The following is a 90,649-nucleotide window of genomic DNA, read 5'->3' as shown; positions in this document are numbered from 1 at the left end:
CCTCCGAGAGCGAACGCCGAGCTGCGCTGCCAGCATGGCTGCACGAGTACAACCACCACCGACCCCACACCGCCTGCTGGAACCAACCACCCCATCACCCGCTTGACCAACCTGTCAGGACAGTACACCTAGCGGCGTACCTGGCGAGAACATCAGGCCAACGCGTCGAGGACCAGCGTGAGCCCGTACCCGAACTCGGCACCAAAGTCGTAGCCCGGCTGAAGGATGTGCGCCACCGAGAACTCGACGAGATGCGGGAACTCGTTCGGATCGAAACCCTCCAACATCTGCGCCGCCACCCCTGGCACGGTCTCCGGGCCATGAATGGGCAACGCCGCCTCCGACAGGGCGAACCCGAAGACGTAGCTGTCGATCAGGGCGAAGGCGTGGGCGGTCTTGGCCACCGAGAAGCCCCCTTGGCGCAGGGTGCCAATCACCGCGTTGTGGTGCCGCATGGTCGCAGGGCCGGGGTGGGTCCGAGACTGGAGCAGCTGGATCGCCCACGGGTGCCGGCGTAACGCCTCGCGCGCAGACACAGACCGTCGCCGGATCTCCGCCTGCCAGTCCTTGCCGGGCGTGGGCAGCTCGATCTCGCTGAACACGAGGTCGACAATGCCGTCGACGATGGCGTCCTTGTTGGCGACGTGGTGGTAGACCGACATCGGCTTGACGTCCAGCTCCTGGGCGATCGAGCGGATGGTCAGGGCGGCGAGCCCGCCCGCGTCGGCGACGGCCATGGCGCCCTGCAGCACCCGTTCTCTGCTCAGCCTCGGGCGCGCGTTCTCGGGCCGGGTCTGTGCGGACATTCTGCTCCTCGGTCGCCTAGTCACATTGAGCCATGTACTTACCGTACTTAGTACGTCCGCATAGGCGTACTAAGTACGGATGAATAGTCCATCTGGGAAAACCGAAGGACGTCACGACATGAACATCCAAGAGCAGCCCCAGGTGCAGGCCGAAAAGGCGGTCGGACCGGCCGTGGGTACGGGCGTCGATGACGCCACGATGTCGGCGATCGTGCAGGCCGGCTACGGCGAGGCGGATGTCCTGCAGCTCGACCGCGTGCCCGCCCCGAGATCGCGGAGAATGAGGTCCTTGTCCAGGTGCGGGCCGCGGGCCTGGACCGCGGCACGTGGCACCTGATGTCGGGCCGCCCCTACCTGATGCGAGTGATGGGCTTCGGCCTTCGCCGGCCCAAGAACCCGGTGCCCGGTCTCGATTTCGCCGGCACGGTCGTCGAGGTGGGTTCGGCAGCGACGAAGTTCTCGCCGGGAGACGAAGTCCTCGGTATCGCCAAGGGCTCGTTCGCCGAGTACGCCGCGGCGCGCGAGGACAAGGTGGCGCCCAAGCCGGCGAATCTCACCTTCGAACAGGCGGCCGTGGTTCCGGTGTCCGCGATGACGGCGCTGCAGGGGCTAACCGACGTCGGCAGGGTCCAGGCGGGCCAGCGGGTCCTGGTCATCGGAGCCTCGGGCGGAGTCGGCTCGTACGCCGTGCAGCTCGCCGAAGCGTTCGGTGCGCACGTCACGGGCGTGGCCCAGCACGGCGAAGCTCGACCTCACCCGGTCCCTTGGTGGTGACCACGTCATCGACTACACACGCGAGGACTTCGCCGACGGCACCCGGCACTACGACCTGGTCCTCCACATCGGTGGCAACCCGCCCCTTTCCCGGTTGCGTCGAGCACTGACACCCACCGGCACCGCGGTCATCGTCGGCGGCGAAGAGGGCGGCAAGGTGACTGGGGGTTTCGGTCGAAGCCTGCGCGCGCCCCTGGTGTCGCTGTTCGTCAAGCAGCGTTTGGCCACGCTCGCCAACAAGGAGCGCGCGAGCGATCTCGAGCGGCTCACCCAGCTCATCGATGCTGGCGACGTCGTCCCCAGCATCGACCGGAGCTACCCGCTGGCGCAGGTGCCGGACGCGATGCGTCAGCTCACCGCCGGTCAGGTCCGCGGCAAGGTCGCCATCACCATCTGATCCAGCCACCTGGCACACCCGCACTGAACGCACACCACCGCTACGAAGAAGGACGCCATGACCACTCAAACACCCACCCCTGTTCCCGCCCGGCGCGTGCCCGACGCCGTTTCACCTGGCACCTTCGCGCCGCCGGGACACCCGGATGCGGTACTCGCGAAGCATCGGAGGGCTGTTCATCGCCGGCTTCCTGACCTATGGAATCGGCGCCCTGATGACGACCTCGGTGACTGGGAACGAAAGCTTCCTTGCCACGGTGCCCTCCCACCGCGGCATCTTGGTGCTCGGCGCTCTCCTGATGCTGGCGAACACCGCGGTGGACATCGGCAAGGCGGTCCTGTTCTTCCCGGTGATCGAACCGCACGGCAGGCGGACCGCATTGGCCTACCTGGCCACGATGATCTTCGAGGTCGCGCTGATGGCGGTCGGGGTGTTGGCCCTGCTGGTGCTCCCGCCCCTGGCCGACCAGGCCGCGTCGGGTCACCTGAACCAGGGCACGGCCCAGTCGTTGGGCTCGCTCGCAGTCGACGGCAACGAGCTGGCCTACCAGGTCGGCCAGCTGTCGCTCGGTTTCGGCGCGATGTTCCTGGCCTACCTGCTGTTCCGCACAGGACTCATCCCGCGTGCCCTGGCCGGCCTGGGCGTCGTCGGCTACGCGACCCACGTGGCGGGAGCCATCTTCGAGCTCTTCGGCGTCCACATCAGCATGTGGCTCCTGATCCCCGGCGGCATCTTCGAAGTGACGCTCGGAGCCTGGCTGCTCGTCAAGGGCTTCAACGCCACTGTCTACCGCAAGGACCCACGTCGGGTCGCGGTCAGCGCATGACTGAGGAACCCGGCGCGGCAGGGACGGCCACCGGCCGCCTCGGCACCGGCCGCCTCCCGATGGCCGGTCGGACGGTGCTGGTCACCGGCGCGACCGGCGGCATCAGGAAAGCCACAGCCCTCGGCCTGGCCGCGATGGGCGCGCACGTTGCCATCACCGGCCGGGACCGCGCCCGCACCGACGGCGCTTCCCAGGAGATTGCGGCGGTCAGCGGTGGAGTGGTTCACGCCTTTGTCGCAGATCTCTCCACCCAGTCGCAGGTGCGGCGCCTGGCCGCCGAGGCGCTTGTCGCCTTCCCGCGCATCGACGTCCTCGTGAACAACGTCGGCGGCTACTGGAACACACGCCACGTCACCGCCGACGGGCTTGAGCGCACCTTCGCGTTGAACCACGTCGCACCCTTCCTGCTCACCGACCTCCTCCTCGACCGGCTGAACGAAGGTGGCTCCTCCCGGGTGGTGACGGTTTCGTCGAACGCACACAGCGGCGGCACCATCGACTTCGACGACCTGCAAGGTGAGCGGTCTAACTTGGGCTCGCGGGCCTACAGCCAATCGAAGCTGGCCAACCTGCTGTTGACCTACGAGCTGGCGCGGCGGCTGCGCGGAACGTCAGTCACGGCCAACGCCCTACATCCCGGCTTCGTCAGGACGGGCTTCGGCGCCTCTGACCGGGCGCACTGCAGCGGGTGCCCGTGCCGGTCATCAGGCCGTTCATGAAGTCGCCGGCGCAGGGCGCGGTGACCGCTATTCAGCTCGCCTCCGCACCGGGTCTGGCGCAGGTGAGCGGTCAGTTGTTCGCGGGTAGGCGGCCCAGGCGGTCGTCCCACAGCAGCTACGACGAGACCGTAGCGGCTCGGCGATGGCGCGTGAGCGCCGACCGAGCGGGCTGCGGTAACGACATAGACCCACCTGACATGCGGCGGCGTATCGGCGACCCCGGAGCGGCCGCTCAGTAGGGGCCGGGGCAGCCGCTCGGTGAGGTTGCCCCGGTCGCCGTGTGGCGTTGCCGCGCATGGCTGACGGGTCGCAGTTCCGCGGTTGGGACTGAGCCGCCCTCAACGCGTTTGGCGGTGCAGCAACGGCGCCACCCGACGGGCCCACACGGAGGCCATCGCCACGAAGGCAGCCACCGTGACGGCGGTGAGGACGACCAAGGCGAACACTGAGGCTTCAGGGCCGAAGTCCCCGCCGCTGAGCCAGCTTCCCACGCGTGGGTTGGGAGTGCTCACGGCGACCGACGAGCCCAGGTCGCCGCCAGAGACCGCGGCACCGAACAGGTACCCCTGCGCGAAGTTCCAGGCGAAGTGCGCCGCGATGGGAACCCACAGGCGACCGGTGAGGGCGTACAGGGCGCTGAACATGAGCCCTGCCATGGCCACGGTGCCGGCGGCGAGAGGGGTCGCGCCCGGGTTGGACAGGTGCAGCGCAAGCGAACGCGACGGCGACGACTGCGAACGCCGGGACCGGCCCGACGACTCGCCACAGCAGCCGCAGCAGCAGAGCCCGCACCCACAGCTCTTCGGTTACTGCTGCTTGCAGAGCAGGCCCTGCGGCTGTCGACGCAGGCGCCGCCCCGACCAGGGTGATGTCGTAAACGTTGGTGATGGCCAGCAGCCCCATCAGGCCGCTCATCATGACCAGCCCCAACCCAGCCCCAACGGCCAGTTCGCGGCCGGCGGCCCGCAGTCCCAGCTCGCGAGGTCTTCGTGCTTCGCCCACCCGCACGGCTCCGGCGTAGACGACCACGGCGGCCAGACAGGCGACCGCCTTGCCGGCCAGCTGCAGGGCGGCGTCGTCGGCGGGAACATGGTCAACGACCCATTGCAACGGCACGCCGAACGCTGCGGCGGTGGCGAAGAACAGGAGCACGAACCATCCCAGGGCACGCAGCCAGAGCCACCGTCCGGGTCGCAGGACCCGGACTCGGCCGAGTTCCATGGCCACGGTCGGCAAGCCAGGGCGACGTCTCAGGGGTTGGGTCACGGGCGGGGTCGTCGGCTGGCTCATGGCGTTCCTTGGACGGTGACGCTGCGACTCCTGCGCCCGATGGTCCCCGGGCCGCTGCCCGAGTGTGTGCCCGGAACGCTAGGCACGGGCATCGCCACGTCATCACCACACGTGATGATGCGCGTGGTGACCTCACCATGACCGAACGCGGACTCCTGCGGGTTTGCGCAATGCCGACCGCAGGCACGGGTGTTGGCGACCTGAGGCGGAACAGGCTCGTCGTGCTCCTATGCTCAGCAGATGGCGGTCCTGGGGACGAAGGTGCACGTCCCTGTTCTGCGCCGCGAGCTCGTGGCTCGCGCCCGACTTGTCGCACAGCTCAACGCCACCTGGCAGCCGCGCCTGGTGCTGCTGTCCGCACCAGCAGGTTTCGGCAAGACAACCCTGCTGAGCCAAGCCATGACCGGTAGCGGCGGGACCGGACGTGCGGTCGCGTGGCTGTCTCTGGACGCCAGGGACAACGACCCCCGTCGTTTCCTTGAGCACGTCGTCGCCGCGCTGGCGACCGTCGGACCGTTCCCGGAGGCGGCGTCCCTGGTGGGGCCTGCAGCGCCTGTGGCAGCTGAGGCGGTCCTGACCACTGTGGTCAACGAGCTCGACCTGCTGCCAGGGCGCATCGTGCTGGCGCTGGACGACTACCACGTCATCGAGTCGGCGCAGGTGCAGCAAGCGGTGACGTTCCTTCTCGAGCACCTGCCACCTCAGGCGTCCCTGGCCATCGCGACCCGAGCAGACCCAGCCGTGCCACTTGCGCGGCTGCGAGCCCGAGGTGAGCTGCTCGAGCTGCGAGCCGATGACCTGCGCTTCACCGAGGGCGAAGCCGCCACCTTCCTCACCGACGTCATGGGCCTGCACCTGGCCGAGGGTGCCGTCGCCGCGCTCGAGGCACAGACCGAGGGATGGGTAGCGGGGCTTCAGCTCGCCGGCCTGTCCCTGCGCGGGGTCGACGACCCTGCCCGGTTCGTGGCCCAGTTCACCGGGACCCACCGCTTCGTCCTGGACTACCTCGTCGACGAGGTGCTGCGCCACCAACCCGAGCACGTCCGGCAGTTCCTCCTGGAGACCTCGGTGCTGCGTCACATGACAGGGCCCCTGTGCGACCAGCTCACCGGCCACGGTGGCAGCAACGAACAGCTGGAAGCGCTGGACCGGGCCAACGTGTTCATCGTCGCCCTCGACGACCGTCGTGAGTGGTACCGGTACCACCACCTGTTCGGCGACGCGTTGCGCTCACGCCTGACGGCGGAGTTCCCTGACCGGGTGCCCATCTTGCACCGGGCCGCGAGCGAGTGGTTCGCAAGCCACGGCCTCGCTGAGGACGCCGTCGCCCATGCCCTCGCCAGCGGCGACCCGGAGTACGCGGCGGACCTTGTCGAGGCCGTGCTGCCGGACCTGCGCCGTGAACGCCGCGACGTGATGATGCGTGACTGGTTGACGGCCCTGCCCCAGGACGTGGTGCAGCGCCGTCCGCTGTTGGGCACCTACCTGGCCTGGGTGCGTCTGGTGGCCGGCGACCTGGATGGAGTGTCCGTGGCGTTGGGTGACGCCGAGGCAGCCTTGGCGGAAAACCCCCCAGTCGCTGACGCGGACGCATCGGCCGCCGTTCGCGAGGAGCTGCGGACGCTGCCGGCGACCATGAACGTCTTCCGCGCCTCCGCAGCTCAAGCACGCGGCGACACCGCCGCCACCCGCCGGCACGCAAGAGCAGCGTTGCAGCTCACCGGACCCGACGACCACATGGCTCGAGGGGGTGCCCTCGGCTTCCTCGGCCTTGCCGCCTGGGGCAACGGAGACCTCGCCGATGCGGTCACCACGTTCACCGAGGCCGTGCACCACATGGGAGCAGCCGGCGACGTCAGCGACCTGCTCGGCAGCACGGTCGTCCTAGCGCAGATGTGGACCGGCCGAGGCCGACCCGGCGAAGCGCGACGCCTCCTGGAGCAAGCCCTCGCCACCGCGCAGCAGCACCCCGGGGCGGCGTTGGCCACGCTCGGCGACCTGCACGTGGCCCTGGCTGACGTCCTCGTCGAGCAGGGCGACCTCGACGCGGCCACCGCTCATCTCGAGGCGGCCTCATCCTTGGGGGACGCGGCGTCACTGCTGGAGAACCGGTACCGCTGGTACGTCACCATGGCCCGCCTGCGCCGCGCCCAAGGCGACCTCGAGGGAGCTGCGGAGCTCCTGCGGCAGGCCGAGCCCCTGCACCTGCCCGGGTTCTTCCCTGACGTGCGCCCCATCGCGGCGCAGCTGGCCCGGCTGCGCATCGCCCAAGGGGCGCTGGAGGACGCGCAACGCTGGGCGGACACCCGAGCCGAACAAACACCAACCACCTCATACCTGGACGAGTTCGCGCAGCTCACCATGGTCCGGCTGCAGATCGCCCGACACCGCGCGGACGGCGACGACGCCGCCCTTAAAGACGCGTTCCGACGGCTCGACCATCTCACTCCCAGCGCCACCACCTCAGGCCGTGACGGCAGCCTGCTGGAAATCAGCATCCTGCGAGCCATGGCACACCACGCCGGACACGACGTGGCCGCCGCCACCAAGGAGCTGTGCAGCGCCCTGCGGTCAGCACGTCAAGGCGGGTATGTCCGCCTCTTCCTCGACGAGGGAAAACCGATGCTTGACCTGCTCGACCAGATCACGGAGCCGCCCGAGGTCGCCGAATACGCCCACACTCTGCGACCCCCTGCGCCAACCACCTCGCTCCCACCCCCTGGTCAGGCTGAGTTGCTCAGCGACCGCGAGCTGGAAGTGCTGCGTCTGCTGGCAACCGCTCGGACCGGGCCCGGCATCGCCGACGACCTGTTCGTGTCCATCAACACCCTGCGCACCCACACCAAGCACATCTTCACCAAGCTCGACGTCAACACCCGACGCGCCGCCGTCGAACGGGCCACCGAGCTCGGCCTGCTCTGAGGCCTGCCCCGGCGAAGGATCACCACCGCGGTCACATCACATGGTGATTCGGTCACACGCCGCGATTTCTACGTTGGTGCTGTCCCCGAAAGCCCCGGGGGCACCACCAGCGAAGGAGCACGCCATGACCGTCACCACCACCCGCCTCACGCAGGCGGCCGCCGTCGCGACCGCCGTTGCTGGGACCATCTTCGTCCTTGTGCAGATCAACCACCCGCCCACCGTCCTGGCGTCCGCGACCACCACCGACTGGTTCGTGCGCAACGCCGCCAAGACCGTCATGGCCGTCCTGGCCCTGGTCGGGTTCACCGGCATCTACCTGCGTCAGCGGGCGAAGGTGGGTGTCCTCGGGCTGGCCGGGTACCTGCTGCTCGGCATGGGCTACTTCATGTTGTTCGGGACAGAGTTCGTCGCGACCATCGTGGTGCCGACAGCAGCCCCGTCCGCCCCCGGCTACATCGGCGACGTCATCGCCGCAGCCTTCGGTGGCAAACCCGTCGGCGACATCGGACCGTTCATGACGGTGTTCGCGCTCACCGCAGTCGGCTACGCCGGCGGAGGTCTGCTGTTCGGCATCGCCACCTTCCGCGCCGGCATCCTGTCCAAGTCCGCAGCCGCCTTGCTCGCTGTCGGCAATGTCGCCACGCTGTCGCTGGCCGTCCTGCCGTCGTCGTTCAACCGCCCGATGGCCGTGCCCACCGGAATCGCCCTGATTGGTCTCGGAGTGTCCCTGTGGCGCGACCAGGCTCGCCAGCAGACCGCGGCCGTCACCACGACCGCCGCCATGCCGCAGCCTGCGGCAGCGGTCCGATGACGACGCGGCAGCGGGGGTGGCGCCTGCCGGTGGCACTCATCGCCCTGAGCGCCGTCCCGGTCCTGGCCGGCACCGCGCGACTGGTCGAGCTCTCGGGAGGACCGGTCCTCATCAACCCCGACGCCCGGTTCACCGCCTCCCCGCTGCCGGTCGCCGTGCACATCGCCTGCGCCGCCACCTACTCCCTGCTCGGCGCTTTCCAGTTCCTCACCAGGTTCCGCAACCGCCGGCCCGGCTGGCACCGCACAGCCGGGCGGGTGCTGGTGGTCGCCGGGTTGGGGGTAGCCGGCTCAGCGCTGTGGCTGACGCTGTTCTTCCCCCCGCAACCCGGCTCCGGCCCGCTGTTGTACGTCCTGCGGCTGGTGTTCGGCCCCGCCATGGTCGCCGCGCTCATGATGGGAGTGGCCGCCATCCGACGTCGCGACATCAACGCTCACCGCGCATGGATGACGCGCGCGTACGCCATCGCCGTCGCGGCCGGTACCCAGGCGTACACCGAAGGTGTCGGCGGCGCCCTGTTGGGACACAGCGGCCTGGCCCTTGACATCTCGCGCGGCGCGGCCTGGGTGATCAACCTGACCATCGCCGAGTGGGCCATCCGTCGCCCCGCCGCCACGCCGAACCGCCGCCGCGTCGCGGTCGCCGTGGGAGGACCCCGATGAGCAGCCGTTGCGAGGTCAGGGTCGACGGCCACCTCGACGAGCGCTGGGCCGCGGTTCTCGATGGGTTCGACCTCCGGCACGACGCCGACGGGACCACGACCCTGACCGGTCTGGTGGTTGACCAAGCCCACCTGCACGGGCTCCTGGCCCGACTGCGCGACCTCAGTGTGCCGCTGCTGTCCATGCAGGCAGCCCCCGCGCCCGAACCACCGGCCCAGCTGAAACAGCCCTTGGCGTCGCTGACGTGGCCGCGGCCCACGGACCGGCTCGTCCTGCGACCGGCTACGTCCGACGACGCGGAAGGCACGTGGCGGTACCGCCGCCTGGAGACGGTCAGCCGCTGGCTGACCGAGGTCCCCGCCAGCCTCGAGGCGTACCGGCTCACCTTCGAGCAACCCGACCGGCTGGCCACCACCATCGTGGCAACGCTCGACGGGCGCATCGTCGCAGACCTCATGCTGCGGGTTGAGGACGCTTGGGCGCAGACCGAAGTCGCCCACGTGGCCCACCGGACCCAGGCGGAGATTGCGTGGGTGCTGGACCCCGACGTCACCGGTCAGGGGTACGCCACCGAAGCCGCCCGAGAGCTGCTCACAATCTGCTTCGACGACCTCGGTCTGCGACGAGTGACCGCGACCTGCTTCGCCGACAACGTCCCCTCCTGGCGCCTGATGGAACGCATCGGGATGCGCCGTGAAAGCCACGCCGTCCAGGACGCACTACACCGCACGGGTCGATGGATGGACACGTTCATCTACGCCGCTCTGCCCAGGGACTGGTCGCCCCGCAGCGACCACCCCGAGGTCTGACGCGACCCATCAGCTCGCCACCTAACGGAACACCGGCGCACACGCTTCCGCTCCTGCACCAGATTCGGAGGATGCCATGACATCGACAACCGTTGCACGCTCGACCACCGATACCCACGAAGGGCTTGCCCTGTGGCGCGTCGACCTGATGCGCGGCGGCTACCTGCTCATGGCCGTCGGGCTGGCCTTGGTCAAGTGGCCTCTGCTCGGCCACGCCGCGTCCCTTCCCGTGTTTGAAGGCGTCACCCTCAGCCTGGTCGGCCATGTCCTTCTTGGCCATCGTGGGGGTCCTGCGCCCGGTCAAGATGCTGCCGGTACTGATCTTCGAGACGACATGGAAGGCGTTGTGGCTCGGCTTGGTCGCCGTACCGCACCTGCTGACCGGCGACATGGACACCGAGACGACCAAGATCCTTGTGAGCTTTGCCCCCGAGGTCGTCATCCTTGCCGTCACACCTTGGGACTACGTATGGCGCACCTTCGGACGTGCCCGGGTGGAGGCATGGCGGTAACGCGCACTGCGACCGTTGTCCGACCCTAGAACGGAGGGTGGAGCGCCTATCCGCGGTCCTTGGCTGTTCGCGCCCTGACGTGCACGCGTTCACCTTGGGGACCGAAGAGGCTGAGGACCTCCGCGGCGTGCGTGCCGTCACTACCGAACCAGTGCGGCACCCTGTCGAACTCGACGACCTCGCCGGGTCCCAGCACCAGGTCATGCTCACCCAGGACAAGGCGCATCCGCCCGGACAGCACGTACAGCCACTCGTACCCCTCGTGCGTTTTGGGTTGCGGAGCGGAGTTGCTGGCGGGGACCACGATCTTCCACGCCTGCACCCCTCCCGGTTGCCGGGTCAAGGGCAGGACCGTGTGTCCGTTGCGCTTGCTGGCTTTCAGGCGTACCCGCGGGTCGCCGACCTCCGGAGCGCCGACGAGGTCATCCAGCGGCACCCGGCATGCCTGTGCTAACGGCAGCAGCAGCTCGAGGCTGGCGCGTCGCTGACCGGTCTCGAGCCGGGACAGGGTGCTCTTGGAGATTCCGGTCGCCTCCGACAAGGCGGTCAGGGTGACCCCTCGGTGCAGCGGCAGTTGCTTCAGCCTCGGACCGACCTGGTCGAGGGCCGTGGCGATGATGGTGGCGCTGTTGTCCATCCGGCCATTCTGGTCGCAACCACCCACCGTTCCCAGATCAGCAACGTTTGTTGCCTTGCGGGCGGCATGAGGTCACTGTCGTCCCACGAACCGATACGACGTCCTCATCATCGGCGGTGGAGCCGCTGGGGGCTATCGCCCACCAGCACAAGACAGTCCGTGACCAGCGCAAACGCTCGGTCAGGGACTACTTTGTTGGGCTGTGGAAGCTCGTCGAAATGCCCCGTGCGGCTTTCGATCACGGCATCCCAGGCCTCTGCTCCGCCGATCAGGACGGGCCCGCAGCTGCCTGCGATACACGGCCTCCGTCACGACCGTGCTGCGGTTCCCAACGAGGCGGGCGATGTCCTCGATCGGCATTCCGGAGCCCGAGAGAATCGACACGAAGCTGTGCCGGAGACCCCCAACAGGCAACACGTCTCCAGCACGATGGTCACGCCGCCTCCGCCCGCCGGCGCCGCTGCAGCTGCCACTCAGGAAGTACGAGCCCTCCCGCAGCTTGGGTACGGCCATGTCGAGGGTGCCGACCCGGGTGTCCAGCTCACCGGGCCGGTAGCCGTTGCGGCGGTTGGACCGCTCCGGATCGCGGACCTCGTATGCGGCGTACGCGCATTGTGCGTCGTGAGCCCTGCTGACCGTGGTTCCCTTTGCGAATCGAGCTGGCGAGACTTCGTTACCTTCAACATGCCAATCAGCCCTTGCTTCCAGGACGAGGACCTGACAGGTCAACTCGTCACAGCGAGCTGTTCGTCGGTGGCGAAGGATGCGCCCCCGGCATCATGCACGTGCACGTCGGCGACGCCGGGCATCAGGACGGATCCGGCCTCCGGCACGACGCGGCCGGGCGGCAGGCCCTCTCGGACGTCGACGATCCGGTCGCCGACGACCTCCACCCAGCCCGGCGACAGAACGACCTCCGGGGTGACGACGTGCGCTGCGCTGACGAGCGCCGACGCAGCGCTCGGGACGCTCGTCATCGGGTCTCTGTGACCTTCCTGAGCCCACGCGGATGGTCAGGGTCGAAGCCCCGTGCCAAGGCCATCTCCCGCGCCAGGGCTTGGAAGGGGACGACCTGCACGAGCGGCGAGAGCTGCTCGTCCACCACCGGGTCGCCGAGTCTCGTGGTGATGCCGAAGTCGTCGGCCAAGGACGACGGGCCGAGCAGGCACACCTCTGCGCCAACCTCCCCGAGCCGGTTCAACACCGGCCGCAGGAGCTCGGCGCCGACCCCGTTGGGAGCGCACACGATCACTGGGTGGTGGACGTCGACCATGGCGACCGGTCCGTGCAGCAGGTCCGCCCCGGAGAAAGCCTGTGCCGCCACGTAGGAGGTCTCCATGAGCTTGAGAGCGCCCTCTCGCGCCGTGGGATAGGAGAAGCCGCGCCCTACGGTGAGCACCCGGTCGGCGAAGCGGTACCGCGTCGCAACAAGGGCGACCGACTCGTCGAGGACCTGCTGGATCGCCGCCGGCACCTGCCGAGCCTGGCGGCCGTCGCCGCCGCGCCAGGCATCGATCAGCAGCCAGAGCGCCTGCAGCTGGGCCGTGTAGGTCTTGGTGGCCGCCACGGACAGCTCCGGCCCGGCGTCGATGTCGACCTGCAGGTGGGCCGCAGCCGCTACCTTCGAGTCCGGTGCGTTGGTGACCGCCAGGGTCAACGCCCCGTTGGCCGCCGCGACGCGGGTCGACTCGGCGAGATCCGGCGAGCCGCCGGACTGGCTCACAGCCACCCATAGCGTGTCGGCGAGCCGTGGGGTCGTCCCGTAGGCGGTCAACGTCGACATCGAGGCCAGGCCGCATGGGAGTCCCAGCTCGGTCTCGAGGAGGTACTTCGCGTAGAGCGCGGCGTGGTCGCTGGTACCACGGGCTGCCAGCAGCACGAACCGCGGATCCGCGTCGCGTACCCGCTCGGCGACGACGCGGATGGCCCTGAGTTGCCGGTCGAGCTGGCCGGCCAGCACCTGCGGCTGGGCGGCGATCTCGGCCCCCATCAGGGATCCCGGCGCGGGGTGGGCGGCGTCCTGCGTGCTCATGAGGCGGCGCGTCCGGCCGGGGCGTCGGCAGCCGAGAGGCGCAGATCGATCTCGAACGGTCGTCCCCATGGGAAGTCCACCTCGGCGACCCGCCAGCGCGGGTCTCCGCCTGACAGGTCGGCGAGGACCTCGGCGAGCCGCTGCTGCACCCACGTGGCGGCCTGCTCGCCGCGCTCACCGTAGAGGTCGACCTCGTCGTAGCCGTTCCCGCGTGCCATGAGCTCACGTCGCACGACGGACTGGTATCCGTAGTCCTCCACAAGCCGGGTCACCAGGAACCGCTGCCGGGCGTTCACGTCCACCGTCCCGGTGACCTCGCCGAGGACCCCGGTCACCGCCGCGGCCACCGTGGAGCCGATCGCGTTGCCCGCGGTGTTCCAGCCGCCGTACGCCACCAGCGCGAAGAGCAGTTGTGCGTCCCGGAGACCCTCTACCAGCTGGGGGTCGGCCCCGTTGGGGTAGCGGCAGTCCGCGACCGCGACCCGCTCACCGCGGTCCAGAGCGGCCCGGACGGCGGCCACCGTGGCAGCCACGAGCTGCTCGTCCGTGGGCCGCGCGGGGCGGGGTCCGTAGTAGTCGCCACCGTCGGGCGAAGGCGCGTGGACGACGAGACGCACGTCGGCGTGCTCGACGTCGACGCGTGCCCCGGCAGCGCTGATCTGCCGCGTCACAGTCGTGGCGAGCGGCACGTTCTCGAACGGCGCCACTCTGTCGAGGCCACCCGGCTCCACGCACTCGACCGCGAAGCAGACCGTGTGCCCGTGGTGCAGGCTCAGCAGCCGGGCCACCATCACCGAAGCCACCTCGTCAGCTCCCGGGTAGACCAGCAGGCTGTCGGTGGGGCCGAGCAGTGTCCGCCAGTACTCGACGATCGCCTGCTCTGCCGAGCCGGCGGAGAACTGCGCCGTGTCGTCCGCAGTCAGCAGCAACGTCTGCACCACGCCCGAGTGGAGCATCCCGATGCCGGCTAGGTTGACCGCGTGGTTGCGCAGCCGGCGCAGGGCGAAGTCGCGGCGCAGACCGTCTGGGATGCCGGCGTCGGCGACCGTGTCGTTCTGGCCGCCGGGCTGCAGCTGACCCAGCCACGCACGGTGGGCTCGGGCCCCCAGCGCGTGGAGTTGCACCCCGTGCTGCGTCCAGTAGTCCGGCTCCTCCGAGGCGTTGTTGGAGTTGCTGGCGCGCAAGAACACGTTCAGCGCACCGATGGGCAGGTCGGGGTGACGGCGGTGCAGGTCGTCGAGCACTGAGAGGCGGCCGAGCACCTCCGGCAGTGAGTCGTCACTGATGCGCGACGGGATCAGCCCGCCGTAGCCCAACATGTCGAGCGACACCACGGCACCGTGAGCTCCTGCGGAGCACGCCTCGGTGAGCCACGCGCCGAGGCCTCGCGGGTCACCTCCCTGGCGGAAGCGGGGTAGCAGCTCCTGCGGCGGGAGGACGACGGCCGCCCCACCGATGGCCGCGATGTCGCGGACCATCACCGTGTTCACTGGTCGGTCGTCGAGAGGTAGCAAGGCGAGGTCCATGAGTCTCCTTCGTGCGGGGTCTCCAAATGGTATACACCACTTTCGGCGGCCGCGTCACGAACTAGAGGGGGCTGGCCCGACTGAGGCCGGTGCCAGCGCACCCGGGTGCCAGTCTGCCGTCTGTCTAGGATTGGGGCGTACCAATGGCCGGGAGAGGAGTGCACAGGTGGGATCTCTGAACGAGCGCGAGATCGGGGCGGCCCTCGAGAGGCTGGGTCTGCGCCGGCGGCATCACGTGCTGTTGCACTCGTCGTTGTCGTCCTTGGGCCACGTCGAGCGCGGCTCGGCTGCGGTCGTCCAGGCATTGCTCGACGTCGTCGGGGACGACGGCACCGTGCTGGCGCCCACCCTCACGGGGAACGAGCACATCGGTCCCGATACGACGGTCCGCTTCGACGTAGCCCGATCGGCGGCGTGGACCGGGAGGATCGCCGAGACGGTGCGTTCGTGGCCGGCCGCCGTCCGCTCGGTGCATCCCACCCACTCGGTTGCCGCGGTCGGCGGTGCCGCCGAGCGACTCACCGCAGGGCACGAGGACTGCGTCACCCCCTGCGGTGCTGGCTCGCCGTATGCCCGCCTGGCCGCGGACCCCGACGGCGTCATTCTGCTGCTGGGATGCGACCACGAGTCCAACACGACACTGCACCACGTCGAGGAGCTCGCTGGGGTTCCGTACCACCTGCAACCGTCACCGGTACCCGCCGTCATCGAGACGGAGCAGGGCACGCTGAACCGCGAGTACTGGGTGCACCGGTACGGCACGCCGCGCAGGTTCTCGGCCATCGAGCCGCTGCTGCTCCAGCGGGGCCTGCAGCGCACGGACGTCGTGGGGCAGGCGACGGCAAGGCTGGTGCCCGCCGGAGCGCTGGTGTCCTTCGCGTTGGAGGTGCTGCGCGCGGCTCCGGAGTTCTTCGTGGCGGACGGCGCGCAAGGCTAGTGGCAGTAGGTCAGCCGGTGCCGTGCCGCTTGGCCACTGCGACCGTGAGCTGGTAGGAGTACCGATCGGCACGGTAGAGCGAGACGGCGTGCTCGACGGGCCGCCCCCGGTGGTCCACGGCCAACCGGTCCACCTCGAACGCTGCCGAGTAGGCGGGCACCTCAAGGTCGCTCGCGTCGTCAGGATCGAGCACCGTGGCCCGGATGGTCTGGTCGGCCCGGTCGATCTGGATCCCGTAGCGCTCGGCGAGCAGCTCATACAGCGAGCCGCTCACGTCCTCCGCGCTCAGCCCGGGGACCAGCTCAGCGGGCAGCTGGCTGCGCTCCAAGCAGATCGGGGCGCCGTCGGCCGTCCTGACCCGGCGGATGGAGACCACGGGCGATCCCGGGCTCAGCTCGAGCAATGCGGCTAGGTTCGCGCCTGCCGGTTCCTGCGTGACAGAGATCTCGAGGGAGCCCGGCGCCATGCGGCGCGAGCGCATGTCCTCGGAGAAAGACGTGAGCTCCATGGACTTGGCGATCCGGGTGGGGCGCACAAAGGTCCCTGAGCCCTGGATCCGGTAGATCCGGTTCTCCGTGGTGAGGTCGTCCAGCACCCGCTGCACGGTCAACCTGCTGACGCCGAGCTGCTCCGCGAGCTCACGCTCGGTGGGCAGGCGGTCGTGGGGGCCGAGACCCGCGTCGATGGTCTGCAGCACGTGCCGACGCACCCGCTCCGACTTGCCGCCGTTGGACTTCGCGCGGGCCGACGGCTCAGGACGCGCGGGCTGGACGAGGGAAGACATGGCACCTCTTCGGATGGCGGGTTCCGCAATGGTATACCCCACTGTTGTCGGGGGAGGCGAGCGCTCCGGGGTGGGTGTCACATCGTCGCGAGATGGGGAAGCGGCTTCGGTGCCTCTTGACCCCGCCGGCAAGATTGGGATATACCAATTACACATCCCCTTCCGAACCGTTGGAGTCTTCTATGAGGTTCACGCTTTTCCGCCCGAGCACCGCTGCGAAGTACGCGGTGGTCGCCGCGTCCGCCGCACTGGTCGTCACCACGGCAGGCTGCTCCTCCGGCGGCGAGTCGGCCGGCCAGGGGCCGAACGGCAAGACCGAGGTGACGTTCTCCTACCTGTGGACGGGCCCGGAGGCTCAGGCCTTGGAGAAGGTCATCGCCAGCTTCAACGCCAGCCAGAGCCAGGTCGAGGTCAAGGGGGTCTCCAACCCCGACATGCAGAAGCAGTTGGCGTCGATGTCGAGCGCCAAGGGCTCGTTCGACATCAGCGACGGGTTCGGCAACCAGGTGGGCAGCTGGGCGAGCAAGGGCGTCCTCGAGCCGCTCGACCAGTACATCTCGGACGACCATGTCGACACCGCGGACTTCGTGCCGGCGGCCATGGGCCAGATGAAGTACCACAACAAGACCTACGCGCTGCCGATCGCTGTGCACAGCTTCGAGCTGCTCTACAACAAGAAGCTTCTCGCCGACGCCGGCGTGACGCCCCCGAAGACGATGGACGAGCTCGCCTCGGCGATCAAGAAGCTGACCAAGGTAGGCGCTGGCGGGAACATCACCCAGCTCGGCCTCGGGAATCCGGACCTTCCGACGTCCATCACGACGTTGGGTTACGCGTTCGGCGGCGACTGGAACGACCCCTCGACGGGCAAGCCGACTCCCGACAAGCCGGGCAACGTGCAGGCATTGGACTTCTACGCGAAGAATGTCGTGCAGGCGTTCGGGGCGGACAAGGTGAACCGCTTCGTCGGCGGGTTCGGCCCGTACATGTCGGCCCAGGACCCGTTCCAGACTGGCAAGGTGGCGATGGAGATCGACGGCGAGTGGCGCTCTGCGAGCATCACCTCGACCGCGCCCACGATGAAGTGGGGAGTGACGCAGATCCCGGTGGCCGACCCCTCGCTGGCGGGCAGCACGCAGCTGACCACCAGCACGCTGTTCATCCCGGCCAACTCCCAGCACAAGGCCGCGGCCGCCAAGTTCCTTGCCTACATGGTCGGCAAGGACGGCATGCTGCCGTTCACCCGCGCGCTCGGCAACCTGCCGGCCCGCACCTCGATGCTCGACAACCCGATCTACAACGACCTGCAGAACTTCAAGCCATTCCTGGACTCGCTGAAGAGCGACAAGGTACACGCGCTGTCCAGCGCGCCGGGCGGATCGCAGTACGCCACCGACCTGGCCTCGGCCATCGACTCGGTGAACCGCGGCAAGGCGTCGGCGCAGCAGGCGCTCAGCAACCTGGCGACCAAGACCGCGAAGTACGGCCAGTAAGCGCTATGGCCAGTAAGCGTCCGGTGGCGAAGGCCAGGCTCCGCAACAGCCTGGTGGGCCTGGGCTTCGCCGCTCCCTTCATCGTCGGCTTCGCCGTCTTCATCGCTTATCCGTTGGTGGCCTCGGTCGGCTACAGCTTCACCGACTTCAATCTGTTCCAGACGCCGACCAACATCGGCCTGGCGAACTACCAGGCGATGCTGCACGACGACCGGCTGATCACGAGCATCAAGAACACCCTGCTGTTCGCGGGCGTCGGGGTGCCACTCAACATCGGCATCGCGCTGGTCGGGGCGCACCTGCTCAACCTGCCGGTGCGGGGTCAGCCGCTGTACCGTGCGATGGCGTACCTGCCGACGATCGTCCCGGTTGTCGTGGGGGCCTACCTGTGGAGGTGGTTGCTGAACCCGCAGTACGGGTTCGTCGACCACCTTCTCCGGATGGCGCACCTGCCCGACCCGAACTGGCTGCTCGAGCCGGGCTGGGCACGTGCCGCGGTGATCATCCTGTCGGTGTGGACGGTGGGCGGGACGATGATCGTCTATCTCGCGGGTCTGCGTGAGGTGCCGAAGGACCTGTACGAGGCCGCGAGCCTGGACGGCGCGGGGATCATCGGGAAGTTCCGCCACATCACGTGGCCGTCCCTCACGCCGATAACGCTCTTCCAGTCCATCGTGCTGACGATCGCCTACCTGCAGCTCTTCGCCCAGCCGTACCTGCTGGCGCAGAGCCGGCTGAACGAGTCGACGGCAGGCCCAGGTGACTCGATGCTCAGCTACTCGATGTACCTGTTCCAGAGCGCCTTCGTGAACCTGAAGATGGGCTACGCCTCGGCAATGGCCTGGGTGCTGTTCCTGTTCACCATGCTGCTGACCTTCGCGCTGCTCGGCTCTGCTCGAAAGTGGGTGCACTATGTCAACGGCTGAGGTCGTGGACCGTCGCCGGGCCGACGCGCCGCAGGTGTCGCGGCCGCCCCGGCGCATCCCGTCCACCTTCGTCGGCGTTGTGCCGCTGCTGGTGATGCTGGCCTTCTTCGTCTTCCCGTTCCTGATCATGGTGGTCACTGGCTTCAAGACGCCGGCCGACATCTTCCACGCGCCGCCGAAGTTCTGGCCCACGCAGTGGACGCTCCAGAACTATGCAGCGGCAAGCGACTCGCTCCCTATCGGGCGCTACCTGCTCAACACCTGCCTGGTCACCGGCCTGTCGGTGCTAGGAACGCTGATCAGCTGCCCCTTGGTGGCGTACTCGTTGTCGAAGGTGCATTGGCCAGGCCAGAAACCGTTGCTGCTCATCGTCTTGGCGACGATGATGCTGCCGCCTCAGGTGACGATGATCCCGGTCTACATCATGTGGAGCAGGCTCGGCGCGACCAACAGCTACTGGCCGCTCGTGGTGCCGGCCTTCCTCGGCACGCCGTACCTCATCTTCATGATCCGCCAGTTCATGATGGGTATCCCCGACGAGTTGCTCGAGGCCGCCCGCGTCGACGGAGCGTCGCAGTTCCGCATCTACCGCTCGGTGATGCTGCCGCTGTGCCGTCCAGCGCTGGTCACGGCCGGTGTCTTCCAGCTGGTCTGGACCTGGAGCGACTTCCTCGGGCCGCTGCTGTATCTGAACGATCCCAAGAAGTACACGCTGTCCGTCGGCCTCTACGCGTTCTTCTCCGAGCACGACGTGGCCTGGGGGCCGCTGATGTCGGCCTGCGTGATCTTTACGCTTCCCGCCCTCGGCATCTTCCTGCTCGGCCAGCGCTTCTTCATGAACCAGATGACGGCGGGGGCTTTGAAGTGACCGAGACGAGCAGAGGGACGAGGACCGACCCGGTCGCAGAGGGGCCGCTGCCAGGTTTCAAGGGTGGGCTCGTCGTCTCGTGCCAGGCGCGCGACGGGCATCCGCTCCATCGCCCGGACCTGATCGCCGTTATGGCCCGGTGCGCGGAAGCGGCTGGCGCTGTAGGTCTGCGCATCTGTGGGGAGGACGACATCCGGGCCGTGAAGAAGGCCACGTCGTTGCCAGTCATCGGCCTTGAGAAGGTGGATGGGGGTCATCGGCTGCTGATCACGCCGACGTACGACGCTGCGGCTCGGCTGGTCGAGGCGGGCGCGGACGTGGTGGCCCTGGAGGTGACGAGCGAGACGTCGGGCGACGGCGCCGCCCTCGTGCAGCGGGTCGCTGAGCGCCTGGGCGTACCTGTGATGGCCGACGTCTCCACCGTCGAGGAGGGCTTGCTGGCGTGGCAGGCGGGTGCTGCGGTCATCGGCACGACGCTCTCCGGCTACACACTCGACACCGGCCCGATGCCGGACGAGCCGGATGTCGACCTCGTCACCTCGCTGCACAAGCAAGACCTCACCGTCGCGGCAGAGGGTCGGTACCGCACCGCCTACCAAGTCGCGGAAGCCTTCGACGCCGGCGCGTCGTTCGTCGTGGTCGGTGGTGCCATCACCGACCCCGTGGCGATCGCGAGGCGGCTGGTGGCCGCCACCCCGATGAGCCGCCAGGAAGGCACCTCGGCCCGATGAGCGTCCTCCTCGCCGTGGACGGCGGCCAGGGAGCCACGCGGATGAGGCTCGTCGTCGACGGCGCCGCCGTGCACGAGTGGCGCGTCGCCCCGGGGCGTCCTGGTGACCAGCCAGATGCGGTGCTGGTGGCCATGTCGGAGGACGTCGCGACCGCCCTCCAGCAGGGTGGGTTGCCTGCGCCGATGGTGCTCTCGGCAGGCATGACGGGCTTCCACGGCGCAGTGACCGGCGCCGATCGTGTCCTGGCGTCGTACGGCGCCCTTGGAGTCGTGCGCGTGGTGCTGGCCACTGACGCCGTGACGTCACTCCTGGGCGCTGTGGGCGTGGTGCCGGGTGCCGTGGTCGCGGCGGGCACCGGCACCATCGTGCTGGCCAGCGATGGCAAGGGCCGGTGCGAGCGCGTCGACGGGTGGGGATCCACGTTAGGCGACGACGGCAGCGGCTACGCCGTCGCGCGGGCTGGCCTGCGGGCCGCCTTCCGCAGTCTCGACGGCAGGAGCGGCTCCGAGGCACTTCGCGCGGCGGCGGAGCGCCGCTACGGATCGCTCAACCTCTTGCCGGCGCGTGTGGCAGGAGCGTCGGACGCCGTCCCGCTGGTCGCGCAGTTCGCCGAAGACGTGGCGCAACTCGCGCTCGAGGCCGACCCGACTGCCGCCGACATCTGGGACCGGGCGGGGGAGGACCTCGCCGATTCCGTAGCCGCAGCGGCAGTCCGGGTCTTCGGCGGGATCAGCGCCGCGCGCGGCAGCGCCATCTCATGGGCAGGCGCACTCTTCCGCGCCGGTGACCTGCTGGTGCAACCGTTCCAGCGGGGGCTCGCCCGGCACGGACTGCCGCCGGCTCAGCCACCTGTAGCCGACGGCCTGGCCGGCGCCGTGGCCTTGGCGCGGTCCGGCGTCCCAGAGCTCTTCCCGGCCCTGGCCCAGAGTGCAGCGACCATCCCGGACCCAGCACCACGCTCGACCAACCGCTCGACGATGAGGAGCAGCTCGTGAACCGATGGACAGCCGCCACAGCAGCAACGGCGTTCAGTGCTTGCCTGGCCCTGGGCGCGGTGCCTGTGGCGCCAGCGGCTCAGGCCGCCGCCGGCAACGGGCGGTGCAGCTCATCCAGCCCGTCCTTCAGCGGCTCCTTCATCCAGCCGGACCTCGTCGACCGCTGGACCGACGCGCAGTTGAGCGCCGAGATGCGGGTGCTCAAGAAGGCCTGCATCACCGAGGAGGTCATCCAGTGGACCGCCGACACCGGTGCCTCGCCGGCGACGCGCATCTACCCGTCCTCCCAGGCCCCGCAGAGCACCAAGACCGATGTCGTCGGACGGATCCTTGCTGCGGCCCACCGTCAGGGGATCAAGGTCTACCTAGGCCTGCAGACGAACAACGATTGGTGGACGAACTACGCCAACGACCAAGCCTGGCTGGACGAGCAGGCCGCCTACGCCAATGAGCTGGCCAACGACCTGTGGAAGCGGTACGGCTCTTACAAAGGCACGCTCGCCGGCTGGTACCTGTCGTTCGAGGTGGACAACTTCAACTTCCCGTCGTCGACGACGTGGGACCGGATGCGCTCGTTCTACCGCACTGTCGGTGCGCATCTCGACCACCTCACGCCGGGCAAGCCGGTTGTGATCTCGCCGTTCTACAACACCAGCGGCGGCCTCACGGCCTCGCAGTGGTCGACCATGTGGCGCGACATCCTGCTCGGATCCCACGTCGACGTGGTCGCCCTGCAGGACGGCGTCGGTGCCGGCCACGCCACCACCGACCAGCTGCCCGCGTGGTTCGGCGCGACGCGGATGGCGATCGAGAAGGCCAGCCCGACGACGCAGCTGTGGGCTGACACCGAGACGTTCATCCCGGCCAGCACCGGCTTCCTCTCGATGCCGACCGCGCAGGTCGTCGCTGACATGCGCGCCGAGCGGCCGTACGTAGACCGGTACTGGAGCTTCTCTTATGACCACTACTACAGCCCGGTGGTCGTCAACCCGGCCTACGACAAGACCTACCGCGCCTACCTGAAGTCCGGCCATGTCGACTCGCAGGCGCCAAGCGCCCCGAGCGCCCTGACCGCCACCGCCAGCGACCCACAGACGGTGCGCCTGCAGTGGCAAGGCGCATCCGACAACATCGGGGTGACGCGATACCGCATCTACCGGGACGGCACCTTGATGCGCCAGCTCCCTGTCGCTGACCAGCAGAAGGCTGGTGCGAGCGTGTCCTACAGCGACGCCCAGCTCGACCCGGGGAAGAGCTACATGTACACGGTCGTTGCAGAGGACGCCGCGGGGAACAGTTCCGCGTCGAGCGAGCCCGCCACCGCGACCCTGGGCGACGCTCCGTCCACCCCGGTCAACCTCTCGCAAGGCCGGGGCTACGCCTGCTCGCTACCCGGCAGCTCGAGCTACCCGGACGACGGGACGAAGCTCACCGACGGTCGGCTCGGGACGACGACGTTCACCGACCCGGCTTGGACCGGCCGACTGACCGGTTCGCCGTTCAGTTGCGCCGTGGACCTCGGAGCGGTGAGCACCGTGAACGAGGTGAGCACCCGCTGGCTGCAGGACCCGGGGACCGGGATCGTGCTTCCGTCCAGTGTCGTCGTCGAGGTGTCCACCGACGGGCAGAACTACACCCCGCTCGGCTCAATGGCGGCGCCGTCGTTGGGTGACCAGAAGGCGGTGGCAACCTTCCGCCTCATCAACGTGTCAGCGGTCGCGCGGTTCGTGCGGCTCACCGTCAACCCGACCGGCGCCGGCTGGTCGTTCACCGACGAGCTGGAGGTCCGGCAGCAAGCTTCCTCCTGACGGGAGGACATGACGATGAGCAGCCGTGGGCACCGCAGCGGCACGTGGCCCTGACAGGCTGACCAGCGGAGGGGGCAGCCCCCTTGCTGCCCGTCAGCCGGACGGCTTGGGTGTTGACCTGCGCAAACAGCGCATCTGTGGATCGCATTACCCCGATCCCCCCATCCTCCGATGGGCCTTTGGGGCATGGCCGTGATGTCTTCTTTGGGGGTGAGGAGGCGGCGAGGGTGTGGCGGGTGATCGCCCGGGAAAACGCCGCGCAGCCTCTTCGCAGTTGGCCAGCATGGGAGGTATGGGCGATGGCACGGAAGCGGGCGAACGCCGGTGACTCAGGGTGGCCTCGGTCCCCGAGGAACCTAGAGGTGCACCGGGAGACACTTCTGGAGTGGATCACCAAGGGTGACCTTCCGGCCATGGTGCTCCGGGGTAGCGAGTGCCGCGTGGCCCGGGAGGGACATGGAGGCACTGCTGGTGCTACGCCACGGTCCCGCGCTCCACGCGGCGGTGTGGTGCTGCGTGAGCCCAAGGGCAGGGCGTGGCCATGGCCATGGGCGGGGCCGCCCACCGGCGCTGTCTTGTCCTGGTCGCCTACTCCTTCTGCATGAGCCGTCACCGGCCGTCTGTATCAAGCGCCAGGCACTGTCCACCCCGTAGGTTGCCAAGGGTTGCGGGGGCGCACGACCCCGGGCCTAGAACCATGCAGGGCGTGCACGTCACGGCGTCGTCACGTATCGGCCGTGCGCGTGCACGGCATCCGACCGGGGGCCATGGGCACTCGACGACGAGAGGGGACCCTGATGCCGATCTCCGTCCTTGCCGCCCGCGGCCGCTGGGCAGTAGCGGCGCGCGGCCGCGGGGCAGTAGTCCTCGGCGCTGCTCTCCTCTCGCTGGGAGCCCCGGTGCCTGCTGCCTCTGCGATGGCCACCGTCCCGCTGGCACCGGCCTTCAGCGGTCAGGTGGTCGCCTGGGGGGCTGCGGGCGAACTGCAGGACACCATCCGGCCGCCGGCCGGACTGGACGACGTCGTGATGGTGGCCGCGAGCGACGCGCCGGGCAGCTACAGCAGCCTGGCGCTGCGGTCCGACGGCACGGTGGTCGGATGGGGGCTCAACCGCTACGGGGAGGCCGACCCCCCCGAGGGCCTGCACTCAGTCGTGGCGATCGACTCCGGCGCCGGATTCTCGTTGGCGCTCCACGCCGATGGGTCTGTTGCCACGTGGGGCGCCGACGACACGGGGCAGCTCGACGTCCCGGCCGATCTGGGCCCGGTGACAGCCATCTCGGCCGGCGGCTACTTCGGCTACGGAGGCATCGGCGTCCCGCAGGCCGTCTGCGGCTATGCGCTGGCGCTTCGCCCCGATGGCACGGTCGTGCGCTGGGGCCGTAACCGGGAAGGCCTGGGCTGCGACCTGATCGACTCCCGAATGGACCCCCCGGTCGGGTTGACCGACGTGGTCGCGGTCTCCGCTGGGTCGGTGCAGGCGCTGGCGCTGCGCTCCGACGGCACCGTGGTGGGCTGGGGACAGGGCGTGACGTTCGGCGACGGCATTCGACCAGAGCTTTGGTCGGACGTCGTGGCGATCTCCGCCGGAACGGGCAACAGCCTGGGACTGCGCGCCGACGGCACGGTGCTCGCCTACGGGATCTGGGGCGAGGCAGGGCCGCCGCGCCTCCAGAACGCCGCATCGGTCTCGGCGTCCACCGTCGACCTCTTCCTCGGCCGGGACACGACCATCTCGTCCTACCCGACCCAGACTGGCGACAGGCCCGCAGACGCCGGCTACCTGGCAGTCTCCGCGGGCGAGGGCTACAGCCTGGCCATCCATGCAGTGCAGGAACCGCTGCCATGGATCCCACCGCTCGGCTCGGCCGAGGTCCAGCCGTGGGTGGACTCCAACCCGGCCGGCACGGCCGAGGCGTTCCAGTACACCGCGTCGCGGGACGCCTCAGTGAGCACTCTGCATCTCCACCTCGATGCATCGAACGCCGCGAGAACCCTTGTGGTGGGCGTGTACCGCGATGACCACGGCAGACCAGGCACCCTGCTGAGCACCGGCACGTCGCGAGATCCGGTGGCCGGCCAATGGAACGCCATCCCGATCAGCACCACCCAGATCGAGGCCGGACAGCGCTACTGGCTGGCTCTGCTCGGTCCCAAGGACACGGGGCTCATCCGGTTCCGGGATCTCCCGTCGGGCACCGGTGGACCGGCCATCATCAGCAGGCAGACGAATCTGACGTCGTCGCGCGGACTGCCGGCCTCCTGGACGAGCGGCACCCGCTTCACGAGCTCTCCCGCTTCCGCCTATCTGAGCTGACACAGAGCCGCCGACCGCGCGAAAACCGTGCCACGGTGACCGTGCGAACACGTGGCTTGGGGCTGGTCCAACAGCATTACATCGCGGCCACGGAACCCCTGCTCCTCACGTCGCAGGCGCAGGAGGTGCGCGAACTCCCCGCTCCCAGCGTGGACGGCACGCTCTGGTTCGGCTACGGCGCTTCTAGTCGGTATACGGCGTTGCCAGTCCAGCGAAGCCAGCTTCATGCTCGGTCTCTACCCAGCTGCCGAGAGTTCGGGTGCGGCGGACGGGTTCGGTCGCCTGGGCTGAGGCCGTGCCGACCGACAGCGGAGATATTGGGTGGTGCACTGGTCGCCGTAACCACGGCGGATACGAGAGGCCGTTTCGCAGGGGAGGGGAGCAGCGCATGAAGCCGGTGACCTGGCTGTCCTTCTGGCGGACGAGGTCCAGGACTGGCTCAAGCGGACTCCTGTGCTGGCGCAGCCGGGTCCAGCCCCTCTCCGGGAGCCGCGACTGGAACCGTCCGCGCCTTCCGGCCGGTCGAGGCGAGACGACGCCCGCGTTGAATCATCGGCTGCTCGATGAGCCGGTGCATGATCTCGGCTGCGAGCAGCGAGATCACCACTATCAGGAGGAAATGTGTGAGCTGGTGCGGGATCGACGTAGATCCGGGCCCCACCACTCGGTCGACCGTCCCCTTGGCGATGCGATGGATCAGATACACCGCGTAGGACCGGGTACCGATGTACGCGGCCACTGGGTGGCTCAACACGGTGGAGAGCCAACGCGGCCCGAGGAGGACCGAAGGCAATAGCAGCGCAGTGAGGACGGCGAACACGATGTGGACCTGCGAGCCGTTCTCGAACTCCAGCTCCCACGCGATGAGCGCGCCGATCAAGAGCAGAGCCACGTCGGTTCTCGCGAGTCGGGCGGCCCACGTGTAGAGCGATGGGTTGTGCAGGACCAAGGCCATCACGCAGCCGAGCAGGATCGGTGTGTAGGTCGCGAAGTAGAAGGTTGCCGACCACAAGCTCCCGACAGCCGTCAGGACAACCAGGCTGCCGGTTACTCTCAACCGGTGGCGCCGGAGCAGGGGGATCGCGAACATCAACGGCCACAGAAGGTAGTACTTCTCTTCGATCGCCAGAGACCACGAATGTCCGAAGACGAAGACGGGCGGCACTGGCGCCAGGTCGTTCTGATAAGTCAGGAACCACGGCATGGACCGCCAAAGCGACGACGCGCCCGCCTGGAGATGTAGGACACCGACGAGGATGATGTACGCCCCCAGCGTCAGGTAGTACAGCGGCAAAATCCGGTAGGCGCGACGTATGTAGAAGGCTGGGATGCGTGCCGCTCCGCGCCGCTCCTCATCGCGTAGCAGCAGAGTGCTGATCAGATAGCCGGAGATGACGAAGAAGATGGTCACTCCGACCGCGCCGTGGAGCGCGCCGAACAGCGGATCGGTCGTGTGATCGGTGACCACAAGAAGGATCGACAACGCCCTGAGCCCGTCGAGTGGAGTGAAGTAGCGGCGGCCCAGGTATTCCTCGTACGGAACAGGCACGCGATCTTCACCCTGCACTGGGGTTTCGCGCCGAGGCTCGAAGGGGAACCGCACGCGCCGACGCCGGTCAACGGCACGCTGCACGGCCTCGACGTGGACAATCTCAAGCTCATGTCCGGACATGGGTTCCCTTGCTGACAAACTCATGATGGTGCCCGTGCACCAGGGGCCGTGGCTGACAAACTCACGATGTCGCCTGTGGACCAGGGGCGCCTCCACCAAATGGATGGATGGAGAACCACTCGTCCCGGACTCAACACGGAACAGATCTCCGTGGCGCCGGGGGAGAGCGGAACGTGAGCAGGCTGGGTGTGGCGAAGGCCGAGGCGAACCACACCATGGGCCTTGGCCAAACCGGGAACATAGTCGGACCAGCTACACAGCGTGCCGCTCCAGAGCCGGTGTCCCCGGCCGTCGCAGACTCCCAGGGTGGGACGTGCGTGGAGCGGGCGTCGTCGTCCCGGCGACGAAGAAGGTCAGGCAGTGGCCCGTCTCTTCCAGGTTGCCCGGGGCGGGGTCATCCGATCGGAGATGGCCCTGTTGTGGTGGCCTCGGGGTCGAGCAGCTGGGCGAGGTGCACGCTGCGCCGGTGTCGCAGGTCAGCGATCTGCGTACGGCACGAGAACCCGTCAGCCAGCACGACCGCGTCCAGATCCGCGTCGATGGCGGGCAACAGGTTCTGGTCTGCGACGGCCAAGGAGGTCTCGTAGTGGCCGATCTCGACGCCGAAGTTGCCGGCGAGGCCACAGCAGCCGGCCAGGGTCCGAACGTTCGCGCCGGTGTCGGCGAGCAGGTCGGCGTCAGTCTTCCAGCCGAGGACGGCGTGGTGGTGACAGTGCGGTTGGGCGATCACCTGGGTCCCGGTGAGGTCGGGACCTGTCCAACCGGGAGTCTGGGCGAGGAGCTCGGCGAGGGTGCGGACCCGGGATGCGACGAGGGCCGCGTCCTGGTCGTGGGGGAGCAGCTCATGGACGTCCGAGCGCAGCACCGCGGTGCACGAAGGCTCCATGCCAACGATGGGCACACCGGCACGTGCGTCGGCGGCGAGGGCGGCGACGGTACGGCGCAGGATGGTCTTGGCCGAGTCGAGCTGCCCGGTCGTTATCCAGGTCAGGCCGCAACACACGGAGCCGTTGGGTAGCCGTGGTTCGTACCCCGCGTGGCGGAGCACGCGCACTGTGGCTTCGGCGACCTCGGGAGAGAACGCGTTGGTGAAGGAGTCCGCGAACAGCACCACGGGTTTCAGGTTCGACGGGCGCGGCGTGAAGGTGCGGCGGAACGGTCGTCTCGGGAACGGAGGGATGGAGCGGCGAGGGTCGACACCGGCCAGCCACAGCGCCGCTGGTCCGACCACCGGCAGCGTGAGGGCCCGGTTGGCCACTTTCGGCACGCGGCCCGCCAGCCGTGCCCACATCGGCAGCTTGCCGAGCGTGTAGTGGCTGCGGGGGCGGATCCTGCGCCGGTAGGTCTGGTGCAGCACCTCGGACTTGTAGGTCGCCATGTCGATGCCGGTGGGGCAGTCCGACGCGCATCCCTTGCATGAAAGGCAGAGGTCCAAGGCGTCGTGGACCGACGGGTGCGACCAGGGCAGCTCGCCGCGGACGACGTCTTGCAGGATCCGGGCGCGGCCTCGGGTGGAGTCCTTCTCCTCACGGGTCGCGAGGTAGGAGGGACACATGGTGCCGCCGGCAGCGGAGTTGTCCGCCCGGCACTTGCCCACCCCGGTGCAGCGGTGCACGGCCTGCCCGAGGCTTCCGTCGTCGTGCGGGTACGCCATCGCCAGGCCCCGGACCGCGAACGGGAACGGGCCGGCAGGTCGCACGTCCTGGTCCACAGGATCGGGGTCCACGAGTACCCCGGGGTTGAGCAGGTTCTCCGGGTCGAAGGCGTGCTTGATCCCGCCGAACAGCGCGATCGCGTCGGGCGAGTACATGTGGGGCAGCAGCTCGGAACGGGCACGCCCGTCGCCGTGCTCGCCGGACAGCGACCCGCCGAATCCACCGACCAGCCGCGCCGACTCGGTGAGGAACTCGCGCATGATGTGCGTGCCGTCGGGCTGGTCCAGCGGCAGGTCGAGCCGCACGTGCATGCACCCGTCTCCGAAGTGCCCGAACGGGGCGGACGTCATGCCGTAGGAGCTGACGAGCTCGTCGAAGGCTGCCAGGTAGTCGCCGAGGCGAGGGGGCGGCACTGCCGCGTCCTCCCATCCCGGCCATGCCGGCTTGCCCGACGGGGCCCGACCGGCGAGACCGGCGCCGTCCTCGCGGATGCGCCACAGGCGCCCCTGCACGACAGGGTCATCGACGATGACCGCGTCGTCAGCGACCCCGTCACCCACCAGGCGTTGTGCCCTGGCGCTCACCTCACCGAGCTCTTCGCCGGCGAACTCGACGAACAGCCACGCCCGTCCTTTCGGCAGCGGCGGAATCGCGTCGCGGCCGCGGCGGGCGCGGAGCACGTCGATGAGCCGCGAGTCCAAGCCCTCGCAGGACGTCGGACCGTGCGCCACGACCGCCGGGGCGGCCTGACCAGCCGTGACGATGTCGGGGAATCCGAGGGCGACGACCACCCGCACCGGCGAGTCGACGACGAGCTTCACGCTCGCCCGGGTGATGACCCCGAGGGTTCCCTCGGAGCCCACGAGGGCCTGGGTGAGGTCGAACCGCTCGGGCAGCAGGTGGTGCGCCGCATAGCCGGAGACCTGCCTGCCGAACCGGTCGAACTCGGTGCGCGCCGTGGAAAGGTGACGCGACATCACCGCCTGAACCTGGGAGACCACGTCCTCGGCGCCTCGGGCGAGCGGCGTCCCGAGGTCGTCGTAGCCCGTGACCAGGGTATGACCGGCAGCGGTGACAAGCTCTAGACCCGCGACGTTGTCAGACGTGCGCCCGTAGGCCAGCGACCGGGAGCCGCACGCGTTGTTGCCGATCATGCCGCCGACCGTGCACCGCGGGTGCGTCGACGGGTCGGGCCCGAAGCGGATGCCGTGCGGTGCGACGGCCTTCTGCAGGACGGCGTGTACCGTCCCAGGCTCCACGACCGCGGTGCGCGTCTCTGGGTCCACCGCCAGCACCCGGTTCATGTGACGGGAGAAGTCCAGCACCACGCCTCGCCCGACGGCGTTGCCCGCAACCGACGTGCCCGCACCACGACAGGTGATCGGGACCTCGGTCTCCCGCGCGACCTGCATGGCGGCGAAGACGTCCTCGCTGCCCCTCGGCCGGACGACAGCAAGCGGCGGGATCCGGTACAGCGACGCATCGGACGCGTACATGCTGCGGGTGCCGGCGTCCGCCCGAACCTCAAGTCCGGCCCTGTCCAGCGCCCGCACCACTTCGATGGAGACCTCACCCATGGGTAACATGTTACCCATGGTCCAACTGTCGCTTCCCCCTGGCGCCCCCTCCCTTGCGGACGGAGTCGTCGAGGCGGTGCGGTCGGGGATCACCGCCGGGGAGCTGCGCCCGGACGACACCTACTCCGTGTACCAGCTGGCGGACCTGCTCGGCGTCTCACGCAGCCCCGTGAGGGAGGCGCTGCTCCGGCTGGCCGAGGCGGGCCTGGTCCGGATCGACCGCAACCGGGGCTTCCAGGTCCTGACGCCTCAGGCGCATGACGTCGAAGAGATCATCGACATCCGCCTCGCCCTGGAGCCGGCTGCGGCGCGCCGCGCTGCGGAACATGCGACTGACGCCGAGCGGGCTGGCATCCGGGTGAGCTTCGAGGCCATGGAGGGCGCGACGGGAGACGAGGAAAGGTTCTGGGTGGCGGACCACGCACTGCATGACCGACTGATGCGAGCCGGCGGCAACCAGCGTGCGGCGGCGATCATCGAACGACTGCGCGCCACGACCGCGCTGCTGGGCCCGCGCACCACGACCGCAGGGCGGACCCTGCCCGAGATCTGCGACGAGCATGCACCGATCGTCACCGCGATTCTCTCCCGTAGGGGCGCCGCCGCCGAGCGGGCGATGCGGCACCACTTGGAGCACACGGGCCAGCTGTTGGTCCGAACCCTCCAGCCGGCTCCCTGTGAGGACGCCGCGGCCATCGCGGTCAGACCTTCGTCTCAAGCAGCGCACGCAATGGCACCAGCCCGGCCGGCTAGGGCAACCTGAGGCCAGCAAGAGAACTATCAGTCGGCCACCCGCCGGACGGGAGGCCTCAAGGGAGACAAGCGTGAAGGCACTACTGCTCGAGAACGTCCACCCCGTCGCTCGAGAGGCGTTCGCTCGAAACGGTTTCGAGGTCGAGGTTCGCCCGGGGTCGTTGAACGAGGCGGAGCTCATCGAGGCCTTGTCCGGTGTCTGCGTGCTCGGCATACGTTCCAACACGAAGGTCACCCGCGCCGTCCTTGACGCGGCCGCGGAGCTGCGCGCCATCGGCTGTTTCTGCATCGGCACGAACCAAGTCGACCTCACCCACGCAACCGAGCTCGGCGTGGGTGTCTTCAACGCCCCCTTCTCGAACACGCGCAGCGTCGTCGAGCTGGTTCTCGCCGAGGTGCTCGCCCTGGCGCGCCGTCTCCCCGAGAAGACGCAGCGGATGCATGACGGGATCTGGGACAAGTCAGCCAAGGGCAGCTACGAGACCCGCGGTCGCACGCTGGGAATCGTGGGCTACGGAAACATCGGGACGCAGCTGTCCAACGTGGCCGAGGCCATCGGCATGCGCGTCGCCTTCTTCGACACGGCCGACCGGCTCGCGCACGGCAACGCGCGACGCATGGGCTCGCTGGACGAGCTGCTCGAGGTAGCGGACGTCGTCAGCATCCACGTGGACGGCCGGCCCGGGAACGCGGGCCTGTTCGGGCCGGAACAGTTCGCGAAGATGAAGCCTGGAGCCGTGTTCATCAACGCCTCGCGTGGAATGGTGGTCGACGACCAGGCCCTTCGCGAGCACATCCTGAGCGGTCACTTGTCCGGTGCGGCGATCGACGTGTTCCCGGTCGAGCCGAAGGCCCAAGGCGACCTCTTCGAGTCCCCGCTTCGTGGTCTCGACAACGTGATCCTCACTCCGCACGTGGGAGGCTCCACCGCGGAGGCGCAGGAGGAGATCGGCACCTTCGTGGCGACCAAGCTGACTGGGTACATCGCGACCGGCGCCACCTCCTTGTCGGTGAACCTTCCCGAGGTGGCCCCCGCGCCCCGCGACTACGCCTTCCGGGTCGCGGTCCTGCACCGGAACGTCCCCGGAGTGCTCGCATCGATCAACAACACGCTGGCTCAGGCCGGAGCGAACGTCGTGGGCCAGTCGCTGGCGACACGTGGCGAGCACGGCTACGTCGTGACCGACACTGACGTGGCCCCGGCGATGAAGACCATCCAGTCACTGCGTCAGGCTGCCGAGGCAGTTCGCCTGGAGGCTTGGTACGCCGAAGGGAGCGCAGGAAGCTGAGGCCCTGGAGAGCGGAAACTGCGGGGCTTACGCGCTGCGCCGGCGGCAGGCTTCCACCGGACGTCTGGCTCGGGCCTGGGATATCGAGGAGTCGCCTGCCCGGGGCCGACTCTGGGCAGTGCCGGACCCTCACCATGAGAGGCGGGTACCAGCGTCCGGCAAGCGGCGGACCGACGCACATCGGGCCATCGGCCCGGGAGGCCCTTCGCCAAGGCGCATGATCCCGGGAGCACCGGCACAACCCCATCTTCGGCTGGAGCGTCACAAAGGGTGGCGGGCTGCCGCCCACCTCAACCGAGGAGGATGTCATCCACATGAGTAAGAGATCGATCGTCACCATGACGTCTGCTGCGGGACTGGCGGTCGCCACGCTGATGGCAGCACCGGCGTCGGCACAGGCCGCCGTGCCGCATTGCACCAACTCCAACCTTGCCGCCAGCCTGGTCAACCTCCAGGGCACCGCCGGCAGCCGGATCGGCGACCTGCGCCTGACGAATGTCAGCCGGGGCTCCTGCTGGACGCGGGGCTACCCGGGCGTCTCCTATGTCGGCTTCGGCAACGGCACCCAGATCGGCCGTGCCGCCACATGGGACGCCGGTGTGGTGAGGACGATCACCTTGGCCCCCAGGCAGCACGCGGACGCGCCGATCCGGATGGTGAACGTGCACAACTACCCGGGCTCGGTATGCCGCCCCACGCCAGTGGACGGGCTGCGTGTCTACGTGCCCGGCTCGAGACTCGCGAAGTTCGTCCCGTTCCACACGACGGGCTGCCGGTCCACGAACGTCACGACGATCTTCGTCAAGCCGCTGGCCCGCTAGGACCACAGCTGGCCAGCGCCGACTGACCGTTGCAGCGTCACCCGGAGCGGCGAGTCAGGTGTGTGGGGGCGGGGGGTGCGAGACGTTGACCGTCGGGATACCGACGCCGGAGCGCGCGATGATGGCCACCGACCGCACACGCCCCGGATTCGACTCTCGGTGCACGGTGAAGGCGGGCACGTGGATGTAGTCGCCCGCGAGGGCGTCGACCCAGCCCTCGACCCCCTCGGACTCAAGCCGGAGCACCCCGCGGACGACGTAGAGCATCGAGGTGTTGGAGTCATGGTGGTGCCATCCCGAGACGGCGCCGGGCTCGGTCATGACCTGCCCCGCCCACAGGCCCGGCGCCTCGAAGGCCCGCCGACGCAGCATCCCCGACGTCGGATCGGCCTCGAGGAGCTCGACCTCACGGACGACGCGCACCGGCTCGGAACGATCCATCAGACCACGCTATCTCCGCGACCCAGATGGCAACGTACCAAGCGCGGAAGGCAGCGGCCGCCCCGACGAGCTGAGGCCTTCCGGGTACCGCTACGCGGGGTGGCGCGGAAGGGAGCTCCGTTGCGCCGGAGCCCCCTTCTGAGCCGTGGTGTGTCGCCTGCGGGTGTCACCAGCGGTAGTTGGTGCCGTGGGCGATGTTCACGTACATGCCGATGTGGGTGTAGAAGTTCATCGCACCGAACAGCAGCAGCACCAGGCCGCCGATGGCGAAGGCCCCCACGGCCGAGCGCAGCAACCGGGGTCGTTCGGTCAGCAGCGCGGTGGCGAACAGCAGCGCGCCGAGCGCGATGACGCCCCAAAGCCCGCCGAGGAAGAGCGCCTCGAGGATGGGCAGATGGCCGAACCGGCCGCTGATCGGCTCTTGTGGGGGCGCGGCGCCGAGCTGGAAGCGGACGAACGCGATGGCGAGCACGGCCATACCGAGACCTAGCGCTCCGACGAAGACACCGACCGGCTTCAACGCGGCCAGCGCGGTGGCGTTGGCCTCCGCCACCTCGCCAGCGAACAGGGTCCGGTGGCGCCACAGGTACACCGCGGCGAAAAGCAGCAGGGCGCCGAACCCTGCCGCGGGTTGTCCGAAGGCGATGTTCGCGTACTCGAAGCCGTGCCCGCCGAACGGCCATGTCACCGTGGTGTGCAGTCCCAAGACCAGCAGCAGCAGTCCGGTCACGCCAAAGAACCCGGCCCACCCCTCGCTGTCGATCCTTCGGCCTCGTACGAGGTGGGTGAGGAACCACCCGAACCCCAACAGGCCCGCTCCGGCCGTGATGGCCACCAACTCGTTGTAGACGACCATGTCGTCCTACCTCTCTTCTCTCGCGGCCCTCCTGTCGAGGGCCTCTGGCCGGCTCAGTGGCTCGGGTTGCCCCGCTGGACCCGGACGGGGATGGGTTTCGGTGAGCTGTCGAAACCGTCATTGGTCCACCAGGGACCAGGTTCACCGGGGGATAGGGGCCGGGTCGGTCCCTTCGGCGTCTGGTCCTCGCGCATCCCGGCCCAGGAGAAGCCGCCGAACCACAGCACGGTGATGATGATCATCAGGGGTCCCAGGACCATCGGGTCCAGAGTGGATTCCACGTCGTGTCGCCTCCTTGATTTACGCTACATTGGCTGTAGCGTAAATAGGCGAGGTTTTGTTCCCCGAAGGGTGGTGGAAGTGTCGGAGCCAGCGGCCCGCGGTCGGCCACGACGTGCGGAGACGGACGAGCGGCTGACACGTGCCGCAACTGAACTGCTGCGCGAGAAGGGCCCGGCGGGGGTGAGTATCGAGGCGGTCGCATCTCGCTCAGGTGTGGCCCGCACGACGATCTACCGACGCTTCGACAGTCGTCGGCAGCTGATAGCAGCCGTCATCGACCCCGTTGTGGATCGGCGGCCGCTGCCTCCCCTCGAGCTACCTCTTCGGGAGAAGGTGCGTTGGGTGCTTGAGCAGGTCGCGGAGCTGTTCGAGACCGGGCTCGGCAGAGGCGCTATCGCCGCCATCGTCAGTGACGAGGACCCCGACTTCACCGGTGCGCTGCGCCACGCTTTGGAACGTCGCCTAGCGGCACTTCAGGCGCAGATTTCGGCCGACATCGACTCCGGACAGGTCGCCCGGCACGTCGAGCCGGACGCCGTGGTCGGGCTGCTCGTTGGTGCCTACCTCGCTGAGGTTCTGCGTCGCGGAGAGCCTCGCACGAGCTGGACGGATGACACGGTCGACCTGGTCACCAAGGCCCTCGAGGTCCGGCCCGACTCGCCCTGAACGCTCAGACCCACCCCGCGGCACATTCACCGCCGCCCCCTCAGGCCCTGCCGCCTACGCCCACCAGGGGATGGTGAGACGCGCCACAGTGATGCGGCATGGGCAGCCTCCCCGTGGCAGCCGGCACTCTCGCAGTCCGCAGGGAGGAAGGAGGAAGGAAGAAGGAGAGGATGAGGTACGCGGCTTCTCTTCGTCGCGATGCGCCTTGGGCTGTTCGAGCCCTGACATATGCTGACGAGATGGCGCACACGGTCGCGAGCAGACCGCTCCCCGACGGGGAGACGTGGGCGCGGTCCGCGCTCTCGCAGCTCGGCCACGTGCCAGGTGTCCATCGGGCCGGGCTGGCACTGGCGGAAGGAGGTGGTCGGCGGCTGCTCTTTACGGCGAGTGACCGCGACAACGAGGGCAGCGTCGAATGGTGTGAGGTCGACGCCTACGAGGACGTCCCGCTGAACCACACGGTGCGCACTGGTGAGGCGGTCGTGGGTTCGCTGGAGGATCTCGCGTGTCGCTATAGCGCGTTCGCTGACCGCCAGGCCCCGAAGACGTGCGCGCTGGCGTCGCTGCCGATCTCTGCAGCTGGCCAAGTCCAAGGCGCATACGCGCTCTTCTTTGACACACCGCAGAGCTTCGACCACTCACAGCTGACCGAGCTCGAGGAGCTCGGGGCGCGGCTGGGCGCTGATCTGCGCCGGGTCCAGCGCGCCACCTCGCACGAGAGTAGATCTCTCGAGGCCGGGCCGGTGCCGCCCGGCGCACGCGCGGCCACGTACTCCGTCGCTGCGGACCTTGGGGCGGTCCCTGAGGCACGCCACTTCGTGCTGAGAACCCTCGGCTCATGGGGCGTCGAGGAGGTCACGGTTGACAACGCGATCCTGTGCCTGAACGAGCTGGTCACCAACGCGATAATCCACACCGATGCCGGCTGCGAGATTCGCGTCGTGCTCGACCGCGGCGTGCTCACTACGACCGTTCGCGACGGTGGCTCGATCGTCGTCGTCGATCCCAGAAACGTCACGAGGGATCCGCTGGCCGTGCACGGTCGTGGGCTTCAGCTCGTGGACGCGTTCTCGACGAGATGGGGCTCGGAGCTGGACGCCGGCGGGATGACCGTATGGTTCGTGCTCGAGCCGGCGAAGTCGACCGTCGGTCGACTGGCGATGTGACTCGCCCACCGTCGGATGCCGGGAGCCTTGCCAGGTGTGGATCGGCGACCTCAGAGGGTATCTGAAGGAGAAGGCCCGGCACCCTGCCCGGCCTACGATTGGAGGCCCCTCATGCTCTCCCGACTCATCAGCCTCGTCGTGCTCGTCTGGTTGCTGGTCGGCGTCTTGGCGGCGTACCAGCGCGGCTACCTCAAGTCAGATCCGTCCAACTGCGCCAAGGCCGGAACCATCGTGGCCACCATGGTGGTCGGACCGCTGAACTATGCCGGCGTCAACCCAAAGATCAGGTGCGTGACCCCTCAACCCTCGAAGTAGCTCCGCGGCCGGCCGGGGGCGAGCGGCTTGGTGCCTTCTCGTCGTCTAGCGCCTTCGGCGCGAGAGCACGCCATGGTGCCAAGCGCTGTCTGGGCTCATGCACTCTTGGTCGCCGTGCACAGAAACACGCCGAACTCGCGGCCGCCCTTGAGGATGGTCGTGGCGTCCATGAAGCTGACGTCGGCGAAGCCGGCGCGGGCCAGCTGCTCGGCAAGGCGTCGCCTGTCGAATCCGTGATGTCCGTCGAAGTCGACCTTGTCGGCGTGGAAGGCGCCGTCGGGATCCTCGTCGAGGTCGGCGACGGCCAGCCGACCACCGTCGACCAGGAGCCCTGCGACGGACCGCAACAGCGCATCGAGGTCCCGAACGTGGTGTAGCGCCATGGAGCTCCACACCACGTCGTAGGCGCCCTCGAGCCGGTCCATCGCCAGGTCTGTCTGGACAGCGTGCAGTCGGTCACTGAGCCCGGCCGCCTCAATCCGCTCCCGTGCCACCTGCACCATCCCGGCGGAGGGGTCGGTCACTACAACGGAGCCGACCCGATCGGCGAGCAAGATGCTCAGCCGGCCCGTGCCGCCGCCGACGTCGACGGCGCTCATCCGTGGGGTGAGGTTCACCGCCTCGTGGATGGCTTTGGCCACCGCGACCTGCCGCTCCTCATGGCCGGGGTCGTCGTCCCACGTCGCTGCCTGGTCGTCGAATCGCTGGTGTTCGTGCACGTCTCGACCCTAGCCCCGGGCTGCCAGCAGGGAGCGCTGAGCGTCCGGGTCGAACCGAGACGGTGCCCGGTACTAGGCGCTGGCGGCGATTGACCGGCTAGGGGCCGCCTCGCTGCGGGGCCGTGCTCCGGCTGTGAGACAGGCTGTGCCAGCATCGACCTCGTGCGCAAGCAGCAACGCCTTCGGACCCGAACGGCTGAGTCACGGGCCTTCGCGGATCGGGTGCAGATCGTCATGAACCTGACCTCGCGGCTGAACATGCTGCCGTTCGATGATCTCGAGGCGCGGAGCGCGATTCTCGATGAGATCTTCGGCGGGTCCGTTCCTGACTCCCTGTCCATCTTGCCGCCCTTCTACTGCGACTACGGCCTCGGGGCGTCGTTCGGCGAACGGGTGTTCATCAATCAGGGGTGCTTCTTCCTGGACTTCGGGGGCATCAGCATCGGTGACGGTGTCTTGATCGGCCCGCGCGTGACCTTGACCACGGCCGGCCATCCCGTTGAACCCGCTGAGCGCTACGACTTCATCACCCATGCGCCCATAGTGATCGAGGATGATGTGTGGATCGGGGCCGCTGCCACGGTCACACCTGGAGTGACCGTCGGACGTGGCTCTGTGGTCGGTGCGGGTGCTGTTGTCGCGAAGGACGTACCGCCTCTGAGCGTGGTGACGGGGACGAGTGTCGTGGAGCGGAGGCGTCTGAGGCCGGCGTCTGCTGCAGACGTCTGACGCTCGTTGTAACGGCTCGCGCTCCGCCGCCGAGGTTCTACAACCACAGCTGCCGCTGCTCGGTGACCGGACACCCGGCCGAAGGGCAGCGATACGAGGCCCTGCCGCCGGACCGCGCTTGCGCCGAGTCGGGCCGAGCCGACCCGGTCGAACGAGGCAGGTTGTACACGTGGGTCAGACGACTGCGTTGGAGCGCAGAAGCGCGACTGAGGGTGTGTCGCTCTAGTGTGCGACTGTGATGTTCAGCCGCGAACTTCGCGAGGCCGTGGCGAACGGCGAGATCACGGTGTCGATTCGGCTCTGGAGCCGCCCGAAGGTCAAGGTCGGGGGGCGCTACGCAACCGCTGGCGTCATGATCGAGATCGACTCCGTCGAGTTGCTGCCGTTCTGCGCCGTGACGCCAGACGACATCCGACGCGCGGGTGAGCGCGATCGGGAGACGCTTCGTCAACGCGCGGCGCACACCGGCCCGATCACAGACGAAACCCTCGTCTACCGCGTCGAGTTCCACGTCGTGTAGCACGCCATCCTTTGACGTCGCCGTGATGGTGCCTGCGCGGAACTGGGGAGCGGCCCAGTCACGAGTGGGGAACGGGGGAGTGAGCCGCAGCGGAGAACTGGCGCCCAGGAAGACGACCGGTGCAGGCTGTCGGCAGCGCCGAGCGTAGAACGCGAACGCTGTTCCGTCGCAGCCTCTAAGGTCGTGTGCGTGACCGACCTTCCAGTCCTCGAACCGATGGATCAGCGCGTCCTCGGGAGCTTGCTGGAGAAGCAGACAACAGTGCCGGCTTCCTATCCCCTCACCGCCAACGCCCTGCGCGCTGCCTGTAACCAGACGAGCAACCGGGATCCCGTGGTGGAGCTCGACCAGGAAACCGTCGAGCGCACTGCTCGGGCGCTCAAGGAGCGTGGACTGCTGCGGATCGTCTGGTCCGACACCGGGAGGCGAACGCGGAAGTACCACCAGATCCTGGATGAGCTGCTAGGGCTGGAAGCCGACGAGCGAGCGGTCCTCACTGTCTTGTTGCTTCGCGGCGCCCAGACACCGGGGGAGCTGCGCGCCCGCACCGAACGCTTGTACCCCTTTGGGCACCGAGGTGAGGTGGAAGCGTGTCTGCGGCGGATGGCGGCGCGTCCCCAGCCTCTGGTGCTCGAGCTCGAGCGGCGGCCCGGGCAACAGGATCGGCGCTGGAAGCACCTCCTGGGGCCGGCGCCGCAGCAGCCCACGACGACTTCGTCAGCGCCTTCGTCGGCGGCGTCGTCAGCTGTGGACCGGGACGCGGTGATCGCGGACGGTGCGGATGCGCGGGACGCGAAGGTGAGGATGTCGTACGACGCCGTCGCCACTGCCTACGCCGACCAGCTGGTCGATGAGCTGGGACGGCTGCCGTTCGAGACCTGGCTGCTCGACAGGGTGGTCGCCCACGCGGTCGGTCGCCCCGTCGTGGAGGTCGGCTCGGGCCCCGGACACGTCACGGCGTACCTGGCCGATGGCGGCGCCGACGCAACGGGGATCGACCTCGCGCCCGCAATGGTGAACGAGGCCCGTCGACGCTTCCCTGGTCGAGGCTTCGAGGTGGGCGACCTACGGCGGCTGACCCGTCCCCCCGCAAGTGCGGGCTGGGCCGCCGTTGTGGGGTGGTACTCGCTCATCCACCTGGCGGCATCCGAGCTAGCCGAGGCGATCGCAGCCCTGGTCCGCCCGCTCGCGCCGGGCGGATGGCTGGTTCTCGGTATGCACGCTGGTGCCGCCGTCCGCCATCTCGACCAGTGGTTCGACCAGGAGGTCGATCTTGACGTTGTGCTGCACGAGCCTGCGTTCGTCGTCGGAGCCGTCGAGGCGGCCGGCCTCGTCGACCTGGAGTGGTATCTTCGCGGACCGATCACCGCCAGAGGCGAGACGACCGAGCGCTTGTACGTCGTCGGTCGCAGGCCGACCTAGCCGGGCGTCTCGTCAAGGCACCGGCCGCGAGCCCGATCCCAGGTCCTTCCTGTTGCGGGTAGCGGAGGGATCCGCCGACGGTCACCTGCGTCGCCCTACGAGCGGTCTTTGAACCCGGCCCGGCCACGCATCGTCCTACGGGCAGACAAGCCAGGGAGAGGGGAACCGTGCACCTGACCGCCGTCGCCGTCGGCGCCTTCCTGGCCCTTGGCCTAGCGGGCGTCACGCATGCCCTCCTGCGACGGGCGTCGGCTCGCCGCGGGACCCGGGGCATGGGTCCAGCGGACCGCGTGACCCTACTGCGCGCATGGCTCACGTGCCTTGTGGCGGGGCTGCTGCCGGCGACCCTGACGGGGGCGCCGACCACGTGGCCTGTGGTGCTGGTCGCGACGGTGGCCCTGGTTCTCGACGGGGTCGACGGCAGGGTCGCCCGGCGTACCGGCACGGTCTCCACCTTCGGTGCGCGGTTCGACATGGAGGTCGACGCGCTGCTCATCTTGGTGCTGTCGGCCCATGTAGCCGTGGGCGTCGGCTGGTGGGTCGTCGGCCTCGGACTGGCGAGGTATGCCGTGTGGCTGGGCGCGCAGGCGGTTCCCTGGCTGCGGGCGGACATCCCCGCCCGCTACTGGCGGAAGGTGGTCGCCGCCGCCCAGGGGGTCGCTCTCGTCGTCGCCGCCAGCGGCCTGGTGACGCCGCGGTGGGACGACGTCGTGCTCGCCGTCGCAGCCACGGCTCTCGCCCTCTCCTTCGGTACAGAGGTCGTCGAGCGGTGGCGTCACTGGTCCCCCGCACCGGTCGCAGCCGGCCGCTCGAGGAGGGGGAGCAAGCCGTCCGGTCCGGTGCGGCGCCGGAGGAGGGTGGTCGGAGGCGTGCTGACGGCGGCCCTGCTGTGGCTGGCCTTCAGCGGCCCCGACCGGGTGCGGGACCTCCACCCCGGGGTGCTGCTCGCGCTGCCGCTGGACGGCATCGTCCTGCTCGCTGTGCTCGCCGTGCTGAGGGGCCGGCCCCGACGGTGGCTCGTGCTCACGCTCGGTCCGCTGCTGGGACTCGTGCTCGTCGTCCGGATCCTCGACCTCGGGGTCGACTGGGCTCTTGGCCGCCCGTTCGACCCGGTGCAGGACTGGTCCTACCTCAGCTCGGCGACCGGCCTGCTCGCCGATGCGACGAGTGTCGCCCTGGCCGTCCTCGTGTGCACGGGGCTGGCCGTAGTGACGGTCGGCCTGCTCGTCGCCCTGCCATGGAGCCTGACCTGGGCAGCCGAACGGTTGGGGCGGCATCGGCGCCGGGCCCTTTGCGTCGCCGCCATTCTGCTTCCGGTGTGGTTGGCCTGTGCCCTCACCGGCGTGACCGGACCGGGCGGGGCACCCGTCGCCAGGGCGGGCGCTGTAGGGATGGCGGCGCGCCACCTCGACGAGGTCGGGTCCTCGCTCGGTGACGAGGCGGCCTTCGACCGGGGGCTGGCGGCCGATCCGCCGGGAGGGGTGCCGCCTGAGCTGTTGCCGGAAGGACTTCGCGGCAAGGACGTCCTCCTCGTATTCGTCGAGAGCTACGGGCGGGTGGCGCTGGAGGGACCTCCGGAGGTCATCGCGCCGGTCACCACGGCGCTGGCGGACGCCGACCGTCGCCTGTCCCACGTGGGCTGGTCCAGCCGGAGCGCCTGGCTGACCTCCCCCACGTTCGGCGGTATCAGCTGGCTCGCGCACTCGACGCTGCAGACCGGTCTGTGGGTGGACGGGCAGGGGCGCTACGACCGGCTGCTGGCCAGCAACCGGACGAGCCTGAGCAAGGCTTTCCACGAGGCCGGATGGCGCACGGTGGCGGACATCCCCTCGGACACCGGGGCGTGGCCTGAGGGATCACGGTTCTACTCCTACGACCGGGTGTACGACGCGTTCGACGTGGGGTATGCCGGGCCGCGGCTCGGGTACGCGCGCGTGCCCGACCAGTTCACCCTCAAGACCTTCGCCGAGCGAGAGCTCCGCCCCGGGCATGCACCGGTCATGGCCGAGATCGACCTCGTGTCCAGCCACCTCCCGTGGGCGCCGCTGCCGCGTCTGATGGACTGGAGGGACGTGGGGAGTGACTCCGCCTACGTCTCAGCGTCCGGCGAGGCGGCGGGCTCACGCAGCCAGGTCTGGTCCACGCCCGCTGGCGTCCGGGCGGCATACGGCCGATCAGTGGCGTACTCGCTGGAGAGCCTCGTGTCGTTCGTGGAGGCGGTCCACGACGACGACCTGGTGCTGGTCGTCCTCGGGGACCACCAGCCGTCCGCGGTCGTCTCCGGACGACGGGCCGACCACGACGTCCCGGCCAGCATCATCGCGCGGGACCCAGAGGTGGTCTCCCGTGCGGCCGCGTGGAGCTGGCGGCCGGGAATGCGGCCCTCGCACGACGCACCGGTGTGGCGCATGGATGCCTTCCGAGACCGGTTCCTGACGACCTACACGATGCCGGCCGCCGCCACGGCTGCTGCAGCGCACTGAACCCGGGAGCGCACAGCTCCGTCCTTACGGGAGAGGACCACGGCCGGTGGTGCCGGAGAGGGGACTAGCGAGATGAGATGGCGAGTGCTCGGGGCGGTGGCGCTGCTGGTGTCGGCGGCGGTGCACCTCAAGCTGTGGTTCGGGGGAGTGCGCGACCAGTCGGTGGGTCCGGCCTTCCTCGTCAACGTGGTGGCGGGTGTCGTCATCGCTGTCCTGCTGGTTCGATGGCACCACTGGCTTCCGGCCTTCCTGACCTTGGGGTTCGGCGTGGCGACGCTCGGCGCCTTCGTCCTCGCCACGACGGTCGGGCTCATGGGCGTGCACGAGCACTGGGAGGGCTTCGCCGTCTTCGCGGCCGCAGGGGCGGAAGTGGTCTGCATACTCGTAGGCGCAGGGCTGCTCCGCGCGCAGGCTCCGCTCGCGTCCATGAGGCAGGTGCACCGCACGGTGTAGCAGGCTCGGGGCTCGGGCCCGGCCGCGGGTCGACGGAGCCCATGCTCCGGACGTCCCGTCCGGGGCGGTGGTGTCGAAGGGCTCGTTCGTCTGCCTAGCTGGCGCGGGTCCTGTCCCGTAGTGTCGGCTCGTAGGCGCTCCACAGCGTGGCTCGCTCGAAGGCGCTGGCAACCCGGAGCGTCTGTGCATCGGCCCACCGCGGCCCGATGACCTGCAGTCCGACTGGCCGTCCGCCGGCGCCGAATCCGGCGGGAACCACGGTCGCAGGCATCCCCGTGAGGTTTGCCGGCAGGCAGATCGTGCACCAGTCGTCGAAGAACGGATCGACGGGCCGACCCTCGATCTGCTCCGGCGTCTGCAAGCCGACGGGGAACGCTGTCAGCTGCATCGCCGGGGTCACCAGGACGTGGTACTGCTCGAAGAACTCGGCCCACACCCTGGTGTATGCCGCTCGCTCATGGAGCGCATCGACGTACTGGCCGCCCGTGATGGACCGCCCCGCCTCGACGATCTCGGCGGTCCCCGGTGACATAAGCTCCCTGGATGAGAGGAGCGGTCCCTCGGACGAGTAACCCTCCGCGAGCGCGATCGTGTTCCACAGCTCGGTGGGGTGAGCGGTCGCTGGGGCAGCCTTGACCAGCTCACAGCCAAGGCCATCCAACACCTGCACCGCCTGCGCGAAGGCCGAGCGCACATCGGGATCGACGGGCAGCATGCCGAGGTCCGCAGACCACGCCACGCGAAGGCCGCGCAGGTCCGGCTCGCGCGCGACGGCATCGACGTAGTCGCTGACCGGCGGGCCCGGATAGCTGAGGTCATCTGCCGCTGAGGGGCCGGTCATCACCGACAGCATCAAGGCCGCGTCGCGGACAGATCGAGACAACGGCCCGTCGACGGACAGGGTCTTCCACCCCTTGAAGCCAGGCTCCTTAGGCACCAGCCCGAAGGTCGGCTTGTGACCCACCACGCCGCAGAAGGATGCCGGAATCCGGATCGACCCCCCACCGTCCGTGCCGAGAGCGATCGCCGTCATCCCCGCCGCGACCGATGCGCCCGCGCCCCCGCTCGAGCCCCCGGGTGTCCGCTGAGGATCCCAGGGGTTGCGAGTCAGGCCGAACAGCAGGTTGTCGGTGAACCCGCGATAGCAGAACTCCGGGTTGTTGGTCTTGCCGACGATGACTGCGCCGGCGGCGCGCAGCCGCGCCACCGGGACCGCGTCCTCCGTCGGGGTGAAGTCGCGCAGGACCAGAGACCCGTTCGTCGCCGGCGTACCGGTCATCCAGATGTGGTCCTTCACCGAGACCGGAACGCCGTGCAAGGGCGGCAACGGCTCGCCGCGGCGTACGGCAGCGTCGGCGTCCCGCGCCGAAGCCAGCGCCGCCTCGTCGAGGATCGCGGTGAAGGCGTTGAGGTCAGGCTGCAGGTCATGGATGCGGGCGAGTGCCCGCGAGACCACCGTCACCGAGCTGACCCGCCCAGCACGGATGTCCTCGGCGGTCTGCCATGCGTCCACCGGTCCGCCGCTCGGAGAAGGTCTCAGGGGTGTCACTCGGGGCGCTGGTGCTGCATCGCCAGCTTCTCCAGCTCGACGGCCTCGGCCTTGGCGATCTCCGTCTCGGCGTCGACGTTGATCGACTTGGCGAACACGAAGTACAGGAGCCCTGCCACGGGAAGGCCAACGAACATCGAGATATCGGCGCCCTTGAGGGCACGCGCGACGAAACCCGTGTACTTGCTGGTGCTGAGGAACGGCAACATCGCTGCGAACCCCAAGAGGTAGGCCGCGATCCCGCGCCATCCCCACCTGCCGTAGAGGCCATGCGGGTTGAAGATCTCCGCGATGGCGTAGTGGCCACGACGCACGATGTAGTAGTCGACCAGGTTCACGGCGGTCCACGGGATGAAGAGGTAGAGGACGAGCAGCAGGAAGTCCTCGAAGTTGGTGAGGAAGTTCGCGCCGATGAGCAACGCGGGCACGAGGGAGAGGGCAGCTGTCGCAACGATGGTGACGATGCGGACCGTCGCCGTTGGGCGGACCTTGGAGAACGAGTCGATGGCGCTGATCAAGGTGAGTGACCCGCCGTACATGTTCAGTGCTGTCACTGAGATCAGGCCAAGCGTGGAGAAGACGAGCGCGATGCCGCCGAAGCCGGTGAACACGTGGTCTCCCGCGGCCTTGAGCGAGGCGATCGTGTCGAACTTCGCGCCCGCCCACGCGGCCAGCGCGGCACCCAGACACATCAGCCAGATCGCGCCCAGCGCGGATCCCCAGTACGTCCACAGGAACGTCTTGCGCACCGTGACGTCCGGAGGCAGGTAGCGGGAGTAGTCCGAGACATAGATCGCCCAGCTGATCTGGTAGCCGGCCACCGCGCCGAACTGGATCAGGAAGGGGGTCCACTTGAACCCGCTGGGGTCAAACGACGCCGCGGGGTAGGGCAGCGTGAACACGGCGATCGTGAGGACCCCGAAGATGATGAGGAAGCCCAGGGTCAGCCAGCGCTCGACGCCATGGATGAGGTCATAGCCGATGAGCGCCACCACCGCCGCGAGCACGGTGGCTGCGACGATCCAGATCTTGTTCGAGCCATGGATCGTCGTGTGCAGGGCGTCGCCCGCCAGGATCGTGTTGAAGATGTTGAAACCCGCATACTGCAGGTAGGCGAAGGCCCAGACCAGCAGCGCGCCCATGTAGCCGAACTGGGGACGTGACTGGATCATCTGCGGGAGCCCGAGCTGGGGTCCCTGTGCGGAGTGGAAAGCCATGAAGAAGGTGCCGAAGAGCGCCCCCGCCACGATGGCGATCAGCGACCACAGGAGGTTGCCGCCGCCGACGATCGAGAACGTCCCCACTGCCAAGGTGGCGATCTGCGCGTTGCTCATGAACCACAGGGGGCCCTGGCTCCAGACCTTCCCGTGCCGTTCGTTCAGCGGCACGTAGTCAATGGATCTGACCTCGACTCCGGCAACACGAGCAGAACCTGCTGGCGGCGACTCAACGGTCATGGTCACTCCTTGGTCGGTACGTCATGACGGAGACACGCGCGGTGGCACGGCTCCGTGTGAAGCGGTGTCCGCCATCTGCTCAAGATAGCCCTGGTCGACTCGACGTGGGCGACGGTGCCTGCCCCGGTCCGGGCACGCAGATGTCGCCGGAGTCGGTCACCGGCGCTCGACGATGGTGCCTCGTTGTCCCCGACTTCCACGCCGCTCCCTGCAGCGAGTGCCAGACAGGACTCGTCCACACGTTCGCGGCGAGGGTGCGCGGGTCGGTCAGCGTGGCGAGGCGAAGATGCTCGCGAGGGAGTCCTGTTGTGTGCGGTCGGCGAGCACGACCACCTCGTCGCCCGCCTGGAGCCGGGTGTCATCGCGGACGACGACCAGGACGCGGTCGCGCACGACGATGCTGATCCACCCGTCGCCGACCTGGCCCGCGACGTCGGCCACGGTCGCGCCATCCGCCGGCGCCCCAGGCTCGACCAGCAGGCGATGCACTCCCTCCGGTTGCGCCCTGAGCCGGACGCCGACCGCCCACGGCTCGGGGTGAACGAGCCGGGTGGGCAGTCGCAGCAGCGACACGGCCGCAGGGACCAGCCCACCCTGGACCAGCACTGAGAAGACGACCACCACGACGATGATGCCGAAGAGCCGTTCTGCCTGCGGGACGTGAGCCGTGCGGAGCAGCTCCCCCAAGAGGATCGGGACTGCCCCCTTGAGCCCGGCGAACAGCACGAAGGCGAGCTCGTTGGACCGCAGACGCGCGGGCAGCAGGCAGGCACCCACCAGAACCGGGCGGATCACCAGCGCAAGGGCGATGGCTAGGACGAGCCCAGGCACCCATACGTCGGCGCGGGCAAGGACCGGTAGGTCGACCGTGAGACCGAGCACCAGGAAGGCGACGATCTCGCCCATACTGGCCAGCGCAGAATGGAACCTCTCGATCTCCCGCTTGTATGGCGCGCCTGGGTCACCGATGGCTATGCCTGCCACGAAGACGGCGAGAAAGCCTGATCCCTGCGCCAGCGTTCCCACCCCGTACAACGCCAGTGCGCAGAACACCGTACGCAGCGGGTAGAGCGCCTCGCTGGGCAACGGGAACCGGCGCATGAACCACAGCAGGGCCCAACCCCCCACGATGCCCACGGCAAGCCCGACCGTCATCTGCAGCAAGAACTCTGCTGCCACCTGACGTACCGCCATCCAGCTGAGGCCGGCGGCTGCGAGCAGGCCTGCCATCAATGCGATGCCGACGGGGTCGTTGCCGCCGGACTCACCCTCCAGGATCGTGCCACTGCGCCCCCGGATCTCGCGCTGGCCCAGGACGGAGAAGACCACGGCAGGGTCCGTGGGAGCCACTGCTGTCGCGACGAGCAGGGCCAGATACCAGTCCACACCGAACGCGACGTGCAACAGGACCGCGCAGGCCGCCGCAGTCAGGAACGTGCCAAGCACCCCCACCGAAGCGATCGGCGCCGCGGCCGCCCGGAACCGTCGCCACCCGATGTGCATGCCGCCGTCGAACAGGATCAGCACCAGGGCAATTGTCACGACGTGCTGCACACCGACCAGGTCGGAGATCTTTAGCGTCGGTACGAGGCCAGCCACGACCGCTGCGCCGACGAACATGAGCAACGCAGCGGGGACCCTGATCCGTTCGGTTAGCCGGTTCGACAGCACGGCGACCAGTGCAGCTGCGCTGCAGAGCAGCACCGCCAGTGCGTAGCGCTCGGTGTCGGACACTGGACTCCTGCGAGGTGATGGCGAGAGCACGGACGCGGGTAACCGCCGACCCGACTTCCCGGCACACCGGTAGACACCTTAGCCCAACGAGGCATCGCCGAGCGGTGGCCTGACCGGCTGACCAGTGAAGGATCGATCAGAACGGTCCCCCCGGACCCGAGTGCCGCTATCCGTGGAGCGTCGTGGCGCGGGCGATGGTGCGCAGGGCCAGGCCCCCCCGCCGCGATGATGCCGAGGACCAGGGCGGTGACGAGGTCGAGCGTGACGGTCGCTATGGCCCTCACGCCGAGCACCGGAGCGTCGCTGCGGCTTGATCGCAGCAGCGCCCGGGCCGACGTGCCCTCGACCATCGGCACGGCTGTCGCGAGCAGGACCCCGGCCAGCGCTGCGAGTGGAACCATGACCAGGGCGCGTTGACGACCGCAGGATGAGCTGGTGCGTGCCGGGTGTCAGTTGGTGCAGGACGCGGTAGAAGGCGTAGATGCAAGTGCGGACACTCGGGAGGTCGCGGGGGGGAGGTCAAGACAGCACCCCGTCAGCGCGCTGCCGGTCGGGGTGCTGTCCTGGTGTACCGGCTCCTTGGGCCGCGCTGCTGGACCGTAGGAAACGGCCCGAAGCGTAGGTACCCGGTTGTGCTGGGGGCGCAAACCCTGCAGCAGCGTCCGCGACCTCGGCGCAGGTCTAAGCGCCCCTGGGCCGCGTCGTGTCGGCCGAGCCGGAGGTCCCATGGCGCGACCCGCTGCCGAAGGACGAGTGGATGCGGCTCCCCGCGACGGGAGCACGGTCCGCTCCGACGCCGTCGAGGCGGTCAAGGCGCGACGGCAGGTCTTCGGACAGCGGCACCAGCCGGTCGAGCAGTCTCTGCCACATGGCCGGTCCCTCCTTCCTGCGTAGAGCCCTGCGGCTCTTCCGGGCGCCTACCACGTTCAACGACGGCACACCGCGGGAGGTTATGGAGTCGGGACACGGGCTTGCGAGACGGTGTCGAGGCGGACCAGCTCGTGACGGGTGGGCCCAAACGGGCTAGCCCGCGGGCCTCGCCAGAGGATCCGGAGTAGCCATTGGCGAGCGGTCCCTCGGGACCGAAACTGGAGGTATGCAGTCTCTCAGGTTCACCCCAGGCACGCCGGTGTGCGGCCAGGTGAGCGCCTGCGCCGGTCCCGTCGAGCTCGTCGAGGACTCGCATGACCGGTGCCTTCACCAAGACCAGAGCCGGATCTATCGGGTGCGCTCGCTCCTGACCGGCGCAGCATGCTGGGCGTACATCACTGAGCTGACGGTCGAGTCGGCGGCATAGCCCGGTGGGGGAGCGGTCGCCTGAAGTCGCCGCTCGACCCCACCTCGATGGCAGGCCGTCGTCGCCGAGGTCGTCGGCCGGGCGACAACCACCCACGCGGTACCGCGTTCTGCTCGTGGACCACGTACGCTTGTCCTGCGTCGCGCCATACGGTGCCGACGCTTCAGCGACACGGGGCCGGGCTCAGCCCCTGGCACGCGGTCGCATCGCTCCGGTATGCCGCGCTGCCGGCGCGGTCGCCGCGTCGCCAAGGCTCGACGCACCCGCACCGACTCGGCTCCACGCCGGGTCCGACTCAGGAGAAGGAACCGCTTGGCATCTCGAGCTCCGCGCCGCTCCGGCGGCCCGCGCAGCACGCCGCGCACGACGACGGGCGACCGGCGTCCGCTGCGCGCCCAGGACAACGAAGGCATCATCCCGGTCCTCGCCAAGGCCGTCCGACAGGTCGAGGCCGCCGCGCAGCGAGGCGCTGTGCGATCGAGCGGGCGCACGACGTACCAGGTGGTCGCCCTCCTCGTGCGCGAGGAACGCGCCCGGGTCAAGGGGGACACGTCGATCCCAGAGCCCGAGCGGGTCGGCGTCCTGACGCGGCTCGACGGCATCGCCACGATCCTCGCCAAGACGGCAGCCCGTGACACGTCTCTGCTCGCGTTGCTCGCCGATGACGCTGTGGTGTCGTCAGCGGCCGTGAGCCTCAAGAACGACATGCTGCGGGCGGCCGGGCGCGAGCCCGAGCCGGAGCCCGAGCGCCATCCAGAGGCGTTGGCCGAGCCAGGGTCGTCAGCGCGTCGGGTGGTGCCGCAGACCGTCATCGCGCACCAGCTGGCGAACCCCTTCCTCGCGCCGGACTTCTCGGCCGTGCCTGCACGTCGTCCGACCACCAACCGGCTCGGTGGCTGGGAGCTCCTGACCCCTTTGTTCCGTGCGTTCGAGTATGGCGGCGACGCCACCTGCATGCCCCTGCCCGAACCAACTGAGCTGCCCCATGGCATCCGGGGACTGGAGCTCATGCACCACCAGGCGCAGGTCGTGGCGGCGGCAGCGGCCGGTCACCGGACGTTCCTGCTCGCGGACGAGCCGGGGCTGGGAAAGACGGCTCAGGCGCTGCTCGCCGCCGAGGCTGCCGACGCCTTCCCCCTCCTGGTGGCCGTGCCCAACGTCGTCAAGGCCAACTGGGCCCGCGAGGCCGAGCTCTGGACGCCTCGCCGCACCCCGACGGTCATCCACGGTGACGGCGAGACGATCGACGGCTTCGCCGACATCGTCATCGTGAACTACGAGATCCTCGACCGCCACGTCGGCTGGCTGGGCAACCACGGCTTCCGCGGCATGGTCGTCGACGAGGCGCATTTCATCAAGAACAAGTCCTCCCAGCGCTCGAGGCACGTCCTCGAGCTGTCGGAACGCATCCGGGCCCGACGCGTCAACCCCCTGCTCATGGCACTGACCGGCACGCCGCTCATCAACGACATCGAGGACTTCAGGGCCATCTGGCAGTTCCTCGGCTGGATCGACGATACGAAGCCCCGACCGACTCTCATGGCGGCCCTCGAGGAGACCGGGCTGACGCCCGCCGACCAAGGGTTCTACGCGGCAGCGCGCAGCAGTGTCATCGACCTCGGCATCGTCCGACGGCGCAAGGTCGACGTCGCCTCCGACATCCCGGCCCGCCGCGTCGCGGACCTCCCCGTGGAGCTCGACGACGAGGCCGGTCGTTCGATCCGCGCGGCAGAGAAGGAGCTGGCCCGCCGTCTGGTCGCCCGATATGAGGCCGCGCTGGCCAACCGCAGGGTGGGCAGGATGGTGGAGGGCATCGACCACGAGCTCGTCCGCCGGGTGGCTGTGTGGGAGCGCGAGGACGCGGGCTTGGCAAAGACCGGCGACAACGTGTTCACGGTCATGCGCAGGATCGGTCAGGCCAAGGCAGGGCTTGCCGCCGACTATGCCGCCCAGCTGGCTCGCAACGTCGGCAAGGTGGTGTTCTTCGCCAAGCACATCGACGTCATGGACGCGGCCGAGCAGACCTTCGCCAAGCGGGGGGTCCGGTACTCCTCGATCCGCGGCGACCAGAGCCCGAAGGTGCGTAAGGCGAGCATCGAGGCGTTCCTCACCGACCCGGACGTCGCTGTCGTGGTGTGCTCGCTCACGGCGGCCGGCGTGGGGCTCAACCTCCAGGTCGCCTCGAACGTGGTGCTCGCCGAGCTGTCCTGGACCTCCGCGGAACAGACGCAGGCCATCGACAGGGTGCACCGGATCGGCCAGACGGAACCGGTCACGGCATGGCGGATCATCGCCGCGCAGACCATCGACTCGAGGATCGCTCAGCTCATTGACGACAAGGCCGGCCTCGCGGCGCGGGCGCTGGACGGCTCCGACGAGGAGGTTGGCTCCTCGGCCGACGTGCAGCTGGAAGCTCTCGTCTCGATGCTGACCGAGGCCTTGGCTGCGGAGGCACCCGTCGGGGGAGCCTGATGCCGGGGCGCTGCAGGTGTCAGCATTGAGGAGCGACAGGGCCAGGGAGCTGCTCCAGGCGGAGCGACAAGAGGCGCTCGGGCGCCTCGCCCATCTGACCGGTGACTTCGACGATGTCGTCGAGGCCTCCCGTGATGCGAACGGGGATGACGAGCATGATCCGGAGGGTGCCACCATCGCGTTCGAGCGGGCGCAGGTCGCCTCGCTGGTCCAGCAGGTCCGCCGCCACCTGGCAGAGGTGGAGGCGGCGATCGAGCGGCTGGCATCGGGCACCTATGGGATCTGCGAAGGGTGTGGAGAGCCGATCCTGGAACCCCGGCTCGAGGCTAGACCCGCCGCACGCACCTGCATAGGGTGCGCCTCTGCTCAGACCAGCTCGCCGCGTTTCCGGCTGAGGTAAGCGCGCTCGGCGGAGTTCTGGGTGGTGGCGATCGCTGCGTCGTACGCAGCCTTGGACTCGGCGCTCCGGCCCAGCCTGCGCAGCAGCTCGGCGCGTGCAGCGTGCCAGGCGTGGTAGCCGGTGAGTGGCAGCTCCTCCACCAGCGCCAGTGCAACGCAAGGCCCGTCGAGCTCTGCAACGGCGATCGCCCGGTTGAGCGCGACGATCGGAGAGGGGTCGAGCCGGGTGAGCTGGTCGTACAGAGTGACAACCTGCGACCAGTCGGTGTCCGCGGCGCTCCGAGCGTCAGTGTGAACGGCGTTGATCGCGGCGAGGATCTGGTAGCGGCCGGGCCGGTTGACTGCGAGGCACTCGCGGACGAGGAGGTGGCCCTCGGCGATCAGCGTGTGATCCCAGCCGGTGCGGTCCTGTTCGTCGAGCGCGACCAGCGTTCCGTTCCGGAGGCGCGCCTGACGCCGGGCCTCGGTGAGCAGCAGGAGCGCGAGCAGCCCGGCCACCTCCTGCTCTTCGGGCAGCAGCTGGCGCAGGATCCGGGCGAGCCGGATGGCCTCGCCCGTGAGCTCATCGCGGACGGGGTCACCGTCGCCGGTGGCGAGGTAGCCCTCGTTGAAGATGAGGAACAGCACCGTCAGAACGCCGCTGAGCCGCTCGGGCAGGTCGACGGCTTCGGGAACCCGGTACGGCACCTTGGCCACCGCGATCTTCTTCTTCGCGCGCGTGATGCGCTGCGCCATGGTGGTCTCGGGCACGAGGAACGCCCGTGCGACCTCGGCCACGGTCAGCCCGCCGAGGAGGCGTAGCGTCAGCGCGATGCGCGCCTCGGCGGCGAGCGCGGGGTGACAACAGGTGAAGAGCAGTCGCAACCGGTCGTCCTCGATCGGTCCTTCCGGCGCATGCGCCGTGTCGTCGTAGTCCATGAGGGCCGCCTTGTACTTGGCGTCGCGCTGCTTCTCGCGGCGAATCCGGTCGATAGCGCGATTCCCCGCGGTGGTGGTGAGCCAGCCGCCCGGGTTGGGAGGTACGCCGGAGTCCGGCCACTTCTCCAGTGCGACGACGAGGGCCTCGCTCGCCGCCTCCTCGGCAAGGTCGATGTCACCGAAGCGGCGGACGAGCGAGGCGATGAGGCGGCCGTACTCCTCGCGGAAGACCCGCTCGACGGCCGCCGTCCCGCTCTGCATGGACGAGTCGCAGTGCGTCGGCTCAGGCGATGCCGTCGAACGGACGGACCTCGACCTTGCCGCGGCACGCCTTGGACCCCTCGGCCGCGAGCCTCAGCGCCACATCGAGGTCCGGCGCGTCGATGACCCAGAAGCCCCCGAGAGCCTCCTTGGTCTCGAGGTAGGGGCCGTCCGTCAACACGGGCGTGTCGCCCTGGCCGTCCACGACGGTCGCCGTCGAGACCGGCTGGAGTCCACCGGCGAAGACCCAGTAGCCGTCAGCACGGAGCGTGTCGTTGAAGGCACCGGTCGCGGCGAACGCCTCCTCCATCTCCTCCTTCGATCCGTAGCTGCCGAACTCGTCCATCTCGGCGGGGCCGTGCACGGCCAGCAGGTAGTGCGTCATCTCAGTCTCCTCAGTACCCGAGCGGTCCCTGTGACCGCTTCCACCCACACCACGAACGACTTCCCGCCGATACGACAACCGGCTCGAGAGCTTCTCCGCCAGCGTCCCGAAGGCGGCCGCGGCATCCGCGTACGCCGCCGTCAGTACTCGCCCTTGATGACAAAGAAGGAGCCTCGGATCGTGCCGGCCAGCTTGGACTTCTGCCTCGCGAACTTGAAGCGCGTGGCGAGCTCGTCCGGGATCTCCATCCCGTCAGAGAGCTTGAACCCGACGGCCCGCTTTCCGCCCTCCGCGAGGGTGTACATGACGTTGATCGACAAGCCGGACTCGTAGAAGACGTACGCCATCCGGATCCCGTCGACCTCGAAGGCCGTCGCCTCCAGAGGTGCTGCCCCGATCACGATGTCGCGCTCTTCCTTGAGGATGCGATGCACCCAGTCGACGACTTCGGCCGCATCGCCGGCAGGTTCGACGGTGAAGGTGTGGTCGTACTTGTTCTTGAAGTACCGAGCCTCGTTCGCTCGGAGACCTGCCAGCGCTTGCGCGACCGGTGAGGACTGCAACCCGACCGTGGACACGTTCGTGAAGTCGACGACGTACGGCATGACCACCTCCGAATGAGCGCTTGTCGACGGAACACTAGCGCTCTCGGCGGGCGGTCGCGTCTGGCTCCTTCCGCCTCCGGCCGACGGTCCCTCGGCGGCCCAGTGTCAGGGGCCCGCGCGGCTCAGCTGTAGAACTCCTTGATCGGGCTGCAGTACTCCTCGCTCGACGACGGGTACTGGCAGAGCTGGCCCTTGAGGTGGGTGTCCTCGACCCAGATCAGCGGGCAGTTGGTGGATCCGAGACTGCCGACCGAGCACTTCACGTGGGTTCCGCCGATGTTGCCCACCCGCCAGATGTCGATTCGGGCCGCCACACCACCCCTGCTGCCGTCGGACCGCGTGTCCGTGATGTAGACCCGGTTGGCCGCGTCGTCGAAGTGCGCCGTCGCCACCGTCTGGCCCGCGCTGTTGATCGCCGTCCAGCTCTGGTCACTCGCCAGCGCCGGCGGGGCCCACGCCAGTAACAGCACTCCGGCCACCGTCATGGCACCGATGGTCCGGCGAATCCTCTTTCTGCTCATGTGCTTCTCCTCTCGCTTCCGGCGGATCCCAGCGACCCCCGGCACTTCCTCGCACTGCGTGGACATCCGGCGTGCCACCGTGCGCCCCCTCCGTCCTCTGTTCGGCGTCCTCGTCGCCGCCGGGACGGCGGGCGTCAGTGGCCGACCGCGTCTGCGCGGCCAAGGGAGATGGCACGTCGAGGTGCGACCCGAACATCACGTTCGACCAGTGGTCGACGTACGGGAAGACGGCGGCATTCGCGCGGATGCCGAGCCGGGCGGCGCGCCGGACCCCATCGATGTGTGCGGGCACGCGGCCCATGTCGTACAGCGACGTGGGGCTGCGCCAGAGGGTGACGCTGTACGCCGTACCGGTTCGTCGGTCGGTGGTCAGCAGGGCGCGTATGAACCCCTCGCTCTCCCGGGCGACGGACGCAGCCACACGTCGGTGGTACCAGCGGAGCCACAGCAGCATCCACGCGTGAGGGCAGTCGAACCGCGTCACCACGACGACGCCGCCGACGTGGTCACCGAGGCGTGGGTCGAGTCGGAGCAAAGTCACGGCAGCCCTCCCGCGAGCAGCAGTCCGGCGCCGAGCAGGATGAGCAGGCCCGTGGCACGTCGCAGGGCGCGGATGTCGCCGCTGATGTTGACCGCTCCCAGCCTTCCCCGAAACACGCTCGCGGCAGGCACTTTCGTCTGCAGCGTCACGCCGACCACAAACGCTGCGTTCGCCGCGACGATCCCCGCGACGGCCACCGTGGGCCGTCCGGCCAGCGGTGCCACAACGAGCGCCACCCAGAGCAGGGAGGACGCCTTGCGGGTGGAGACGAGGGTCGCCAGGTCGGCACCCCAGAACAGGCCGCGCGCGCCGGGGTCGAGGACCCTGGCGAACCGCTGCGGCACCTGGCGTGCCAGCTCAGGCGTCCGGTCCGACAGGTCGAGGGCGCCCAGGAGCAGGAGCAGCGACACGGCCAGGCCCACCCGGGGGACGGTCGGCGTTCTCGCCCAGAGGGTGGCCAGCAGGGACACCATGAGGGCGAGCGCCACGGTCGTCGCGGCCACCCCCGTGGCCAGCCCCGCAAGGAAACGCGTGGCGGCGCCACGGTCGTAGGTGTTCAGGGGACCGGAGACTCCGACCATGGCGCGGCCTCAGGGGCTGAGCAGCTGGAGAACGCCGCCGAGGCCGGCCACAAAGATCCAGAGAGCCACGGCGACGTCCCCGGGGGCTACTTGGTGACACCGAGCAGCGCCTGGCCGGCTCTCGTGGCCGTCACCGGCGTGACCTCCAGAACTCGTTCCGCCTCGTTCCAGAACACCGAGCAGACCGAGGCGGACAGCGAACGTCCGTCGCGGTGAGCCGACTTGCCGCGCATGCGGATCGCCGCGCGCGGCAGGGAGTCGTAGACGGCGAAGAGCTCGCCGGGCACACCGTCGACCAGGTCGGCGTAGACGCGTACCTCGAGCTCGCCAGGCCGACGGGCGGACTGCCGGAACTCGACGAACCCGCGGTCAGTGGGCAGGACAGCCATGAGCTTCCACCTCCATACTCATGATTACGAGCACTTGTACGCGGAGGCCCAGTACGTGCCATTGGTGCGCATCCGCTCGCAGCACACACAGTGCCTGCCGCTGGTCCACTGGCAGGTCCAGGCGTAGTGGCGCCCGTCCATGCACGCCTGGTAGCCCGACGGCGCGTAGGCCAGGTTGCAGCACGCTGGACTTGCCTGCGCGACCTGTCGACCGAAGACGGCGCTCGCGGCGGTCAGGGCTGTGGCCCCGAACCCACCGAGGACCGTCCTACGAGCCAGTCTGCTGGCCCACCCGCTCGGGCTCCGCGCATTGACCGCTGTCTCCTTCATGCCTTCCTCGATTCCTTGGATGACGCCGAGGCCAAAGCGACCACAGCGCTGGACCGGTTGAAGTTGAAGACCTCGAGGACATGGCCGTCCTCGACGCGCAGGACCGCGGGGGAGGAGTCGAGCCCGACCGCCTGACGCAGCCATCCCCCCGCCACGTCCACGTGGACCGGCAGGCGGGCAAGCAGCGGGTACTCCTCGACGAAGGACCGGCCCGCCTCCTCGTCACCGGCCACGACCACGACTGCGAGCGGGAGTGGGTCGGAGAGGTGGTTGGGCGTCTCGCTGAGGATCTGGTGGCAGGCGCCGCACGTGGGACTGAGGACCACGACCACGCCACCCTCGCGCACCACGCCGTCGATCTCGGCCGGCCAGTCCGTGAGCCTGCCGATGCGCGCGTTCTCAGCCGGCCAGAGCACCTCATCCGACTCGGTGCCCACCGAGGCGGACACCTTCGAGCTGAGCTCGCCCATCATGGCGAACAGCCCCACCACCGCAATGACCAGCAGCACGAGAAGGCAGAACATGAGGACGTCGACGATCATTGGCCTCTCCCCAGTCCTTGGAGAAGCAGGGGGCGAAGCTGCGCTGCGTGGGTTGCGAGCAGGCAGGCGAGGGCGAGAGTGAGAGCCGCCGTGAGTCGGAGGTCCGCAGGCCCGGTGGAGGTGGCCAGACCGTGGAGGGCGCCGACTGCGACGAACCCGGCACCGTAGGCCGCGGTGCGCGGGCCGAGGGTGCGGTGGTCCGTCGCGTCGACTGCGGAGAAGCAGCCGCACGGGACGGTGAGGCCCCGAGCGCCGGCCACTACGGACAGGACCAGTACCGCCAGTCCGAGGGCAGCCAGGGCGGTCCCCGTAAGGTGCGGTCGGCTGCCGGTCGCGAGCAGAACCGCGACACAGGACTCGACAACGCCGACCAGCCTCGCAGCCGTTCGCGCCTGCCCGGGCCGCAGGTACGGGACTGTGGTGGTCAGCGCCGAGGCGAGGGCGGTGGGCGCGGTGAGCTTGCCGGGTCCGGCGAGGAACAGCACGGCGGAGGTTGCCACAGAGATGCCCGCGACCACGCCGTCGACCATGTGGACCTCCCGGCCCCGCTCTCATCGAGCCCAACCGAAGCGGCATGACATATGTCACGCCGACTTCCCGAGTATGGCAGCGGCCGGGCCACTGTCAACAGCCGCATGTCAGGGGCCTTGAGGACACGAGGTACGGAAGGGAAAGTGGTACGGAAGGGTCTGAGCCGCGGCGGGGCTCCGCGACCTATCCCTGCTGCAGAATCCGGATGGGGTTGCCGAACGGGTCCCGGAGCGCCATGTCGGTGCCGTAGAAGTGCTCGGTGGGCTTCTGGGTGAACTCCGTGACGCCGCGTTCGCGGAGCGAGTCGTACAGGGCACGCGCGTCCTCGGTGACGAAGACGAGGCCACCGAGAGCGCCCTTCGTGACCAGCTCGCGCAGTCGCTCGGCCGTCGCCTCGTCGTGGAGCGGCGGACCGGGCAGCTCAAGCGAGATCTCGGTCTCCCGGCTGCCCGGGACACGGACCGTCAGCCAGCGGTAGTCCCCCTGTCGCACGTCGTTGCTCTTCTCGAGACCGAGCTTGCCGACATAGAAGTCGAGGGCCTCGTCCTTGTCCAGGACATAGAGGGAAGCGACACTCAGCCTGCTGATCATCTAGCTCTCCCCTGCGCTGCGGCCATTGGGACGAACCGAGCCTACGGGCACTTCGCGTCGACCAGGACCATGGGGATGGGTGAGGTCGTAGGCTCGGGAGAGCTTCTTGGGGACGACCAGGCGCCACGCGTCGACGACGAGCTCGCGGGCCTCCGTCGGCTGCAGTGACGCGAGATCGGCGTTGAGCCAGTTGAACCGCAGATCCGACGCTGAGGGCATCTGGAACTTGCGCGGCTCGCTCGCGACGAGCGCCGCGCGCTCGACCTTCGGGAATGCGAAGCCCATCACGGTCTCGTCCACGGAGAACGCCACGTAGACGATCTGCTTGACTCGGAACTTCAGCCTGCCGCGAACGTAGACCTGGTAGGAGCGCTCCAAGCCGTCGCCGAGCGGTCGGACGTCCGCGATCACCGCCATGCCGACAACCTCTCACGTGGAACCTTGACGGCGGCCAATGCCAGGCATATCGTTTCTCGATATCCATATCGTTTCTCAATATCCCTCGGAGCTCCCATGTCGATGAGTCTCACCAGCGGGCTCCGTTGGCTGCACGCTGCCGCCCTGTTCGTCTTCGTTGCCGCGCTGTGCCTCGCGGTCGCGGTCCTGGCCATCGCCTTCATCCCGGGGTCACCGGTCAGTCAGGACCTCCCCGAGGCTGCGCTGTCCGGGCTACATCGGGCCGGCGGCGTCGTTGCCGGCGTTGTCCCTGACCCGTCCGGCTGGTCACCGTTCCAGATCGAGGACCCGTCCCCCGCACAACGGCTGCTCCACATGCTGACCGAGGTGCCCGGGCTCGTTCTCGTCGCGGAGATCGGCCGTCGCATGGCCAGGCTCGTGAGGGGTGCCCAGGACGGGGACCCGTTCACCACGGAGAGCGCGGAGGCGCTGGCGACCCTTGGCAAGCTCACGGCCTTCGCGGGTCTCGGCACGTGGATGTTGAGCCAGGTGGGACAAGGGCTGCTGTGCACGACGATGCTGAGCTCCTCGTTCACCTTCAGGCCCCAAGCCACGCCCCTGGCATGGCTGGCGGTGGGGCTGATCTTCGCGGCCTTCGGACGGATCCTCGGCCGGGGCGTGGCCATGCGGGCAGAGCTCGACACCCTCATCTGATGCGCGAGCCGCCTGACCATCGGATCACGGTCCATCTCGACGCATTTCTCGAAACGAGAGGGATGACTCTGGTCGAGCTGTCGTCCCGCGTCGGCGTGACCGTCGCCAACCTCTCCGTTCTCAAGAACAACCACGCCAAGGCGATCCGTTTCAGCACACTCACCGCAATCTGCGACGCCCTTGGCTGTACCCCGGGCGAGCTTCTCAGTCTGAGCGAGTGACGGGGTCGTTGCGCCGTCGTGCTGAGTGCTCTCGGAGGAGCCGTCGCCGAATACGACACCCCGTTGCTGGACACGTGCGAGGGTGCGGACATGACTACGTCGACCGAGGTCTCAGTGACCTGGGCGCAGGCGCTGGCCTGGCGGATGGAGCGACACCTCCTCGATCCAGTGGGGTCTGAGTCGGTGCCCGGCGTCGTACGCCGCCTCGGGGCGGTGCTGTCGATGGACGAGTCGCTCGCCGAGCTTGCTGTTCGCACCCGCCGTACGACGTCGCGTCGCGGTGAGCTCGCGAAGGCTCTCGCAGACGGCACGGTGATCAAGGCCTTCGCCTTCCGCGGTGCGATGCACTATCTCTCACCCGAGGACGGCGGCGTCTATCTCGCCCTCCGATCGGCCGGACGCCAGTGGGAGCTGCCGAGCTGGGTGGAGTACTACCGGCTGGCTCCAGCTGACTGGCCAGACTTCCGGGCCGCGGTACGGGACGCGCTCAGCGACGGACCCCTGACTGTCCTCGAGCTGGGGGAGGCGCTCACCAGACGCCCTGCGTACCGGCACCTGAAGCCGGTCTTCGACGAGGGCGCCGGCACGCTCATCAAGCCGCTCACCTGGCAAGGCGACGTGAGCTTCGGTCCGCCCCGCGACGGGCAGGCCACTTTTCAGCGGCTCGACCAGAACCCACGCTGGCGCGGCCTTCCGGACCTCGACGAGGCGGGCCCGCGTGCCATCGCGGCCTACGTACGCACGTACGGGCCGACGACCGTCGACCACGTCCAGTACTGGCTCGGAGAGGGCCTGAGCGCGGGCCGGAAACGGCTCGGCGGCTGGATCTCCACGCTAGGCGAGCAGCTCGTCCAAGTCGACGTCGAGGGCACGACGGCGTACGTGTTGCGCGAGGACGTCAATGCGCTGCAGACGGCGGTACCGTCGGAGGCCGTGCGGTTTCTCCCGGGCCACGACCAATGGGTGATCGGTCCGGGCACCAAGGACACCCATGTCACGCCGACTTCCCGTCGCGACCTCGTCACGCGCAAGGCCAACCCCGTCATCGTCGGCGGGGTGGTCTGCGGGACGTGGGTGCGAAGAGGTGAGGACCTTACCGTCACCTGGCTGGACGAGCGGCAGCAGCCGAGGGCCGCCATCGAACAGGAGGCCGGGCGACTGGCCCGCATCCTAGGCTTGGACCTGCACCTGGAACTCACCTCCTAGGTGTCCCTCGAGAGGGGTGGAACTGGCGGTGGAGTGGGGCGACTTCGGCTGCACCGTCCCTACCGAGGAGCAGTTTCGTCTCCACCTCGCGCAGACACGGGAGCTCGCGGGGGGACCGCTGGCCCAGGAGGTGGCCGCGCCGCTGGCGGCGACCGACAAGGACGTCTCAATCGCTGGCGTCGGCCTGGCCGCGGCAGCGTGCCAGGCGCGCTCGTGCAATTGGCGTGCCAGCGCGCTCGTGCAATCGGCATGTCGCCTGTCCGCACCTTCGAGGGGGATGATGGCGGGCACGCGCCACAGTGAAAGGTTGCCCCATGACGCAAGGCCGTCCGCCATTCCCGCCCTTTGACGAGGCCACCGCGAGGCAGAAGGTCCAGGCCGCCGAGGATGCCTGGAACACCCGCGACCCCCAACGCGTCAGCCTCGCGTACACCACCGACTCCGTATGGCGGAACCGCGACACGTTCATCACAGGCCGCGAGCAGATCGTCCAGTTCCTGACCGCCAAGTGGGAGCGCGAGCTGGACTATGTCCTGCGCAAGAGCCTGTGGAGCTTCACTGACAACCGCATCGCCGTGCGCTTCCAGTACGAGTGTCATGACCGCGCGGGCCAGTGGTTCCGGAGCTACGGCAACGAGCTGTGGGAGTTCGACGACAACGGCCTGATGCGGCGTCGGGAGGCTTCCATCAACGACCTCGCAATCAGCGAGGACGAACGCCGCTTCTTCGGGCCGCGCAACGACGAAGAACGCAGTGGGGACTACGACATCCCACTTCAGTAGCCCTGGCGGGTGACCTCAGCGCCCCTCGCCGGCGGGCGCCAATAAAGGCGCAGGCGTGGCGATCCCAGGTTTTAGGATCGGTTCCCATGGACGTCATCGACTGGCTCCTCGACAGTGATCCGGCGATTCGGTGGCAGGTGCTGCGAGACCTGCTCAATGCCCCCGCCGACCGGGTGGCCGTCGAGCGCGCCCGCGTCGAGACTGAGGGCTGGGGAGCTCGCCTGCTGGCCCTGCGGGATGGCGACGGGCAGTGGGACGGGGGCGCGTGCTTCCCGCGGCGCATCGCCGATGACTGGCGGGCCGGCATCGAGCCCGACTTCTCACACGGTCAGCCCTGGACCTCGACACTGCCCACGCTGATGGTACTGCGCGACCTCGGCCTGGATCCGCAGAGCCGGGCCGCGCGCACCACCATCGAGCTCGTCGCGGCGAACTGCCGTTGGGAGCACGACGGCCAGGCGTTCTTCGACGGCGAGGTGGAGCCCTGCATCAACGGCCGGACCGTCGCCATCGGGGCCTACTTCGGAGCAGAGGTCGACGGGCTGGTGTCGCGCCTCCTCGACGACCAGCTCGCCGAGGGCGGCTGGAACTGCGACAGCGAGAACGGGGCAACCGTCTCGTCCTTCGACTCGACCATCTGTGTGCTCGAGGGTCTGCTGGAGTACGAGCTGTCCTGTGGGCAGGTCCCAGTCGCCGAGTCTCGCCGCCGTGGTGAGGACTACCTGCTGCAGCGGCAGCTGTTCAGACGCAAGAGCACAGGCGAGGTGCCGTCCGAGCGATGGCTCCAGTTCTCCTGGCCGCCCCGCTGGCACTACGACGTCCTGCGCGCGGTCGACTACTTCCGGCTCACTGGGGAAGCCCCGGATGGTCGGATCGCCGAGGCGGTGCAGCTCGTCCGCGACAAGCGTCGACCCGACGGCACCTGGATGCTGGAGAACACGCACCCGGGAGAGGCACAGTTCCAGTTCGAGGACGGCGACGGGCAACCCAGCCGGTGGAACACCTTGCGGGCACTGCGCGTGCTCGACTGGTACGAGCACTCGTGCTGACCTGCGAAGCAAGCCGCGAGAATGGACTTCCATGAGCTCCACGCCGTCGTCGACTCGGCGCATCAGCACGACGACCACCTCCCCTGGGGTCGGCCCGGCGGCCACCTCGAACGAACGAGCCTTGGTTCTCGCTGGTGGCGGAGCGGCAGGGAATGCCTGGGAGCTCGGGCTCATCGCTGGCCTGACCGGTGCGGGGGTCGACGTGACCGAGGCCGATCTCATCATCGGGACGTCTGCAGGGGCGACGGTAGCTGCCCAGATCACCAGCGGGACACGACCGGCCCAACTGTACGCCGCCGTCCTCGCCGAGCTCCCTCGGCCACAGGCTGGCCACGACAGATCGGGCAAGGGACGCGGGGCCGGCATCTCGGGCCCGACCTACTTGGAGTGGTCGAACGGAATCATCGGCTCTTCGCTGGACGCGTCCGACATGCGCCGCCGGATGGGCGCCGCGGCGCTCGAGATGGACGTGTCGGAGGCCTCTGGTCCGACGCGGTGGCGCGACATCGTCGCGACTCGCCTTCCCAGCCATGACTGGCCGCAACAGCCCGTCCTCATCACGGCTGTCGACGCCCGGACAGGGCAGCCGGTGGTGTTCGACCGTCACAGCGGAGTGGACCTGGTGGACGCTGTGGCCGCCAGCACGTCCGCCATGACGCCCTACCGCATCGGCGAGGACCGGTACCTGAACGGCGGCTATCGACGCAGCGAGAACGCCGACCTGGCGGCGGGCTTCGCGCGGGTGCTCGTACTGTCACCGTTCGGTGGCAGGTCTCGTATGCCGCTCGAGTGGGGCATGGACCTTGCAACGCAGGTCGCCGAGCTGCGCGCAGGCGGCAGCTGGGTGGAAACGGTGTTCCCGGATGGCGGGGCGGGTGACGTGTTCGACGCCAATGCGCTGGATCCATCCACGCGGCTGCAGGCGGCACGAGGAGGCTACGACCAAGGCCGACGCCTCGCGGCGCCTCTAGGCGAAATGTGGCGCTGACGCCAGGAGGCCCCGCGCATCAGACGTGGCCCGACACTCGTCAGGATGAGCCTCTACCGGTCGGCGGGATGGGCTTTTGCCCATGCCACGATCTCGTCGGGCTTGTTGATGGCTGTGCCCTCTTCGAGCACCAGTACCGGGACGAAGAACGAGCCGGTCAGGGCGTGCACTTCGCGGCGGACCTTGAACTGAAGGAACTTCGGCAGATGCTCCTGCCCTCTGGCCTTCACTATGTCTGGGCTGTAGCCAGCGTCGGCCAACGCCTGGTGCGCCTTGTGGCAGTCGTGATGAGCGCTTCCGTTGGTGCTCCAGCAGATGTATAGCTTCACTGCTTTCCTCTCCGCTGCTCCTCGCCGCTCCTCCGTGCACTGCCACCGACTCTAGGGCCAAGAAGCGCGAGAGCGGGTCGAGTGAGACCCACCGACGTACGCGCTGCCTGTACTCCTCGTAGGGCGCGCCGAACCGCTCGTGGAGGAACCGCTCCTCGCCCAGCCGACCGGATGTCGCGAGGGTCCGTGCCGCCGGAGGGCAGTTTGGGGCGCAGCGTGGACATCGACGACAGGGCGCCGGCTGGCCTGAGGCGCCGGTCGGGCGTCCACCTGCGGCGGGCCCGCGACCGGGCGCACCTCGATCGGGATGCACATCGGCGAACCGCCGGGGCCCGGGGACGACGACGCCTTTGCGGCGAGGGCGTACGCCCGCTCCTCGCTCTCGCAGTCGACGATCCAGAAGCCGATGAGGAACTCTTTCCCCTCGGGGAACGGGCCGTCGCTGACGGCCGGCGCGCCCTCGTCGTAGCGGACGATCCTGGCCTCGTCGGGCCAGCTCAGCCCCTCCTCGCCGTCCCCCCGCCCCACGTGCATCATCAGCATGGCGATGCACCAGCTTCCACTCGGCCCCCTCACGCCGATGCACCGACGCGACCCTTCGGATCGCTTGCCTGACGTTGCGCCAGCCCTCCTGACTTGGTTGCGATGCCGGAAAAGGCGATACGGGGTCATGCGTCGACAGCTGCTCGAGGAAGGTCGTTGGATCTCCGTTGCGCACACCCGTCGTCGCGTGGCGCTGACGTTGGACGGCCTGCGAAACAAAGCCGTCAAGCTCGCTCATCACGCAACCGTAGGGCGGGAGGAACTGTCGGAGAGGGTGCTGTGGGCCGACCCGCCGGGATGGCAGCTCGGTCTAGGCGGTGAACGTGGCGCGGTAGCCCGATGGCGTCGCGCCGGTCAGGTCGTGGAAGGCGGCGTTGAACGCGGACAGTGAGCCGTAGCCCACATCGTGCGCGATTGTCGTCACTGGGGTGTCGTCCGCCGCAAGCCGCTCGACTGCTCGCAACACCCTCATCCGACGGAGGGTGGCGCGCCACGTCATCCCGACCTCTGCTTCGAACCGCCGCGCCAGCGAGCGGGGCACCAGTCCGACCGCGGCCGCCACCTCCTCGAACCGGACTTCGTCGCCGAGCCGTTCCTCGGTGAGTCGTAGGGCGGTCTGCACCTCGGCTGAGCGCCCCACCGGCATGACGATGGGACTCGGGCGCTCGGCCGAGCGCCAGGCCACCGCCGCCAGCGCAGTGAAGATCGCCCGAGCGTAGGCGGGCAGCGGCTCCGGCGCCTCCTGCCACTTCCCGCACTCGGCCAGGAGCGCGCGCGCCAACGGGACGAGGTCGAAGACGGTGAGGTCCTGCGACGGCGGCGATACGAAGTCGACGTGGAAGAGGACGGAGGCGGTCGTCGCCGGTTGCCCGATGGTGACCGTGGCGGGCCGCCCCGCGCGCAGAAGGGCGGCCCGGGCCGGCGGGAGCAACCAGTATTGACCCCCAGCCTCCAGCCGCAGTGAGCCTTTCGAGGCGCACAAGAGGTAATGACGGTCGACGAGCAGCTTCGTAGGCCCGGTCGGCGCGAAGGACCGTGCGAACGCGAACGCCTCGCGGGTCACCGCAGGTCTCCCACACGCCGATCGTAGTGACGCTGACCCAGTCAGGCGACGGACTCGACGAGCTCCGCCCGGAAGCGACGGCTCACCGGCCCTTCGGTCACCAAGGGTCGCAGCACGGCGTTGGAGCGGGCGAAGGCATCGGAGGCGAGGTAGGCGGAGAATGATGACTGGTCCCGCCACTCGTGGACCACCGTCACGGTGCGGTCGTCCTCGCGCGACGCATAGACACGGAACGCGAGGTTGCCCGACATCGAACGCACCAAGGGGCGCTCGCTCTCAAGCTGGGCCAGTGCACGGACGCGGTCCCCCGCGGCGGTCGAGAAGTCAAGAATTGCGATGAACACAGTGTCTCCTGGAGTCAGTCGTCAATGGATGGCTCGTCCAGCCTCGCTCGAAGCACCCACGCCCCGCATCCGTGCATCGGACGCGTCCGCGCGTCCAGCGGACATTGCTCCATGGTCGTCGCGGAGTACGCCGCGAGCTCACTGAAGGTCGGTGCGGCACGCAGGCCGAACGGGGATCGATGGTGTCAGGATGGCTGAGTGGCATCGGACACTCGCATGGTGGCTTTGGGCTTCGGCAAGTTCGCGCGTGCGGATCGGATCTTCGCGCTCGAGCGGATCACTGGTGAGGAACGCGGCGACGGCCGTCGCACGCGGGTCTGGGTCGATGGAGTCTCCGACCCCCTGATCGCCTCAAGGACGGAAGGCACGATCCTTCGTGACATGGGCCAGGAGGCGGCCATCCCCGGGCCGGAGCTCGACGAGGCGCTGGACCTGGCGGCGCGTCTGGCGGCCGCCGCCGATGCCGGCCGGGTCGACCTCGGCGACCTTGGTCGGCGAGCGCGCCGGCTTCTGGCCTCGACGACCGAGTCCGCGCCGGCATAGCCGCACGGTCCTCGAGGGCGCAGCAGGGGGACCTGTGGGAACCTACGCAGGTGAGTCTTCCTCGCCGCGACGTCGATCCCGATGGCCTGCTCGAGTACTCGGTGGTGTTCACCGACCGGTCCTTGAACCACATGTCGACACGCTTCGTCGCAGTGATGCAGGACATCACCGACGTCCTGTGCACCACCTACAGCGCCGAGACGGTCGCGGTGGTGCCGGGCGGCGGCACCTACGCGATGGAAGCGGTCGCCCGTCAGCTGGCGACGGGACGGCGATGCCTTGTGGTGCGTAACGGTCTGTTCTCCTACCGTTGGTCGCAGATCTTCGACGCCGGGTCGGTGACGAGTGAGACCACAGTCTGCAAGGCCCGGCCGCTGTCGGACGAGCAGCACGCTCCCTGGGTGCCCGCCCCGGCCGCTGAGGTGGTCGAGGCCATCGAGCGGATCCGCCCTGAGGTGGTCTTCGCGGCCCATGTGGAGACGGCGGCAGGCATGGTGCTGCCCGATGACTATGTGCGCGCCGTCGCCGCGGCGACGCATGCAGTCGGCGGCCTCTTCGTCCTCGACTGCATCGCTTCCGGGGCGCTGTGGGTGGACATGACCGACGTGGGCGTCGATGTCCTGCTCAGCGCCCCGCAGAAGGGATGGAGCGGCTCACCGTGCGCGGGCTACGTGATGCTTGGTGCGGCAGGGCGGGCCCAGGTCATGTCGACGACGTCGACGAGCTTCGCGGTCGACCTTCAGAAGTGGTTGACGATCACCGAGGCCTACACGCAGGGACAGACGCCCTACCACGCCACGATGCCTACGGACACGCTCGCGCACGACGCCGCCCTGATGCTCGAAACTCGCGACGCTGGGCTCCGTGAGCTGCGTCTGGCCCAGATCTCCCTCGGCACCCGGGTCAGAACCATGCTCGCGAGCTTCGGCTTCCCCTCCGTCGCGGCCGAAGGGTTCGCTGCACCCAGCGTCGTGGTCGCTTTCACGGACGATCCGGAGCTCCGCAGCGGCGTGAAGCTCAAGCAGCGCGGCATCCAGGTCGCCGCGGGGGTACCGCTGATGTGCGGCGAAGGAGACGACTTCTCCACCTTCCGGGTGGGACTCTTCGGCCTCGACAAGCTCACTGACGTGGACGGCGCTGTGGAGCGACTCGAACAGCGCCTCGGGCAATGACAGGACCCCTACAGCCGTCGTTAGCCCGACCCAGCGTTCGGTCTTTCGGATGTTCGAGATCGTGATGCAGGCCCGCGGCGGTGAGCACGACGCCGCGGCAATGCCTGGACGCCTACAGTGACTTCAGTGAGACCACCACCATTCGAGTGGCGAGTGGTGCTCAGCGCTGTGCTCGCGCAGGCCGCGGCGCTCACAGTGTGGTCTGGCGGCTACGGCTACCACCGCGACGAGCTCTACTACCGGATGCTGCCATCGGCGTGGGGCTACGTCGACCAGCCCCCGCTCACCCCGCTTCTGGCCCGGCTCAGCACCCACCTCGCCGACCAGCCGTGGGCCATGCGCGTGCCGGCGACCCTGGCAGCGGCTGCTTCCGTGGTGGTGCTCGCAGTCATCACGCGCGAGCTGGGTGGGAGGCGCGCGGCTCAGTCGCTCACGGCCTGGGGCTACGCTTTCGCCGCCCTACCCCTCATGCTGGGGCACCTGCTGCTCACCTCGACCGTCGACCTGCCGCTGCTGCTGCTCGTCGTCCTGGCAGTGCTGCGCGGCGTCCGCGGCGATCCCGTGTCATGGATATGGGGAGGGCTTGTCGTCGGCGTCACGACGTACAACCGTCTGCTGGTGGTCGTGGTCCTGGTCGGCCTCGTCCTCGGGGTGCTTCTGCTGGGGCCGCGGCAGTCGCTCTGCTCGCGATGGCCGTGGGTCGGCGCAGTCGTGGCGCTGCTCGTGGGGCTCCCGAACGTCCTGTACCAGGCGGCCCATGACTGGCCGCAGCTGGCCATGGGACAGGCCCTGGCCGAGAACAACGCCGCAGACGTCCGCACACAGCTGCCCTTCCTGCTCGTGGTGATGCTGGGGCCTCCGCTCGTAGCGGTGTGGGTGGTCGGGATCGGCTGGCTGCTGCGACCTGAGCGCCGGGGATCCCTCGGGTTCCTCGTGGTGGCACTTGCCGCGCTGGTCACCTTCACCTTCGTGTCCGGCGCGCAGCCGCACTACCCGATCCACCTGCTCAGCGTGGCCTTCGCTGCCGGCTCTGTCCCCGTTGCCGTCTGGCTCCTTCCCCGGCCGGCGTGGCGGGTCGGCGCGTTCGTGCTGGTGGTCGTCAATGCCGGCGTGTCGGTTGTTCTGGGGCTCCCCGTGGTGCCGGTGTCGTCGGTCGGGTCGACGCCAGTGGCCGACGTCTCGCCGCTGGTCGGCGACCAGGTCGGCTGGCCTCGTTACGTGGACCAGATCGCGCAGGCCTACCGCACACCGACTCGGCCGGCGCCGGGGGCAGTGATCACGTCCAACTATGGGGAAGCGGGGGCCGTGGCCAGGTTCGGGCCGGCGCACGGGCTGCCGCACCCGGTCAGCGGGCACAACGCACTCTACGAGCTGGGACCACCACCTGAGGGAACGCAGGCCGTGCTGATGGTCGGATACCAGCTGCGTCACGTGAACCGCCTGTTCGGCTCCTGTGAGGTGGTGGCCCGACTCGACAACGGTCTGGGCGTCGACAACGAGGAGCAAGGCGCGCCTGTGGCCGTCTGTCGCAATCCGCGCGGGCCGTGGTCCCTGTTGTGGCCGCGCTTCCGGCACCTCGACTAAGCCCTGTCGCTGCTAGATCTGCGCCACTGCAGGGATCACCCGCTCGGCCATCAGCTCGAGCGTGCCGGGCTTGCTGACGTTGGCCAGGGCCCCATGCGCCACCTCGATCCCCAAGCCGGCGAGCTCGTGCAGGTGCTCGATCGTCTGCTCGACCCGTTCGCCGTTCCGGCCGAGGTCGAACCGGAGCTGGGCCGTCTTCTCGATCTCGTCGTAGTCGCGTCCGAGCCGCTCGCAGTGCTCGCGCAGCACGCCCAGCTTGTGGGCCAGCTCCGGCGTGTCGAAGATGTTGCATGCGTCGGCGTACTGGGCCACCAGGCGCAGCGTCTTACGCTCACCAGCGCCGCCGACGAGGATCGGCGGGTGGGGACGGCTGAGGGACTGGGGCGAGTTCAGCGTCCGGGCGAGGTGGTAGTGCTTGCCCTCGTACGGTCCCTCGTCGTCGCTCCACATCCGCTGGCAGATCTGGAGCGCCTCCTCGAGCCGCTCGAACCGCTCTGCCGTGGAAGGGAAGAACAGGCCGAGCCCGCGGGACTCCTCCTCGTTCCAGGCAGCCCCGATGCCGAGCATGGCTCGACCACCGGAGAGGACGTCCAGCGTGGTGACGGCCTTGGCCAGCAGCCCGGGGTCGCGGTACACCACGGCCGTGACCACGGTGAGCAGCTTGACCCGTTCCGTCTTCGCTGCCAGGAAGCCGAGCGTGGTGTATGCCTCGAGCATCTCGTGCTCCGGCGGTCCCAAGTGCGCGATCTGCCAAAGATGGTCCATCACACTGACTCGGTCGTACCCCGCGTTCTCGGCGCGCGCAGCGACGTCACCGAGCGTGTCCGCCAGGGCGCTCGGCCCGCCGTCCCAGGTGAAGTCCGAGATGTGCAGTCCTAGCTTCATGCCACTCCTCACGTCGCGCTCTCCGCCGGTGCCGTTGCTCGCCTCGGTCGAGTCCCATTCAACGCTCAAGACCGTGTACCGGCGCGATGAGAGCCGGGTCGCACACCGGCCCGGGGGGCAGTGCGACACGGGAATCCGCTCGCGGCAGGACGCAAGCGTCGCTAGGCGCGCTCAGCGGCGGATCGGGTAGCGCAGGTGCAGGACCCGTTCGCCCTGGATGACGACGCTCGGATCTTCCAGCAGGTGCTGCGAACCTATCGGGCCGAAGTACCTCTTGCCCTTGCCGAACACCACAGGCACGACGTCCATCGCGACCTCGTCCACGAGGCCGAGCCGAAGTGCCTGGCCTCCAACGTTCCCGGCGCAGACCGCAACCACGCGATCACCGGCCCGGTGCTTCGCCTCCTCGACGGCGGCGGCGACGTCTTCGAAGAACGGGACATCAGCTTGCGGGTGCCAACCCTCCGGCTTCGGTCTGTGGGACACCACGATCAGATGCTCCCCGGCCGGCGGCTCGGCCTCCCAGCCGTTGGTCAGGTCGAACAGGTGCCGTCCTTGGATCGTGGCGCCGATGCTGCCCCAGAAGGAGCTCACGTACTCATGGGACCGCCTGCTGACCCGGAACGGAGCATGACGTTGCTCCGCGGCCTCGTCGGCGATGGGCAGGTCACCGTTGAAGTACCACTCGAAGAGTGGCCCGACCTCATCGTTCTCGTCGGCGATGAAACCGTCCACCGATACGACTGCATGCATGATCACGGTTGCCATAGCAAGACAGACTCCCCGACGTCCTCGGAGTCATCGAATGAGGTGGCGTGCCTCCTTGCGCCATGCCGCCCGTCTCCCCTCTGGCGTCGGCGCTCAGTGCCCGAGCTGAAGCAGCGTCTGCGTTGCCATGGCCGCCTCGCCGGTGGCGTTCGGATGCACCGGAGCGGCGTTCACGGGTCCGACGGCCGGCTCGATCCACCGTTGGCCGATGGGCTTGCAGGCGTCGTGGCCGGCGGAGCTCGAGCTCATGTCGACGAACCTCGCTCCGGTCTGCTCCGCCGCCCGGCTGACGACGCTGTTCAGCACGTCCTCTTCGTGGTTCAGCCATGGGACATCGCCCATGGCGATCGGCATCGAGCGATAGCAGGACAGCTGCCCCGCCTCGGGCAGGATCCGGGGGTACCCCAGGATGACGACGGTCGCATCCGGGGCCTTCCTCCGCACCGCCATCAGCGCAGAGACCACATGGGGGTAGGTCTGGTTGACGATCTCGTCGGTGAAGGCCGAGCCGTACTTCTGCTTGCAGGGGCTACCCAGGATGTCCGTCCCCGAGATCGCGGCACAGCCGGAGAACGAGTCGACGAAGACGTTCTCGTCGTTACCGCCGATGGTCATCGTGATCAGGCGCGTGGTCTTGGTGACCGCATCCAGCTGCGGCGGGACGCCGGGTGCCTGCGGTGAGAAGAAGTCGGACGTCTTGGCGCCGCTGCACGTGGCGTCGGTGAACGAGGACGGCCTGGTCTGGGCCGCCAGGTCATGGGCGTAGTTGAGCATCGAGCGGCTGCACGTGGGCGGAGCGTCTGCGACGAACGGGGCAACCCCGGCCGCAGAGGAGTAGCTGTCGCCCAGCGCCACATAGGGAGAGGTCTTGATGGCGTGCGGATTCGCCGTCGGCGGGGTCACCTTCGCCACGGCGGGACCGGCGAGACCGCTGCCCATGGCGGCGGCGAGAACGGCCACTGCGAACACGCTGGCGGTGCGACGCATCATGAGCTCCGATGTTCGTGAAGGCCCTCGTGCTGACCGCTCGGAGGGGGCCGGCGGGCGACTCTGGGCCCGCGCCTCAACGTAGCAAGCGCCTACCCATCAGGCAACGGTCGGCGTGCCCGTACGGGTGGTCACCACCCTCCGCGATGCACGACCTCGTCGAAGGGCCGTCGGTTCAGCCGCTCGATGACGGTCAGCGGCTTGTCCGACGGATATCCCACGGAGAGTACGTAGGCCAGGAATCGTCCCTCGGGGAAGCCTAGAACGGCTCTGGCCTGGTTCTGGTCGGCGGCCGCCGCATGGCCCGTGCCGATGCCGAGGTCGGCGGCGGCGACCGTCATGGCGAACGTGGCCTGGCCGAGATCGTACTGGAGAAGAGCCGACTGCCGATCGTCCTCCGGCTCCGGCGCCACGATCGCGATCGCGGCCGCCGCTCCGGCGACATGCCTGGCGCCCTGCCACACCTTCGCCAGCTCGACGAGCTGCGCCCGGTCCGTGACGAGCACGAAGTCCCACGGCTGCCAGTTGCTCGCGGACGGGGCACGACGCCCAGCCTCGAGAATGCGGTCGAGCGCCTCTTGCGGGACTGGCTGCTCGGTGAACTGCCGAACGTTTCGTCGCGCCCGCAGGGCGTCCCAAGTCTCCACCGGGCCATCCTGCGCCTCCAGCACCGTTTGTGGCTAGCACCGGCTGTGCACCGCGATGAGCAGGATCCTCGCGGTGCATCAGTGGTCCGTCCCCGTTGACCGCGCGATCTCAGAGGAGTAGACCACCGCGTTAGGGGTGTAGCCGCACGCCTCGGGTCCGCGGCTCGTCGCGGGGTTCGGAACGCTGAGTGAAGGGAGAACCGCGATGCGCCGATCGTGCTCGCGAGGACGGAACCTGCGAGTCGCGCTGACAGTGGCGTTGGCCGGGTTCGGGATGGCAGTGACCACACCGGGTCTGTCCGCCACGGCGTCCGCCACTGGAGAGGCCCAGAGTTATCTCGTTCTGTTCAAGGGGTCGTCGAGCCCGTCAAACGCCGCAGACCTGGTGACCGCAGCCGGCGGGGCTGTTGTCGCCAACTACTCCAAGATCGGGGTCCTGGTCGCCCGGAGCAGCAACGCTGCGTTCGACGCCGTGATCAGTGGCAACGCTGCAGTCGAGGGCGCGGAGGCCACCAGTGGGTACGCCACCCGCGTTGACGGCGGCCTGGGCCTTGCCGGCGAGGCGGCCGCCCAGCCGGGCGACCTGCCGAACCCGTCAGCGACAGACACGGACTCGCTGTCCGCCTTGCAGTGGGACATGCGGCAGATCCATACACCCGAGGCCCATGCGATCACCGGTGGCAGCCCCGCAGTCGTGGTGGGGGACATCGACACTGGCCTGGACTACCGGCACCCTGACCTGCGGCAGAACGTCTCGGACGCCGACAGCGCCAACTGCCTCAGCGGAGCGCCGGTGCCTGGTGCAGCTGCCGCTGATGACGACAACGGCCACGGGACGCACACTGCCGGCACGATCGCCGCAGCGGCCAACGGGGTCGGCATCGTCGGGGTTGCGCCCCACGTGCGGGTGGCAGGCATCAAGGCCGGCAACGCTGACGGCTTCTTCTTCCCCGAGGCGGTCGTGTGCGCCTTCGTGTGGGCCGGTGACCGGCACCTCGACGTCACCAACAACAGCTACTTCGTCGACCCGTTCCTGTTCAACTGCCGCAATGACGCCGCCCAGCGGGTCATCTGGAAGGCCGTGCAGCGCGCCATCCGGTACGCCATGAACCAGGGCGTGACGGTGGTCGCGGCCGAGGGCAACGAGAGCGAGGACCTCTCCCACCCGACGATGGACACGACCAGTCCGGACTTCCCGCCGGGAAGCGAGCAGTCGCGCGAGGTCACCAACGCCTGCGTCGTGATCCCGACCGAGATCCCCGGAGTGATCGGGGTGACCGCGACGGGCAGCTTCCAGCAGGGCACCACGGCCGGCGACTACCCCGACCATCTGAAGTCGTACTACTCCTCCTACGGCGTCAGCACCGCCGACGTGGCGGCGCCCGGTGGTGACTTCTACTTCCGCAACGTGGCGGACCCCGCCGCAGCGATCAACGGGTTGATCCTGTCGACCTGGCCCGCAACCCGGCCCTGCAGCCGCAGCGTGAAGGAGCCGACCGGCGAGGTCACGTACCCGACCGCGGTCTACTGCTACCTGCAGGGGACGTCGATGGCCTCTCCGCATGTCGCCGGTGTCGCCGCCCTCGTGATCAGCCGGTATGGCGACCTGAGGACCCCGCAGAACGGCAAGATGCGCCCGACCCAGGTGGAGCAGATCGTCACCCAGACCGCCGACCCGCAGGCGTGCCCGCAGACTCTGCCGAACGCCACCTCCGGCTCGCTCGCCGGTCGGCCCTACTCGCAGTTCGTCGGTTCGCAGAGCGGCGCCGTGCAGCAGTGCACAGGATCAGGCACCGGTCACACCTCGTGGTACGGCAACGGTGAGACGGATGCGCTGGCGGCGGTGACGAACGACAGGGCGAACGGCTGACCAAGCCAACGAGATCGGGACCGGTCGCGGGTGACGCGCCGGTCCCGATCCGATGCCCAGCTCCCATGCCGGAGAGACTGTGCCCGTGGACTGTGTCTTCGGGGTGTCAGCGCACCGAGTGTGCTGACCGAGGCGATGCCGCCGCAGTCCTTGCGGGTCAGTGACGCCACCTCGCGCACTCAGCATTCCCGCTGAGCAGCCGGGCGGTATGGTCATTTTGGCGCTTTTTCGAGCGCCGCGCGCACCCTGGTGAGAGTGGCGGACAGCGACCCTCGCGCATCGACACGGTGTGCCAGCGGGCGGCTCAGCAGCAGTTTCCCGATGGACTGCACCAGGGCGGGGGCGTCTTCTGGGCCTACCAGCTGATTGTTGACACCGTGCTCACGCCGGGTGGGGTCGCCGGCGCGTCGAGCCAGGCGGCGGGCGAGGGCAACAGCGTCGAGGTCGAGTACGAGCTCGTGGAACTCTGCGACGTGGAGATCGGCCAGCTCCTCGAGCTGCTCGATGAACGCCGCCCTAGCAACGTACTGGCCAATGACGACGTCCAGTCCGGCGGCCAGATGTTCGCCTGCCAACACCAAGCCGAGCCGTCTGGCGTGCAGGCCCGAAGCCTGCGAATCGTCGTCCCATCGTCCCAGGGAGTGCTTGATGGTGTCGATCTCGAGGGCCAAGCTCATTGGCGTCTCCTGGGCGAGGGCGTGGGCGATCGTCGACTTGCCGGAGCCGGGGGCACCATTGACCAGGATCAACCGAGCCATAGTCTCGACCCTAGCGACCGCCTCATGCCCGAAGCTCGAAGAAGCTTCACACCTGATGTCGAAAGGCCTGGCGGCCGTTCGACGTATGTGCAAGAAGCAACTCCCCGACAACCCGCAGGAGTGATTGAGATGCCACGTTTCATGGGATTCGTAAGGATGGAAGAGGGCGTCGGCACGCCACCGCAGGCGCTCTTCGACGCAATGGACGCCCACGTCGGCGAACGGGCCGCCAAGGGTGTGTTCCTGGACGGCGGCGGCCTCTACGGCACTGAGGACGCCGTGAACTTCGTGGTCCGCCAGGGCGACGTCACGCGGGTCGACGGACCCTACGCCGAGGCCAAGGAGGTCGTCGGGGGGTGGGCAATCATGCAGTACGACACCCTCGAGGAAGCCATTGCGGACCAGGAGGAGTTCGCCAAGCTGCATGCGAAGTACTGGCCGGAGGTCACCGTGATCTCGACGCTGCGCCAGATCTCCACGGGCCCGGAGGCGCCCGGCGACTGAGCGAGACTCAGTACGCTGCCGTCGTGCCGGCAGAGAGCAACACGGATGGCCCGGCCGAGGCCATCATCGCCGCTTGGCGGGCCGAGTCGGCCCGCCTCGTCGGCGCTCTCACGCGGATGACCCGTGATGTGGAGCTCGCCGAGGACCTGGCGCAGGACGCACTGGTCGCGGCGCTTGAGCAGTGGCCCACAGCCGGCATACCGGAGAACCCGATCGCGTGGTTGATGACGACAGCGAAGCGGCGCGGAATCGACCACTTCCGACGCGCCGACAGCCTTCGCCGCAAGACCGCGGAGCTCGACCAGGCCAGTGCGGGTGAGGAGAAGGCAATGCCAGATCTCGACGCCCAGGTCGACTACATCGAGGACGACGTCCTGCGGCTCATCTTCCTCTCCTGCCACCCCTCCTTGAGCCCCGAGTCACGGGCGGCGCTCACGCTGCGCCTGGTCGGAGGACTGACGACTGCCGAGATCGCCCGCGGGTTCCTGTCCACCGAGGCCACCATGGGTCAGCGCATCTCGCGTGCGAAGAAGACCCTGTCCCAGGCTCAGGCCGAGTTCGAGCTTCCCACGGGCGCGGAGCGGACCAGGCGCCTCGACGACGTCATGTCCGTGATCTACCTGATCTTCAACGAGGGCTACACCGCCACCGCCGGCGAGGACTGGATGCGCCCCGATCTGGCGAACGAGGCGATGCGGCTCGCGCGCATGCTGGCCGCCCTCGCTCCTCATGAGCCCGAGGTCCTCGCGCTGCAGGCGCTGCTGGAGATCCAGGCTTCCCGGATGCCCGCCCGGCTCGATGAGCTCGGCGAGCCGGTCCTGCTGGAAACGCAAGACCGCCAACGCTGGGACCAGCTGCTGATCCGGCGTGGGGTGGCCGCCCTGCACCAGGCGGAGCGGCTCGCCGCTCGCGGGAAGCCGGTCGGGAAGTACTTCCTGCAGGCCTCCGTCGCCGCCCAGCACGCCAGCGCCGAGCGTGCCGAGGACACGAACTGGGGCCGGATCGCGGCTCTCTACGACATCTTGGCCCAGGCCGCACCAGGACCGGTGGTCGAGGTGAACCGCGCCGTGGCGCACGGGCGCGCCTTCGGCCCCGACGCGGGTCTTGCAGTGCTGGAGGATCTGGACGCAGAGGTGCTCGGCGACTCACCCCTTGTCCCGAGCGTGCGCGGGGACCTGCTCGAGCGGGCCCACCTACACGGGCAGGCGAGCGAGGCGTTCACCGAGGCGGCAGCGCGCACGAGAAACGAGAGCGAGCGGGCCGTCCTGCGTCGTCGAGCGGAACTGAACCAGACGCGCGTGTCGAAGTCGACGTGAAGGCGTCGACGCCTGCGGACCATCGGACAAGCAGCGACTTTCGCCCCTGACCGCGCACCAGGGACCTGGCGACGATGAGGGTATGGGCAACGAAGCTGTACACCCCTCGGTCGACCTGTTCTGCCTTCCCCTTGGCGCGAGGGACGACGCACGCAATCGAGATGGGATCGGTGTGGAACGTCACCGACGCTGACCGCGGTGTCGTCGCTGAGGGGCCGGTTGGATTGAGGTGGCTCGGCAGGTTCCGCGCCTTCCGGTATGAGATGCGGTGCTGGCCAGGGGGCTACCTCCCGGATGTCGCACTGCAGGAGGCCGCGCGCCGGGTTGGGCGCGGGTCGCCTGTTAGCGGAACGGCAGGCGCGAGACAGGACGTCGCACGTCGGAGCCGGATCTGCGTGCCCGACCGCCGTCGCGGGCGCCGCCGCCTGGGCGGAGACGAGCGGCAGCCAGCGCTGGGTCGGAGCTGTGCACGCCCTGGGCACCGACATCGCGACCCTCCTTTCCCTGGGGTCACTTGTCGCCAGGCTGCGCGGTCGGTATGGTGCCGCCACCCGGTCGGGGCGAGAGGCGAACCTCGCCATGATGGGCGCCGGATTCCTGGGCGGTCACCTGGCCCTCAACCGGGGCACAGCACGCCGGAGCCCGTAGCGAGGTCGAGTTCCACATTGCCCTTCATTGGCGCTGATGACTTTCGGGCAGTTGCGAAGTCATGGTGCTAGCAGCCGCCCGTAGCGGCGCGTCGACATCAGGAAAGCGAGCACGCATGGATGCGTTCGGGACCATCGGTTCGGGCGACCGGGCCGCACACAAGACAACGACGCAGGCGGTCCGCGATGAGTGATCTCGGTGCCCAGGTCGGTAAGGCACGGGGAAGTGCCGTCTCGTCGCCGACCGTCACCCCGGTTCTCGTGGCCGAGCTGCTTGCCGAGGGCGAGCGGATGCCGGTCTACGTACACGTGATCGACCATCCCGACGCTCGCGTGCTGGTCGACACCGGCATGACGCAGCTGCACCCGGCGGTGGCCGACATGGATCCCCGCCTGGATCCACTCAGCGAGCAGGTGGACTTCGACCTGGCCAGCATCGACCTTGTCATCAACACGCACCTGCACTTCGACCACTGCGGCGGCAACCGGCTCTTCACCGGCAAGCCGATCTACGTCCAGCGCCGGGAGCTGGACGACGCGCGCGGCAAGGACGACTACACGATCCGCGAGTGGGTCGAGGCGCCCGGCGTGCAGTACGTACCCGTTGACGGCCCGCTCGAGCTGCTGCCTGGGCTCCGACTCGTGCCAGCGGCAGGCCACACGCCAGGCTCGCAGGTGCTCGTCGTCCAGGCGAGCGGGGGCCCTGTCGTGATCGCCGGCGACACGGCGGTCTTCTTCGCCGAGCTCGACGAGCCGCGCACCGAGGGCCAGCGGTTGATCCGCGCGCTCGACCCGGAGGAGGTCTGGCTCTCCCACGAGCACGAGCCATGGCGGCCACAGCGTGAGGGGCGCGTCTGACCTCGGGGCGCGAGACGGGCCCAGCGGCTCGACGCCGGCGCCGGGCTGACGGAACTCGACGCCGCGATCCTGCGGCATGACGCCGCCCTCCCGCCAAGCGAGCCACCGCGCGACCTCGATGAGAAGTGCCCGTACCAGGGCCCGCTGCCATACGGAGTGGACGGCACCGCTGCCTTCCTCGGGCCAGAGGGGGACCGGGCCGGCCGCTTGCCTGGAGCGACTCGAGGCGACGCGGCCCTGGCCGTGGTCGGGCGTTCCGACTGCGGCAGGTCCTCGCTTGTGCGGGCGGGAATTGGCACCCTTTGCGTCATGAGTCCTGTCAACCTGGAGACGTTGCGCCTCTTCCTGCACGTCCTGGCCGCCACGGTGTGGGTTGGAGGCCAGATCACCCTCGCGGCCCTGGTGCCGGCACTTCGCGCGGCCGGAACCGACGTGCCGAAGGCCGCCGCCCATGCCTTCAACCGAGTCGCGTGGCCCGCGTTCGGGATCTTGGTGCTGACCGGTATCTGGAACGTGGTCGCCGAAGGCGACAAGGGACCGGCCTACCAGCACACCCTGATGGTGAAGTACACACTGGTGGTCGGCTCCGGCGTTACGGCCTATCTGCACGCTCGAGTGGCTTCGCGCAAGGCCATGGCGGTCCTCGGCGCGCTCACCGGACTCACCGCGCTGGCCACGCTGTTTGTCGGGATCATGCTTGCCGAATGAGTCGTCGAAGCTGACCCGGGGGTGTGCGTAGCCGGCGCGGGAGGGCCGCCGACCTGCATGGGTCGCCGACCTGCATGGGTCGCCGACCTGCATGGGTCGGCACGACGCGCGGCCCTGCTCAGCAGTCGAAGACCGACCAGCAGAGGTCGTTCCGCACCCTCTGGTCGTCCAGCACAAGCTCGCGGATCTCCTGCGGGAGCTGATGACGCTGCCAGTGGCATTCGAGTCGCCCCGCCGCCTCGCTCTCTGCCTTCGGCGCCGAGGCTCGTGCCGCCTTGATCGCATAGGCGGCTGCGCCGAGGTCATGCGCGGCGACGTGGGCGACGGCCCCTGCCTGGCCAGCAGCGAACGCGGCATACCGTGCTGCCCCACTGAGGGACCTGGCCGCGCCCATCGCGTGTCCGCCGGCCGCCCGGGACTGCATCATCGTGACCTCGCCACGGGCCCAGGCCCGGACGTGGGCGATTGCTTCACGTGGTCGTGGATCGTCAGGGTGATCCGACTCGAAAAGGTCCACGACGTGCTCCGCGCACGAGGCGGCCCACAGAGCGAGGAGACGGTGGTCCGAGTCAGAGAGAGTCCCGCCGCGACGGATCGTCACCAAGCGAGGGTCCCGAACCTTCGGGAGGATCACCGGTTGTGCGCTCCACCCGGCTTGCCCAGCCCGTCCGGCAGGGTCTGGCGGTCGATGCCGGCAAGCCATGGAACGCCTAGGTGGCCACTCGCGCCCATGCGGCACATCTCGACTACTTTCCCCGCAGGCCGATCGGGTTGCCGTCCTTGTCTGCCAGCACGCAGACCCTCGCCTCTGGTGCGACCTGACGCGGCGCATCGCGCTCGGTGGCACCGGCCGCAACCAGAGCCTCGCGAGCCGCGTCCAGATCCTCGACGTCGACGAACGCCACCGGGCCCCCGCCCTCCCCGGCCGGGTTCAGAGCGACCTCGAACCCGTTGACGTTGTACCCGACGTAGTACGACTCGTCGGTGTGGGGGGAGCCCAGAAGGGCGGTGTACACCGCCTTGGCGGCCTCCACATCGGACACCGGGATCACCAGACTTTGGATCGTCGGACTCATCTGCGTCTCCTCATCAGTAATGCGGCCACAGCTTCGACCGCCGGTTCGTCTTGGCACCCACGCTATGGGCCCGTTCCTGTCCCGGGCTTCTCGATTCCTGACCGATCCCGACCGAGCCCGCGCGAACCCGCAGCCCTGCGATGGCGATGCGGCGGATTCCCGCTGCAAGCGGGTCAGGCCCAAGCAACCGGAGGCGTCCGAGACCGTTACCGATCAGGAGGTACGCCGGTCAGAACGGGCTCCATACCTCGGATTGCGCGATGCGCCAACCGGGTAGCACCGAGGGGGACCCTCAGGAAGGGAGACCGGAGTGTCGAAGGATCTGAGTAGCAGCAAGAACCGCAGGAAGCTGAAGAAGTCGTCGTTCGCGTTGCCGGAGCAGGGGAAGTACCCGATTCCTGATATCGAGCACGCTCGGAACGCCTTGGCCAGGGTGGCTCAAAATGGCTCGGAGGCGGAGAAGAAGAAGGTGCGGGCGGCGGTCGAGAAGAAGTATCCGAGCCTGAAGAAGGACGACTGACCGGGAAGGCAGATCGCGGCGGAACGGCGCACTGTCACCTCCCCCTGCCGTGGCCGCAGTGCCCCCGCGTCCGGCTCCGGAGGAGACAGCCCGGGATCCCGAGGTCAGCTCTTCTTCAGTGCCTCGGCGAGCATCACGAGGATGCCGCTGGGGCCGCGGACATAGGTGAGCTTGTACACGTCCTCGTAGGTGGCCACGGCGCGCAGCGGGCGGCAGCCGTGCCTCGCGGCGATCTCGAGAGCCTCGTCGATGTCGTCGACCGAGAACGCCACGCGGTGCATGCCGATCTCGTTCGGCCGGGTGGGTTCCGTCTCGATCGCGTCCGGGTGGATGTACTCGAAGAGCTCGAGGCGACCGTTGCCGTCTGGCGTCTGGAGCATGGCGATGTTGGCGTGGTTGCCGTCAAGGCCGACCGCGGTGTCGGTCCACTCTCCGCTGACCGTGTCACGACCGACGACGACAAGGCCGAGATCGGTGAAGAAGGCGATCGTCGCTTCGAGGTCGCGGACGGCGATGCCGACGTTCTCCAGTTTGATGGACATGGGTGGCACGCTACCGAGTCAGCTCGACTGCCGGAGTATCCCCGCTACTCCAGTCGGCGGGTGCGCTCCTGGCGCCGGCTCGCGGATGCTTCCAGTGCTTGGATGGACCCATGACGAGTGATGACGACGTCCAACAGGTCGTGAGCGCGAGCCGCGAGATCGCGTCCGGCGCTGCACGCATCTTCGAGCTCATCGCCGACCCGGCCCAGCAACCGCGGTGGGATGGCAATGACAACCTCGCAGAGGCACCCGTCGGGCAGCGAGTGCATTCCGTCGGTGAGGTGTTCACCATGACGACCACAAAGGGGAATGTTCGGGAGAACCACGTGGTCGAGTTCGTCGAGGGCCGCCGCATTGCTTGGAGACCCGCCGAGCCGGGTCAGGCACCGCCCGGTCATCTATGGCGGTGGGAGCTCGAGCCGATCGACTCGTCGCGCACCCGGGTGACCCACACCTATGACTGGACGCAGCTGCCCGATCATGACAAACGCATCCCACGGGCCAGGGCTACTACTCCTGAAAGGCTGGAAGCGTCAGTCGATCGACTCGCAGCGCTCGTCGAGGGGGATTGAGCTGACGGACGTCCTGTCGACGGCCCGGCTGAGCACGTGCCCTATGACTCAGCCTCGGCGGGCGTAGGCCGCCTTCGGGATGTTGTACGCCAGGTCCACGGCCGTCTCCGCGGCCTCGTCCTCGCTCAGCCGGTGCTCCGCGACCAGCCGGGCGAGGTAGCCGGCGTCGATGCGGCGCGACAGGTCGTGGCGGGCCGGGATGGACGCGAAGGCCCGCGTGTCGTCGACGAACCCGGAGGTGTTGTAGAAGCCGGCCGTCTCGGTAGCCAGCTCCCGGAAGCGCCGCATACCGTCAGGGCTGTCGAGGAACCACCACGGCGCGCCGAGGCGGACCGACGGGTAGACCCCCGCGATGGGCGCGAGCTCGCGGCTGTAGACGGTCTCGTCGACGGTGAAGAGGATGACGCGGAAGCCGGGGTCTCGCCCGTAGCTCTCCAGCATCGGCCGCAGTGACCGGGTGTACTCAGTGGCGACCGGGATGTCGAAGCCCTTGTCGGCGCCGAAAGCGGCGAACGTTGCGCTGTGGTGGTTGCGCGCCACACCGGGGTGGATCTGCATCACCAGACCGTCGTCCCGCGACATCCCAGCCATGACGTGCAGCATGTGCCCCGCGAAGGCGCTGGCCTCCTCAGCGGTCACCTCGCCGTTCCACGCGCGCCGGAAGACGTCGGTCGCCTCCGACTCGGCCAGCGGCGTCGTGTCCGCCGACAGGTGCCCGTGGTCGGTGGCCAGCCCACCCGCCGCGATGAAGCACTGACGCCGTGACCGCAGCGCCTCGAGGAAACCCGCGTACGACGAGGTGTCCGCCTCTGCCAGCTCGCCCAGAGTCTTGACGTCGCGCTGCCAGTCGGGGCTGTCGACGTGCACGACCGCGTCCGGCCGGAACGTCGGCACCACGCGCTCTCCGAGCCCCTGCTCCCCGAGCCGGCTGTGCTCGTGCAGGGTGGAGGTCGCCGGGTCCGTCGTCGAGATGAGCTCGATGCGGAACTGGTCGAGCAGCTGCACGGGCCGGAAGTCGTCCTGCGCCAGCCGGGCAGCGATGGCGTCGAATATGGCGTCGGAGGTCTCAGAAGAAGGCTGCAGGTCGACACCGAAGACCTCCACGAGCTCATGCTCCAGCCAGTAGCGCGACGGGGTGCCTCGGAACAGACGCCAGTTCTCGCAGAGGCGGCGCCAGATGGCTCGGGCGTCGGTCTCCACCGGTGCTCCGTCGATGCGCTGGACGCCCAGGTCCTCGGGGGACATCCCCTGTGAGACCAGCATGCGCGTGACGTAGTGGTCCGGCGTGATGAGCAGGCCGGCCGGGTCGGGGAACGCCGGGTTGTCGGAGAACACCGAGGCCTCCACGTGCCCGTGCATGCAGACCAGCGGAAGGCCGGCCGTCTGGCTGTACAGCGTCCGTGCGATCGAGCGGATCGAGGGCTCTGCGGGCAGGGCGCGGTCCGGGTGCAGGGTCAAGGGCGAGGACATGAGAGCTCCTGGTGACGTCGGTCGGCTCGGCCGGCCGACAGCGGCGACGGAGCACGCGATGCAAAGCGTTGCACGCCGTCCAGGGCAGTTGCAACCCTGGCGCGTAAAGTCGTAGTTCGCGCCATTGAAAGGAATCCGGCAAGGAGCCGAGCGGCCGAGGCCCGGCAGAAAAAGTTCCGGCAAGGCATTGACATCGCCCTGCAAACGGTTTCAGACTCTTCCGGAACACCGGACTCAACGAACACCGACTCAACGACGAGGGAGGCCCTGATGGCTGTCACCATCCGGGACGTGGCCAAGGCCGCGGGCGTCTCTCCCTCCACCGTCTCCCGGGCCCTCTCGCTCCCGGACATCGTCGACCCGACCACCCGCGAGCGGGTCATGAAGGTGGCCGACCACCTGGGCTACCGCCCCAACCGGGCGGCCCGGGGCCTGATCACCGGACGCACCGGCAACATCGGGCTGATCCTCCCCGACCTCGCGAACCCGTTCTTCCCTTCCATCGTCAAGGGGATCCAGCAGCAGGCCCACATCGCGGACTACCAGGTCTTCGTCGCCGACACCGACGAGGACCCGACGGCCGAGCTCGGTCTGGTCCGGTCTCTGGCCAAGCAGGTCGACGGGATCATTCTGTGTTCTCCCCGCATGAAGCCGTCCGAGCTGCGGGAGGCCGCGACCTACTGCCCGGTGGTCCTCGTCAACCGCAAGGCCGGCTCGATCCCGGCCGTGGCCATGGACAACGCCGACGGCATGCGCCAGGTCATCGACCACCTCGCCGGTCTGGGGCACCGCCGGATCGGCTTCGTCGCCGGCCCGCGCTCCAGCTGGTCCACCAAGGAGCGGCTGCGAGGGCTCCGCGCCGCGGCGGCCGCCGCGGCGGTCGAGCTGGTCGAGCTGGGCCACTTCGCGCCGACCTTCGACGGCGGCATGGAGTCCGTCGAGGGCACGCTCATCGGCGGTGTCACCGCGGTGATCGCCTACAACGACCTCGTCGCCCTGGGGCTGCTGAGCGCGCTGCGCGACCGGGGCATCGACGTGCCCAGCCAGGTCAGCGTCGTAGGGATCGACAACATCCAGCTGTCGGCCATGGTCCACCCCGCGCTGACGACCCTCGACATCCCCAAGGAGAAGGCCGGCCGCACCTCCATCGACCTCCTGCTGCACCTGCTCGGCGACCCGGCCGCCGGCACGGGTCCGGCGCGGGAGCTGCCCACCGAACTGCTGGTACGGCATACCACCGCACCGGCCCCCACGACCACGTCCGAGCCGTCGGGCCGGCGCCGCGCTTCGCGGCTCTGAAGAAGGGAACACCATGCGTATCACCCAGCGCACCACTCTGCTCGCCTCGAGCGCCGTCCTCGCGGGGCTCGTCGCCGCCTGCGGCGCCCCCAACACGTCCGCCCAGGGTGGCGGCTCGGGGAACGGGGAGGTCCCCACCAAGCCGTCCAAGGCTGTGACGCTGAACATCCTCGACGTCGCCGGCAACCTGCAGCTGACCCAAGGCATGATCGACGACTTCGTCAAGCAGCACCCCGACGTCATCTCGCGCGTCACCTACTCCAAGGCGCCCGCGCCCGACCTCGTCGGCAAGATCAAGGCGCAGCAGGGCGCCGGCCGTGTCGACATCGGCCTGGTCCTCACCGGCACCGACGGCCTGTCGGCCGGCAGTGAGCAGGGGCTGTGGCAGGAGGTCCTGCCCAAGTACAAGGATCGCCTGAGCAACATGAGCACCTACCAGGAGCCCGCTGCGAAGATGCAGGAGCTCGGTGGCAACAACGGCGTCGTCGTGACCTACTACCCTTCCGGGCCGCTCCTCGAGTACATGCCCGACAAGGTCCCGAACCCCCCGAAGAGCGCTGAGGAGCTGCTCGCCTACGCCAAGGCGAACCCCGGCAAGGTGGAGTACGCCCGACCGGCCAACTCCGGCCCGGGCCGCACGTTCCTCATGGGCCTGCCGTACATCCTCGGGGACAAGGACCCCAAGGACCCGATCCACGGCTGGGACAAGACCTGGGCGTACCTGGCTGAGCTGGGCAAGTACATCAACACCTACCAGACCGGAACCACCGCGACGATGAAGGACCTGGCCAACGGCACGGTCAACATCCTGGCGACCACTACCGGCTGGGACATCAACCCGCGCGTCCTGGGCACGGTGCCCGAGTCCGCGAAGATCAGCACCCTCAAGGGCTTCCACTTCGTCACCGACGCGCACTACGCGGTTATCCCCAAGGGCGCCTCGGCCGACCAGCAGGCGGCCGTGCTGCAGCTCGTGCAGTTCATGCTCACCAAGGAGCAGCAGGCCAAGGCGTATGACGACGGCTACTTCTACCCCGGCCCGGCCGTCGACGGTGTCGACATCTCCATGGCCCCCAAGAAGAGCCAGGACGCCATCGCCAAGTTCGGTCGCCCGGAGTACGACGCGCTGATCAAGGACACCCCCAAGGAGGTTCCGCTGGACAACAAGTCGATGGTCGCCGCCTTCGACAAGTGGGATCGCGAGATCGGTGGCTCGAAGGTGAAGAAGCAGTGACTGAGAAGACCGAGTTCGAGCAGCTCCGCCTCGACGGGGTCGGCCGCAGGTTCGGCGGCCAGGACGCTCTGCAGGACCTCGACCTGACGATCCGGGCGGGCGAGTTCATCGCTCTGCTCGGGCCGTCAGGCTGCGGGAAGTCGACCGCGCTCAACTGCCTCGCCGGGCTGCTTCCGCTCACGGCGGGCAGCATCTGGCAGGACAGCAAGCGCATAGACACCCTGCCGCCGGAGCGCCGTGGGTTCGGGATGGTGTTCCAGAACTACGCACTGTTCCCGCACATGACGGTACGCAGCAACATCGCCTTCGGTCTGCAGATGCGCCGCCTTCCCAAGGCGGACGTCACCCGTCGCACCGAGGAGGCCATCCGCCTCGTGCAGCTCGAGGAGCACGCCGGCAAGCTGCCGGGCCAGCTCTCCGGTGGACAGCAGCAGCGTGTCGCCATCGCCCGCGCGGTGGTACTCGAGCCGTCGCTCGTCCTCATGGACGAGCCGCTGAGCAACCTCGACGCCAAGCTGCGCCTCGAGATGCGCACCGAGATCCGGCGGCTGCACCAGAGCCTCGGCCTCACCACGGTGTACGTCACCCACGACCAGGAGGAGGCGCTGTCGATGGCAGACCGCCTCGTCGTCCTGCGCAAGGGCAGGGTGCAGCAGATCGGCACCCCCGAGGAGCTGCACACCAAGCCGACCAACTGGCACGTGGCCGACTTCATGGGCTTCCGCAACCTCCTCACCGTGAAGGTCCAGGAGGCCGGCGGGCGCCAGGTCGTCGTGGAGGGCCCGGGGATCCGGCTGGCCGCCACTGCCATGGCCCAGGTGTCCTCCGGGGAGCGCGTCGTGGCCGGCGTGCGTCCCGAGGACCTGGTCGTGCAGCCGGCGGCAGCCGCCAACGGCGGGGGGAACGTCATACGGGCCATGGTGGAGGTCGTCGAGTACCAGGGCCGCGAGCTCGCGGTGGAGGCGCGCACCCCAGAGGGCCACCGGCTCCACCTACGCACTCCCGAGCGCGTGACCGCAGGCGAGGCGATCTCGGTCTCCGTGGCGCCAGAGCGGCTGCTCGTCTTCCCGCTCGGCGACGAGGCGCCGCCCGCCGGTGTCCCGGTTCTGGGCGATGGTGCATCGAGCAGCGTCGGCGCGCCAGTGCTCAGCCGGGCTGGCGGGGAGGCGCCGTGAGCACCGAGGCGGCCACCCAGCACCCAGGTCTGAGCGTGCGGCACCGGCTCGCCGAGCGCGGTGTCGACAGCCAGCTGCTGCTCCTGCTGCCGGCCGTCGTCTTCGTCATCGGCCTGTTCGTCTACCCCTTCCTCTACGGCCTGGGCCTGTCGTTCCAGCCGGCGAAGGGTGGTGGCGCGTTCGCGGACTACCAGCGGTTCTTCTCCGACTCGTTCCAGCGCGACACGATCTGGAAGACATTGCGCCTCTCGGTCCCTGCGGCGCTGTTCAACGTGCTGGCCTCCGTGCCGATCGCCTACCGGATGCGGGGCAAGTTCCGCGGGAAGCGCCTGATCACCACCTTGCTCGTCATCCCCATCACGCTGGGGACGGTGCTGACGGCCGAGGGCCTGCTCAACTTCCTGGGCCCGGCGGGATGGTTCAACCGCACCCTCATGAGCATCGGGCTGGTCGACCACCCGGTGCGGCTGATCAACAACTACTGGGGCGTCTTCTTCTCCCTGGTGATCACCGGCTTTCCCTTCGCCTTCCTGCTGATCCTGTCCTACATCTCGGGGATCGACCCCAGCCTGGAGCGGGCGGCGGCGACGCTGGGCGCCGACTGGCGAGCCAGGTTCCAGCGAATCACGTTGCCCCTGCTGGCTCCCGGACTCGCTACGACGTTCTGCCTCACCTTCGTGCTGGCCTTCAGCGTCTTCCCTTCGGCGATCCTCGTCGGTGACCCCACGGGCGCCACGCGGGTGATCTCCATCGCTGCCTACCAGGCGGCCTACGAGCAGTACGACTACCCGTTCGCCTCGGCGATCGCGATGGTGATGGGCGCTGTCGAGCTGCTCGTCATCGCCGTGGTGCTGCTGTGGCGAAGCAGGTTCTACGTCGGGTCCACAGGAGGCAAGGGCTGATGACCGCCGTCAACGCACCAACAGCGGGCGGCACACACGCCGCCGACAGACGCCGGCGAATCGCCGCCAGCCCGGCCGCCTGGACGGTGTGGGGAGCGGTCGTGCTCTTCATGATCTTCCTCGTCGGCATCGTCGGCTCCGTCCTCGTGAACTCGTTCGGTACGAGGTGGTTCGGCACCTGGCTGCCGCAGGGCGTCACCGCCGGCTGGTACAGCCAGGCCTGGACCGACTTCGCCCTCCTGCAGGTCATCATCACCACTCTCGAGGTCGCCGCCGCCGTGGTCGTCCTCTCGGTGCTGGTCGGGGTTCCCGCGTCCTATGTCCTGGCGCGGCGCAACTTCCCCGGCAAGAAGGTCGTCTACCTCGCGTTCCTGCTGCCGATCATGATGCCGCCGATCACCTACGGCATCCCGCTCGCGACGGTGCTCTACAAGTTCAACCTCGCGGGCAACCTCTCCGGCGTCATCCTCGCGAACCTGGTGCCCTGCGTACCGTTCGTCATCCTCACGATGACGCCCTTCATCGAGCAGATCGACCCTGCGATCGAGCGGGCCGCCCGCATGTCAGGGGCCCGCACGCTCTCGATCTTCACGCGGATCCTCGCGCCGCTGCTGGTGCCCGGCATCCTCGCCTCGTCGATCCTCGTCCTGGTCCGCACGGTCGGCATGTTCGAGCTCACCTTCCTCACCGCCGGCCCCGACTCCACCACCCTCGTGGTGGCGCTGTTCAACTCCATGAACGCCGCAGGCATCCGGGCGCAGCAGTCGGTGGACGCGATGGCCGTGATCTACATGAGCGTGATGATGGTTCTGCTCGTGGTGGCCCTGCGGTTCGTGAACCCCACCCAGCTGGTGGCCCAGGTCAAGGAGGAGCCGGAGCCGTGAGCGCCCCGACAACCGGCCGTATGCCGGGCGGCGCCCCGGATGTCGTCGTGCTCGGTGAGGTCCTCGTGGAGCTGTCGTCGCTGGAGGGGCTCCATGACGGAGCCGCCTTCCGCCTCGGGTTCTCCGGGGACGCGCTCAACACAGCGGCCGCGGCGTCCGCGGCCGGTGCCCACGTCGCCCTGGTGGCACGGGTTCCCGACGACGAGCTCGGCGACGAGCTGCTCGCCCGCGTGCGGCAGCTCGACGTCGACACGTCGCGGGTCATCCGGGCGCCTGGCCAGCATGGCCTGTACCTGACCCATGCCGACCCCGACGGTGAGCGCGCGTTCACCTATGTGCGCCGGGGAAGCGCCGGGTCGCAGCTAGGCACGGAGGACCTCGACGACTCCCTGCTCAGCACGGCGGGGGTTGTCGTGGCGAGCGGGATCGCTTGCGCCATCTCCTCGTCCGCGGCGGCGGCCGTGCTGCACGCCGCGCAGGTGAGCGGCCGCTTCGTCTACGACCCCAACTTCCGCACACGGCTGACCACGTCAGCCGAGGCGTCGGCGGCACTGCGCCGCATCGCCCCTCACGCCGAGGTCATCACGCCGTCGTGGCCCGGCGAGACCGGACAGCTCCTCGGCCTACCGGCCGACACCGTCCCCCAGGCCGCCCTGACCTCCCTCACGGCGCTGGGGGCCGGCGCAGTCGTCATGACCTGTGGGCCGGCCGGAGCCTGGGTGTCCTCCCCGGCCGGAGTCGAGCACGTCCCCGGGCTGCCCGCGCCCCGGGTCGTCGACCAGACCGGTGCCGGTGACTGCCTCACCGGGACGCTGGCCGCCCGACTGGCACTCGGCGACTCGCTCGTCGACGCCGTCCGACTGGCCACCAGCGCCGCCGCGCTGTCGGTCCAGGGCCAGGGCGGCACGGGCTACGTACCAACCCTTTCCGAGACCCGCCGAGCCCTGGTCGCCGCGCGGCCTGCTGAGGAGCTGACCAACCGATGAGCGAGCAGCTGCTGCGCCTGTCCGAGGGCGACGACGTCGCCATCGCCCACGACCCGATCCTGGCCGGAGCCACCGTCTCGCTTCCCGGTGATGCTCACCAGGTCACCATCGCCAGTGACATCCCGCGCGGTCACAAGGTGGCCCTGCACGACATCGCCGCCGGCGACCTCGTCCGCAAGTACGGCCACGTCATCGGCGTCGCCACTGCGCCCATCCGCCGCGGCGAGCACATCCACGTCCACAACCTGGCCCTGCCGGAGGGCGCGTCCGCCCTCGCCTCGGGCGGCGCGTCGACCGCGGGTCTGCCCAGCCTGCCCGCCGACCTGCGCCGCACCTTCCAGGGCATCCGGCGCACCAGCGGCGCCGTCGCCACGCGTAACTACATCGGGGTGCTCACCACGGTGAACTGCTCGGCCACGGTGGCGCGCCAGGTGGTGCGTCGCATGGAGGACGAGGTTGCGGCCCTGCACCCCGAGGGGGTCGACGGCGTGGTCGCCCTGACCCACGGGACGGGATGCGGCATGGCGAGCCGAGGGCAGGGCTGGGATGTGCTCCAGCGAACCCTCAGTGGCTACGCCCACCACCCCAACATCGGGGCC

97 protein-coding genes and 2 pseudogenes (1 of these 99 only partly in view) are annotated in these 90,649 nt (G+C 68.9%); 57 read left to right on the top strand and 42 right to left on the bottom strand.

Translation table 11 applies throughout. The features are described from left to right. A pseudogene (locus tag PHA84_RS11985) lies at nt 1–132 on the top strand (integrase core domain-containing protein); the annotation flags it as partial. A 20-nt stretch (nt 133–152) separates the two neighbouring features. On the opposite strand, the gene PHA84_RS11980 reads toward PHA84_RS11985, so the two are convergent. Next, nucleotides 153–806, bottom strand: coding sequence for a TetR/AcrR family transcriptional regulator (locus PHA84_RS11980; protein WP_270888332.1), 654 nt, complete (start codon nt 804–806; stop codon nt 153–155). A 118-nt stretch (nt 807–924) separates the two neighbouring features. Here PHA84_RS11980 and PHA84_RS11975 point away from each other — a divergent pair, with 118 nt between their 5' ends. The 5 genes from PHA84_RS11975 to PHA84_RS11955 all read left to right on the top strand — a co-directional run bounded on the left by PHA84_RS11975 (nt 925) and on the right by PHA84_RS11955 (nt 3,522). Then, nucleotides 925–1,143, top strand: a complete 219-nt coding sequence (locus PHA84_RS11975) for a hypothetical protein (protein ID WP_270888331.1) — start codon at nt 925–927, stop codon at nt 1,141–1,143. Then, entirely contained in the window at nt 1,143–1,580 is a 438-nt protein-coding gene (locus PHA84_RS11970) for an NAD(P)-dependent alcohol dehydrogenase (RefSeq protein ID WP_270888330.1), read from the top strand. Before PHA84_RS11975 ends, PHA84_RS11970 begins: the two co-directional genes overlap by 1 nt. Continuing rightward, nucleotides 1,516–1,977: a zinc-binding dehydrogenase gene (locus tag PHA84_RS11965; RefSeq protein WP_270888329.1), complete on the top strand. Its 462-nt coding sequence runs from the start codon at nt 1,516–1,518 to the stop codon at nt 1,975–1,977. Before PHA84_RS11970 ends, PHA84_RS11965 begins: the two co-directional genes overlap by 65 nt. 145 nt (nt 1,978–2,122) lie before the next feature. After that, a complete protein-coding gene (locus PHA84_RS11960; RefSeq protein WP_270888328.1) occupies nt 2,123–2,803 on the top strand; it encodes a DUF4386 domain-containing protein in 681 nt (226 codons plus the stop codon). Nucleotides 2,804–2,877: 74 nt separating this feature from the next. Beyond that, on the top strand, nt 2,878–3,522 hold the full coding sequence (locus PHA84_RS11955) for an SDR family NAD(P)-dependent oxidoreductase (RefSeq protein WP_270888327.1): 645 nt from the start codon (nt 2,878–2,880) through the stop codon (nt 3,520–3,522). A gap of 338 nt (nt 3,523–3,860) precedes the next feature. On the opposite strand, the gene PHA84_RS11950 is transcribed toward PHA84_RS11955, so the two are convergent. Then, nucleotides 3,861–4,223 carry a CPBP family intramembrane glutamic endopeptidase gene (locus PHA84_RS11950; protein ID WP_270888350.1) on the bottom strand — a complete coding sequence of 121 codons (363 nt, stop codon included), beginning with the start codon at nt 4,221–4,223 and terminating at the stop codon, nt 3,861–3,863. Nucleotides 4,224–5,052: 829 nt separating this feature from the next. Here PHA84_RS11950 and PHA84_RS11945 point away from each other — a divergent pair. From PHA84_RS11945 to PHA84_RS11925, 5 genes are all read left to right on the top strand, one after another. After that, the gene (locus PHA84_RS11945) at nt 5,053–7,734 is read left to right on the top strand and encodes a LuxR C-terminal-related transcriptional regulator (RefSeq protein ID WP_270888326.1); all 2,682 of its coding nucleotides are present in this window, start codon (nt 5,053–5,055) and stop codon (nt 7,732–7,734) included. 124 nt (nt 7,735–7,858) lie between these two features. Continuing rightward, the gene (locus PHA84_RS11940; protein WP_270888325.1) at nt 7,859–8,548 is read left to right on the top strand and encodes a hypothetical protein; all 690 of its coding nucleotides are present in this window, start codon (nt 7,859–7,861) and stop codon (nt 8,546–8,548) included. After that, a complete protein-coding gene (locus PHA84_RS11935; RefSeq protein ID WP_270888324.1) occupies nt 8,545–9,210 on the top strand; it encodes a DUF2306 domain-containing protein in 666 nt (221 codons plus the stop codon). The genes PHA84_RS11940 and PHA84_RS11935 overlap by 4 nt, the downstream gene beginning before the upstream one ends. Continuing rightward, nucleotides 9,207–10,019 (top strand): GNAT family N-acetyltransferase, encoded by an 813-nt coding sequence (locus tag PHA84_RS11930; protein WP_270888323.1) that lies wholly within the window; start codon nt 9,207–9,209, stop codon nt 10,017–10,019. The genes PHA84_RS11935 and PHA84_RS11930 overlap by 4 nt, the downstream gene beginning before the upstream one ends. Before the next feature lie 263 nt (nt 10,020–10,282). Continuing rightward, nucleotides 10,283–10,531: a hypothetical protein gene (locus PHA84_RS11925; RefSeq protein ID WP_270888322.1), complete on the top strand. Its 249-nt coding sequence runs from the start codon at nt 10,283–10,285 to the stop codon at nt 10,529–10,531. Between the two features lie 46 nt (nt 10,532–10,577). Here PHA84_RS11925 and PHA84_RS11920 read toward each other — a convergent pair whose 3' ends face one another. The 5 genes and pseudogenes from PHA84_RS11920 to PHA84_RS11900 all read right to left on the bottom strand — a co-directional run bounded on the left by PHA84_RS11920 (nt 10,578) and on the right by PHA84_RS11900 (nt 14,726). Continuing rightward, entirely contained in the window at nt 10,578–11,168 is a 591-nt protein-coding gene (locus PHA84_RS11920) for a helix-turn-helix domain-containing protein (RefSeq protein ID WP_270888321.1), read from the bottom strand. A 395-nt stretch (nt 11,169–11,563) separates the two neighbouring features. Continuing rightward, nucleotides 11,564–11,750: pseudogene (locus PHA84_RS11915) on the bottom strand (transposase); the annotation flags it as partial. A gap of 143 nt (nt 11,751–11,893) precedes the next feature. Next, nucleotides 11,894–12,145 carry a hypothetical protein gene (locus tag PHA84_RS11910; protein ID WP_270888320.1) on the bottom strand — a complete coding sequence of 84 codons (252 nt, stop codon included), beginning with the start codon at nt 12,143–12,145 and terminating at the stop codon, nt 11,894–11,896. After that, the gene (locus PHA84_RS11905; RefSeq protein ID WP_270888319.1) at nt 12,142–13,200 is read right to left on the bottom strand and encodes an SIS domain-containing protein; all 1,059 of its coding nucleotides are present in this window, start codon (nt 13,198–13,200) and stop codon (nt 12,142–12,144) included. Before PHA84_RS11905 ends, PHA84_RS11910 begins: the two co-directional genes overlap by 4 nt. Then, nucleotides 13,197–14,726: a DUF4127 family protein gene (locus tag PHA84_RS11900; protein WP_270888318.1), complete on the bottom strand. Its 1,530-nt coding sequence runs from the start codon at nt 14,724–14,726 to the stop codon at nt 13,197–13,199. Before PHA84_RS11900 ends, PHA84_RS11905 begins: the two co-directional genes overlap by 4 nt. A gap of 166 nt (nt 14,727–14,892) precedes the next feature. Here PHA84_RS11900 and PHA84_RS11895 point away from each other — a divergent pair, with 166 nt between their 5' ends. Next, a complete protein-coding gene (locus PHA84_RS11895) occupies nt 14,893–15,663 on the top strand; it encodes an AAC(3) family N-acetyltransferase (RefSeq protein ID WP_270888317.1) in 771 nt (256 codons plus the stop codon). Between the two features lie 10 nt (nt 15,664–15,673). Here the strand turns inward: PHA84_RS11895 and PHA84_RS11890 are convergent, their stop codons facing one another. Next, nucleotides 15,674–16,447 (bottom strand): GntR family transcriptional regulator, encoded by a 774-nt coding sequence (locus tag PHA84_RS11890; protein ID WP_270888316.1) that lies wholly within the window; start codon nt 16,445–16,447, stop codon nt 15,674–15,676. Between the two features lie 182 nt (nt 16,448–16,629). Between PHA84_RS11890 and PHA84_RS11885 the strand changes: the two genes are divergently transcribed. From PHA84_RS11885 to PHA84_RS11855, 7 genes are all read left to right on the top strand, one after another. Next, nucleotides 16,630–17,940 carry an ABC transporter substrate-binding protein gene (locus PHA84_RS11885; RefSeq protein WP_270888315.1) on the top strand — a complete coding sequence of 437 codons (1,311 nt, stop codon included), beginning with the start codon at nt 16,630–16,632 and terminating at the stop codon, nt 17,938–17,940. A gap of 5 nt (nt 17,941–17,945) precedes the next feature. Next, complete coding sequence (locus tag PHA84_RS11880) at nt 17,946–18,866, top strand: carbohydrate ABC transporter permease (RefSeq protein ID WP_270888314.1); 921 nt, start codon at nt 17,946–17,948, stop codon at nt 18,864–18,866. A gap of 4 nt (nt 18,867–18,870) precedes the next feature. Further along, nucleotides 18,871–19,734, top strand: a complete 864-nt coding sequence (locus PHA84_RS11875; RefSeq protein ID WP_270888313.1) for a carbohydrate ABC transporter permease — start codon at nt 18,871–18,873, stop codon at nt 19,732–19,734. Further along, entirely contained in the window at nt 19,731–20,465 is a 735-nt protein-coding gene (locus PHA84_RS11870; protein WP_270888312.1) for an N-acetylmannosamine-6-phosphate 2-epimerase, read from the top strand. The genes PHA84_RS11875 and PHA84_RS11870 overlap by 4 nt, the downstream gene beginning before the upstream one ends. Beyond that, a complete protein-coding gene (locus PHA84_RS11865; protein WP_270888311.1) occupies nt 20,462–21,460 on the top strand; it encodes a BadF/BadG/BcrA/BcrD ATPase family protein in 999 nt (332 codons plus the stop codon). Before PHA84_RS11870 ends, PHA84_RS11865 begins: the two co-directional genes overlap by 4 nt. Then, the gene (locus PHA84_RS11860) at nt 21,457–23,268 is read left to right on the top strand and encodes a DUF4434 domain-containing protein (RefSeq protein WP_270888310.1); all 1,812 of its coding nucleotides are present in this window, start codon (nt 21,457–21,459) and stop codon (nt 23,266–23,268) included. The genes PHA84_RS11865 and PHA84_RS11860 overlap by 4 nt, the downstream gene beginning before the upstream one ends. A gap of 797 nt (nt 23,269–24,065) precedes the next feature. Further along, a complete protein-coding gene (locus PHA84_RS11855; RefSeq protein ID WP_270888309.1) occupies nt 24,066–25,586 on the top strand; it encodes a choice-of-anchor R domain-containing protein in 1,521 nt (506 codons plus the stop codon). Between the two features lie 439 nt (nt 25,587–26,025). Here PHA84_RS11855 and PHA84_RS11850 read toward each other — a convergent pair whose 3' ends face one another. Both PHA84_RS11850 and PHA84_RS11845 read right to left on the bottom strand, forming a co-directional pair. After that, nucleotides 26,026–27,354, bottom strand: a complete 1,329-nt coding sequence (locus tag PHA84_RS11850; RefSeq protein WP_270888308.1) for an acyltransferase family protein — start codon at nt 27,352–27,354, stop codon at nt 26,026–26,028. A gap of 298 nt (nt 27,355–27,652) precedes the next feature. Beyond that, nucleotides 27,653–30,490, bottom strand: a complete 2,838-nt coding sequence (locus tag PHA84_RS11845) for an FAD-binding and (Fe-S)-binding domain-containing protein (protein WP_270888307.1) — start codon at nt 30,488–30,490, stop codon at nt 27,653–27,655. Nucleotides 30,491–30,506: 16 nt separating this feature from the next. Here PHA84_RS11845 and PHA84_RS11840 point away from each other — a divergent pair, with 16 nt between their 5' ends. The 3 genes from PHA84_RS11840 to PHA84_RS11830 all read left to right on the top strand — a co-directional run bounded on the left by PHA84_RS11840 (nt 30,507) and on the right by PHA84_RS11830 (nt 33,353). Continuing rightward, nucleotides 30,507–31,253, top strand: a complete 747-nt coding sequence (locus tag PHA84_RS11840; protein WP_270888306.1) for a GntR family transcriptional regulator — start codon at nt 30,507–30,509, stop codon at nt 31,251–31,253. A 61-nt stretch (nt 31,254–31,314) separates the two neighbouring features. After that, a complete protein-coding gene (serA, locus tag PHA84_RS11835; RefSeq protein WP_270888305.1) occupies nt 31,315–32,532 on the top strand; it encodes a phosphoglycerate dehydrogenase in 1,218 nt (405 codons plus the stop codon). Between the two features lie 314 nt (nt 32,533–32,846). Further along, on the top strand, nt 32,847–33,353 hold the full coding sequence (locus tag PHA84_RS11830) for a DUF4232 domain-containing protein (protein WP_270888304.1): 507 nt from the start codon (nt 32,847–32,849) through the stop codon (nt 33,351–33,353). Nucleotides 33,354–33,407: 54 nt separating this feature from the next. Here PHA84_RS11830 and PHA84_RS11825 read toward each other — a convergent pair whose 3' ends face one another. The 3 genes from PHA84_RS11825 to PHA84_RS11815 all read right to left on the bottom strand — a co-directional run bounded on the left by PHA84_RS11825 (nt 33,408) and on the right by PHA84_RS11815 (nt 34,931). Further along, nucleotides 33,408–33,794, bottom strand: a complete 387-nt coding sequence (locus PHA84_RS11825; RefSeq protein ID WP_270888303.1) for a cupin domain-containing protein — start codon at nt 33,792–33,794, stop codon at nt 33,408–33,410. Between the two features lie 166 nt (nt 33,795–33,960). Next, entirely contained in the window at nt 33,961–34,650 is a 690-nt protein-coding gene (locus PHA84_RS11820; RefSeq protein ID WP_270888302.1) for a DUF981 family protein, read from the bottom strand. Nucleotides 34,651–34,703: 53 nt separating this feature from the next. Then, nucleotides 34,704–34,931 carry a hypothetical protein gene (locus PHA84_RS11815; protein WP_270888351.1) on the bottom strand — a complete coding sequence of 76 codons (228 nt, stop codon included), beginning with the start codon at nt 34,929–34,931 and terminating at the stop codon, nt 34,704–34,706. Between PHA84_RS11815 and PHA84_RS11810 the strand changes: the two genes are divergently transcribed. The 3 genes from PHA84_RS11810 (at nt 34,882) to PHA84_RS11800 (ending at nt 37,079) form a co-directional block, all read left to right on the top strand. Next, nucleotides 34,882–35,598 carry a TetR/AcrR family transcriptional regulator gene (locus PHA84_RS11810; RefSeq protein WP_333742296.1) on the top strand — a complete coding sequence of 239 codons (717 nt, stop codon included), beginning with the start codon at nt 34,882–34,884 and terminating at the stop codon, nt 35,596–35,598. The genes PHA84_RS11815 and PHA84_RS11810 overlap by 50 nt on opposite strands. Nucleotides 35,599–35,837: 239 nt before the next feature. Continuing rightward, a complete protein-coding gene (locus tag PHA84_RS11805) occupies nt 35,838–36,764 on the top strand; it encodes an ATP-binding protein (protein ID WP_270888301.1) in 927 nt (308 codons plus the stop codon). Between the two features lie 111 nt (nt 36,765–36,875). Next, on the top strand, nt 36,876–37,079 hold the full coding sequence (locus PHA84_RS11800; RefSeq protein ID WP_270888300.1) for a hypothetical protein: 204 nt from the start codon (nt 36,876–36,878) through the stop codon (nt 37,077–37,079). A gap of 95 nt (nt 37,080–37,174) precedes the next feature. Here the strand turns inward: PHA84_RS11800 and PHA84_RS11795 are convergent, their stop codons facing one another. Continuing rightward, entirely contained in the window at nt 37,175–37,798 is a 624-nt protein-coding gene (locus PHA84_RS11795) for a class I SAM-dependent methyltransferase (protein ID WP_270888299.1), read from the bottom strand. A gap of 162 nt (nt 37,799–37,960) precedes the next feature. Between PHA84_RS11795 and PHA84_RS11790 the strand changes: the two genes are divergently transcribed. From PHA84_RS11790 to PHA84_RS11770, 5 genes are all read left to right on the top strand, one after another. Beyond that, entirely contained in the window at nt 37,961–38,527 is a 567-nt protein-coding gene (locus PHA84_RS11790) for a sugar O-acetyltransferase (RefSeq protein WP_270888298.1), read from the top strand. Nucleotides 38,528–38,762: 235 nt separating this feature from the next. After that, nucleotides 38,763–39,047: an ASCH domain-containing protein gene (locus PHA84_RS11785; RefSeq protein WP_270888297.1), complete on the top strand. Its 285-nt coding sequence runs from the start codon at nt 38,763–38,765 to the stop codon at nt 39,045–39,047. Between the two features lie 189 nt (nt 39,048–39,236). Further along, nucleotides 39,237–40,469 (top strand): DUF480 domain-containing protein, encoded by a 1,233-nt coding sequence (locus PHA84_RS11780; RefSeq protein ID WP_270888296.1) that lies wholly within the window; start codon nt 39,237–39,239, stop codon nt 40,467–40,469. 167 nt (nt 40,470–40,636) lie between these two features. Further along, nucleotides 40,637–42,952 carry a CDP-alcohol phosphatidyltransferase family protein gene (locus PHA84_RS11775; protein WP_270888295.1) on the top strand — a complete coding sequence of 772 codons (2,316 nt, stop codon included), beginning with the start codon at nt 40,637–40,639 and terminating at the stop codon, nt 42,950–42,952. Nucleotides 42,953–43,024: 72 nt separating this feature from the next. Next, complete coding sequence (locus PHA84_RS11770; RefSeq protein ID WP_270888294.1) at nt 43,025–43,405, top strand: hypothetical protein; 381 nt, start codon at nt 43,025–43,027, stop codon at nt 43,403–43,405. 94 nt (nt 43,406–43,499) lie between these two features. Here the strand turns inward: PHA84_RS11770 and PHA84_RS11765 are convergent, their stop codons facing one another. From PHA84_RS11765 to PHA84_RS11750, 4 genes are all read right to left on the bottom strand, one after another. Beyond that, a complete protein-coding gene (locus PHA84_RS11765; protein ID WP_270888293.1) occupies nt 43,500–44,918 on the bottom strand; it encodes an amidase in 1,419 nt (472 codons plus the stop codon). A 32-nt stretch (nt 44,919–44,950) separates the two neighbouring features. Next, complete coding sequence (locus PHA84_RS11760) at nt 44,951–46,411, bottom strand: purine-cytosine permease family protein (protein ID WP_270888292.1); 1,461 nt, start codon at nt 46,409–46,411, stop codon at nt 44,951–44,953. A gap of 267 nt (nt 46,412–46,678) precedes the next feature. Continuing rightward, complete coding sequence (locus PHA84_RS11755) at nt 46,679–48,145, bottom strand: cation:proton antiporter domain-containing protein (protein WP_270888291.1); 1,467 nt, start codon at nt 48,143–48,145, stop codon at nt 46,679–46,681. A gap of 681 nt (nt 48,146–48,826) precedes the next feature. Then, nucleotides 48,827–49,015, bottom strand: coding sequence for a hypothetical protein (locus PHA84_RS11750; RefSeq protein ID WP_270888290.1), 189 nt, complete (start codon nt 49,013–49,015; stop codon nt 48,827–48,829). Nucleotides 49,016–49,241: 226 nt separating this feature from the next. On the opposite strand from PHA84_RS11750, the gene PHA84_RS11745 reads away from it, so the two are divergent. The 3 genes from PHA84_RS11745 to PHA84_RS11735 all read left to right on the top strand — a co-directional run bounded on the left by PHA84_RS11745 (nt 49,242) and on the right by PHA84_RS11735 (nt 52,314). Continuing rightward, nucleotides 49,242–49,442 carry a hypothetical protein gene (locus PHA84_RS11745; protein ID WP_270888289.1) on the top strand — a complete coding sequence of 67 codons (201 nt, stop codon included), beginning with the start codon at nt 49,242–49,244 and terminating at the stop codon, nt 49,440–49,442. A 312-nt stretch (nt 49,443–49,754) separates the two neighbouring features. Further along, complete coding sequence (locus PHA84_RS11740; protein ID WP_442952877.1) at nt 49,755–51,914, top strand: DEAD/DEAH box helicase; 2,160 nt, start codon at nt 49,755–49,757, stop codon at nt 51,912–51,914. Between the two features lie 25 nt (nt 51,915–51,939). Further along, nucleotides 51,940–52,314 (top strand): TraR/DksA family transcriptional regulator, encoded by a 375-nt coding sequence (locus PHA84_RS11735; protein ID WP_270888288.1) that lies wholly within the window; start codon nt 51,940–51,942, stop codon nt 52,312–52,314. On the opposite strand, the gene PHA84_RS11730 is transcribed toward PHA84_RS11735, so the two are convergent. From PHA84_RS11730 to PHA84_RS11715, 4 genes are all read right to left on the bottom strand, one after another. Then, nucleotides 52,281–53,492, bottom strand: a complete 1,212-nt coding sequence (locus tag PHA84_RS11730) for an RNA polymerase sigma factor (RefSeq protein ID WP_270888287.1) — start codon at nt 53,490–53,492, stop codon at nt 52,281–52,283. The two genes, PHA84_RS11735 and PHA84_RS11730, sit on opposite strands and share 34 nt — an antisense overlap. A gap of 22 nt (nt 53,493–53,514) precedes the next feature. Beyond that, nucleotides 53,515–53,877 (bottom strand): YciI family protein, encoded by a 363-nt coding sequence (locus tag PHA84_RS11725; RefSeq protein WP_270888286.1) that lies wholly within the window; start codon nt 53,875–53,877, stop codon nt 53,515–53,517. Between the two features lie 140 nt (nt 53,878–54,017). Beyond that, nucleotides 54,018–54,482, bottom strand: a complete 465-nt coding sequence (locus PHA84_RS11720) for a phage tail protein (protein WP_270888285.1) — start codon at nt 54,480–54,482, stop codon at nt 54,018–54,020. A gap of 122 nt (nt 54,483–54,604) precedes the next feature. Beyond that, a complete protein-coding gene (locus PHA84_RS11715) occupies nt 54,605–55,003 on the bottom strand; it encodes a hypothetical protein (protein WP_270888284.1) in 399 nt (132 codons plus the stop codon). Nucleotides 55,004–55,140: 137 nt separating this feature from the next. Here PHA84_RS11715 and PHA84_RS11710 point away from each other — a divergent pair, with 137 nt between their 5' ends. Beyond that, on the top strand, nt 55,141–55,467 hold the full coding sequence (locus PHA84_RS11710; protein ID WP_270888283.1) for a hypothetical protein: 327 nt from the start codon (nt 55,141–55,143) through the stop codon (nt 55,465–55,467). 73 nt (nt 55,468–55,540) lie between these two features. On the opposite strand, the gene PHA84_RS11705 is transcribed toward PHA84_RS11710, so the two are convergent. From PHA84_RS11705 to PHA84_RS11675, 7 genes are all read right to left on the bottom strand, one after another. Further along, nucleotides 55,541–56,125 carry a hypothetical protein gene (locus PHA84_RS11705; RefSeq protein WP_270888282.1) on the bottom strand — a complete coding sequence of 195 codons (585 nt, stop codon included), beginning with the start codon at nt 56,123–56,125 and terminating at the stop codon, nt 55,541–55,543. A gap of 86 nt (nt 56,126–56,211) precedes the next feature. Next, on the bottom strand, nt 56,212–56,514 hold the full coding sequence (locus PHA84_RS11700) for a hypothetical protein (protein WP_270888281.1): 303 nt from the start codon (nt 56,512–56,514) through the stop codon (nt 56,212–56,214). Nucleotides 56,515–56,538: 24 nt separating this feature from the next. After that, the gene (locus PHA84_RS11695) at nt 56,539–56,844 is read right to left on the bottom strand and encodes a hypothetical protein (protein WP_270888280.1); all 306 of its coding nucleotides are present in this window, start codon (nt 56,842–56,844) and stop codon (nt 56,539–56,541) included. Beyond that, on the bottom strand, nt 56,841–57,386 hold the full coding sequence (locus PHA84_RS11690; RefSeq protein ID WP_270888279.1) for a hypothetical protein: 546 nt from the start codon (nt 57,384–57,386) through the stop codon (nt 56,841–56,843). The genes PHA84_RS11695 and PHA84_RS11690 overlap by 4 nt, the downstream gene beginning before the upstream one ends. Further along, nucleotides 57,383–57,916 carry a MauE/DoxX family redox-associated membrane protein gene (locus tag PHA84_RS11685; RefSeq protein WP_270888278.1) on the bottom strand — a complete coding sequence of 178 codons (534 nt, stop codon included), beginning with the start codon at nt 57,914–57,916 and terminating at the stop codon, nt 57,383–57,385. The genes PHA84_RS11690 and PHA84_RS11685 overlap by 4 nt, the downstream gene beginning before the upstream one ends. Nucleotides 57,917–58,100: 184 nt before the next feature. After that, nucleotides 58,101–58,508, bottom strand: coding sequence for a VOC family protein (locus tag PHA84_RS11680; protein WP_270888277.1), 408 nt, complete (start codon nt 58,506–58,508; stop codon nt 58,101–58,103). Further along, nucleotides 58,509–58,925, bottom strand: a complete 417-nt coding sequence (locus PHA84_RS11675; protein ID WP_270888276.1) for an MmcQ/YjbR family DNA-binding protein — start codon at nt 58,923–58,925, stop codon at nt 58,509–58,511. A gap of 96 nt (nt 58,926–59,021) precedes the next feature. Here PHA84_RS11675 and PHA84_RS11670 point away from each other — a divergent pair, with 96 nt between their 5' ends. The 6 genes from PHA84_RS11670 (at nt 59,022) to PHA84_RS11645 (ending at nt 63,864) form a co-directional block, all read left to right on the top strand. Beyond that, on the top strand, nt 59,022–59,618 hold the full coding sequence (locus PHA84_RS11670; RefSeq protein ID WP_270888275.1) for a hypothetical protein: 597 nt from the start codon (nt 59,022–59,024) through the stop codon (nt 59,616–59,618). Beyond that, nucleotides 59,618–59,839 carry a helix-turn-helix domain-containing protein gene (locus tag PHA84_RS11665; RefSeq protein ID WP_270888274.1) on the top strand — a complete coding sequence of 74 codons (222 nt, stop codon included), beginning with the start codon at nt 59,618–59,620 and terminating at the stop codon, nt 59,837–59,839. The genes PHA84_RS11670 and PHA84_RS11665 overlap by 1 nt, the downstream gene beginning before the upstream one ends. Nucleotides 59,840–59,929: 90 nt before the next feature. After that, nucleotides 59,930–61,045, top strand: coding sequence for a DNA glycosylase AlkZ-like family protein (locus tag PHA84_RS11660; protein ID WP_270888273.1), 1,116 nt, complete (start codon nt 59,930–59,932; stop codon nt 61,043–61,045). 314 nt (nt 61,046–61,359) lie between these two features. Continuing rightward, nucleotides 61,360–61,827 carry a nuclear transport factor 2 family protein gene (locus tag PHA84_RS11655; protein ID WP_270888272.1) on the top strand — a complete coding sequence of 156 codons (468 nt, stop codon included), beginning with the start codon at nt 61,360–61,362 and terminating at the stop codon, nt 61,825–61,827. An 86-nt stretch (nt 61,828–61,913) separates the two neighbouring features. Continuing rightward, complete coding sequence (locus PHA84_RS11650) at nt 61,914–62,876, top strand: hypothetical protein (protein ID WP_270888271.1); 963 nt, start codon at nt 61,914–61,916, stop codon at nt 62,874–62,876. Nucleotides 62,877–62,907: 31 nt separating this feature from the next. Then, on the top strand, nt 62,908–63,864 hold the full coding sequence (locus PHA84_RS11645; RefSeq protein WP_270888270.1) for a patatin-like phospholipase family protein: 957 nt from the start codon (nt 62,908–62,910) through the stop codon (nt 63,862–63,864). 53 nt (nt 63,865–63,917) lie between these two features. On the opposite strand, the gene PHA84_RS11640 is transcribed toward PHA84_RS11645, so the two are convergent. The 4 genes from PHA84_RS11640 to PHA84_RS11625 all read right to left on the bottom strand — a co-directional run bounded on the left by PHA84_RS11640 (nt 63,918) and on the right by PHA84_RS11625 (nt 66,143). Further along, nucleotides 63,918–64,193 (bottom strand): hypothetical protein, encoded by a 276-nt coding sequence (locus PHA84_RS11640; protein ID WP_270888269.1) that lies wholly within the window; start codon nt 64,191–64,193, stop codon nt 63,918–63,920. A gap of 51 nt (nt 64,194–64,244) precedes the next feature. Continuing rightward, the gene (locus PHA84_RS11635) at nt 64,245–64,736 is read right to left on the bottom strand and encodes a YciI family protein (protein ID WP_270888268.1); all 492 of its coding nucleotides are present in this window, start codon (nt 64,734–64,736) and stop codon (nt 64,245–64,247) included. 310 nt (nt 64,737–65,046) lie between these two features. Further along, nucleotides 65,047–65,799, bottom strand: a complete 753-nt coding sequence (locus tag PHA84_RS11630) for an AraC family transcriptional regulator (protein WP_270888267.1) — start codon at nt 65,797–65,799, stop codon at nt 65,047–65,049. A gap of 41 nt (nt 65,800–65,840) precedes the next feature. Beyond that, nucleotides 65,841–66,143 (bottom strand): putative quinol monooxygenase, encoded by a 303-nt coding sequence (locus PHA84_RS11625; RefSeq protein WP_270888266.1) that lies wholly within the window; start codon nt 66,141–66,143, stop codon nt 65,841–65,843. A 198-nt stretch (nt 66,144–66,341) separates the two neighbouring features. Here PHA84_RS11625 and PHA84_RS11620 point away from each other — a divergent pair, with 198 nt between their 5' ends. The 3 genes from PHA84_RS11620 (at nt 66,342) to PHA84_RS11610 (ending at nt 69,442) form a co-directional block, all read left to right on the top strand. Further along, nucleotides 66,342–66,686, top strand: a complete 345-nt coding sequence (locus PHA84_RS11620) for a hypothetical protein (RefSeq protein ID WP_270888265.1) — start codon at nt 66,342–66,344, stop codon at nt 66,684–66,686. A 50-nt stretch (nt 66,687–66,736) separates the two neighbouring features. Next, nucleotides 66,737–67,858, top strand: a complete 1,122-nt coding sequence (locus tag PHA84_RS11615) for an alanine--glyoxylate aminotransferase family protein (RefSeq protein WP_270888264.1) — start codon at nt 66,737–66,739, stop codon at nt 67,856–67,858. A 126-nt stretch (nt 67,859–67,984) separates the two neighbouring features. Next, nucleotides 67,985–69,442, top strand: a complete 1,458-nt coding sequence (locus tag PHA84_RS11610; protein ID WP_270888263.1) for a glycosyltransferase family 39 protein — start codon at nt 67,985–67,987, stop codon at nt 69,440–69,442. A 12-nt stretch (nt 69,443–69,454) separates the two neighbouring features. On the opposite strand, the gene PHA84_RS11605 is transcribed toward PHA84_RS11610, so the two are convergent. From PHA84_RS11605 to PHA84_RS11590, 4 genes are all read right to left on the bottom strand, one after another. Continuing rightward, entirely contained in the window at nt 69,455–70,327 is an 873-nt protein-coding gene (locus PHA84_RS11605; protein WP_270888262.1) for an LLM class F420-dependent oxidoreductase, read from the bottom strand. A gap of 171 nt (nt 70,328–70,498) precedes the next feature. Then, nucleotides 70,499–71,095: a dihydrofolate reductase family protein gene (locus tag PHA84_RS11600; RefSeq protein WP_270888261.1), complete on the bottom strand. Its 597-nt coding sequence runs from the start codon at nt 71,093–71,095 to the stop codon at nt 70,499–70,501. A gap of 93 nt (nt 71,096–71,188) precedes the next feature. Further along, nucleotides 71,189–72,082 (bottom strand): SGNH/GDSL hydrolase family protein, encoded by an 894-nt coding sequence (locus PHA84_RS11595; RefSeq protein WP_270888260.1) that lies wholly within the window; start codon nt 72,080–72,082, stop codon nt 71,189–71,191. 131 nt (nt 72,083–72,213) lie between these two features. Beyond that, the gene (locus tag PHA84_RS11590; RefSeq protein WP_270888259.1) at nt 72,214–72,729 is read right to left on the bottom strand and encodes a nitroreductase family protein; all 516 of its coding nucleotides are present in this window, start codon (nt 72,727–72,729) and stop codon (nt 72,214–72,216) included. Between the two features lie 205 nt (nt 72,730–72,934). On the opposite strand from PHA84_RS11590, the gene PHA84_RS11585 reads away from it, so the two are divergent. Then, on the top strand, nt 72,935–74,599 hold the full coding sequence (locus PHA84_RS11585) for a S8 family peptidase (RefSeq protein WP_270888258.1): 1,665 nt from the start codon (nt 72,935–72,937) through the stop codon (nt 74,597–74,599). 212 nt (nt 74,600–74,811) lie between these two features. Here PHA84_RS11585 and PHA84_RS11580 read toward each other — a convergent pair whose 3' ends face one another. Beyond that, on the bottom strand, nt 74,812–75,357 hold the full coding sequence (locus PHA84_RS11580; protein ID WP_270888257.1) for an AAA family ATPase: 546 nt from the start codon (nt 75,355–75,357) through the stop codon (nt 74,812–74,814). A gap of 156 nt (nt 75,358–75,513) precedes the next feature. On the opposite strand from PHA84_RS11580, the gene PHA84_RS11575 reads away from it, so the two are divergent. From PHA84_RS11575 to PHA84_RS11560, 4 genes are all read left to right on the top strand, one after another. Continuing rightward, nucleotides 75,514–75,861: a YciI family protein gene (locus PHA84_RS11575; RefSeq protein WP_270888256.1), complete on the top strand. Its 348-nt coding sequence runs from the start codon at nt 75,514–75,516 to the stop codon at nt 75,859–75,861. Between the two features lie 23 nt (nt 75,862–75,884). After that, nucleotides 75,885–77,177, top strand: a complete 1,293-nt coding sequence (locus PHA84_RS11570; protein ID WP_270888255.1) for an RNA polymerase sigma factor — start codon at nt 75,885–75,887, stop codon at nt 77,175–77,177. Between the two features lie 833 nt (nt 77,178–78,010). After that, nucleotides 78,011–78,682 (top strand): N-acyl homoserine lactonase family protein, encoded by a 672-nt coding sequence (locus PHA84_RS11565; RefSeq protein ID WP_270888254.1) that lies wholly within the window; start codon nt 78,011–78,013, stop codon nt 78,680–78,682. A 309-nt stretch (nt 78,683–78,991) separates the two neighbouring features. Then, on the top strand, nt 78,992–79,390 hold the full coding sequence (locus PHA84_RS11560; protein WP_270888253.1) for a hypothetical protein: 399 nt from the start codon (nt 78,992–78,994) through the stop codon (nt 79,388–79,390). Nucleotides 79,391–79,508: 118 nt separating this feature from the next. On the opposite strand, the gene PHA84_RS11555 is transcribed toward PHA84_RS11560, so the two are convergent. Together PHA84_RS11555 and PHA84_RS11550 are read right to left on the bottom strand one after the other, a co-directional pair. Further along, entirely contained in the window at nt 79,509–80,024 is a 516-nt protein-coding gene (locus PHA84_RS11555; protein WP_270888252.1) for a putative immunity protein, read from the bottom strand. 112 nt (nt 80,025–80,136) lie between these two features. Continuing rightward, nucleotides 80,137–80,466 (bottom strand): VOC family protein, encoded by a 330-nt coding sequence (locus PHA84_RS11550; protein ID WP_270888251.1) that lies wholly within the window; start codon nt 80,464–80,466, stop codon nt 80,137–80,139. Between the two features lie 310 nt (nt 80,467–80,776). On the opposite strand from PHA84_RS11550, the gene PHA84_RS11545 reads away from it, so the two are divergent. Beyond that, complete coding sequence (locus tag PHA84_RS11545) at nt 80,777–80,986, top strand: DUF6582 domain-containing protein (protein WP_270888250.1); 210 nt, start codon at nt 80,777–80,779, stop codon at nt 80,984–80,986. 104 nt (nt 80,987–81,090) lie between these two features. Here the strand turns inward: PHA84_RS11545 and PHA84_RS11540 are convergent, their stop codons facing one another. Next, on the bottom strand, nt 81,091–81,528 hold the full coding sequence (locus tag PHA84_RS11540; protein WP_270888249.1) for a VOC family protein: 438 nt from the start codon (nt 81,526–81,528) through the stop codon (nt 81,091–81,093). A gap of 110 nt (nt 81,529–81,638) precedes the next feature. Here PHA84_RS11540 and PHA84_RS11535 point away from each other — a divergent pair, with 110 nt between their 5' ends. Beyond that, complete coding sequence (locus tag PHA84_RS11535; protein ID WP_270888248.1) at nt 81,639–82,100, top strand: SRPBCC family protein; 462 nt, start codon at nt 81,639–81,641, stop codon at nt 82,098–82,100. Between the two features lie 48 nt (nt 82,101–82,148). Here PHA84_RS11535 and uxaC read toward each other — a convergent pair whose 3' ends face one another. Next, the gene (uxaC, locus tag PHA84_RS11530) at nt 82,149–83,570 is read right to left on the bottom strand and encodes a glucuronate isomerase (protein ID WP_270888247.1); all 1,422 of its coding nucleotides are present in this window, start codon (nt 83,568–83,570) and stop codon (nt 82,149–82,151) included. A 270-nt stretch (nt 83,571–83,840) separates the two neighbouring features. Between uxaC and PHA84_RS11525 the strand changes: the two genes are divergently transcribed. The 7 genes in view from PHA84_RS11525 to PHA84_RS11495 are tightly spaced (at most 13 nt apart) and all read left to right on the top strand, a layout consistent with a single transcriptional unit that may run on beyond the window. After that, a complete protein-coding gene (locus tag PHA84_RS11525; RefSeq protein WP_270888246.1) occupies nt 83,841–84,869 on the top strand; it encodes a LacI family DNA-binding transcriptional regulator in 1,029 nt (342 codons plus the stop codon). A 13-nt stretch (nt 84,870–84,882) separates the two neighbouring features. Continuing rightward, nucleotides 84,883–86,103, top strand: a complete 1,221-nt coding sequence (locus PHA84_RS11520) for an ABC transporter substrate-binding protein (protein ID WP_270888245.1) — start codon at nt 84,883–84,885, stop codon at nt 86,101–86,103. After that, complete coding sequence (locus PHA84_RS11515) at nt 86,100–87,278, top strand: ABC transporter ATP-binding protein (protein WP_270888244.1); 1,179 nt, start codon at nt 86,100–86,102, stop codon at nt 87,276–87,278. The genes PHA84_RS11520 and PHA84_RS11515 overlap by 4 nt, the downstream gene beginning before the upstream one ends. Beyond that, a complete protein-coding gene (locus PHA84_RS11510; RefSeq protein WP_270888243.1) occupies nt 87,275–88,180 on the top strand; it encodes an ABC transporter permease in 906 nt (301 codons plus the stop codon). Before PHA84_RS11515 ends, PHA84_RS11510 begins: the two co-directional genes overlap by 4 nt. Further along, the gene (locus tag PHA84_RS11505; RefSeq protein ID WP_270888242.1) at nt 88,180–89,064 is read left to right on the top strand and encodes an ABC transporter permease; all 885 of its coding nucleotides are present in this window, start codon (nt 88,180–88,182) and stop codon (nt 89,062–89,064) included. Before PHA84_RS11510 ends, PHA84_RS11505 begins: the two co-directional genes overlap by 1 nt. Further along, on the top strand, nt 89,061–90,050 hold the full coding sequence (locus PHA84_RS11500) for a sugar kinase (RefSeq protein ID WP_270888241.1): 990 nt from the start codon (nt 89,061–89,063) through the stop codon (nt 90,048–90,050). Before PHA84_RS11505 ends, PHA84_RS11500 begins: the two co-directional genes overlap by 4 nt. Beyond that, nucleotides 90,047–90,649, top strand: partial view of a UxaA family hydrolase gene (locus PHA84_RS11495; RefSeq protein WP_270888240.1) — the 5' portion only. 936 nt of this gene lie beyond the right edge of the window; 603 of the gene's 1,539 nt are visible here — the first part of the coding sequence; the start codon lies at nt 90,047–90,049; its stop codon lies beyond the right edge, outside the window. The genes PHA84_RS11500 and PHA84_RS11495 overlap by 4 nt, the downstream gene beginning before the upstream one ends.

The organism is Pedococcus sp. 5OH_020 (assembly GCF_027812955.1).
Taxonomy (GTDB): domain Bacteria; phylum Actinomycetota; class Actinomycetes; order Actinomycetales; family Dermatophilaceae; genus Pedococcus.
Note: the sequence above shows the minus strand (reverse complement) of the source record. Positions and strands in the feature narration are given on the sequence as shown.

What these genes read in the sequence shown, in the direction of transcription:
- PHA84_RS11980 (WP_270888332.1), bottom strand. Translation starts at nt 806, where the DNA reads ATGTCCGCACAGACCCGGCCCGAGAACGCGCGCCCGAGGCTGAGCAGA.
- PHA84_RS11975 (WP_270888331.1), top strand. Translation starts at nt 925, where the DNA reads ATGAACATCCAAGAGCAGCCCCAGGTGCAGGCCGAAAAGGCGGTCGGA.
- PHA84_RS11970 (WP_270888330.1), top strand. Translation starts at nt 1,143, where the DNA reads ATGTCGGGCCGCCCCTACCTGATGCGAGTGATGGGCTTCGGCCTTCGC.
- PHA84_RS11960 (WP_270888328.1), top strand. Translation starts at nt 2,123, where the DNA reads ATGCGGTACTCGCGAAGCATCGGAGGGCTGTTCATCGCCGGCTTCCTG.
- PHA84_RS11945 (WP_270888326.1), top strand. Translation starts at nt 5,053, where the DNA reads ATGGCGGTCCTGGGGACGAAGGTGCACGTCCCTGTTCTGCGCCGCGAG.
- PHA84_RS11940 (WP_270888325.1), top strand. Translation starts at nt 7,859, where the DNA reads ATGACCGTCACCACCACCCGCCTCACGCAGGCGGCCGCCGTCGCGACC.
- PHA84_RS11935 (WP_270888324.1), top strand. Translation starts at nt 8,545, where the DNA reads ATGACGACGCGGCAGCGGGGGTGGCGCCTGCCGGTGGCACTCATCGCC.
- PHA84_RS11930 (WP_270888323.1), top strand. Translation starts at nt 9,207, where the DNA reads ATGAGCAGCCGTTGCGAGGTCAGGGTCGACGGCCACCTCGACGAGCGC.
- PHA84_RS11925 (WP_270888322.1), top strand. Translation starts at nt 10,283, where the DNA reads ATGTCCTTCTTGGCCATCGTGGGGGTCCTGCGCCCGGTCAAGATGCTG.
- PHA84_RS11920 (WP_270888321.1), bottom strand. Translation starts at nt 11,168, where the DNA reads ATGGACAACAGCGCCACCATCATCGCCACGGCCCTCGACCAGGTCGGT.
- PHA84_RS11910 (WP_270888320.1), bottom strand. Translation starts at nt 12,145, where the DNA reads ATGACGAGCGTCCCGAGCGCTGCGTCGGCGCTCGTCAGCGCAGCGCAC.
- PHA84_RS11905 (WP_270888319.1), bottom strand. Translation starts at nt 13,200, where the DNA reads ATGAGCACGCAGGACGCCGCCCACCCCGCGCCGGGATCCCTGATGGGG.
- PHA84_RS11900 (WP_270888318.1), bottom strand. Translation starts at nt 14,726, where the DNA reads ATGGACCTCGCCTTGCTACCTCTCGACGACCGACCAGTGAACACGGTG.
- PHA84_RS11890 (WP_270888316.1), bottom strand. Translation starts at nt 16,447, where the DNA reads ATGTCTTCCCTCGTCCAGCCCGCGCGTCCTGAGCCGTCGGCCCGCGCG.
- PHA84_RS11885 (WP_270888315.1), top strand. Translation starts at nt 16,630, where the DNA reads ATGAGGTTCACGCTTTTCCGCCCGAGCACCGCTGCGAAGTACGCGGTG.
- PHA84_RS11880 (WP_270888314.1), top strand. Translation starts at nt 17,946, where the DNA reads ATGGCCAGTAAGCGTCCGGTGGCGAAGGCCAGGCTCCGCAACAGCCTG.
- PHA84_RS11865 (WP_270888311.1), top strand. Translation starts at nt 20,462, where the DNA reads ATGAGCGTCCTCCTCGCCGTGGACGGCGGCCAGGGAGCCACGCGGATG.
- PHA84_RS11855 (WP_270888309.1), top strand. Translation starts at nt 24,066, where the DNA reads ATGCCGATCTCCGTCCTTGCCGCCCGCGGCCGCTGGGCAGTAGCGGCG.
- PHA84_RS11845 (WP_270888307.1), bottom strand. Translation starts at nt 30,490, where the DNA reads ATGGGTGAGGTCTCCATCGAAGTGGTGCGGGCGCTGGACAGGGCCGGA.
- PHA84_RS11840 (WP_270888306.1), top strand. Translation starts at nt 30,507, where the DNA reads ATGGTCCAACTGTCGCTTCCCCCTGGCGCCCCCTCCCTTGCGGACGGA.
- PHA84_RS11830 (WP_270888304.1), top strand. Translation starts at nt 32,847, where the DNA reads ATGAGTAAGAGATCGATCGTCACCATGACGTCTGCTGCGGGACTGGCG.
- PHA84_RS11825 (WP_270888303.1), bottom strand. Translation starts at nt 33,794, where the DNA reads ATGGATCGTTCCGAGCCGGTGCGCGTCGTCCGTGAGGTCGAGCTCCTC.
- PHA84_RS11820 (WP_270888302.1), bottom strand. Translation starts at nt 34,650, where the DNA reads ATGGTCGTCTACAACGAGTTGGTGGCCATCACGGCCGGAGCGGGCCTG.
- PHA84_RS11810 (WP_333742296.1), top strand. Translation starts at nt 34,882, where the DNA reads ATGATGATCATCAGGGGTCCCAGGACCATCGGGTCCAGAGTGGATTCC.
- PHA84_RS11805 (WP_270888301.1), top strand. Translation starts at nt 35,838, where the DNA reads ATGGCGCACACGGTCGCGAGCAGACCGCTCCCCGACGGGGAGACGTGG.
- PHA84_RS11800 (WP_270888300.1), top strand. Translation starts at nt 36,876, where the DNA reads ATGCTCTCCCGACTCATCAGCCTCGTCGTGCTCGTCTGGTTGCTGGTC.
- PHA84_RS11770 (WP_270888294.1), top strand. Translation starts at nt 43,025, where the DNA reads ATGAGATGGCGAGTGCTCGGGGCGGTGGCGCTGCTGGTGTCGGCGGCG.
- PHA84_RS11760 (WP_270888292.1), bottom strand. Translation starts at nt 46,411, where the DNA reads ATGACCGTTGAGTCGCCGCCAGCAGGTTCTGCTCGTGTTGCCGGAGTC.
- PHA84_RS11750 (WP_270888290.1), bottom strand. Translation starts at nt 49,015, where the DNA reads ATGTGGCAGAGACTGCTCGACCGGCTGGTGCCGCTGTCCGAAGACCTG.
- PHA84_RS11745 (WP_270888289.1), top strand. Translation starts at nt 49,242, where the DNA reads ATGCAGTCTCTCAGGTTCACCCCAGGCACGCCGGTGTGCGGCCAGGTG.
- PHA84_RS11730 (WP_270888287.1), bottom strand. Translation starts at nt 53,492, where the DNA reads ATGCAGAGCGGGACGGCGGCCGTCGAGCGGGTCTTCCGCGAGGAGTAC.
- PHA84_RS11725 (WP_270888286.1), bottom strand. Translation starts at nt 53,877, where the DNA reads ATGACGCACTACCTGCTGGCCGTGCACGGCCCCGCCGAGATGGACGAG.
- PHA84_RS11720 (WP_270888285.1), bottom strand. Translation starts at nt 54,482, where the DNA reads ATGCCGTACGTCGTCGACTTCACGAACGTGTCCACGGTCGGGTTGCAG.
- PHA84_RS11715 (WP_270888284.1), bottom strand. Translation starts at nt 55,003, where the DNA reads ATGAGCAGAAAGAGGATTCGCCGGACCATCGGTGCCATGACGGTGGCC.
- PHA84_RS11705 (WP_270888282.1), bottom strand. Translation starts at nt 56,125, where the DNA reads ATGGTCGGAGTCTCCGGTCCCCTGAACACCTACGACCGTGGCGCCGCC.
- PHA84_RS11700 (WP_270888281.1), bottom strand. Translation starts at nt 56,514, where the DNA reads ATGGCTGTCCTGCCCACTGACCGCGGGTTCGTCGAGTTCCGGCAGTCC.
- PHA84_RS11695 (WP_270888280.1), bottom strand. Translation starts at nt 56,844, where the DNA reads ATGAAGGAGACAGCGGTCAATGCGCGGAGCCCGAGCGGGTGGGCCAGC.
- PHA84_RS11690 (WP_270888279.1), bottom strand. Translation starts at nt 57,386, where the DNA reads ATGATCGTCGACGTCCTCATGTTCTGCCTTCTCGTGCTGCTGGTCATT.
- PHA84_RS11685 (WP_270888278.1), bottom strand. Translation starts at nt 57,916, where the DNA reads ATGGTCGACGGCGTGGTCGCGGGCATCTCTGTGGCAACCTCCGCCGTG.
- PHA84_RS11680 (WP_270888277.1), bottom strand. Translation starts at nt 58,508, where the DNA reads ATGATCAGCAGGCTGAGTGTCGCTTCCCTCTATGTCCTGGACAAGGAC.
- PHA84_RS11675 (WP_270888276.1), bottom strand. Translation starts at nt 58,925, where the DNA reads ATGGCGGTGATCGCGGACGTCCGACCGCTCGGCGACGGCTTGGAGCGC.
- PHA84_RS11670 (WP_270888275.1), top strand. Translation starts at nt 59,022, where the DNA reads ATGTCGATGAGTCTCACCAGCGGGCTCCGTTGGCTGCACGCTGCCGCC.
- PHA84_RS11665 (WP_270888274.1), top strand. Translation starts at nt 59,618, where the DNA reads ATGCGCGAGCCGCCTGACCATCGGATCACGGTCCATCTCGACGCATTT.
- PHA84_RS11660 (WP_270888273.1), top strand. Translation starts at nt 59,930, where the DNA reads ATGACTACGTCGACCGAGGTCTCAGTGACCTGGGCGCAGGCGCTGGCC.
- PHA84_RS11655 (WP_270888272.1), top strand. Translation starts at nt 61,360, where the DNA reads ATGACGCAAGGCCGTCCGCCATTCCCGCCCTTTGACGAGGCCACCGCG.
- PHA84_RS11650 (WP_270888271.1), top strand. Translation starts at nt 61,914, where the DNA reads ATGGACGTCATCGACTGGCTCCTCGACAGTGATCCGGCGATTCGGTGG.
- PHA84_RS11645 (WP_270888270.1), top strand. Translation starts at nt 62,908, where the DNA reads ATGAGCTCCACGCCGTCGTCGACTCGGCGCATCAGCACGACGACCACC.
- PHA84_RS11635 (WP_270888268.1), bottom strand. Translation starts at nt 64,736, where the DNA reads ATGCTGATGATGCACGTGGGGCGGGGGGACGGCGAGGAGGGGCTGAGC.
- PHA84_RS11605 (WP_270888262.1), bottom strand. Translation starts at nt 70,327, where the DNA reads ATGAAGCTAGGACTGCACATCTCGGACTTCACCTGGGACGGCGGGCCG.
- PHA84_RS11600 (WP_270888261.1), bottom strand. Translation starts at nt 71,095, where the DNA reads ATGGCAACCGTGATCATGCATGCAGTCGTATCGGTGGACGGTTTCATC.
- PHA84_RS11595 (WP_270888260.1), bottom strand. Translation starts at nt 72,082, where the DNA reads ATGCGTCGCACCGCCAGCGTGTTCGCAGTGGCCGTTCTCGCCGCCGCC.
- PHA84_RS11585 (WP_270888258.1), top strand. Translation starts at nt 72,935, where the DNA reads ATGCGCCGATCGTGCTCGCGAGGACGGAACCTGCGAGTCGCGCTGACA.
- PHA84_RS11580 (WP_270888257.1), bottom strand. Translation starts at nt 75,357, where the DNA reads ATGGCTCGGTTGATCCTGGTCAATGGTGCCCCCGGCTCCGGCAAGTCG.
- PHA84_RS11575 (WP_270888256.1), top strand. Translation starts at nt 75,514, where the DNA reads ATGGAAGAGGGCGTCGGCACGCCACCGCAGGCGCTCTTCGACGCAATG.
- PHA84_RS11565 (WP_270888254.1), top strand. Translation starts at nt 78,011, where the DNA reads ATGAGTGATCTCGGTGCCCAGGTCGGTAAGGCACGGGGAAGTGCCGTC.
- PHA84_RS11560 (WP_270888253.1), top strand. Translation starts at nt 78,992, where the DNA reads ATGAGTCCTGTCAACCTGGAGACGTTGCGCCTCTTCCTGCACGTCCTG.
- PHA84_RS11550 (WP_270888251.1), bottom strand. Translation starts at nt 80,466, where the DNA reads ATGAGTCCGACGATCCAAAGTCTGGTGATCCCGGTGTCCGATGTGGAG.
- PHA84_RS11540 (WP_270888249.1), bottom strand. Translation starts at nt 81,528, where the DNA reads ATGTCCATCAAACTGGAGAACGTCGGCATCGCCGTCCGCGACCTCGAA.
- PHA84_RS11535 (WP_270888248.1), top strand. Translation starts at nt 81,639, where the DNA reads ATGACGAGTGATGACGACGTCCAACAGGTCGTGAGCGCGAGCCGCGAG.
- uxaC (WP_270888247.1), bottom strand. Translation starts at nt 83,570, where the DNA reads ATGTCCTCGCCCTTGACCCTGCACCCGGACCGCGCCCTGCCCGCAGAG.
- PHA84_RS11525 (WP_270888246.1), top strand. Translation starts at nt 83,841, where the DNA reads ATGGCTGTCACCATCCGGGACGTGGCCAAGGCCGCGGGCGTCTCTCCC.
- PHA84_RS11520 (WP_270888245.1), top strand. Translation starts at nt 84,883, where the DNA reads ATGCGTATCACCCAGCGCACCACTCTGCTCGCCTCGAGCGCCGTCCTC.
- PHA84_RS11505 (WP_270888242.1), top strand. Translation starts at nt 88,180, where the DNA reads ATGACCGCCGTCAACGCACCAACAGCGGGCGGCACACACGCCGCCGAC.